Consider the following 115,343-nt stretch of genomic DNA (forward strand, 5'->3'; position numbering starts at 1 on the left):
GGCGCAGGGCATTCGTCCACTGGACGAATCTGGCTCCATCTTCTGCTTCCTTACCTTTTATGCCTTTTTTTATTTACCAGATACAATACAATTCCACCTGCTACGATCACCATGGAGATCCACTGGGAGGTTGAGAACATCCCAACTCCCCCTCTGTTATCATTTCTTAAAAACTCAACAAGGAATCTTCCTACACCATACAGCAGCATATACAGAAAACCTACACTTCCCGGTGTACCGTCTTTTTTATTCTTTCTATAATATAGAAGTAACACGATCATGATCAGGAAATCGCCTGCAGACGAAATAAGCTGTGTAGGAATCAGTTTTACACCTGCCGGAGCAAGCCCGCCTTCCGGGAAGATCACACCAAATCTGGAGGTTGTCTCCCTTCCATAGCAGCATCCTGCAAGAAAACATCCGATTCTTCCAAATCCCTGTGCCATCGAAATACTTGCCACAGCGAGATCAAAATATTCCAGAAAATAAAGCTTCTTGATTCTGCAATATACAATTGCTGTCAGAAAACCGGCAATAATTCCACCATATACGACAAACCCTTCTGAACCGAGTACCGTCTTCGGATCCCTGATAAATGTCTTAAACTCCACGATCACATATAGAATTTTTGCACCTAAAAAACCGCCGATTACACCATAAATTCCAATATCCACAATTGCTTCCGGATCCAGTCCATTCTTTTTTGCGCGATAAGAAGCCATTGCCACACAACAAAGGATACCGATTGCGATCATCAGTCCATATCCATGTATCGTAAACTTTCCTATTGAAAACAGATCAATTTTCACGCTTTTTTCTTCCTCCCTTTTATCAATCTATTTATCATTGTATGGATTATCCCTTCATTTGTCAATCTTATCCTTTTAGATACTATCTGCTATTTTGTTACTGTTCACAGTACCTGCGACCAGCAACGCATCTCGCCATTTTAAATCGCCTTTGGCGATGGGCGAGATGCCATTCAAAATAAAACGTGCATCCTCCGTGCCAATCAGCGTAGTGATTGACACGGGAGTGAACAGTAACGCTATTTTGCCTCTTAATCCAGCAATGGGGCATGATTCAGAGAATCACCCCCCACGTTTAGAGCTATCATTACATTGTTCTGCCTTACAGAAGATTCTTCATACTCTTCAGCCCAATTGCCAGAGTTGAAGTATTGTGTAAAAGTGCTGATGTCGTCGGCTGAATCACACCGGTTACTCCGAGTACGATCAGACCGGAATTGAATCCAACGATAAAGCGGTAATTACTTTGGATCCTCTTCATCAGCCTATTGCTGAGACGTCTTAAGGTCACGATCTGTCCAAGATCATCTGCGCCTACCGTAATATCTGCAATCTCACGTGCAATCTCTGCGCCATTGCTGATCGCAATTCCCACATCTGCCGCTGAAAGCGCCGGAGAATCATTGATACCATCGCCGATCATAATAACTTTTCTTCCGGCTGCTTTTTCTTTTTCTACAAATGCAGCCTTATCTTCCGGCAGTACTTCTGAATAATATTCATCCACACCGACACGCTTTGCGATCGCCGAAGCTGTACGGTCGCTGTCACCTGTCATCATAACAATCTTTCCAAATCCTGTTTTCTTAAGCTCGGCAACTACTGTCTTCGCCTCTTCTCTCAATGGATCTTCAATACAGATCACTCCTGCAAGCTGATTCTCGATTGCAAGATACAGATGTGAATATTCTTCCGGAAGACTGTCAAATAACTCCTGTTTTCCTTCCGGAATTGTACATTTTTCATCTTCAAATACAAAATGAGAGCTTCCGATAATTACATTTTTATCATCAATCGTTGTAGAAATTCCATGTGCAACCACATACTCTACCTTGGAATGCATTTCTTCATGATCCAGATTTTTCTCTTTTGCTGCATTTACTACTGCTTTTGCCATAGAATGTGGAAAATGTTCTTCCAGACACGCTGCAATACGGAGCAGTTCATCCGGTGTTCTTCCATCAAAGGGAACCACATCCACCACGGTAGGTGTTGCTTTTGTAAGTGTACCAGTCTTGTCAAATACGATCGTATCTGCCTCTGCCACAGCTTCCAGATACTTTCCGCCCTTTACGGTAATATTGTAAAGGTTTGCTTCACGAATTGCAGACAGCACCGAAATCGGCATTGAAAGCTTAAGGGCACACGAAAAATCTACCATCAGGATTGAAAGGGCCTTTGTGACATTTCTCGTCAGCAGATAGGTAAGAGCTGTTCCACCAAGTGAATACGGTACAAGCCTGTCTGCAAGATGTTCTGCCTTGCTTTCTACTCCTGATTTTAACTTCTCAGATTCTTCAATCATCGTAACGATCTTATCGAAGCGGCTGTTTCCACTTACCTGTTTAACTTCAACTGTGATCTCACCTTCTTCGACCACGGTTCCTGCATATGCATAGCTTCCAACCGTCTTGCGGACAGACACTGACTCTCCGGTAAGAGATGCCTGATTGATCATCGCTTCACCATCCACGATATCGCCGTCAAACGGAATCACAGTTCCCATACGAATCACAATCCGGTCTCCTGCTTTTATCTTGGATGCAGGAACCAGAACTTCCTGATCTTCTGTCTTCAGCCATACCTTACTTACGTTCAGAGACATGGTCCTTGCCAGGTCATCTACGGATTTCTTATGTGTCCACTCTTCCAGAATCTCACCGATTCCAAGCAGGAACATGACGGATCCGGCTGTACTGAAATCCCCACGTGCAACGGATACACCGATTGCAGTCGCATCCAGCACCGGGACCTCAACTTTACGTGCCCACAGACACTTGATTCCCTTCCAGATATACTTCAGTGACATGACCGATGTATAGCATGCATTCAGTGGATACGGAAGGAACCATTTTCTCGCATAATGAAATACTACTTTATTGAACAGCTTTTCCTGATACTGTGCATTCACTTCACGACCTGAAGTTGCAAGTACATCTGCCGGAACTTCCACTGTCTGATAGCGAAATTCCTGCAGAAGACGAATTACCTCTTCTCTGTCACCGGTATAATTAATGACTGCATCACAGGTTCTGTCATATACCTTTGCTAATTTGACTGATTCATTGCAGAGCAGATAATACTGTAATATATCAGCCTGTTCATATGTCATTCTTTTTTGAGAAAGCCGGACTCTCATCCGGCCTTTCATTTCATGTTTAATTGTAAACTTCACGTTCAGTGCGCCTCTTACTCTGTTACTTCGTTGAACTCTGTATTTTCAGCTTCTTCAGCCTCTGCTGCTGTATCTGCATCAGAAAATTCTTCCATTTCAGCAGCTCTTTCTTCGTTGATATTCTTAGCTTCAGCGTAAATATCCTCTGCATTTTCCTGGATATTTGTAGCTGTTTTCATAACACAGTCTTTTGCGCGAAGAACTGCTGCTGTACAATTTGTGTACACGTTCTTAGCATCCTTGCTTGAAAGCGCTTTGATTCCAGCTGTTCCAAAAAGAACTCCTGATGCAAAAATTCCAACCTTTTTCCAATTTACTTTAGTAATATCAAACATATCTATGTACCTCCTGTTTTTTCATTAACGCCTATTATATGACACGAATCTGAAAATTTCCAGTCTTTTTTTGCTTCTGATAAATTTTCTCACTTTTGTGTAAAATCAGTTTTGTCAAACTTTTTTTCATTATATCTGACACGAATTCGCTATTTTCACCTTAATTTTTACACAACTTTTCACAGTTATCTATATCCATATTTATATAGAAGAAACTCATTTCCCGGTATCTTAAAGAGACAGATACAACCACGGTACCTGCCTCCATATCCGAACCGTTCCGTTTCAGAACGTTTTTTTACAATGTTATGCTTCTTTGAGTGTAATGTTTCTCACATTCTGTCCACCCGAAAATCCACAGGCATCCAGACCAGTTTTAATTACTGCTGTCCATTTATCTTCCGGAAGATCAAGAACCGTTCCATCCTCCAGTTCGACCATGCATTCCATCTTATTGCCATCATCCGAAATACGATACATATTCTTGCGGCTGATCGCTCCGATCTGTTCCAGCGTATTGACCATACGGTATACCGTCGCCGGTCCGATACTCGGATCCTTCAGAGACGCCTGATAATAAATTTCCTTGCAGCAATTACATTTTCCTTCCAAAATAACATCGATCAGCATGAGCCGCTGCTTCGTAACCCTACAGCCACTTCTTTTCAGCTGCTCGATTATTCTTTCTTTTGCGTCCATGATAGCCCCTTTCCATGCTGTCGCCTGTTAGGCTCTGATATCAACTACCTTAAATCCTGCTTCCTCGACAGCTTTTTTCAGATCATCATCATCGATTTCTCTGTCATAGCTTACAACTGCTTCTTCTTTTTTGAGATTCACCTTTGCAGATGCACCTTCGATTTTGTCGATTGCTTCCGTTACACTTTTCACGCAATGATCACAGTGCATACCGGAAACCATCACCGTCTTTTTACCGATTGCCGGATGATCCAGAACCTTTTCTTCAATCTCTGTCTTGATCAGTCCAGATCCACCACCACAGCAAGGGCTTTCCCCTTTAAAATGTTTAAGCGTACCCTTTAATGCAAAAATAAGAAGTACGATCACGATCAGAACAATAATTGCATCAACCATCTTATTCCTCATCCTTCCGGCGTTCACGCCATTTCTTTATCCATAAAACCAACTGATATATGCTGACTCCTACAAGATAAATGATCAAGAATGCCCCGAATGCATAGAACATAGAGCCTGTTGAACTTCCCATATGCCTTCCGCCTTTCAGTCTTTCTTCTTTGGTACGGTTTTTCCACTACATCCGCTACACGAACCGCAGTTACCGCTGCATCCAGTGCAACCGACCGGTTTTCCTTCTTTATGGTTTTTATAACCTTTGTAAATCAGATAAATACAATATGCTGCGATCAGTGCCACTATCACAATATTTGCGATCATAACCTTCACCTTGTCTTTCTTTTACACTGGAAGCCGGACACAGGCTTCTGCATCCGGCTTCCGCCTTAAAGTTCTTATAAATCTTATGCGTTTACAGAACGTTTTGAATAAACTTTCTGATTTTTATACGGATCTGGTCTGAACAGCATGAAAAGGATTGCGATAAGGAAAAGGAATCCAACTGCTGTACCAACTCCGAATGCTCCGCCTGTTACGAATGAACCGATCTGATATACACAGAGGCATACGATGTAAGCGAAGATGTTCTGGAAGAGAATTGCGAACCAGAACCATTTTCTTGACTGCATCTGCTGTGCCATTGTAGCAATTGCTGCAAGGCAAGGAGAATCAAGAAGGTTGAACATCAGGAATGTAAATGCTGCAATTGAGCTTGGGAACCAAGATGCAACACCAGCTGCTACGTTGACTGCATCTTCTGTATCACCAGATACATTTGCAAGTACACCCATTGTTGAAACAATTGCTTCTTTTGCTGTAAATCCAGAGATAGAAGCTGCTACCGGCTGCCACTCGCCAAATCCAAGTGGTGCAAAGAGCGGTGCGATCACGCCACCAATCATTGCCATAAGACTGTCTGCGCTGTCTTCTACCATACCAAAGTTTCCGTCTGCAAATCCGAATCCGCCAAGGAACCACATTACGACGCAGGCAAGGAACAGGATTGTTCCGGCTTTGATGATGAAGCCTTTCAGTCTTTCCCATACATGAAGGAGAACTGTCTTAGCCTGTGGAATATGGTACTGTGGAAGTTCCATTACGAACGGTGCCGGTTTTCCTGAGAACGGTTTGGTCTTCTTCAGGATGATTGCAGCCACAAGTACTGCAACAATTCCAATGAAATACATAAGCGGTGCGATAAATGAACTTTCCTGATATCCTGCTACTTCACCGGAAATAACACCACCCATCAGAGCGATAACCGGAAGCTTAGCTCCACACGGGATAAAAGTTGCTGTCATAATTGTAAGACGTCTGTCATTGTCCTGTTCAATAGTCTTAGAAGCCATGATTCCAGGAATACCGCAGCCTGATGAAATCAGAAGCGGGATAAAGCTCTTTCCTGAAAGTCCGAAATGTCTGAACACACGGTCCATGACGAATGCGATACGAACCATGTATCCACAATCTTCAAGGATAGACAGGAAGAGGAACAGGATTGCCATCTGTGGCACGAAACCAAGTACTGCTCCAAGGCCACCGATGATACCATCAACAACAAGTCCCATAACCATGTCACCGGCGCCGATTGCCGAAAGTGCGCTTGTTGCTGCATTCTGAATTGCTACTACAAATACATCATTTGTCCAGTCTGTTACAAAGGTACCGACTGTTGTTACAGAAACATAATATACGACCCACATTACCAGCATAAAGATTGGGATTCCGAGGAATCGGTTCGTAACGATACGGTCAATCTTGTCAGAAGTTGTAAGCTTTTCTTTTCCCTTCTGAACAGTTGTTGAAACAATCTTCTGGATGAATTTGTAACGTTCGTCTGTTACAATGCTTTCCATATCATCGTCATGTTTCTTTTCAAGAGCTTTTCTCTGTGCTTCTACCGTCTGGGCTGCCGCACTGGAAAGCTTCATGCTCTCTACTACCTTGCTGTCGTTCTCAAGGAATTTAACAGCGTACCATCTCTTCTTCTCTTCTGAAACAGAATCTGGAAGAACACTCTTAACTTCTGCCACAGCACCTTCCAGTTCTGCCGAGAAGATATCTTTCGGAAGATCGATTTCTGACTTCTTAGCAACTTTTACTGCTTCATCAATCAGTTTGTCAAGTCCTTCACCTTTCAGCGCAGATGTCTCGATGATCGGACAGTCGAGTAACATCGAAAGTCTCTTCACATCGATCTTGATTCCTCTCTTCGCAAGAAGATCTGCCATGTTCAGTGCAATAACAACCGGAACACCTGTCTCGATCAGCTGAGTTGTCAGATACAGGTTACGTTCAATATTGGTTGCATCCACCAGATCAATGATCACATCCGGATTTTCTTTCAGCACATAATCACGGCTGACAACCTCTTCCAGTGTATATGGAGACATTGAATAGATACCCGGAAGGTCAGTTACGATAACTTCTTCCTTTGTCTTTTTACTTTTTAATTTACCCTCTTTTTTCTCTACAGTAACCCCTGGCCAGTTACCAACATACTGGTTGGCTCCTGTGAGTGCGTTAAACATGGTAGTTTTACCGCAGTTCGGGTTTCCGGCAAGTGCAATTTTAATTGCCATTCCTTTTTACCTCCTTGTTGTACTACTCTCATGCATAATTATGTATATGCTATTTTACCTGCACACACTGTGCATCATCTTTTCTTACCGTAAGTTCATATCCTCTTACAGTAATCTCAACAGGATCGCCGAGAGGCGCAACTTTTCTGATGTACAGCTCGCTTCCTTTTGTTATGCCCATGTCCATAATACGGCGTTTGTAAGCTCCGTCTCCTTCAATCTTGGTCACAACAACAGTGCTTCCAACCTTTGCATCACCTAAAGTCATTGTTGTATATCTCCTTTCCTTTAAGCTTCGTAATACAGAATATATATACAGCGGACCCGCCGACCAGCCAGAGGCTAGATCATAATATGCCGCGCCATATCAGAATTAACCGCAACACGTGAATCCTTGATGTTCACGATCACGTTACCACCGATTGCAGAAACAACTGTAATCTCTGCACCTGCTACAAATCCGAGATTCGCAAGGAATCGCCTTGTTTCTTCATTTCCACCAATTCTCTTGATTTCATTTACTTCACCAATATTCGCCATCGTTAAAGGCATAATCCCTACCTCCTGTTCTTTTGCATATTTGGAATTTCGAATGATAATTTTTTTCATTACCAACTTCGGTTCAATAGTTAGTATATGCTAACATTCGTGCGTTGTCAAGTGTTTTTTTAAGTTTTAAAAAACCTTTGTTTTTCCTTTCTCATTTTTACTGTTTAATGCTTACTTTTAATAGTTATAACTTCTACTTTTGCACAAAAAGCGCATTTACAGAACAATATTATTTGAAAAAAAATACAATCCATGGTATCCTATAAGGTATAAGAATGAATAGTGAGGTGACCGGAATAAATGGCTAAAAATGAATCATCCGAAAATTATCTTGAAGCAATATTGATGTTAAGTAAAAAATTACCTGTCGTACGCTCCGTAGATATCGCAAATGAACTTGGTTTCAAAAAATCAAGTGTCAGCATCGCCATGAAGAAGCTTCGTCAGGAGAATCATATTACCGTAACAGATGCAGGTTTTATCTATCTGACCGATTCAGGAAAAGAGATCGCGAACATGATCTATGAACGTCATGAATTTATTTCAAAATGGCTGATTGAACTCGGTGTACCGGAGGAGATTGCTACAGATGATGCCTGCCAGATGGAACATGTAATCAGCAAAGAAAGCTTTAACGCAATCAAAGAATATGTACGAACACATTAGTAAGCATCAAAAAGGCCGAAAAGTTTTTTATAACTTTTCAGCCTTTTTCTTTACCCTTTTGCAGCCTCTGCAGTTTTACCGCAACATATTTTATATGCTGTTTTCCGTAATGAAATCACTTTATTTTACTAATATTATTCATCAATGATCTGTCCGTCAAGCGACAAGGTCACGACCTGCCACGGAATAAATTTACCGCTTTCCTGAAGCGCTTTCTTAGCCGCCAGCTCAAGTCCGCCACAACAAGGTACTTCCATCCGCACAATCGTCACACTCTTAATATTATTGTTCTTAATAATCTCCGTCAGCTTCTCCGAATAATCCACATTATCCAGTTTTGGACATCCAATCAAAGTCACATGCCCTTTGATAAAACGATTGTGAAAATCTCCATAAGCATAGGCACTGCAATCTGCAGCGACCAGAAGCTTCGCCCCGTCAAAATATGGTGCATTCACCGGTGCAAGCTTAATCTGTACCGGCCACTGGGAAAGCATACTCTTATTCACGCTTTTCGCCGTCTCCCTTCCTTCCTCTTCGCTCTCTGCATTCTGCATACTCTCCTCTCTGTTCATCATACGCATACGGGTTCCAGGACATCCCCCTGCAAATGGTTTTACCGGTGCTTTCGGTCCTTCTCCCGCATTCTGCTTTGCAGCCTCTTCCTGCTGCTTTTTAAGCATATTCTGCTTCACAGCCTCCGCATCATAAGCCGCCGCCTCACGCTCTACAAAATGAATGGCATCCACCGGACAATTCGGCAAACAGTCTCCCAGCCCGTCGCAATAATCATCTCTCATCAGCTTTGCTTTCCCATTTACCATAGAAATAGCCCCCTCATGGCAGGCCTTTGCACAAGCTCCACACCCGTTACACTTCTCCTCATCTATCTGAATAATTCTACGAATCATATTCCTTTATATCCTCCTATTCGAAAAATTTGTATTCCTTTAACTTTACCAACTTATTTTAGCTTACAACCGCATTCTATTCTGTTGTTATAACAACAATCCACGTAAAAAAACCTTGCGGATTCTCTCCACAAGGTTTTCCCTCTTCTCTCAAACTCTATACGAAATCGTCTGATTTAATTATGCAAGTGCCTTTTTAGCAACTTCAGCTACAGCTGCGAATCCAGCTGCATCATTAACTGCCATTTCAGCGAGCATCTTTCTGTTCATATCTACACCGGCAACTTTAAGTCCGTGCATAAGCTTGCTGTAAGAAAGACCATTCATTCTTGCAGCTGCGTTGATACGAGCGATCCAAAGCTGACGCATCTGACGTTTTTTCTGCTTTCTTCCTGCGTATGCTGATGTAAGGGCTCTCATTACAGACTGTTTTGCAACTCTGTACTGTTTAGAGCGAGCTCCTCTGTATCCTTTAGCCAGTTTTAAAGTTCTATTGTGTTTCTTCTTAGCGTTCATTCCGCCTTTAATTCTTGCCATTACTTAATCCTCCTTCTATCTTTCCTGCCAAATCTTAGAGATATGGTAAAACTTTCTTCATGTTCTTTACATTTGTAGAATCTGTGATAGTTGACTGTCTAAGATTTCTTTTTCTCTTAGTAGACTTCTTTGTTAAGATATGGCTCTTGTAAGCTTTGTTTCTTTTAAGTTTACCTGTAGCTGTTGTTTTGAAGCGCTTTGCAGCAGCTCTATTTGTTTTAATTTTTGGCATGATGTTTTCCTCCTTAATATAGATAATTTATTTTTAACGTTTTTCAGTTAAAACCATGCTCAGGCTTCTGCCTTCAAGTTTTGCCGGCTTTTCAATGACAGCAACATCTTTCATCTTCTCAGCAAAATCGTCAAGAATATGTTTACTCTGCTGCATATGAGCCATCTCTCTACCGCGGAAACGAAGTGTAACCTTTACTTTATTTCCTTTTGAGATAAATTTTCTAGCATTATTCATCTTCGTGTTCAGGTCGTTGGTGTCAATATTTGGTGAAAGACGCACTTCCTTAACCTCGACAGTTCTCTGTTTTTTCTTTGCTTCTTTTTCTTTTCTTGCCTGTTCGTATCTGTACTTACCATAATCGATAATCTTACAAACCGGCGGTTTCGCTGTCGGAGCGATTTTAACCAGATCCAGTTCCGCTTCCTGTGCCAGCTTCATAGCCTCTCTTGCTGACATTATTCCTAACTGTTCCCCACTCTCGCTAACCACGCGTACCTCTCTGTCGCGGATTTGTTCGTTAATCATTAAATCGCTAATTGTTGTGCACCTCCAATAAATAAAAAATAGTGAATAGCTGCAGACTATCCACTATCTATTGCATACAATACTTATATCCGGTATTATAAATTCAATATCAAACCGTTAGTCGCCTAATTGCGCTAAGGTGAGAGTGGATACTCTTCTTTGTTGTTCGCTTTACGCAAGTTATAATTTACCACAGATTTTATATGGTGTCAACACTTTTTTTATTTTTTTATGAACCATTATTTTGATTGTTTTTTTCATAATAAATCAATCAAAATAATGGTTTTCTCCATATTTTTCTTCTTTATAATATTGTAATTTCTAACAATCTTTATTTTTCGGACTTAAACCTACTCAATCCCTGTCACTTTGTAATCTTTGTCTTCAACAGCTTTTTTCAGTACCTCATCGGCTACTTCTGCCGCAAGTGTTACTACCGCTGTTCCATTTTCATGGCTTACTTCTGCCGCCTCTACTCCTTCAATTGCTTCCAGAGTTTTCTTTACGGTTGCCTCACAGTGTCCACACATCATACCTTCGATTTTCATTGTTTTTGTCATTGTCTTTTCCTCCTCTATTTCTTTGACTTTTGACTTTATCTTCTTATCTTTGCTGGCATCATACATTTTAAACCAGTTCAGACGAAGTGCATTGGTTACGACACAGAAGCTTGAAAGACTCATAGCTGCTGCGCCAAACATCGGATTTAATTTCCATCCGAAAAGCGGATACCATACCCCCGCTGCAAGCGGGATTCCGATCACATTGTAGAAAAATGCCCAGAACAAATTCTCATGGATATTTCTTAAAGTTGCCTTACTCATACGGATGGCTGCCGGTACATCACTTAAACGGCTTTTCATCAGAACAACATCTGCTGCATCGATCGCGATATCGGTTCCTGCACCAATCGCAATTCCCATATCGGCTCTGGTAAGTGCCGGAGCGTCATTGATTCCATCACCGACCATTGCTACTTTTCCTTTTTTCTTCAATTTCCGGATAACGGCTTCTTTTCCGTCCGGAAGAACATCTGCGATCACCTCATCTACACCAGCCTGATGTCCGATCGCTTTTGCGGTTCTCTCATTGTCACCGGTCAGCATTACCACATGGATGCCCATATTCTGCAATTCTTTGACTGCTTTCGGACTGTCCTCTTTAATGACATCTGCTACCGCAATGATTCCGATCAGCTGATCTTCTTTCGCAAAGAACAAAGGCGTCTTTCCTTCTGCCGCCAGATCTTCTGCTTTTTTCAGCATTCCTGCATCCACAGAAGTCTTTGTCTGGATAAATTTCTTATTTCCACCATAAATCGTCTTTCCTGCAAGAACTGCGGAAAGTCCGTTTCCAGGTACTGCCTGGAAGTCTTCTACTTCCTCCGCATCCAGTCTGCGCTCTTGGGCTTCCTGCAAAATTGCATGTGCCAGTGGGTGCTCGCTCTTTCTTTCCAGTGCATAAGCAAATCCCAAAAGTTCTTCCTCCGAGATACCCTCTGCCGGTATCATATCCGTTACTTTCGGTTCCCCGCTTGTAATGGTTCCGGTCTTGTCCAAAGCTACGATCTGCATTTTACCGGTCTCTTCCAGAGATACCGCCGTCTTGAACATGATTCCGTTCTTTGCGCCCATTCCGTTACCAACCATAATGGCAACCGGTGTGGCAAGTCCCAGTGCACAAGGGCAGCTGATAACGAGTACGGAAATACCTCTTGCCAGTGCGAATCCAACACTCTGACCTGCGATCAACCATACGATAATTGTAATCACTGCAATCGTAATAACCGCCGGCACAAATATTCCGGATACACGGTCTGCAATCTTTGCGATCGGTGCTTTGGTTGCCGCCGCATCACTGACCATCTGAATGATCTGTGAAAGTGTGGTATCTTCCCCAACTCTGGTTGCCTCGCATTTGAGGAAACCGGACTGGTTCATGGTTGCAGCAGATACCTTATCACCTTCTGCTTTATCAACCGGAATACTCTCTCCGGTAAGTGCTGCTTCATTGACTGCACTGGTTCCTTCCAGCACAATACCGTCTACCGGTATATTTTCACCCGGTCTTACTACAAAGATATCGCCTTTTTTCACCTGATCGATGGAAACCTCTGTCTCCACACCATTTTTCAGGACAACAGCTGTCTTCGGAGCCAGCTTCATCAGACTCTTTAATGCATCGGTTGTCTTTCCTTTGGAATGCGCTTCCAGCATCTTTCCGACTGTGATAAGCGTCAAGATCATGGCTGCTGATTCAAAATAGAACTCATGCATATAAGACATGACGCCTTCCATATCCATCTTCATCTGTGCATCGGTCATTGCAAACAATGCATAGGTGCTGTATACAAAGGAGGCCCCTGATCCCAGTGCAACCAGAGTATCCATGTTCGGTGCACCATGAAGGAGTCCCTTAAATCCATTGATGAAGAACTTCTGGTTGATCACCATGATAATTCCGGTAAATAACAGCTGGATCAGTCCCATTGCTACATGATTGCCAGCCAGAAATCCCGGCAGTGGCCAGTTCCACATCATATGACCCATGGAAATGTACATCAGTGGGATCAGGAAACAAAGAGATGCGATCAGACGGCGCTTCATAATCGGTGTCTCCCTGTCTTTCAGGGCATCCTCGTCCATTGCTGTGCCCTTTTTGGCTCCTGCATCTGCTCCTTTTACCGAAGCACCGTATCCTGCTGCCTCAACAGCCGCAATGATCTCCGACTGGGATGCGGTCCCTTCTACTCCCATGGAATTCGTCAGAAGACTGACCGAACAGCTGGTAACTCCCGATACCTTCGATACTGCCTTTTCCACTCTGCTGCTGCATGCCGCACAGCTCATTCCTGTTACTGTATATTGTTCCACAAAAATCCACCTCACTTTTTGGCTTTATCTGCCATTTTTATATTGTAAAAATTTTCCTGCGCTTTTCATCTGAAAATCTATAACAATCCTGTTATTTCATCAGTTTCTGAAGCGTTACAACCAGCTCATCAATCGTCTCATCTTTTCCCTCGCGGATATCCTCTGCCACACAGGTACGGATATGATTCGCCAGAAGGACTTTATTAAAACTGTTGAGTGCCGCATTGATCGCCGATACCTGAATCAGAATATCCGGACAGTACGCATCTTCTTCTACCATGCGCTTCACACCTCTGACCTGCCCTTCAATCCGGTTCAGGCGGTTGATCATGTCCTTGTATTCCTTTTCAGAACGCTCTTTCGTCTTATGACAGTGACAACATTCTTTCTTTTCTTCCATGCGTCTCACCTCTTATCTTTCCTCTTTACGAGGGTCATTATATACCCCATCAGGGTATATTGCAAGAAGAATTTTTCTCATTTTAAAATTTTATATATACAACAATGAATGCATCCTGGCACGTAGTATCTTTTACTTAACAGAAATTTTCTCAAGATTTCCTATGAAAGCCAAAAGAGAACCTGCAAGCTTTTCATCCACAGGTTCTCTCGTATTGTTTCTATTTTAATATTTTTGAAGTGTATAATAGGTGCTTCTCGCTTTTCCATTCCGTTTCAGGAAATTCTTTTCCACAAGTCCTCTTATCACTCTTGCTGCAGTTGATGCACTTACTTTAAGCAGACTCACAACATCATTCTTTGTAAAATCCTCACAATTTTCGGCATACTCCAGAACTTTTTCTTCCTCATCGCTTAATTTCTGTGTATCCTCCTCATCCGTTTCTGGATTCTTTTCATCCTTCACTTCCGACTCCGGCGTATCTGTTTTTTCACATAGCACATTGATATTCGGTAATACAATTTTAAAAGTATTTCTCGTCGTCTCAATAACAGGTTTTTCTGCCATATCAGCGTAAGCCCCTATAATCTTACTGATTCCAGTACCATATGCTTCGATTAAATGCAACCGGTAAAAGACATTTGCAAGATCCGGATTTCTGCATATAGAAATACCTGCCATCACATCCTCCAGCTCAATTCCAGGCATCAATCCTCCGATTGATATAAATTCCATCCGGTCTTCATAAATACTGATCAATGCACTTGCACTAAACGCATAATCCCTGTGAACCAGCAAATTTAACAATGCTTCTCTGACAGCGATTTCAGGATAATCCCTGACATCTATCCGCAGCAACTTTTCAATTGTTGCATGTGTCTGATTATGAAAATCAATATAATCGTAGACATCATTCATCTGTTTCATCAATGCCCCTGAAAATTCTCTACGGTCTTTAAATACCGTCTGATCCTTTCCCTGAAAAACAGCTACTTTAATCGTGTGTACACACTGATCCGATAAAAGCATTGCAAGATTACTGTAAAGTCCATCCTTATCAATCAGTTTCAATGTCCGCATCTGCTGTATCCCAAACTCAACCTTACGAAGCTGAAATTCTTTCTCTGCCACTTCAAAAGTCAGTTCCTGATTCAGACTACGCATAGATTCAAAACGATCTCCATCTGTCTCTTTAATCATCTGGCGGATTGCCGCATCTGTAGCAGGAACAGCTGAATATCCCTGTCTGACATAGACTCCTTCTGGTCGCATTCCTTTTTTTGCAATATAATAAGGGCGATCCGTTCCACGTTGAATATCTACAACAACAATCTTTTTTCCATCTTCTTCTAATGTCTCATAATGTAAAAACATTGTGATATCCGGTTTGATCGCATCTCTGACCATATTACTGATCTGCAATGCAGTGCCATCTGGATTATCAAGACCAACTACCGTACCATCATCCTGTACACCAATATATAACTTGCCACCATTACAATTTGCAAAGGCAATAATTTCTTTTTTTATGTCATCAACTACTACTTCTTTAAGCTCTACTGTTTCACTTTCCCGAAAAATCATTTTATGCCCTCCTCAAATCATATAATATATTTATATTATATACAATCGTGTCAATTGTGTCAATCGTGTCATTTTTTAATGCAAGCAATCATATTTTGACACGATTCCGCCACATTATACATAAAACTCTTTTCTCCTAAGCCGAGTATAAGGTCTTTTCTCCCGCACTTTCCCGGATTTCTCCAAGTTAATATCCACATACACAATCTGCTCTGTGTCATCTGCCCGGGCAAGAATCTCTCCATTTGCATCGACAGCCATAGACTCCCCAGCAAAATCCATCTCCCCTTCCACCCCAACACGGTTACACATTGCGATCGCCACACTGTTCTGAAATGCCTGTACACGTACCTCCCATTCAAACATTTCCGAAGGCTCTGCTTTGGTATTCACCGTCGGGATCAAGATCAAATCTGCCTCCTGCAGGCTTTCCGTCCGGATGCTTTCCGGGTAATGTCTGTCAAAACATACCACAATCCCGATCTTTCCGAATTCCGTGTTAAAGACATGAAATCCATCATCTGACGGGGTATAATAATCCTGCTCATAAAACTGCTCTACCTGCGCAACATGCACCATTTTCTGTATTCCTATGACTTCTCCACTGCGGTCGATCAGAATACTCGCATCGTATGTACCATTTGCTTCCCGCAGATATAAGTTTGGCACTGCCATAATCTGATGCTTTTTGCAGGCATCACAGAATTTTTTTACAATCTCATCTTCTATAGATACGGAATAACTGCTTACATCCCTTCCCAGATATTGCGGAAAAAATTCCGTAAGCTGCACTTCCGGGAACAGCACAAGCTCTGCTCCCTTTTCTGCTGCTTCTGCAATCGCATGCAGACTTTTTTCCATATTCTTTTCTACACTTCCCGAATTTGACATTTGTATCATCGCAAGCCTCATGTTAAATATCCTCCTTACCTCCTTTTACTCCAAAATCAGATATTTCTTCTTATCTGCTGAAGTAAGATTTTTTCCGTTAAGCAAAAAACGAACAGCGAGTTACCTCTTCACGATTTTTGTCGTTACAAGCGGCAACTCCCTGTCTTTTATCTTCTTACTGTTTATTTAAAAGAAACATTCTCAATAATCACCTGATCAAACATCCTATGAAGTACTCTGCCCTGTTCATTACACTTCACCTTTAAATAAAAGCGTAAACTTATTATACCCCCGGTAATTTTCGTCAATTTCTTATTATTTACAAGGCAAAAAGATTTACCACGGAATATTCTTCCATTGTAAAAGAATCCCGATTTCCTATATCGTAAGACAGGATCGCATATCTGCATGCAGCTACATTATCAAACGTGCCCTCTTCTTGCCGCTTCTTCAATCAGCTTCGGCTGAATTAAAGGATATGTCCAGTCTTTTATCAGTTCATCGCATATGACAATTTTCTCAATTTCACTATGTATCTCTTCAAATGAAAAAATATCTGCCACATAAAGCATTCCAAAGGTCTCTTTTTCTTCATCTTTGTTGACTCTCGTTTTCCCTTTTACGGAATATACGCAAACTGGCTCGATCTTAAAGTCCACCGCTCCTGTTTCTTCTTTTAATTCTCGATTTGCCGCTTCTTCAATGGTCTCTCCTGCTTCTCTGTGTCCTCCAGGCACTTCGTAGGTATCCCTTTCTTTGTGTTTACAAAATACCCATTTTTTGCCAGTTCTGGCAATGATTACAGAAAAATCTAATTGCGAATCTTCTATTTTGTCATAAAATCTGACCTCTAGCATATTTCTTCCTCACAATTCCATTCAAGCATAAATTCTTCTATGTATGTCGTCATGAATTTTTCTCTTCTTTCTGCAATTTTTCTGGCACTATCCGTATTCATTAAATCTTTCAGTAAAAATAATTTTTCATAAAAATGATTGATCGAAGTCGTAGTTCCATTTTGATATTGTACTTTATTCATCCCAATCCTTGGAAGAATATCAGGATTATACATTTCCCGGTTATGATTTCCTCCATACGCAAATGCTCTCGCAATACCGATTGCTCCAAGCGCATCAAGTCGATCTGCATCCTGAACTCATTTCCATGCATCTATCTCTTCCCGCGATTTGAATATAATAATATTTTTATTCTTATATTTTCTTAACATCTCATTGATTTCCGGTATTTCATCCCTTGAAAAATTGATAATAAAATCTCTGAATTCTGCTGACAGTTCTTCTTCCTGCCATGGCATATCTTCTCTTTCACTTCCAATACGCCCTTCCGCGCCCGCAAGACACACATTTGTTGGCAGATCTAAAAAGAATACCGTATCACATTCTTCAAAACGCATTTCAAGTGTTCTTCCATAATTACCATCGATAATCCATTCTTCCTGCTTTATAATCTCAGATAATTTTGCATCGAATTCCTGCTTTGTTATCGTTGTCCTGTCCGGCTTATGCCAGATCATATCAAGATAATACAATGGAAGTCCTGTTTTGTCTCTGAGTTTTCTTGCAAATGTACTTTTCCCCGCACCGGGACACCCAAGTATCAGAACTTTTTTCATATTTATTTATCTCCTAATCCTTTTCCTAATTAAATGTTAGACTCGTTGATTCATTTTTTATTTTTGAAGTTTATAGTCATCATACACCGTTAAAGAAGCCAAACTCAGTATATCACAACCCCCCAGCGGCATTCCCCCACATATCTACTCTGGACATATGAACCATTTCCTTCATTCCGTACATATATCCGCCACTATACCATAAAATAAGCGAGCAAAACGAAATATTATAGCAATCTGATGCATGAATAATTTTAGAATCCTGTAATAAAACTGCACTTTTTTTAGAGTTGTTCAATCTTACATTCATGTTCCTTTGTCTTGCTGTTATAACTGATTCCAACAGCAAGAATGTGTCCTGTATATTCCTTTCTTTCTGCTGTTTTTCCCTGAAATCGCAAAGCGTACTCTTTTTCTTTTATCTGCGCAATTGCCTCTTCCGGCTTATGATCTACTTTCAGTTCCAGTATCATACAATCCTGATCATATCTGATTGGATAAAAAATATTTTGAATCTGATCCACATTATATCGGATATAAGTAAACACCGTCTTTCTTTTTTCTAACATTACGCCGTCTTTTAATTAGTCTTAACTAATTTCATTATATATAACCTCTTTATTCTGGCTTTTCAGCTCAATTCTTCGACATAAAATGTCACCTTCGCATGGGGACCATTTGCGGAAGGACGCAACGATATATTCACCAATCCGGTTCTGACAAAGATTGATGAAAAATACGGAAAAACTGCTGCACAGACAGCCCTTCGTTTCCTCCTTCAAAATGATGTGGTTATCATTCCGAAATCTGTTCACAAAGATCGTATGCAGCAGAACTTTGACCTCTTCGATTTCACACTGACCGCAGAAGAAATGGCAGAAATTGAAGTTCTGGATGGTGGCGAAAACTTCCATTAATAATTACAGTTTTCATATATCCTCCAACTATCGAATTATATACCCTTTTTATTTCACCAAATCTGTCCGATTTAATTAAAAATTTATAACACCATTATCAATGTACCTGCTCCTATCAAAATACAGCCAATGAGTGATTTTGTAGTAAACTGTTCATGTAAAAACACAAATGCCAATATAAGTGTGATTACCACACTCAGTTTATCTATTGGTACAACCTTTGATGCATCCCCCATTTGTAAAGCTTTATAATAGCACAGCCACGAAGCTCCTGTTGCTAATCCAGATAAGATTAAAAAAATCCAGCTTTTCTTACTGATTTCTGCCAGTCCATTCTGCGCATGAGTAAGAAAGACCATGCCCCATGCCATGATTACTACAACAATGGTTCGGATTGCAGTTGCCAGGTTGGAATTCACTCCTTCTATACCTATCTTGGCAAGAATTGAGGTTAACGCAGCAAATACCGCTGATAAAACAGCAAATATCATCCACATAATAACACCTTCTTTTCACATAAAAAATAAGAATTGATCATTTCACCAATCTGTTCTCTTCTCCCCAAATGCAAAGTTGATCCAGTACAGTCATCAATGACTTCCCTCTTTCTGAAAGGCTGTACTCCACCTTCGGCGGGATCTGCGGATATTCCGTCCTGATAATCAGGTGGTCTTTCTCCAGCTCTTTGAGATTGGTACTGAGCGTTTTGTCGGAAATAGTTTTCAGATACCGTTTTAATTCATTGAACCGTACCGTTTCAAACTCCATCAGACAATATAGAATAACCATCTTATGTTTGCCGGAAATCAGGGACAATGTATAGGCAAAGCCTGTATCTTCAAAATTTGCATTTTCGATATAGTTCTTTATCATAACACTTTCTCCTTAGATAGTACCTGTCTTTTTTGTTAGTACTTGAATTTAAAAATTGCTTGTATATAATTATAAGCAGGATAAATCATACTGTCAAATAAATTTCAAGGAGAATTTATTATGAGATCGAAACTAGTTACTATTCACAGTTAATGTCATTTACTTAGGAAAATTTCTTATCAGAAAAGGAATTTTCCTTTTTTTACCTGTAACTCAAAAATCTCTTGACATTACATCAATTCACCTTCCAATAATCAGCATGAGTCAAACAATCGTCCAGTCCAAATTTGAATCCTTTTAAATTAATATTGCTTTCATTCGTATCGCCGTATATAATATTTATTATATGATACTTATTGACACGCCGAACACTGAAAACGAAATAAAATGATATGAACACGCCATTTTATGGGAGTTTGAGGTGTTCGAGGATTGCAGGAATCGCTTCGCAATGGAGCAATCCGATTACACCAGTGAGCGACAAAATTTACTTTTGACACTCACATCATTATTATACGAAAAAAGGAGTCTGCACGACTATGGATTATATTTCTGTAAAAGAAACTTCGAAGAAATTCCATTTATCTGAACGCCGCATACAAAAACTCTGCGAAACCAACCGGATTGAGGGTTGCAAAATGGTCAGCGGCATCTGGTTGATCCCTGCCTCGGCCACCAAACCTTCCGATGAGCGAATGACGAATTCCCCGAAAGATTCCGATTATCTCTCTTTAAAAGAATTATGTGATATACTTTCCATTTCGACCGCAACCGGGCGCAACTGGATCAAGCTTGGCAAACTTATTCCTGAATATACGGATAAAAGAAAGCCTTATTTTACAAAACAATATACCAAAAAGTTGAAAGCCGAACTGCAATCAGGCAAAAATCAATCACTGAAAAGCAGACGTAACAAGAAATTTGTCTGTGGAAATTCTCTTTACAGCGCCTATGTTTCTGAAAATTGTCAGAATATCGAACCACTGCAGCAGATTCTCCGAATTGTAACCGATGAATCCATTGCTCTTTCATCGGATGTGATTCAATATTTCATTGCTGACTGTTCCCTGCATTTGCTCGCCCAAAAATATGATCTTTCTTTCAAGCATAAAAAAGCGTTGCTGAGCAGATTTTTAAAAAAAGAAATCACCCTGTCTCTATACGACGAACTGATCTATGCTTTGATTGCAGATTCCAAGCAGGCTCTGCTTTTCTGTGAAAAATATTCTCCGCTTTTTGATTTTGATTATGTATACGAACCTGCTGAAGATATTCTTGGTCTCATTTACATTTCCTGTAAAAATATCGGCAGCCGCAAGGCAACCGGCTCCTACTATACGCCTACCAAAATCGTCAAAAAGCTGATTGAGAAGCTGGATATTGCATCAGATGCCAGAATTCTGGATCCCTGCTGTGGAACTGGAAATTTTTTATTGCAGCTTCCAGCACATGTTCGTTTTGACCAGATTTATGGCAATGACACCGATACAATCAGTGTAAAAATCACCCGGTTGAACATGGTTTTAAAATATGACATTCTCTCTATCAAAAATCTGTACGAGCATATAACCGAAGCCGATTATCTTGCATCTGATTTAAAAGCTTCTTATCAGTATATCATCGGCAATCCGCCATGGGGATATGAATTTTCCGAGTCGGAAAAGGAAAAGCTTCGCAAAAACTATCGGACTGCTTCCGGGAAAAATATAGAGTCTTATGATTTGTTTATTGAAAAAGCACTACGTAATTTGTCCATAAACGGACAACTCTCTTTTATTCTTCCAGAGGCAATACTTAATGTAAAGGCACATACACCAGTCCGTACTGCCATTATGGAAAGTAATTCCATCCGATATCTTAATTTTTTGGGAAATGCCTTTGATAAGGTTCAGTGTCCCTGCATTATATTGCAGCTCATTCACACCGGAAAGCCACTTTCGACAGTCGGAATGGAAGTATCCGACTGTAGTCACTGTACAACCATTCTGACAAACCGTAAAATTTCAGCCGAATATTTCAGCTTTCATACAACGGATGCTGAATATCAGCTGCTTGAAAAAATTCGGCATATTCCTAAAACAAAATTCCTTGCCGGAAACGCCGATTTTGCTTTAGGAATCGTAACCGGAAATAATAAAAAATATATTTCTTCCGTGAAAAACAAAGATAACGAAGTTATTTTAAAAGGCTCCGATATCTTTAAGTACCATACTAATCCGAACTCAAACTATATCGTGTTTAACCCACAGAATTTTCAGCAGGTAGCACCTATAGAAATGTACCGTGCGCCAGAAAAGCTTTTGTATCGTTTTATCAGCAGCCAGCTTGTCTTTGCTTATGATGATAAACAAACACTTTCTTTGAATAGCTGCAACGTGGTCATCCCCAAGCTTGAAGGACTGCATATAAAATATATTCTTGCCATCCTTAATTCCAGAATTGCACAGTTTATTTACAAAATGGAGTTTCACTCCGTGAAGGTATTGCGTTCTCATATTGAAAATATTCCGATTCCGGATGTTAATGCCGGCATGCAAAACAGTATCATCCAAGCTGTCGAACCACTAATTAACGGACTGCCTCCTGAGGAAGCACAAATTGCCTACGAGCAACTTGACCAATTGATTTTTAAATTATTTAATCTTACCTCTAAAGAGCAGGATATCATTAAGCATGCAGTAGATGGAGAAAACAAATTTCTGTTCTGACAAACATAAAACCAGAGATATTCCTGGCTTCCCCTATTCAACAATAGGATTGCCAGGTCTGCTCTGGTTTTTTCTTATATTCCTTTCTTCTTAACGACATTAAGGACATCTTTTTCAGCAACCCAAAATGGTCTTAGCTCCTCTTCTGTCATAAAAACCTGGCCTTCAAATACAGCTGCTCCCGCAATTCCTGTATTTTCATTCCTATGCTGAGATCCAAGCTTTCCTGTTCTTTGAAGTTCCTCACTTGTAAGTACCCAATAAATCAGCTCATCACGGCAAACACCAATCCAGATAAACACATCACAGCATGATGGCTTCAACTGCTGATAATGATACTTAAACCCATTTGCAATTGCTTCTGAATGCAAATACGCTCTGCTGACAAGACTTCCACCCGCTTTTGTATCATTTGCCCTACACGCTTTAACTTCTACTCTTATTTCAGGAATCCACAGATCAAATTCTCCATCAAAATCAGGATAAACCGAAACCATATTCTCTTTTGTCGCTTTTACAAAAGCCGGAAACAATTTTAAAATATGCTGCTCACCCCAGGTTTCTCCGAATGTTCTTGGTACCATCTCAAACAAATACAGATATTGGTTTCTTTTCATATAACTTTCATATATTTCCTGATACTGTTCATATGTAATTGCCTGAGCATTCATCAGATACATCAAAATTCTGCTTTCCGCACTAAATGGAAACACTGCATTTTCCTGACTAAAAGCTTCTAAAACTTCAGCATCTGCTCCCGCCTGTTGCAGTAGCTCTTTCAATTGTCTCCGTAATTCTTTCATTTGTATGCCTCGTCTTTACAAACTCTTATCTCTTATTCCCCATACAGAACACAGCCACAACCCCCGGACCTGTATGTGACCCAATCACCGTTCCAATGCAGTTAATCAGAATATTGTGGACTCCCATCTTCTTCTCCACCTGTCTTGCCACAAATTCCGCATCTTCTTTGCAGTCACCGTGTGTGATCATCACAATATCATTATTCCAACCTTCGGACTGCTTCACTGCCATATCCACGATGTGTGTCAATGCTTTCTTTCTGCCACGTTCTTTTCCAATAACCTTCAGTTCGCCATGATCGTCCATGTGGATGATCGGCTTGATCTGGATCATCGTTCCAACAATTGCAGAAGCCTTTGATACTCTTCCGCCTCTATGTAAATGGAATAAATCATCAATCGTAACGTTATGCATGATGTGAAGCTTGTTCTCCTCCACCCAGGCAGCCACTTCTTCCAGACTCTTTCCTGCACGCTTTAACTGAACAGCTTTGTACACAAGAAGTCCCTCACCCATGCATGCACAAAGCGAATCAATTATAATCAGCTTCTGCTCTGGATACTCTTCCTGCAATTCTTCTGCTGCCATCCGGATACTGTTATAAGTTCCGCTAAGTCCTGACGAAAAAGCAATATATAAAATATCTTTTCCCTCTTTCAGATACGGTTCCAGTGCTTCTCGTGCCTGCTCCGGATTGATCTGAGAAGTTGTCGGCATCGACCCTGCCCTGACTTTTGCAAAAAATTCTTCCCCGGTAAGTCCAATCATATCCTCATAAGACTGTCCATCGATCAGATAAGTAAGAGGAATATATGGAACCCCAAGCTCCTCGGTCAGGTATTCCTTCGGTAAATCCACTGTGCTGTCTGTCATGATCATATATTCACTCATAAGTGTGTCCTCCTTCATCCCTTTAGGGATTTATATATTACTTATAATTATGTACAGTATACCCTCTTTTCCGCAAGATAGCAAAATCTTTTTCCCATGCTAAAAAAATCTTAAGTTTCTTAATAACTTTTGTCATAATCCGGTATATTTTCCTTTTTTTGTGAAATGCTAAATCTATGCAGAATCCAGGCAGTAAAATATTTCCGGGATTCCAGATTTTCTTAACTTTAAATTATCTCTTAATGGAGGATTCAATATGGAAAAACATACTGTCAGTGCTTCCCTCACCGACAATACAAAATATATGAACCGGGCTCTTCCCGTAAAAAAAAGCTTTGATATTATCGAACGAACTCTGATCATCGGCGGACAAAATAGTGCCTTTTATTTTATTGATGGTTTCACCAAAGATGAAATCATGCTGAAACTTATGGACTCCTTCCTCAATATTTCCGCCGATGATATGCCAGAGGATGCAACTTCCTTTTCTACAAGCTGCATCCCCTATGTAGAAGTTGATATTCTTGGTGACTTTGACAGCATTTTCAAAAATCTTCTGTCCGGTGTCACCTGTCTTTTTATTGACGGCTATGAAGCCGCTATTGCCATCGACTGCCGTACTTACCCGTCCCGCAGCATCGAGGAACCCGATAAAGACAAATCCCTGCGCGGTTCCCGTGATGGCTTTGTGGAAACAATCGTATTCAATACTGCCTTGATGCGCCGCCGGATCCGCGATCCGCATCTGATCATGGAAATGTATGAAGCCGGCACTTCCACACGCACCGACGTAGCTCTCTGCTATATGTCCGACCGTGTAGACCGCGAACTTCTGACCACGATCCAGAACAAACTGGAAGAAAGCAAATCCCAGGATCTGAAAATGAGCCAGCAATCTCTTGCGGAAGCTCTCTTTCAGCGCAAATGGTACAATCCATTTCCAAAATATAAATTTACCGAACGTCCAGACACAGCCTGCGCCTGCCTGATGGAAGGAAAAGTGATCATCCTTACTGATACCTCCCCATCTGCACTGATCCTGCCAACCTCCATCTTTGATATGATCGAAGAGGCAAATGATTACTACTTTCCGCCAATCACCGGAATCTACCTGAAAATATCCCGTGTACTGATCACACTGCTGACTGTCTTCATGGTTCCACTCTTTCTGCTCTTTATGCAGAACCCGGCATGGGTACCGGAGATCTTCCGCTTCGTTCTGATCGAAGATACGGTCAACATCCCCCTGATCTTCCAGATCCTGATCCTGGAGCTTGCCATCGACGGACTCCGCCTCGCCGCCCTCAACACTCCGAGTATGCTCAGCACCCCTCTCAGCGTCATCGCCGGTATCGTCATGGGGGAATTCTCCGTCGAATCCGGCTGGTTCAACAGCGAGATCATGCTCTACATGGCATTCGTCTCCATCGCCAACTACACCCAGCCAAACTTTGAACTAGGCTACGCATTAAAATTCATGCGTCTCCTGCTCCTTATCCTCACCGCCATCTTCAACCTCCCAGGATTCCTCACAGGCTGCCTCATCGTCATCTTCTGCATCACCTTCAACAAAACCCTATCCGGCCGTAGTTACCTGAACGTAAAATTAAACTAATCCCCTGTAGCCTGCAACAAAATTGCAGGCTACACCTACATAACCTTCACCTTCCCACAACTCCCCCTTCCCACCACTACCTAAATCTCCTCAACCGGTTATCAGTCCAGCCTTGTAAAAAAACGCCTCTCTAATACAATAAATCCGGCGACCGGGATCAAAAAAATAGTGTTCAATTCCATTGTGCAAGAGCATTACGATGAACCTCTGAGGGCGAAAATTGTGTCAGCAAAGGCTTCCACAATTTTTGAGTTTCATCTCCATTGCACAATAAGTGAATTGAACACTATTTTTTTGATCCCGGTCGCCAACACAACCTATATTTTAACGCCTCTTTTTTACAACCCTACTTCGTCGTACTTCCAAATCCCCCGTTTCTGACTGCCGTCGCATCGTCATCCACAGTAATTCCATACTCAACAAAAATCCCCTGCATAAAGCCTGTCCCTTTTCCAAGCTCTACCGTTTTATTCTCATTGGTATCATTCGTCAGTTTCGCAAAGATATGACCTTCATTATCAGAATAGAAATAATCGCTGTCAATAATTCCTACCGTATTATTCAGCTGCAGACGGAACTTGAATCCAAGTCCGCTTCTCGGATAGCATTTGAGCACCCAGTTTTCTTCCATTTCCACACGAATCCCTGTCGGGATCTTGATCGTCTTTCCCGGCTCGATCACAAAATCATCCGGTGCATAGAAATCATATCCTGCACTTCCTGCCGTTGCACGCTTCGGCAATTTGATTTCTTCATATAAAGCCTTGATCTGATCCTCTGTATACTGCTCACCAAAGGTATCCTTCCATCCTTCCATAAACTGTTCCAGACTTACTTTGTGAAATTTAGCAATTCTCTTCATGTAATACAATTTCTCCTTTTCCTAATGTCTCCGGTACGTTAATGACCATCTGGTTCGCGCTGCCTTTCCAGTGCAGATCCAGTTCTTTCTTCTCAACCTCGAATTCTCCGTCCACCAGAACGTCCAGATAATTTACAATATCCATATTCTTGATATCTTTCCATTCATAACCGGTGTAAAGCCAGATCGTCTTTGACGGAAATTTTTCTTTAATCTCTTTTGCCAGCATCATGACCTCATAGGCATTTGCCGAATGCAGCGGGTCGCCTCCACTGAATGTGATCCCACTGATATAATCCTTCTCCAGTTCTTCAAAAATCTCTGCCTTCGCCTTTTCATCGAAGAAAAGCCCACCATTCGGATCCCAGGTCACCGGATTATGGCATTCCTTACAGCAATGGTCACATCCTGCAACCCAGAGGACAACCCGCAGGCCATCCCCGTTGAGCATATCATCTTTTGTTATATTATGGTAACGCATTTACATACTTTTCCTTTCTGCAATTTCTGCCATCTTGGCATCATTGAGTCTGGTATCTCCCTTGACTCTCGAATAAGACAGATATCCGTTCATACGGTCAATCTTCGTCAGATTCTTACTTCCACATACCGGACACACATCCATAGACAGCTCTTCATGACCACAGTCATCACAGTAGGCAAGTGACAGATTAACACCCTCATAAAATCCCATATTCATTGCACGGCGTACCAGTGATTTGATAGCCTCTTTGTTATAATTGATCGGGTATTTTACATACTGGATCTTTCCACCGTTACACAGATCCCAGAAACGGTTTTCCAGATCCTGCTTTTCGATCGGTGTAATATTCTCGGTTACATGACAGTGAAAACTGTTGCTCACATACGCCCTGTCCGATACATTTTCCACGATTCCATATTTCTTACGGAACTGCTGTACCTGCACACCACACAGATTCTCAGCCGGTGTTCCGTAAATCGCATACAGATAGCCGTCTTCTTTTTTAAATTCATTGACCTTCATGTTGATATATTCCATGGTCTTGATGGCAAATGCTCCATCCTCTACCAGGGACTTTTTATTATAAAGCTGCTGTAATTCATTGAGTGCTGTAATTCCAAAGGAAGCGGTTGCCGATTTCAGCACCGGTTTAATCTTGTCATGGATCTTCAGATGTCCGCCATAGAAACCACCCTCACAGTAGGCAAGCGGATTCGTAGAAGCACGCAGCTCTCCGAGGTATTCGTAAGTACGGATATGAAGCTTCCGGATCAGTTCCAGGTAATAATCCAGTACTTCAAAGAAATCTCGGTTCTCCTGTCTGGATTTGGCAAGGATCATCGGAAGATGGAGACTGACCGCACCGATGTTGAACCTTCCGACAAATACCGGCTCATCCTTTTCGTCCACCGGATTCATACCGCCTCTTTCATACCATGGAGATAAGAATGCACGGCATCCCATCGGACTGATGACTTTTCCGTAGCGCTTGTAAATACTCGGCACATAGCCTTTTCCGGTAAGGCTGAGCCAGTCCGGATACATAGTCTTTCTGGAGCACTCAATTCCGGCTTCAAAAAGATCTTCTCCCGGCTTTCCAGGTCCATGTAAATTTTCATCATAAAGGAACACGATTTTCGGGAAAAGTACCGGTTTTTTATGTCCCGGCTTTCCCTGTCCTCCTGCTCTTACTTCCAGCATCGTCTTTGTGACAAGCTTTCCGTATTCGCTGATATTGGTTCCGCTGGTCATGGTAATAAATGGATAGTCTCCACGGCTTGAGGATACGGAGTTGAACTTATACTCCCATCCCTGGAATCCCTGCTCCATCTCTTTTTCCAGATCCTTCCATGCAATCTCCTGTGCTACTTCTTCCGAAAGTCCGAGGCTTCTGTATTTGTTCAGATGATTTTCATGGGAACGCTTCGCATAAGGCTCCAGGATCTCATCTACGCTCGGCACGGTAAATCCTCCGTACTGCTGGCTTGCCGCACTCAGTACGATATCTCCGATCACATCAAATGCCGTATCCAGTGTCTTTGGCTCATTGTACCAGAGATTTCCCATCTCAAATCCACCGGTCAGTACGCTTTTCACATCAAAGAGACAACAATTCATCGTATCTCTTCGGGCTGACATATCATGGATATAAATATATCCTTCCCGGATTGCCTGTAATTCTTCCACCGTCAGGAAAAATTTCTTATATAATTCTTTGTTCAGCTCATTGAAGATCAGGCTTCGCTTGGTCGATACCAGTGCACTGTCTGTATTACTGTTCTCTTTGTCCCCGATATACATGATCGACTGGCTTTTCTTATAAACCTCGTCAAGCATCTGCACAAAATCCTGCTTGTAATTCCGATAGTCCCGGTAACTTTTTGCCACGATCGGATTCACTTTCTCAAGCGCTCCCTCTACAATATTGTGCATCTCCGGAATCCGGATCTCATGCACTCCGAGTTCTTCTACCTTTTCTTCTACAAAATGACAGATAAAATCAATATCTTTCTGTGAAAATTTGATCAGTGCACGATATGCAGACTTATTGACTGCCACAACGACTTTTTGCACGTTAAATTCTTCTTTTGTCCCGTCTTTTTTTACAACTTTCACATTGTTTAAGCTCATCTTGTTCTCCTTTCTGATAACTACAATATATTGTATTCTATTTAAAATGTATACTATATCTTGACCGTTTTCCTCTATTTTAGCACTATCACAGCGAGAGCGTCAATCTGTGAAAATAACCAATTTTCCGACAGCCAGACAACCAAATCTTCTACAGGCATATTCCTGAAAATCCATTGACATTTTATACCGGACAGGCTTCTCCTTCTGTATTCAGACAATAGCCTTTCATTTTGAAAATCCTCGAATAATTTTTCCAAAACCTTTGGAGATACAAAAAAAGATAAGCCGAAACTGTTTCCTTTTCTGCTTATCTCTTTAATTCATAATCTTGTATTTTTTTAGTTTCCACACTCAATACTGATTTCATTAAACATCGTCAGGATTTCATCGATCGAGGTATCCTCTTTATCTTTTCCTGCCTTATCCATCACACAATGTCCCTGATGCATCATGATCAGACGATTACCGTATTCTACTGCATAGCGGAGATTGTGTGTAACCATAACCGTTGTCAGATTTTTTTCTTTTACAATCTTATCGGTCAGCTCCATAATCAGTTCTGCTGTCTTTGGATCCAGCGCAGCAGTATGCTCATCCAGGATCAAAAACTCGATTGGTGTCATTGTAGACATCAGCAGTGCCATCGCCTGGCGCTGTCCTCCGGAAAGTGATCCGACTTTGACATGAAGCTTATCTTCCAGTCCAAGACCAAGCTGGGCGAGCTGTTCTCTGTAATAATCAATACGTGCCTTATTCGTTCCCCGTCCAAGTCCGTAGAACCTTCCTTTATTGTCCGCAAGAGACATATTTTCCAAGATCGTCATGGACGGACAGGTTCCCATAGATGGATTCTGGTACACGCGTCCGATCTTCTGGTTTCTCTTGTATTCTTTTACCCTTGTGATATCTTTTCCATCGATCAGGATCTGTCCGGATTCTACCGGAATACTTCCGCAGATGATATTCAGCATCGAAGTTTTACCGGAACCGTTACTTCCTACTACGGATACAAATTCGCCCTGATTGATCGTCAGATTGAAGTCCTCAAAAAGACACATCTCATTGACTGTACCCGGATTATAATATTTGTGGATATTTCTAAGCTCCAGCATTCTTCTTCACCTTCTTCTTTCTCTCCATACTAAGCACCAGAATTACCAGGAATAATACGGCTGTGATCAACTTCATATCCTGCGGTTCGAAGTTCTTCAGTGCGATTGCCACACAGGCCTTGTAAATGATAGAACCGATCAGTACAGCTGTCGTTGTTTTTACAAAACTGATTTTTTTGAAAATACTGGTTCCGATGATAACACTTGCAAGACCGATTACCATCGCCCCTGTACCACTGGAAATTTCAAATACACGTTCTTCCTGACAGAAAATACATCCCGCAAGCGAACACAGCCCGTTTGCGATCGCAAGTCCCAGGATTTTCACATTTCCTTCATCCTTTGCCATTGCAGTTACCAGTTTATCGTTATCTCCGACTGCGCGGAGCAGGTATCCGGACTTGGTATTCAGATAAAGGTCGAGAATGATTTTCACAATTAACGCAATGATCAGAATGATGAGCAATGTAGAGTAAGCGGAAAATCCTGACGGAAGCAGCTTATCCAGTGTATCATTTTTAAAGATTGTCTTCTGGGAAAACAATGGTACATTGGCTGTTCCTGCCACACGAAGGTTGATCGTCCAGAGCGCTGTCATCATAATGATACCTGAAAGCAGATCTCTTACCTTGCATTTGACATGGATCAGTCCGGTACAGATACCGGCTGCCACACCTGCTGCAAATGCAGCCGGAAGGGTCAGATACGGGTTCGCTCCTTTTGTGATCATAAGCGCCGTTACGGCAGCTCCTAATGGAAAGCTGCCATCTACGGTCAAATCTGGAAAATCCAGAATTTTGTATGTTATATAAATTCCCAATGCAAGGATTCCGTAAATCAGTCCCTGCTCCAAAATCGATACTGCAAAGCTCATTGCATTGCTCCTCACTTTTCTAATTCAAATTTAGTTTTCGCTGATAGAATCGTATGTCTCTACTGCGCTGTTTTTCAGATTGTCTTCCACTGTGATTCCAAGATTTTCTGCTACTTTTGTATTCAGGTAAAGTCCTGCTTCTGTGATCGTCTCAAATGGCATTTCAGATGCTTTCTTTTCTCCTTTGAGAACCTTTGCTGCCATCTTACCTGTCTGTTTGCCAAGTGCTACATAATCAAGGCCTTCTGCTGCCAGGCATCCAAGCTTCACCTGTTCGATCTCACTTCCGAATACCGGGATATTTGCTGCATTTGCCTTATCCAGAATGGTTGCAAGTGAGCTTACTACCGTGTTATCTGTCAGGTTGCTGATGCAGTCTACCTGTGACAGAAGATCGTCTGTTGCAAGTGCGATTTCTGATGTATTTGTAATTCCCTTTTCTACAAGTTCAAATCCATAGTCACCGACTTTTTCTTTGTATTCAGCAATTGCAGATACGCTGTTTGCCTCACTTGTTGTATAGAGGATACCAATCTTCTTTGCATCCGGAAGAAGTTCACGGATCATTTTCAGCTGTGCTTCAATCGGAAGTTTATCACTGGTTCCTGTGACTTCTCCAACCGGGTTTCCTTTATCATCTGCAAGCTCTGCTGCTTTCGGATCTGTAACTGCAGTATAGATAACCGAAATATCCGTATCCATCGCAGCATTGTATGCTGTCTGTGCACTTGGTGTTGCGATTCCGCAGATCAGATCTACTTTATCGGATACAAAACTGCTTGCAATCTGTGATGCAGTTCCCATATCTGCTGCCGAGTTCTTGTATTCAACATTCAGATTCTTTCCTTCCTCGATACCTTCTTCTTTCAGTCCCTCTAAAAATCCTTCACGGCAGTTATCTAAAGATCCGTGCTCTGCAAACTGGGAAATACCGATTGTATAGCTCTTTTCTCCATCTGCTGTCTTGGAATCCGACTTGCTTCCACATCCTGCCATCATTGTTGCTGCCATTGCCATTGTTAATAATACTGCGATTGTTCTCTTTTTCATAATTTTGTTCTCCTCTTCTTGATAAATAATTTTCTTTGTTAGCTTTCAAGAGAAGGTGTTTCTTGATTCCGCGCCGTACCACAACAGGAATACATATGTAACATCCTGCCGGAGACTTTTTATTTATCAGGAAAGGTTTTCCTGGTAAATAAAAAACACCCCAATCCTTCTACGGATTGAGGCGACTAATATCTTCTACTAACGCGGTACCACTCAACTTTAACAGTTTCCTGTCCTCTTTTATGTACTAACATACATCCCTTATTGATAACGGGTTTGGTTCCCGACAAACCATACTCTCAATTGTCTGATTTCAGGCTGCCCTCGAAAGTCCATTCAATTATCAACTCCATACAGCAATCCCACCGCCTGCTGCTCTCTGTGATATCGTTCGATAACCTACTCCTCTTTCTCAACGGTTTTACAATCTATGGTTAATATATTACCTCTTTATTCTCTGTTTGTCAACCTGGTTTTTGGAATTTTTCAGATTTTTTCACTCCATTTTCTCAGCTTCCTGAAAAATTTCCTGATAACATACCCCGTAATTATCTAAAATCAGCGAAAAAATCTTACGGTTCTTTTCATATTCCATCCCCAGCTCAAGATAAGCCTTAAGATGCAATAATGCCCCCAGAAGATAGACTCTGTCGTCTTCTGTTTTATAAAATTCATACAAACGGTAAATACTGATTATGAGGAGTTCTTCTTTATCCACTCCAAGTCTTTCACATTCATTCACCGCAAGCTTTATCGCCTCAATATCTGTTCTGTACGATTCCCAATCCATTTCTCTCCCCCCTTTTTTAATCATATCCTATCACGGCGTTTTTGTAAAGTTAACTTGCATATAATATCATTCTTTTTTCAAATTGAAATGCTACACTACTTTTATGAAGGAGAGATACAGCATGGAAAAGAATTTCGGTACACGCGTTCGGCAGGCACGTCACAAAGCCGGTCTTACACAGGCAGCACTAGCAGAAAAACTAAATCTTGATGAGACAACAATAAGCCGGATTGAAAATGGCAGCCAGGCAACATCCTTTGCAACCATGCTTAATTTTTCAGAAGCATTAGATGTCAAATTTGATTATCTGATCTGTGACTACCTGGATGATTCAATTCATTCAAAGGATCCGATCAATGCCGAGATCCTGGATATGATCACACCGCTTCCTGATAATTATAAACGATTGATCCGTGATAATATCCGACAGTTGTTAGAAAAGATTCCACCAGAGATGGGCGAAAAATAAATGTAGTCTATGCCACCACGGAGGAGAAAAAAATCCTATAGATTCAAGTTGAATCTATAGGATTTTTTCTCTTCCGGGGCGCTCTGGGTTACTGGTTGTAACTGTTCTTCGCCCATTTGTATCGTGTTCGACAGAGAGGCAGTGTTACCCTCTGCGTTGTCCGTGTTCGTTCTGACCTGTACGGGCGGCACGCAGCACGTGAGAGGCGAGTACAGAGGTTGTGACGTTTCCTACTCCTCCCGGAACCGGTGTGATATGGGATACTTTTTCCCAGACATTTTCGTAGTCCACATCTCCGCAGAGGGTTCCGTCTTCCAGTACGTTGATTCCGACATCCGCTACCACCGCTCCTTCGGCGATCATATCGGCGGTGATATGGTTTGCCCGTCCGATTGCAGCTACTATTATCTCTGCTTCGCGACATCTGTCCGCCAGATCTTTTGTGCGTGAATGGCAGATAGTTACAGTTGCATTCTGTCCAAGCATCAGCATGGAAAGCGGTTTTCCAACAACCATGCTTCTTCCGATGACGGTCACTCTTTTCCCCTGGAGTTCAATTCCATAGTGATTCATAATGTGCATCACTGCCTCAGAAGTACAAGGCGCATAAGCAGTTCTGTCACCTTCGAATATTTTTGCAAGATTTACAGGACTCATTCCATCCATATCCTTTGCCGGGTCGATCATCTGTCTGATCTTCTCTACATCGAGCTGCTCCGGAAGCGGCTGGAACAAAAGAATCCCGTGAACCTCCGGATCTTTATTGATCTTACAGAAAGCATCCTCAAATTCTTCCTGTGAAATATCTTCTGGCAGTTCTGCAATGCGGCACTCGATTCCGATCATTTCCATTCTCTTTTTTGCTCCACGTTCGTAGGCAAGATCATTTTCTTTCGCTCCTACCCGAATGATCGTAAGGCATGGATTTACTCCCGCCGTATTCAACTCTTCTCTTTCTCTGATCAGCTTTTCTTTCATGGCTTTTGCCACTTCAGCCCCTCGCATCTGTATGCTCATGTCTTCCTCCTGTCTGTCTTATCTGTTACGATCTGATACCCTTAAGTACAGCATCATAAGTTGTCTCTTTCAGTTCTTTGCCTGTCGCAATCAGTTGATCAGCCAGATAATTCAGTCTTTCAGCTTCTTCCTGATCCTTCATCATCTTTGTATTGATAAAAATATTAAGAGAAGCTCCTTCAAGGGCTGCCTGTGCAAAGAGGATTGCAACTCCTGCATCGCTGACAGCAAGCCTGCTTCCTTTTTCCCCCAGCACCCGGATCATCTCCATAGTATCTACAATTGTTTTCATGATACACAGTGGTGCTTCTGCCGCATTTTTAAGTGCGGCCTCCATAACTTTTTCCTTCTCTGCCTGTTCTTCCTCTGTCTCTTTTGGCATTCTGTAAGCCTTTGCCAGTGGTTCAAAAGCCTCGGCATCTTCATCTACCATCCGGACCAGATCCTGCTTCTTCTGCTCAAGTTTTTCTCTTATCTCTAGAATTTCTTCTTCAACATCCGCATATTTCTTTTTTCCGACAGTCAGATTTGTAACCATAAGTCCCAAAGCTGATGCGAACGCTCCGACTGCTGCCGATGCACCGCCACCTCCCGGAATCGGTGCTGACGATGAGAGCTGTTCCAAAAAATCAGTTGTTTTCTGCTCCAATAACATATTTTTCCTCCCGCTTATTTTTGCTTTCCTATTATAGCAAAGGATTTCTCTTCTGAAACATAGTACTTTCTGATATGCCTTTCAGGATATCGGTATATGAAATTCTATCTGAATCCTAATGAAAATCCGGTGTCCCCACCATATCATACGGGGTTGCCTGATAAACATAGTAATTCAGCCAGTTTGCATACATACAGTTACCATGTGCTCTCCATGTAAGAAGTGGCTTCTGTGTGCTGTCATTGTCTGGATAATAATTCTCCGGCATTTCAATCGGAAGTCCTTTGCTCAGATCCCGCTTATACTCCTGATCCAGTGTCACTCGGTCGTACTCCGGATGTCCCATCACAAAAATCTGTCTTCCATTCTGTGCCATGATAAGGTATGCTCCTGCCTTTTCCGACTCTGCCAGAATCATCAGTCTCTCATCTGCACGGATCTTCTCAATTGGCACATCTGTATGTCTCGAATGCGGTGCATAAAATACATCATCAAATCCACGTACCAGAGGAATCTTACGGTTCATAACCTTATGTTCAAAGATACCGAAAAGCTTTTTGTCCAGCTGTACTTTATTAATCCCATAATGATAATAAAGTGCTGCCTGTGCTCCCCAGCAGAGATGGATCGTTGAAGTAACATGCGTCTTTGTCCACTCCATGATCTCTACAAGTTCTTCCCAGTAATCCACCTCTTCAAAAGGCATCTGCTCTACCGGTGCTCCGGTTATGATAAATCCGTCAAATTTCTGATCTTTTACATTTTCAAAATTCTCATAAAACCGGTTCAGGTGATTCGCTGAAGTATTCTTTGAAACATGATTTTTCACTGCCAAAAACACAATGTCAACCTGCAGCGGTGTATTGGAAAGGGAGCGCAGAAGCTGAAGTTCTGTATCCTCTTTCAGTGGCATAAGATTCAGAAGTCCGATCTTGATCGGACGGATGTCCTGATGAACCGCACGGTTCTCATCCATTACAAATATATTTTCTTTTTCCAGTATTTCTTTTACCGGAAGGTCATTCTGTACACGAATTGGCATTTCTGCTTACTTCCTCTCTTTTTTATTTTCCCCGTTTTTTACCGCTGTATCATTTTCTTCCGGATTTTCTCTGACAAATCTTCCGCTATCATCCACATAACTCTTTTCCCCATACTCCGAAGTCTGAAGCGGAAGCTTTTTCTTCTCCAGCAAATGATTGATCAGCATTGTAATAATATAATAAACTACTGCAAATGTAGGCACGCCCATGATCATTCCTACAAATCCAAACAGACCGCCTCCGAGCAGGATTGAAAATACAACCCAGAATGCAGATAATCCGGTCGAATTGCCCAAAATCTTCGGTCCGATCACATTTCCATCAAGCTGCTGCAGCACAAGAATGAAGATCAGGAAATACAAGCCCTTGATCGGATCATTCAGCAAAATCAGAACGGCACTCGGAATAGCACCGATATACGGTCCGAAGAAAGGAATGACATTGGTCACACCAACGATTACACTGATCAAAAGTATGTACGGCATCTTCAGGAGCGTAAGTCCAAAGAAGCAAAGCACTCCGATAATCATAGAATCAATGATCTTTCCAATAATAAATCCACCGAAAATCTCATTGCTTTTCTTTGTCAGATGCAGGATCATATTGGCATGATCTGTACGGAACACTGCATAGACGATCTTTTTACTCTGTGCGGAAAATGTTTCCTTACTGAACAGAATATAGACTGATACAATAAGACCAATCAGAAAATTCAGGATCTCACTGACAAAATTGATGATCCCAACCGTCAGGTTTGACATCACTTCATTAACCTTGGTTAAAAGATCCTGTTTGATCCAGTTCTGTAATGCATCCGATCCCTTTTCTAACAGGTTACGTGCCATGACTCCGGCAGGACTGGTATCTTTCTGGATACTTATGATCTTCGTAACCATATCACTGATCTGTCCCGGCAGAGTCTGAACCATGTCACGGATACTTTTATAAAGTTCCGGAATCAGCATATTGCACAGTGCCAGGATCAAAGCAAGCAGCATAACCAGCGCTGCAAAAACACCGACACTACGCGAAACCTTCTTTGCCTTTTCCTGAGACATTTTCTTTTTTAATTGTGGAATCAGCCACCGGTCAATCTGCTTTACGATCGGATTCAGCAAATATGCGATCACCATTCCGTATAGGATCGGCTTTAACACATCAATTACTTTACTGACACCTACTGATATATCATCTATTCGGAGTAACAGAAAATAAAAGATCACACAAGCCGCAATAACAAGGAAAAAGGTAATCCCCTTCCTGAAATGCAGCAAAATCTTTGACGGCCCTCTGTTACCAAATTCCGGACGCTTTTCATAATACGCTGCCGATTTCTTCTTTTCCGGCTTCCCCGAAACCCCTTTCTCTACATTGTCTTTTTTTTCCATTTAATTTCCCTGTCTTTCTTCAAAAGTCCGATTTTTATTATACCTTCTTTCTAACACCCCCGTCAACCTCCCCAACCATCCTTTTCGCACCTTTTCTCTCATTCCTTGCACACAAACAAACAGGTGCAGGAGAAACTCTCCCACACCCATCACTTTCATCTACGCACATCCACAACTGAAAGTTGCACATTCCGTCTCATCACAGCTGCATGCCTTGCTGCCCTCCACACTGATCTTTCCTGCATGGCACTGGCATTCCTTATTGTACTGGCACTCCGTAGCCTTGCAGTCGATCTTGCTTGTCGGACCCGCCTCACCAGTCACATTACTGTAGGTGCCGCTTTTTCTTTCTTCAAAGCTGTCACAGCTTGTCTCTGCAGCTTTCCGTGCAGATTTTCCTCCCACCGTAATTGCGTTCAGATCACAATAAAAATCTTTGTTGTGCATACATGTCTGTACTGTACATTTTAATTCAGGCATAATGTTACCTCCTTTTTGAAAATCAGTATCATTATGCCCGAAAATTTTATTTCTTATTCAGATTTTATTTAAATCTCTATTTGTCGTCTTCTTTTTTTACTTCTCTTGCTGTCTTGGCCTGGATCTCCATCTTGATTGCCGCAAGGAAGTCAGCCAGTGTCTTCTGTCCTTCATCCCCTTCAAAACGGCTTCTTACAGATACCAGTCCGTCCTCTTCTTCTTTTGCTCCGACAACCAGCATGTACGGGATCTTCTTCATCTGTGCTTCACGGATCTTGTATCCGATCTTCTCTGCACGTGTATCAATCTCTGCACGAACACCTGAATTGTTCAGTTCATCCAGAACCTTCTGTGCATAATCCATATATTTGTCTGAAATCGGAAGTACCTTAACCTGTACCGGTGCAAGCCATGTCGGGAATGCTCCCGCAAAATGCTCGATCAGGATACCGATAAATCTTTCGATTGATCCGAAGATTACACGGTGGATCATGATCGGACGATGCTTCTCACCATCTGCTCCTGTGTATTCAAGGTTAAATCTGAGCGGAAGCTGGAAATCAAGCTGGATGGTTCCACACTGCCATGTTCTTCCGATAGAGTCTTCCAGATGGAAGTCGATCTTCGGTCCGTAGAACGCTCCATCTCCTTCATTTACTACATATGGAAGTCCCAGATCGTCCAATGCGCCGCGAAGGGCTTTTGTAGCCATATCCCAATCTTCATCGCTTCCCATGCTGTCTTCCGGTCTTGTAGAAAGTTCTACATGGTATTTAAATCCAAACAGGCTGTAAACTTCATTGATCAGTTTTACAACGCCTTTGATCTCATCACGTACCTGCTCTGGTGTCATGAAGATATGTGCATCATCCTGCGTAAAGCATCTTACACGCATCAGTCCATGAAGCTGTCCTGATTTTTCATGACGGTGGACCAGTCCAAGTTCTCCCATACGAAGCGGAAGGTCACGGTATGAACGTGGTTCAGATTCATATACAAGAATTCCTCCCGGGCAGTTCATCGGTTTGATGGCGAAATCTTCATCATCGATCACAGTTGTATACATGTTGTCTTTGTAGTGATCCCAGTGTCCTGATGTTTCCCAGAGATGGCGGCTTAACATGATTGGTGTTGAAATTTCAACATATCCGGCTTTTTTGTGGATCTCTCTCCAGTAATCAAGCAGCTGGTTCTTCAGTTCCATTCCTTTTGGAAGGAAGAATGGGAATCCTGGTCCTTCTTCTCTCATCATGAAAAGTCCAAGTTCTTTTCCAAGTTTTCTATGATCACGCTTCTTTGCTTCTTCCATCATATGCAGATATTCTTCAAGTTCTGCTTTCTTCGGATAAGAAGTACCATAAACTCTCTGAAGCATCTTATTTTTTTCACTTCCGCGCCAGTAAGCTCCTGCAAGGCTTGTAAGTTTGAATGCTTTTACCGGTTTTGTGCTCATCAGGTGAGGTCCTGCACAAAGATCTGTAAATTCTCCCTGTGAATAGAAGCTGATTACGGAATCTTCCGGAAGGTCTTCGATCAGTTCCACTTTATATGGTTCATCTTTTTCTTTAAAATATGCGATTGCTTCCGCTCTTGGCATTGTATATTGTTTAATTGGAAGATCTTCTTTAACGATTTTCTTCATCTCAGCTTCGATCTTTTCCAGGTCTTCTGTTACAAGCGGAGTCTCACGGTCAATATCATAATAGAATCCGTCTTCAATTGAAGGTCCGATCGCAAGTTTTGTATCCGGATACAGTCTCTTGATTGCCTGTGCCATAATGTGAGATGTTGTGTGACGGAATGCACCTTTTCCTTTTTCATCATTGAATGTAAGAATGTTCAGCTCACAGTCTTTGTCGATCACAGTTCTTAAATCAACAACTTCTCCGTCAACTTCTCCTGCTGTTGCAACCCTTGCAAGTCCTTCACTGATATCTTTTGCAATATCAATTACAGACATGCTCTGTGCATATTCTTTGCTTGATCCATCTTTTAATGTGATTTTCATAGTCTTTTTGTTCCTCTCTTTATTTTATAATTTCTGATTATACAACATTTTTCTGTGCAAGCTCCGGATCCGGATGTTCTCCTGACCATCCTGCCTGTGGCATAGTTGCCAGTCTCGATACATCCTCTTCGCTGATCTCAAAATGGAACAGATCCATATTCTGTTTCATCCGCTCCATCGAAGATGATTTCGGAAGCGGAATGATATCATTCTGAAGCAGGAATCTCAGACACAGCTGCGCCGGTGAAACCTGATACTTTCCGGCAAGTTCAAGGATCAGTCCATCTTCCAGAATCCGCCGTCTTCCGATCGGGCTCCATGCCTGCATCTGAATACCATGCTCTTTACAATACTGCACAGCAGCCTGCTGCATATAACCCGGATGCAGTTCCAGCTGGTTGACAACTGGTTTTACAGTTCCATTCTCCAGAATGTTCTTAATATGGTGCGGAAGGAAGTTGCTGAGTCCAAGTCCCCGGATCTTCCCTTCTTTCTGAAGTTCTTCCATCGCCCTCCAGGTCTCAAGATCCAGTTCTTTCCAGTTCTCACAGTCAGCCGACGGTCTTGGCCAGTGGATCAGATAGATGTCCAGATAATCGGTACCAAGTCTTTTCAGACTCTTTTCTAATGCATCCTTTGTCTGCTGATATCCCATTTCATCTTTCCACATTTTGGATACAAGGAAGAAATCCTCTCTTGGAAGATTGCTTTCACGGATTGCCTGACCTACAAACTCTTCGGTCTGATAAAAGGATGCGGTATCAAAATAGCGATATCCTGCTTCTATGGCAGTCTTTAAAATCTCCACGTTATTCCCTTCTGCCGCTTTGTAGGTTCCAAAACCAACGCATGGGATTTTCATATCATTGTTCAGCTTGAAACAATCGTAAATACTTTCCATCAGATCATCCTTTCTGTAAACTAAAAAACCTCTGCAACAGAAATATCTGCTGCAGAGGACGAGTTACTTTGTATACCCGCGGTTCCACCCCGCTTGTCCTGATTTCCAGGACCTCTTTGTGGATGATAACGGTATCCAGCCGGACTGTTTTACAGCCGCTCGGAGGTGGTCTTCAAACGCTTCTGTAATAAGAGGCTCTCAGCCTAAGACCTCTCTCTCTGGGATTCTTCCTGCGTTCTACTCTTCTCTTCATCGCATTTGCTAACATTATACCATGGGATTTTCATTTGTCAACACGTTCAAAAAATGTATTGAAAATTTCTATCAGAACCTATTTGTTCTTACCACAGCATTTTTTATATTTTTTACCACTTCCGCACGGACATGGATCGTTTGGATAAACTTTCTTTTCCACGTGGATTGTACGTGCGTTTTTCTGTTCTTTGTAAAGGACTTTTTTCTTTTCTTCTGTAAAGATCTTATCCCACTGTGGCAGTTCATACAGCCAGTCAGCTTTTGCATCTACCATGTTCTTGTAAAGCAGTTCTTTATCAAAAGCAAGACTTACCTCAGTGTCCTCATCCATTGTCTCAATTGGATTAGCCACTTTCAGGCTGTCGTTGATTCCATCAAGGAATCCTGTCATTGTAAATACATTAATGCCATATTTTTCAGCAAGTTCCTTTACAGTTCCTTTTACTTCTTCGTCTGGATTCTCAAGCAGCTTTTCATAGATCTCTTTTTCAGTCTGGAAATAGGTTCCCCAGAACTTCTGCAGAGAAGCTTTATCCATCTCTTTCGAGTAAGCGGTATCTCTCCACTGTTCTAATAATGTACTCATACTGTAAATTCTCCTTTTTATTCTTTATCACTCCATATATCATACAGCATTTTTCGACTGTTTGCAAAACATTTTCTTGTAGAAATTGTTTTTTATCTATATAATAGAGATAAAGTATAGTACGAAGGTGGTTGTTATGAAAAAATTCAAGCGTTTTGCAGCTCTTATCTGTGCAATTCTTCTGTTCCTGATGTACGTCAGCACTCTGGTATTTGCATTTATCGACAAATCCAGATCATTAGGACTTCTGAAAGCATCTGTTGCCTGCACGATTCTTGTGCCGGTTATGAGTTACGCCTATATCCTGGTTTATCGTCTGATCCACAGGAATGATGACGACTTTCACAGTGAATATTAATGTCTCATACATAAAGCTCTGCCATCATCCAGGCAGGGCTTTTTTCTTCGCCGAATCTGCCACCGAATCGTTTTTTCTCCTGTTCTCTGATCTTCTGTCTCTTATTTAGATATTCTTCCATGGAAATGACTTCCTGTGTGCTGATATTCTTCTCTTTCTGCATATCTTGTTACCTCCTGTCTACAGTTTTTTCGTCTGTCTGCCTTCTGGTATAAGCCTCATCCGGCATTTCCCCGACATCTTTAATATATGTTCTTATTTTCTGATTTATGACTTTTTCTTTTTTATTTTAAGAGTATAGCCGTGTTCTGTGACCTTACTATGGAGATTCTCTAAAAAAATCATAAGTTGTTTCTTAAGAAAATATGATTGACAACACCACGTCAATTCACTAAACTAGACATAGTGAGTAGTAAGAAAGGAAGAACATCATGAACAATTTGCAGATACCGGAGAATTACCATTCTCCACTTACGATCCGCGAGACTGAAGTGGCTATCAAAGAAGTAAAAGACCACTTTGAACGCGCACTTGCCAAATCTCTGCATCTGACGCGTGTATCCGCTCCTCTTTTCGTCCGCCCGGAATCCGGACTGAACGATAACCTGAACGGAGTAGAACGCCCGGTTGCATTTGGCATCAAAGAACAGGAAGACCGCGAAGTTGAGATCGTCCACTCTCTTGCAAAATGGAAACGTTACGCCTTAAAGCGCTACGGCTTTCATTCAGGAGAAGGACTTTATACTGATATGAGCGCTATCCGCCGAGATGAAGATACTGACAACATCCATTCCATCTATGTTGACCAGTGGGACTGGGAAAAAGTAATTTCCAAAGAAGAACGCAACATGGAGACACTGGAATACACCGTAGGAAAAGTATACAGTGCACTCAAAGAAACCGAAGCCTACATGGCACGCCGTTACAATTATATTGAAGAATTCCTTCCGGATGAAATCAGCTTCATCACATCCCAGGAACTGGAAACCATGTATCCTGACAAGACACCAAAGGAACGTGAATACCACTTTGCCAAAGCCAAAGGTGCCGTATTCATCAAACAGATCGGTAAGACCCTTGCCTCCGGACAGCGTCATGACGGACGTGCACCGGACTACGATGACTGGGAACTGAACGGTGATATCATCGTCTACTATCCGGTACTCGATATCGCACTGGAGCTTTCTTCCATGGGTATCCGTGTCGATGAAGATGCACTCCGCCGTCAGTTAAAGGAAGCCGGCTGCGAAGAACGCGCCGAGATGGATTTCCAGAAAGCATTACTGAACGGAAAACTTCCGTACACAGTCGGAGGCGGAATCGGACAGTCCCGAATCTGTATGTTCTATCTCCGCAAAGCCCACATCGGAGAAGTCCAGTCCTCCATCTGGCCGGACGACGTCCTCGAAGAAGCCGCATCCCGCGGAGTGTACTTACTGTAATACATAACCAACCATTATCACAATTTGATAATTTACCACAAAAATGAGGCAGGACTTAAAAAAGCCCTGCCCCTTTTTTATATTCCTATTTATTTCTGAAGATGATATCATGTCTTCCCGGTCCATTAGAAACCATTGTGATCGGATATCCGATCTCTTTCTCGATAAATTCGATGTAGTTTCTGCAGTTCTCCGGAAGATCTTCGTATTTCTTGATTCCTCTGATGTCGCATTTCCATCCCGGAAGTGTCTTGAGTACTGGTTTTGCTTTCTCAAGAAGATGTGTTGTCGGGAATTCTGTTGTAACTTCTCCGTCAATTTCGTATCCTACACATACCGGAATTTCATCCAGGTATCCAAGTACGTCGACAACAGTAAATGCTACATCTGTAGTTCCCTGCATACGGCATCCATATTTGGATGCTACACAGTCAAACCATCCCATACGTCTCGGACGACCTGTTGTTGCGCCGAATTCTCCGCCGTCTCCACCACGTCTTCTAAGTTCATCTGCTTCTTCGCCAAAGATCTCACTTACAAAGGCACCTGCTCCTACTGCACTTGAGTAGGCTTTACATACTGTAACGATCTGTTTGATCTCATACGGCGGGATTCCGGCACCGATTGCACCGTAAGCTGCCAGTGTAGAAGAAGAAGTTACCATTGGGTAAATTCCATGATCCGGATCCTTTAATGTTCCAAGCTGTCCTTCAAGAAGAATTTCTTTACCTTCCTTGAGTGCTTCGTTAAGATACAGAGAAACGTTACATACATACGGTGCTACCATTTCTTTGTATTCCATCAGTTCCTTATATAAATCATCAGGATTGATTAACGGTTTGTGATACAGATGTTCCAGCATAACATTCTTCTGCTCTGCTACACGGTTTACCTTTTCTCTAAGTTCAGCTTCGTCTTCAAAAAGCTCGCTGATCTGGAAACCGATCTTTGCATACTTGTCTGAATAGAACGGTGCAATACCAGACTTTGTAGATCCGAACGACTTTCCGCCCAGTCTCTCTTCCTCATATGCATCAAAATTCTTGTGATAAGACATCACCATCTGTGCACGGTCTGACACCAGAATCTTCGGCATCGGAACATCTCTGTCAATGATTGACTGGATTTCCTTGAAAAGAACCGGGATATCTACAGCGACACCATTGCCGATGATACTGGTTGTATGTCCGTAGAAAACTCCTGACGGTAATGTATGAAGAGCGAATTTGCCATAATCATTGATAATTGTATGTCCGGCATTTGCTCCACCCTGGAAACGAATGATAATATCTGCTTTTTCGGCAAGCATATCTGTGATCTTACCTTTTCCTTCGTCTCCCCAGTTCGCACCTACTACTGCTTTAACCATAATAAATCCTCCTGCGTGTTCTTGGCTATCTGTGAAATATCTCCACAGTGTCATCCCTCTTTTCATCGGGATAACTCCTACTTATAAATATAATCAATGTCCCTTATAAAGACACCGATTGAATTATACTACATTTCAAATAAAAAGTACACTCTTATTTTCAGCTACTTCCCGAAAATTCCGCATTTTTCTTGATTTTACTGCTCTCTGAGTGTTTTCCTACATCAGCGGTGCCACAATTCTTAAAACCTGACCATATATTTTCACAAAAGTGCTCCGGTTTCTGACCTCTGTCATCGTTATTTTCTGACATTTTGCAAGGGTCTCCTGGAAATCTTTTTCAATATCACGCACCACCGGATTGCGGTAAATGAAAACACCGCATTCAAAATGCAGATAAAGACTGCGGTAATCCAGATTGATACTGCCTACTGTCGCCGTATCATCGTCTGAAGTAAATACTTTTGCATGAACAAATCCAGGCGTATATTCATAGATCTCTACCCCGCCTGCGATCAGTTCCTCATAATAAGTCTTCGCAAGATAAAATGCATACGGCTTATCCGGAATATGTGGCATAATAATCTGCACTTCTATTCCACCTTTTGCAGCTCTTGTCAGCGCATCAATCATCTCATTGTCCAGGATCAGATACGGTGTCATAATATGCACATACTTCTTCGCATGATTCAGGATGTGGAAATACACTTCTTCTCCTACATTCTCATGGTCAAACGGACTGTCTCCATATGGGATGATGTAACCGTCTTTGCGGCTGAACCCCGGCTGCTTTTCTGTCAGATACTTTGCATAATCCTCCGGCTGTCTCTCCGTAATATTCCACATCTGCAGGAACATCATGGTAAAACTCTGCACGGCATCGCCTTCGATTTTGATCGCTGTATCTTTCCAGTGTCCGAACCGGACTTTCTTGTTGATATATTCATCTGCCAGATTGACACCTCCGGTAAATGCAACCTTTCCGTCAACCACACAGATTTTCCGGTGATCCCGGTTATTCTGGCTGGTAGAAAGGATGGGTACGATCGGTCCAAATTCCTTGCACTGGATTCCATATTCCCTGAGCTGCTTCGGATACTCATACGGCAAAAGGCTGATACTGCAGGTTCCGTCATACATCAGGCGTACTTCCACGCCCTCTTTCACCTTTTTACGCAGGACCTCCAGGACAGTGTCCCACACATATCCTTCTCCGATAATAAAATATTCCATGAAAATAAATTTTTCTGCCTTATTCAATTCCTCGATCAGAACCGGAAATTTGTCATCTCCCAGTGGAAAATACTGTGCCTGTGAGTTCCCATAAGTCGGAAATCCCACCTGGTTATAAAGAAAATGTGACAGATTGGCATTCGCAACCCTTCCACCTTTCATCGCATGGACGACATATTCATTCTGCTGCATATAAGGTTCAGTCTCCACTCGAAGCTTCTCCAGTCTGGCACCCAGATATTTGGTTCCGATTCCTGCTTTTGTAAACAGATAAAATCCAACTCCGACCACCGGGACAAGGAACACAAACAGGATCCACGTCATCTTAAACGCCGGATTCCCTTTTTCATTGAAAATATAAATCGCTGTGATAAAAGAAAGAAGCGATATCACTCCGTTCATATAGGTACTGTAATTTCCCAGATATGTAAAAGTGAGAACCATAATACCAATCTGAAGAAGAATCAGCAGAAGAATAATCGCGGTATGGCTGTACACTGCACCAAATACTTTTGTCTTGGCACGTTCTTTGACTGTCTTACTGGTATCATGGTATTTTGTAATTTCTCTCATGCGCGGTCTTCCTCTCTTTAGATACTATTTTATATCGTAACACAATTTTTATTCTTTCACAACATTCCAGCTGCTTATAATCGTACAACACTTCCTTATTTTTGTTGTTTTTCTGGTTCTTTTATAAATATTTTACTTTCCCTTTTCAAATAAAAGTATTACAATAAAATTATTCATGTATACTATATTTCATGACGAACTATCTCATCTGCCATATCTGACAGGACGAGATCAAGAAAGGAGCAGCAACATGGCTAAAAATTTTGGTAAAATCCTGCTCGGACTGACTGCCGCAGGCGCAGCTGGTGCCGGTGCATATTACTGGTTAAAGAACCGACATAATGAAGAACCGGAAGACGAGTTCGATGACTCTTTTGAAGAGGATGATTTTGAACTGGATGATGATCTTGGCGAAGTGCCTGAGCGTGGTTACACAACTCTTACTCCATCTTCTGCAAAGGAAGAAACCTCTGAAGAGTCTAAAGAAAAAACTGACGATGCAGAAGCCGGACCAGAAGCCGCTTCCCAGACACCGGAAACTGATTCCGAAGAATCCGATCCGGCTTCAGAAGAAGTTTAAGAAAGAACTTTTCTTACAGCTTATCATTTTCTGCATAAAACCAAAACCCGGAAGAATTTTTCATTCTTACCGGGTTTTTCATTGCCATTTCTTTTCAAAAACTGTCGACTAACACATTATTTACAATTAAATTCTGAGCAAGACTGCTTTCTTTATTTTGGCAGCTTGAATGAACTCTTCAGCGAAACGATTCTGTTAAATACCAGATGTTCTTTAGACGAATCATGAGAATCCACGCAAAAATATCCCTGACGTACAAACTGGAAGCTATCATATGCTTTTGCATCTGCAAAATTTGATTCTACAAAGATTTCTTTCTCTGCAAGAGAATTCGGATTCAGGTTCAGGGAACCGTCTTCTTTATTGTAGACACCCTTTTCTTCGTCGATCAGGTTCTCATACAGTCTTACGGTTGCCGGAAGTGCTGTACTTGCCTCTACCCAGTGGATCGTTCCTTTTACTTTTCTTCCTGTGAATCCGGAACCACTCTTTGTCTCTGGATCATAAGTACAATGTACAACAGTTACATTACCGTCTTCATCCTTTTCAAATCCTGTACAGGTTACAAAGTAAGCATTCATCAGACGTACTTCGTTGCCTGGGAACAGACGGAAATATTTCTTCGGAGGCTCTTCCATAAAGTCTTCTCTCTCAATATAAAGCTCTCTTCCAAATGGAAGCTGACGGCTTCCAAGTTCTTCATTCTCAAGATTATTCGGTGCATCCAGATATTCAATCTGTCCTTCTGGATAATTGTCGATCACAAGCTTGATCGGATCAAGAACTGCCATCATACGTGCTCTCTTAAGCTTCAGATCCTCACGGATACAGTATTCGAGCATTGCATAATCTACAGAGCTCTGCGCTTTGGAAACTCCGCACAGGTCAACGAACATCTTGATAGATTCCGGTGTGAATCCACGGCGACGAAGTGCTGCGATGGAAACCAGTCTCGGATCATCCCAGCCGTCCACAATCTTATCTTCTACAAGTTTCTTGATGTAACGCTTTCCTGTAACTACGTTCGTCAGGTATAATTTTGCAAATTCGATCTGACGCGGTGGATTTGCAAATTCACATTCTCTTACTACCCAGTCATAAAGTGGTCTGTGATCTTCAAATTCCAGTGTACAGATAGAATGTGTAATTCCTTCGATTGCATCCTCGATCGGATGTGCAAAATCGTACATCGGGTAGATGCACCACTTATCACCCGTATTGTGATGTGTCATACGGGCTACACGGTAGAGGATCGGATCTCTCATATTGATATTCGGTGATGCCATATCAATCTTCGCACGGAGAACCTTCTCTCCGTCTGCATACTTGCCTGCACGCATATTTTCAAAAAGCTCCAGGTTCTCTTCCACACTTCTGTCACGGTACGGACTGTCCTTTCCCGGCTCTGTCAGAGTTCCTCTGTACTCTCGGATCTGATCCGCTGTCAGGTCACAGACATAAGCTTTTCCTTTCTTGATCAGTTTGATCGCATACTCATACATCTGATCAAAATAATCAGATGCAAAGTAAAGGTGATCTCCCCAGTCAGCACCCAGCCACTTGATATCCGCTTTGATAGACTCAACGAACTCTGTCTTTTCCTTTGTCGGGTTGGTATCGTCAAAACGCATATGGAAAGTTCCGTTATACTTCTGTGCAAGTCCGTAGTTTAAAAGGATAGACTTTGCATGTCCGATGTGAAGGTATCCGTTCGGTTCCGGTGGGAAACGGGTACATACATGATCGTATACGCCTTCTGCAAGATCTTTTTCAATTTCCTGTTCTATAAAATTCTTTGATACAGCTTCTTCTGCCATTGAAGTTCCTCCTCGCATCTCTCTATTACTTCGTAATCTGCCATTATATGGCAGTCTTTTTTTGTCATGCATCTCAATCATTGTCCTGTGGACAGTTTTGATTCATGTCCTTTAGTTTATCACACTTTCTACACACGGACAAGTGAAAAAAAGCAGACATTGTACCTTCCAACCGGAAATACAACTCTGCTTCTTAAATATATAAGCTGCCTAGCGGAATCGAACCGCCGACCTCCGCCTTACCAAGGCGACGCTCTACCGACTGAGCCAAGGCAGCCTGCGCATTTTCGCGACTCACTTAATATAGCACATCACTGCTTTGCTTGTCAATATTTTTAAATTTTTATTTTTACTTTTTTTCAGACCGGCGTTTTTCTTCCAGAAGCTGACGTGCTTTCGCTTTGATCCGCTGCAGGGCATTGTCGATCGTCTTCGGACTTTTGTCCATAAATTCTGCAATCTTCAGATATTCCATTCCCTGCAAATGAAGATACAGCACCTTTCGCTCCAGCTTACTTAATTTTTCTTTCAGTTCCTCTTCAAATGCATTCGTATACTCTTCTCCAAGAATCATCAGCTCCGGATTACTCTCTTTCCCTGCTTCGATCGTATCTACTATGGAAAGCCCGTTCTCCTCCGGATTGTCACTGGCAGATGCGTAAATCGACACATAGGAATTGAGCGGCAGATGTTTTTTCCGCTGTGAAGCCTTAATCGCCGTATACATCTGGCGTGACACACAAAGTCCGGCAAAACTTGAAAAGCTTGCACCTTCTTTCGGCTCATAATCCTGCACCGCTTTAAAAAGACCGATCATCCCCTCCTGGATCAGATCATCATTTTCTCCGCCCCACAGATACATGGCACGCGCTTGTTTGCGTACCATGTCTTTGTATTTTTCCATCAGATAATCCGTGATCTCGGTCTTACCTTCCCGAAGCAGTTCAATCAGCTGCTCATCCGTCATTTTCCCCAGATCCATTTTCATTCTCCGATTTTCCTAACTCATGCGCTGACGCACGATCTCATAGGCAAGGACACCTGCTGCCACAGACGCATTCAGGGAGTCAATATCTCCCTTCATCGGAATGGCTGCCGTCATATCACAGGTTTCTTTTACCAGACGTCCAACACCTTCGCCTTCGTTTCCGATCACCAGACCAATCGGTCCTTTCAGATTCACGCGGTACATCACATCCCCATCCATATCTGCACAGACGAACCAGAGTCCCTTTTCTTTCAGTTCTTCCATGGTTTTCACCAGATTGGTGACTTTTGCTACCGGTGTGTAATTCAGCGCACCTGCTGATGTCTTTGCAACGGTTGCTGTAAGACCTGCTGCGCGGTGCTTCGGAATGATCACACCATGCGCACCTGCAAGATTGGCAGTACGGATGATCGCGCCGAGATTATGTGGATCCTCAATGTTGTCCAGAAGGATCAGGAAAGGATCTTCTCCTTTCTGTTTTGCAAGCTCCAGCATATCTTCCACCTGCGCATACTCGTAAGCCGCTGCCTGTGCAATGACCCCCTGATGTCTTCCGGTCTCTGAAATCTGGTTCAGACGTTCTTTGGTTACAAAATTCAGGATCGTATCATGCTTTTTTGCTTCTCTTACGATACTTCTGATCGGTCCGTCCTGACATCCGTCAAGAATATATACTTTGTCAATCGGTTTTCCGGAGCGAAATGCTTCCATTACTGCATTTCTTCCCTCAATCTGCTGACTGTTCATCTTTTTTTCTTCCATTCTATTTCTCCTGCTTCTTTTCTTCTTCGCATTCGCTTAAGTGATCCAGACCGATCTTGATCAGATCTGCCATTCTTTTCCATTCTCTTTTCAGGTAAAGCCATCCCATCAACGCTTCAAATCCGGTTGCACGTCGGTAATCGGTCAGTGACTGGTTCTTTGCCGGCGATACTGATTTAGCATTTCGTCCTCTTCTGTAAACAGCATGCTCTTCTTCAGTAAGCAATGGCTGAAGGACACGCATCATCTCTGACTGGGCAGACGCCTGCACCATACTGCTTGTCTCCTGATGTAATTTTTTTACCTGTTTATTGCCTTCGCTGATCACCTTTGTCTTGATGACCAGATCATAAATGCTGTCCCCTATATAAGCCAGGGTAAGAGGTGAATAGCCTTCCGGCTCCACCTCTTTCATCTCAAGCACTTCTTTTATATAGTCAGCAATTTCAAATTCTACGCTTTTTTCCATTGTACTCCTTCTCTGGTATCCTTCAGGATAATTCCCTTTTCCAGAAGCTCGTCACGGATCGCATCGGCTCTTGCAAAATCTTTTGCTTTTCTTGCTGTCTGACGCTCTTCGATCAGTTTCTCAATATCTGCATCCAGAAGTTCTTCCTTCTTATCCAGGATCAGTCCCAGGACATCACCGAGTTTTACGATTCTGTCCAGTAATCCCCGGAGATATTCCTTTGAGCTTTCTGCTGTCGCAGTGGTATTTGCATATTTTACAAGTTCAAAGATTGCTGCGATTGCGTCTGCTGTATTGAAATCATCATCCATTGCTTTTTCAAATTCTTCTACATATGCATCAGTTTTTGAAAATGCTTCTTTTTCTTCGGCACTCATCTCTTCTGCTGCCACTGAAGCGATAAGATGTTTCAGATTATCGGTTGCATTGAGAATTCTCTCCAGACCGTTCTTGGATGCTTCCATCAGCTCTGCACTGAAGTTCAGCGGGCTTCTGTAATGTGCGCTCAGCATGAAGAAACGAAGCACCTGGAGGTCATACTGCTCGCTGATCTCTCTTACCGTACGGAAGTTTCCGAGTGATTTTGACATCTTGCGGTTGTCAATGTTCAGGAATGCATTGTGCATCCAGTATCTTGCAAATTCTTTACCGTTAGCGGCTTCACTCTGTGCGATTTCATTTTCATGATGTGGGAATATCAGATCTTCTCCACCTGCATGGATATCAATCTGTTCGCCAAGATATTTCCTCGACATCACAGAACACTCAATATGCCATCCCGGACGTCCATCTGACCAAGGTGACTTCCAGAAAGGTTCTCCTTCTTTTTTCGGCTTCCAGAGTACGAAATCCAGCGGATCTTCTTTTTCATCCTCACCGCTTACCAGAAGAGAACGTCCACCGGAACGGAGATCATCCAGATTCTTGTGGGATAATTTTCCATAGTCTTTAAACTTTCTTGTGCTGAAATAAACGGTTCCGTTTTTCTCGTAAGCATAACCTTTTTCAATCAGCTCGGAAATCATCTCCACCATGCCGCAGATTTCTTCTGTTGCAAGCGGATGCTTGGTTGCAGGCTTTACATTCATTCCTGCCATATCCTTTTTGCACTCTGCAATATAGCGCTGTGAAATTTCCTGCGCGGATACCTGCTCTTCGATTGCCTTTTTGATGATCTTGTCATCAACATCCGTGAAGTTCGATACATAATTGACATCGTATCCTTTGTATTCAAAATAACGGCGGACGGTATCAAATACGATCATCGGTCTTGCATTACCGATATGGATGTAATTGTATACGGTTGGTCCGCAGACATACATTCTTACCTTTCCTTCTTCCAGAGGAACGAATTCTTCTTTCTTTTTCGTAAGTGTGTTAAATACTTTCATAAAGCTACTCCTTCTTTTTTCTATGCTTCCTCGATTATTTTTTCTTTCGCGAGTTTTTCTTTCAATGCTTTCAGTTCTTTCTTCAGACGGATATTGTCAGTCTGAAGCTGACGGATATCATTCAATACCGGATCTGGCAGATGGATCTGATCCAGGTCAGCGCTCGGAACTTTCTGGTCACCCATGCGTACAATTCTTCCCGGGACACCAACAACGGTACAGTTCGGAGGTACTTCCTCAATAACAACAGATCCTGCTCCGATCTTGGAATTCTTTCCAATCGTAAAGGAACCGATGACTTTCGCACCGGCACTGACCATGACGTTGTCTTCCAGCGTTGGATGGCGCTTGCCCTGCTCTTTTCCTGTACCACCCAGGGTTACTCCCTGATACAGTGTAATATTATCGCCCAGGATTGCAGTCTCGCCGATAATAACGCCACTTCCATGGTCGATAAAAAGCCCTTTTCCAATGGTTGCTCCCGGATGGATCTCAATTCCTGTCTTTCTGACACCACGCTGTGACACCCACCGTGCCAGAAAATAATGTTTTTTTAGATACAGCTTATGTGCGATCCTGTAATGAAGCATTACCTTAAAGCTTGGATACAGAAATACTTCTATATCCGATTTGATTGCCGGATCTCGTTCTTTTACTACTTTGATTTCTTCTTTGATATAGGAAATAACTCCCATTTCATTCACCTCTGATTTGGAATTTCCTGTGAAACTATGAGAAACACGCTCCGCGAGTTTCTCAAGTTATCGCGGCAGTCGCCAAGGTCTCGTGCAAGCACGGACTTTGGCTCGTTGCTCGCGTAAATAAAAAACTCCGTCTCATAAAGAGACGAAGTTTCCGCGGTTCCACTCTAAATTAAAAGCAGCTCTCCTGCTTTTCTCTCACGGCCTATAACGTCTGCCACACGTACCCGGCTACTTGTAAAATCTTCACTTTCACGTTCGCCTGGTCAACTCCCGAATGCACTTCATCATCCCTGCTCCTGGATCTGCTTTCAGCCGATGACAGATCCTCTCTGATGGAACTCTGAGGATAACTACTCTTTTCGTTCTCCGTCTTTTCAGTTTTATTCATATCTAGTACATATAGTATGCGATTTTTTCTTTTTTGTCAACCGCTTATCAGACAATCTCGTTGATAAAAACAGGAGAAAACGGCATCAGTTTACTGATTTCTTCTTTGAATTCTGCTGAAAAAATCTCCTTTTCTTCCTCTTCAATCTTTTCAAGCTCTTTATAGCCAAATACGATCGATGTAAGCGCATCAACACTAATCTTCTGCACAGCATCATCTTTGCCGGTGTGCGCTGTCCTTGTCCGAACTACAAGATGTTCTTCATTGCCTTTTAGCATAAACAGACGGTTATTCTCCCGGATAACCGGATCATACAGAACAAACTCCAGATCCATCTCTTCTCTGCACACCATTGAAGACAGAAGACTTTCTATATTCAAAAGCCGTGCCATGATCAACGGTTTTTTCTTTTCTTCTTTTTTGAGGATGACTCCTGCCTTATCAAAAACATCTTCATATCCTTTTCGGATCAATGGCTCTCTTACTGCAAGCCCATCTTCTTCATCAAAAACAAGGATTCCTCGCATCTCTCCATCCTGCTCTGCGATCAGGATTCCGCCTTTTTCACTTTCCTGTTCCTTCAAAAGGCGCATATAATAAGCTGCATCCCGTTTGGTATATACCTGTATTTTCTGTTTTTCCAGAACTTCTTCCGCAAAATCCCCCAGCTTTTTACAGTCTTTTCCCTCTGCCTTTCTGAGTGTCACGCCGGAATCGTTCTGTAATTCCACGATCTTCTGTATTGTCAGTTCTTCCCCGTCTGTTCCTTTTACACTCCACACATCGGCTGCATAGATAAACCGGTAATTATGTGGATAATAAATTTTCTCACTTGCGGGCATCAGGAAAAAGAATGGCATTTTTTGCTGATACAGATCTCTTGCTGTCTTGCTTAATAATTCCGCCATATAACCTCTGTGCCGGTAAAGAGGCTCTGTTGCAACTGCAACAATGTATCTGCTCTCTATTGCCTTTTTCCCCATCTGTATTACATAAGGATTCAGCTGCATCATCGCCCGGATATCGTGATCCGTCTCGATCACATAGATTTCGTTATTCTTCGTCTTTTCTGTGTAATAATAGTCCAGAAATTCTTTTGTATCTTCTGTAAATACTTGTTCCCACAGTGTTCTTGTAAGCCCACGCTCTTCCGGCTTCAGTTTTTTCAGTATCTTCATTTTACTTTTTCGCCGTACCTTTCCATTCAGACTTGATCTACATCTGTCTTGCTGCACAACCTCCACAGCCTGCGCAGCCACCTGCAGGTACTGCTACGTCTACACTGCTGAAATTAGTCAGCTTTTCGATTGCACAGATTGCCTGGGAAGAAATTCCTTCCCCACTTCCGGTAAATCCAAGACCTTCTTCCGTCGTCGCCTTGACATTTACCTGATCCTTTTCAATATGCAGTGCTTCTGCAATATTCTTTTCCATCTGCTCGATGTGCGGGCGCATCTTCGGTTTCTGCGCAATGATCGTCGCATCAATATTTTCAATCACATACATATGATCATCCAGAAGCTTTCCTACATGCTCCAGAAGCTTAATACTGGAAATTCCTTTGTATGCTGGATCTGTATCCGGGAAGTGCTTTCCGATATCTCCAAGTGATGCCGCTCCAAGCAGGGCATCCATGATCGCATGCAGAAGTACGTCTGCATCCGAATGTCCAAGAAGCCCCTTTTCGTATGGTATCTCCACTCCGCCAAGAATCAGTTTTCTTCCTTCCGTCAGTTTATGAACATCATATCCCATTCCAACTCGCATTTTCTATTCTTTTTCCTCCTGTTTTTCATCTGATGAATCAGTTTCTTCTGATATCTTCTCTTCACCAGACTTTTCTTCATCCTCATTGTCTTCCTGTTTTTCATCTGATGATAGTTCTGATTCAGACTCTGCATTTTTTTCTTCTGAACTCTGTGCTTTTCCAAGATCAACTTCTACTTTTTTCTCTGTCTTATCAGATTCCTTTGTACCTGCTCCCACCTGAACATCTACAACACCTTTTCCTGTCACAGATTCCTTTTCTGTTTCTTCGCTTTCCTCGGCATCCGTATCGGAATTCACCTCTGTTTCTGCTTCCGTAGCTTGGATCTCTGCCTTTGTCGCCTTTACGATAATTCTGATATTATGAACAATCGTAGCCAGTCCGAATATTGCAAAAAATACTCCCGCCAGAATAAACAAAATCTGGTTCTTCGGTTCCCCGGCTATCGTCTCACGCACCAGAGATACGCCGGTATACACCAGATACGCTCCAACCGCCGCCATGATCACCTGCTTTGATTTTGATGTCATATGATAGTCCTCCATTTTGTCGTAATTTAGTTGTATTTTATCACATATTGGAGAAATTGACTACTTATCAGAAAGCGCAAGTTTTCATTTTCTCCGCAATATTTTATTTTCGATTCTCCGTTCCCCAAATACAAAGCTGGTCCAAAACCACCATCAGAGATTTTCCACGCTCTGTCAGAGAATACTCCACCTTCGGCGGAATCTGCGGATACGCTTCCCTGTGGATCAATTCATCTTTCTCTAATTCCTTCAGATTCTGACTTAACGTCTTATCCGAAATCTTCCCCAGATAACGCTGCAGCTCGTTAAACCTGACCGGCTGATATTCCATCAGACAGTAGAGAATGATCATCTTATATTTACCAGAAATCAAAGACAAGGTATAACTAAACCCCGTCTCTTCAAAATCTGCATTTTCAATATAATCTCTCATTTTACACTCTTTCATTCTTTATCTACACTTCCTTTCAGGTAAGTACCTAACCTAAAAGATGGTACTTGTTATTTCTTCACATCTTTATATAATTATAAATAGGAGCTCTTAAAAAAGCAAGCGAATCATAGTACGGAGGTATGAAAATGAAAAAAGATTTAGGTGTCGTTCCTGCAGTTTATCCTATGCCGGTGCTGATGGTAGCTGCATATGACGCAAATGAAAAAGTAAACGTAATGAATGTTGCCTGGGGACAGATCTGCGATATGGATAAGATCATCCTTTTCATCGGAGAAGGCAAAAAGACCTGGTTAAATATCAAGGAAAGCAAGGCATTCACTGTAGCACTTGCTGACGAAGCGCATGTAGACGTGGCAGATTTCTTCGGAATCGCTTCCGGCAATAAAATCGATGACAAATTTGAGCGTACCGGATATCACGCTGTAAAAAGTGATAAGGTACACGCTCCGATCATCGAAGAATTTCCTGTTGTAATGGAGTGTGAGCTTTTGGAATTCGTCGATACGGAGCACATCTCAGGAATCGTTGGCAAGATCGTCAATGTAAAAGCTGAGGAATCTGTTCTCTCCGAAAATGGAAAGGTAGATCCGAAAAAACTGCAGGCTCTGATGTTTGATCAGTTCCAAAGTGGATACTATTCTACCGGAGAGCGCGTTGCTACCGCCTGGAAAGCCGGAGCGGGATTGATGAATAAATAATTTCACCTAAAAAGAGGACATCTCACTTTTTCTCAAAGTGATGTCCTCTTTTCTTATTTCATCTATACATACAAACAGATATTTATACCACTTCAATCACAGCTTCTCCGCGGGAATGTTCTCCTTCTGCTTCCACACGGATTGTTCCGGTTTCTGGCGCATAGACGACCGCCTGTGCCCTTCCATAATATGTCTTAAATTTTCCTGTATCATATGCCTCTGTGGTACATGGATCTGCACTTCCAAATCCCAGAAGCACGCCTCCCTTTACCCTGCAGTTCAGCTGCTCATCAGCTGCTGACTCTACTATGCCATTTGCGCCTTTGACAGAGATATCCACATAGACAATATCTCCTGCTTTCACCTGCTTCTCTTCCGGACAAACCGAAATCCGCTTTTCCCCCTCTGCCGAAAGGAGTCTGCTTCTTCCGATTTCTTTTTCCTGCGCGTCGTATTGGATGGCACATAAGCTTCCGGACTTATATTTTACAGAGAACAATGCCTTACACTGCTTCAGCTTCTTTTTGCCGATCAGTTTGTTATTCAGATACAATTTTACCGTCGCACCGTTTCCGTAAACCTCTACGATCGTCTTATTCCCTTCACAGCCTGACCAGGACCAGCTTTCTATCGCATTCGTCCCTCTCCAGACTGACTTGCTGACACGTACTCCCGGATGATTTGCCGGTCTGACTCCGATGACTGGTTTACTATTTTTCTCCCAGATGACTGCCGCATACCGACATGAAGCATCTGGATTTCCAAGAATATCGATCACCCCGGCACCTCCGAGCAGCCACGGATATGGACGGTTAAACGGCATACCTCCGGTATAGCTCCACGCTCCGATTCCTGCTTCACCAAGATAATCCCATGCTGTCCACATAAAATCACCGATCAGATACGGATATTCTTTTACCATTTTCCAGTTTTTCCAGATATCCTGTGGAAAAGTCTCGCTTCCAAACACAATTCTCTCCGGATGTGCTTTCCCTTCCAGCGGATATCTTCCGGAGCCGTAATTATAACCTGCTATATCCAGACGATCCAGGAACGGACTGGAGATCGCATCCACCTTTTTGGAATTTCCGCCCTTATTCATGCCGCTTCCGATGAACGAAGCCATAATATTAAACGCCAGGCTGTTATTGCTTTCTTTCTTTTGTTCTTTGGATGAGGATGTCGTATTTGTCTCGCCATCCTGATAAATCCCCTGCCCCTTTGCAGCTCTGCCCATCACCATCAGATTGGTTCCACAGGTAACCGGACGAGTATGGTCATGACTGTGTATGCATTCTATCATAGCACTTCCAACCTGAAGTCCCTTCTTTTCACAAGGTTCTGCAACCTCATTTCCGATCGAATACAGAATGACCGAAGGATGATTATAATCTCTCTCGACCATGGCAGTCGTATCCGCTTCCCACCATGCTTCAAAATCACATCCATAATCATATTTATTTTTTCGGTTGTACCAGGTATCAAAGGTTTCATCCATAACATACATTCCCAGTTCATCACACGCTCTCAGCATTGCTTCACTGGCAGGATTATGAGAGCTTCGGATGGCATTAAATCCGGCTTCTTTCATGATCTTCACACGTCTTCTCTCACTTTTTTCCCAGCTTGCCGCTCCCAGGATCCCATTGTCATGATGGACACAGCCGCCTCTCAGAAGCGTCGCTTTTCCATTTACAAAAAATCCCTTCGTACTCCAGGAAAGCTTACGGATACCAAACCTCTCTTCTGTTGTATCCAGTATTTTTTCGCCCTCTTCAAGTATGATCTTAGCAAGATAAAGATTCGGAGATTCCTCATCCCAGAGCCTTGCCTCTGGCAGCTCGATCTCTGCTACAGCAGTCGCTTTTTCATTCCCTGATTGCGCAGCATTTACCTTTACAAACTTTTCTGCTATGGTAGTTTCTCCGTCCTGTATCTGCATACGGACACCATATTCTTTCGCACTGTAAATTCCTTCCAGCTTTCCTTCTATCCTTATCTTTGCCGGTTTGCAGGACAGCGTCGTGATTTTTACCCCTTGATAACTAATATGTGTCCTCTCAGACAGATACAGATTCACCGGACGGTAAATTCCGCTTCCTGTATACCACCGGCTGTTCGGAAGCTTCGAGTTATCTGCAATTACAGTCAGAAGATTCTCCTCCCCATAGTTCGCATTCTCATCTAATCGTACCAGAAACGGAACATAACCATACGGTCTTTCATAAAGCTTTTTCCCATTCAGAAAGACCTCTGCGTTTTTGTATACGCCCTCAAACTCTACCGCCAGATATTTCTCCTTCCACTCTGCCGGAATAAAGAATTTTTTCTCATAGGTATATATCCCTCCCGGAAAATATCCGTGCGCACTGCCCCCTGCTGCATCTGCAGTTCTCTTTTCATGGATCATCGCATCATGCGGCACGATCACAGACGTCCCATTACATGTCCAGTTTTCAGTAAATGCTGCTTTTTTCATTATTTCACCCCGTTTGTTAATCTACGATATTACTCTTGGCATAAAAGCCTCTTGTTTTTCCATCAATCACTGCAGTATCTGTGATCACAAATTTCCCGGTGAGCTGTATCTCTTCCGATGAACCACCCACTCCAACCGTGATTTCTCCGGCTTCCACGATCCACTGCATATGCGAATCTAAAAATGCCGTCTGATCGGTATTCATAGAAAAATGAATTCGTTTGCTCTCTCCTGCTTTGATAAAGACTCTGCAAAATCCTGCCAGCTCCTTCGCAGGTCTTATCATGCTTGCCACTTCATCTGTAAGATATAGCTGTACGACTTCCTCTCCATCTCTTTTTCCTGCATTGGTAACTGTACAGAACACATCAACCTTTCCCCGGCTGTCGGTCTCTTCTGTAACAGAAAGATCCGAATAAGTAAACTCTGTATAGCTCTTTCCTTCGCCAAAGTAAGCAAGCGGTATTGCCGAAAAGAACATCCACGGTCTTGCCTTTCCCATTTTGCTGTGTGTCTTATCGATCAGACTGCCGAAAAAGACATCAGTAACCCCATCCAGCAGTTTACTCACCATCATAAGCGTTCCTACAACGCCTGCATTTAATCCGACAGAATCTGTCAGATACAGCATCATAAACGATGAAACCAGCATATAAAAGAAATTCGATCCAAAGTCCCCCGAACCATATGCTATTTTCTTTGGAACTGATAAATATTTTTTGTTTGCTTCATTCTCCATCCGTATCTCTCTCCTTTTTTTCATGATCATTTCAGTTTTCTCTTCTACAAAAGGTTTCCGGAATACACTTTTATAGTTATGCAATCAAAATTGGTTCACTGAACCAATTATTGATATGCTTGGCAATAAAAAACATCCATTGGATACGATTATCATAACCGTATCCAATGGATGTTTCTGTCATATATGTTGCTTTTTTATCATTTATGTCTGTTTGCTTAAAAAATGTATATTTTTATTCTGTTTCCGATATTCGGACGGAGAAATCCCGTTTTTCTTTTTAAACTCTCTGCCAAAATGACTCTGTGATGAAAAACACAGATAATCTGCAATGTAAGAAATCGAAGCCTCAGAATATTTCAGCATATTCTCAGCCGCTCGGATTCGTATCAGAATGCTATACTGTGAAATGCTCATCCCAACCTGTTCGGAAAATTTTCCGGACAAATAGGTTCTGTTTACCCCTATCTGTTTTGCCAGTTCTTCCACCGTGATTCTTTTATGGAAATTTTGTGTCAGATAATCCTTGCACTGTTCGACATAATTTGAATTTTTCTTCTCTTTCTTCCGTTCCTGAACCATTTTCACATAGGTTCGCTGTATCTCAGAAGAGAGCTGATACATCTCTTTCTGTGTTTTACACTTTTCCAGCCTTTGATAAAACACATCGCTCACCGCATAAGCTTCTGTCGGCGATACGCCTCCTTCCATTGCTGCCCGTGAGATCAACGCAAGTCCTGCCGCAACCATATACTCCGCCTGCTTAAGGCCTCCCTCAGCCAGCTTTCCAATTTCATCATACAGATGCAGCTTGTCATACATCGGACCTTTGAAATAATCACTATCTCCTCTTTTTATCGCATCGTAGTATTTTTTTTCATATTCATATGTTACATGCTTTCGTTCATTTTCTGAAGAATCAAATTTATAGTTAACCAGTTCCCCTTCTATTTCGCTTTTCTTACCTGTTTCAATCCGACTTAATTCCATCAGCTCTGCTTCACTTATTTCAAGACCACACAGAGAAAAAAGAGACATAGACAAAATACCGGCAAGTTTCATGATCGACATTCTGGGGATATTCAATTTACGCTGCGAAAGCTGATGTCTGCGCCTGTAATGATACAGTCCGCTTTTTTCTTCCTTATCCGTCGCCAGACTCACCGGTCCTCCGATATAAAAATTGTTCTCTGCATCAGAAAATGCCATGTAAGCCACCCAGCCGTCTTCTATCGTAAGGACAGGCGCCCTTTTTTCTTCATACATCTTACGCAGATTTTCTTCTAAATACGGATCTGTCAAGAACGGATCCTCTTCATTTTCTCCGATGCCGATAACTTCCGGTATATCTTTCTCGGCATAATAAATGTGCGAGGAAATCTTACTATTTACATAGAGTCTCTCCGCCCAGAATCGTGTCTTATCCATCTTCCTTACTCCATCACTTCATTTCTCATATAGTAAAAAAGAAGCCCCACACAAGGACTCCTTCTTCAAGTAGCGGGAACTGGATTTGAACCAGCGACACCGCGGGTATGAACCGCGTGCTCTAGCCAACTGAGCTATCCCGCCATATTCAATTATGCAACTTTCATTGCAATGGGACCAATAGGGCTCGAACCTATGACCCTCTGCTTGTAAGGCAGATGCTCTCCCAGCTGAGCTATGATCCCATATGTTTGTCCATCTCACAACCGACTTTGTTATTATACAATTATAATCACTGAAATGTCAACTGTTTTTTTACTTTTTTTGATACTTTTTTTAACAGATTTTCACCCTTCCTAAGCAAAAGCCCCCGGAATTTACTTCCGGGGACTTTTGGTTTATATTTTTACATAGAGGATATGTCTTATACAATTCCCTGAGCCTGCATTGCGTCTACAACTTTTTCAAATCCGGCAATGTTAGCACCTACTACATAGTTTCCTTCTGCTCCGTAACGTTTTGCTGCGTCTGCTGCGTTGTGGCAGATATTTACCATGATGTTCTGAAGTTTTGCATCAACTTCTTCGAATGTCCAGCTGAGACGTTCGCTGTTCTGTGACATCTCAAGTGCTGATGTGGCAACACCACCTGCATTAGAAGCTTTACCAGGTGCAAATAATACACCGTTCTCCTGCAGATACTGTGTAGCTTCCAGTGTGGTAGGCATGTTAGCTCCTTCTGCTACTGCGAAGCATCCGTTTGCAACAAGCTGTTTTGCATCTTCCAGATGAAGTTCGTTCTGTGTTGCACAAGGAAGAGCAATATCAACTTTTACTGACCATACACCACGTCCTTCATGATATTCTGAATTTGGACGGTAGTTCTTGTATTCTGTAAGTCTTGCTCTCTTCACTTCTTTGATTTCTTTCAGTGCTGCAACATCGATTCCTTCCGGATCATAAACCCATCCAGTAGAATCGCTGCATGTTACAACTTTGGCACCCATCTGCTGTGCTTTTTCGATTGCGTAGATTGCAACGTTACCTGCTCCAGAAACAGCAACTGTCTTGCCAGCGATGTCTTTTCCTGCAAGTTTGAGCATCTCGCGTGTGAAATACAGAAGTCCGTATCCTGTAGCTTCTGTACGTGCAAGGGATCCACCGTAGCTGAGTCCTTTACCTGTCAGAACACCTTCTGATAATCCACGGATTCTCTTGTACTGTCCGTACATATATCCGATCTCTCTTGCACCTGTTCCGATATCTCCGGCCGGTACATCTGTGTCTGCTCCGATATATTTGCAAAGCTCTGTCATAAAGCTCTGGCAGAATGCCATAACTTCACGATCTGATTTTCCTTTCGGATCGAAGTCTGATCCACCTTTTCCTCCACCGATTGGAAGTCCTGTCAGAGAGTTTTTGAAGATCTGTTCAAATCCAAGGAATTTGATAATTCCGATATTTACTGAAGGATGGAGACGTAATCCTCCTTTGTATGGTCCAATTGCACTGTTAAACTGTACACGGTATCCTGTATTAACCTGAACCTGACCTTTATCATCTACCCACGGTACGCGGAATTTGATCTGTCTTTCCGGCTCAACGAGTCTTTCAAGAAGAGCGTCTCTTCTGTATTCTTCTTCATGAGCTTCTACAACTGCACGAAGAGATTCCAGAACCTCTTTTACTGCCTGATGAAATTCTGGTTCATCTGGGTTTTTCTTTACTACAAGTTCAATTACTTCATCAACATAAGACATACTACTCAATACCTCCTGAATGTTCTTTTACAAAAATGTGACTTTGCACACTTCTTTGCTAAAAAAAGAGGGACAAACAAATGTCTGTCCCTCCGGAACACCTTTGTTCTTTAACAGAGTAAAGCATTCAGGCGCCTGTGTCAAGATTTTTTTTGCATATTTTTCAATTTTTATGAATTTCCACTACATTTTTGTTTCAAATACAGCTGATTTTCATTTTTTTTCTTGATACTTCTTCTCTTTTTTGCAAGTTTGTGTCGACAATCTTGCATTTTCGTCTCATTCGAAGCATTTTATTCCAGATTTCCCGTCTTATTTGAAATATTTCACACCGGATTCAAAGATCTTCATATCCTGCTCACCATAAATATTGATTGCCACGGAATCTGCACGACGTTCTGAATGTGCCATCTTACCAAGCACACGGCCATCCGGACTTGTGATACCTTCAATTGCGCGATAAGAGCCATTGACGTTCCATTCTTCGTCCATAGATACATTTCCGTCAAGGTCACAGTACTGTGTTGCAACCTGTCCGTTTGCAAAGAGCTTGTCAAGCCATTCTTCACTTGCAACAAAACGTCCCTCTCCGTGGGATGCCGGATTGGTATAAACTCCGCCAAGCTCTGCTCCCTGCAGCCATGGTGACTTGTTGGTAACAACTTTCGTGTAAACCATCTTGGAAATATGGCGTCCGATGGTATTGTAGGTCAGTGTCGGAGAATCCGGTGTCTGTCCCACAACTTCTCCGTAAGGAACCAGACCAAGTTTAACCAGTGTCTGGAATCCGTTACAAATACCAAGTACAAGACCATCTCTTTCGTTCAGAAGTTTTTCTACTGCTTCTTTGAGTTTTGCATTCTGGAATGCAGTTGCAAAGAATTTTGCTGAACCATCTGGTTCGTCACCAGCTGAGAATCCGCCCGGGAACATGATGATCTGGGATTTTGCAATTTCTTTTTCAAATGTATTCACAGAATCTACGATATCTGCTGCATCCATGTTACGGAATACTTTTGTGATGACCTTTGCACCTGCTCTTTCAAATGCTTTTGCACTGTCATACTCACAGTTTGTTCCCGGGAATACCGGGATAAATACAGTCGGCTGTGCAATCTTGTGTCCGCAGATTACAATGTCTTTTGTATCATACAGCGGAGATTCTACCTTTTCGTCAGAAGCTTCGTCAGATACCGTACGGAATACCTGTTCCAGAGTTCCTGTCCATGCATCTTCTGCTTCTTTCAGTGTGATTTCTGTATCTCCAAATGCGAATTTTGCATCATCTGTCACTTCACCGATCACAGTGTAAGAGATGGAGAGTTCTCCTACCTTGTCTGCCGGAACTTCTGCTACGATGTCACCGAATGCAGGTGCAAAAAGTTCTCTTGCATCCATGCTGTGTTCGATCTTCACACCCATTCCGTTACCGAATGCCATCTTGCTGACAGCTGCGATCACTCCATGGCGGTCAAGTGCGTAAGCCGATACAATCTTTCCGTTGTGGATATCATCAGCGAACTTACCGTACTGATCCATTACCTGTTCATATACCGGAAGCTCATATTCATCTTTTTCAATCTTCATCCATACAAGTTTATTACCTGCTTTTTTCAGTTCCGGAGTAATGATATCTCCTTCTTTGGCAATGTCAACCGCAAAGGATACCAGTGTCGGCGGTACATCGATATGTTCAAATGTTCCGGACATGCTGTCCTTTCCTCCGATTGACGGAAGTCCGTAAGCAATCTGTGCCTTATATGCACCAAGCAGTGCTGCAAATGGCTGACTCCATCTTTCCGGATCCTCTGTCATTCTGCGGAAATATTCCTGGAATGTAAAACGGATCTTGCTGTAATCTCCACCACAAGCCACGATCTTAGCCATAGACTCTGTGACAGCATAGACAGCTCCGTGATACGGACTCCAGCTTGACAGATACGGATCAAATCCATAACTCATCATCGTAACGGTATCGCATTTACCATGCATAACCGGAAGCTTTGCAACCATACTCTGCGTCTCTGTCATCTGGTATTTTCCACCGTGAGGCATGAAAACCGAGCCTGCTCCGATGGATCCGTCGAACATCTCAACCAGACCTTTCTGCGAGCATACATTCAGATCTTTCAGAGTATCCAGCCATTTTTCTTTTACATCGCCAACCTCAACCTGTTTCTTAAGGATGGTATCTTCTCTTGAAGGAATATCAACTTTAACCGTTGTCTCCTGGTGTGCACCGTTGGTGTTCAGGAAGGCACGGGAAATATTTACAATCTCTTTTCCTCTCCATGAAAGAACAAGTCTCGGATCTTCGGTAACAACTGCAACCTTTACCGCCTCCAGATTCTCTTCTTTTGCATAGCCAAGGAATTCATCTACATCCTTCGGATCTACCACAACAGCCATACGCTCCTGGGATTCAGAAATTGCAATCTCTGTTCCGTCAAGACCTGCATATTTTTTCGGTACTTTGTCCAGATTGATCTGAAGACCATCTGCAAGTTCTCCGATTGCAACAGATACTCCGCCTGCTCCGAAGTCATTACACTTCTTGATCAGCTTGCTGACTTCTTCTCTGCGGAACATTCTCTGGATTTTACGTTCGGTCGGCGCATTACCCTTCTGAACCTCAGCTCCACATGTCTCGATGGATTCTTCGGTATGAACTTTGGAAGAACCGGTTGCTCCACCACAGCCATCACGTCCGGTACGTCCGCCAAGAAGAATGATGATATCTCCCGGATCCGAATTTTCACGGATAACTGCACGTCTCGGAGCAGCACCCATAACCGCACCGATCTCCATTCTCTTTGCCACATAATCCGGATGATAGATCTCTTTTACCAGTCCGGTTGCAAGTCCGATCTGATTACCATATGAGCTGTATCCATGTGCTGCACTACGCACCAGTTTCTTCTGCGGCAGTTTTCCTTTCATCGTCTCTTTTACAGATACGGTCGGATCTGCTGCACCGGTTACACGCATTGCCTGGTATACATAAGTACGTCCTGACAGCGGGTCACGGATTGCTCCACCAAGGCAGGTAGCTGCACCACCAAATGGTTCGATCTCGGTCGGATGGTTGTGCGTCTCGTTCTTGAAGTTAACAAGCCACTCTTCTTCCACACCATCTACTTCAACCGGGACAACGATACTGCAGGCATTGATCTCATCGGATTCTTCCTGATCCTGAAGTTTGCCTTCTTTTTTCAGCTTCCGCATTGCCATCAGTGCAAGATCCATCAGGCATACAAATTTGTCTTCGCGTCCTTTAAAGATCTCACTGTGTGTCTGAAGGTATTCTTTATAAGTATCTTCCATCGGCTTTCTGTAATCGCCATCACCGAAGGATACTTCTGTAAGTTCTGTTGAGAATGTAGTATGACGGCAGTGGTCAGACCAGTAAGTATCCAGAACACGGATCTCTGTCATAGATGGATCTCTGTGTTCCTCCCCTTTGAAATAATTCTGGATGTGCTGGAAATCCTTGAATGTCATAGCAAGTCCAAGAGAACTGTATAACTCTTTCAGTTCCGCTTCCGGCATATCTTTGAATCCGTCAAAAATCTTTACATCTGCAGGTTCCTCGAATTTCGTAACCAGTGTCTCCGGTTTTTCAAGTCCTGTCTCTCTGGAATCCACCGGATTGATGCAGTGTGCCTTGATAGCTTCCATCTCTTCTTCGCTGATCTCACCTTCGATCACATAAGTGGTCGCTGTCTTGATAACCGGCAGCTCATCCTCTTTGATAAACTGTACGCACTGAACAGCAGAATCTGCTCTCTGGTCAAACTGTCCAGGAAGAAATTCTACAGAAAAAATGTGGTCACTTTCTTCGCGCGGGAAGTCCTCTCTGTAAAGCACATCTACCGGTGGTTCTGCAAACACACCGTTGCATGCTCTTTCAAATGTTGCATCAGAAAGATTTTCCACATCATAGCGGATCAGTACACGTACATTCTTCACCGTCTTAATTCCAAGATAACTCTTCACCTCATGGCGAAGTTCTTTAGCCTGTACTGCAAATTCTGGTTTTTTCTCCACATATACACGTTTTACGCCCATAATTTCCTCCATTAGCTTTGGTAGTAATATTGAAACCGCATGCCTTGATCCGGCATAACGGCAGTTTCCTCGATTTTTATTTTACCACATCATCTTTTATAAGTACAATAAATATAACTAAATCTTTTTATAAGTATATCTTATTTATTACAATTACCGTGAATCGCATCTCTTATTTATCTTTTTCTGGACAATACTGCAGACAAGAGATACGATTAAAAACACAACAAAAATACTTCCGATCCTCATCACCATATCATAGAAAAAGCCCTCCGGAAGCATCCGGATCATATAGTCTTCTGCCGGATCAAGGATCCATAAGTTATTGTTAAAGAAAATATGATGAAAGATCACGAAATATTTGTTAAAGTCTCTTGAGAACAGAAATCCTGCTACCGCGGTAAGTGCCAGAAATACCGCCAGCACCCGCTGATACATCTGCGGGATCAGCCTCTTCCAGTCTGCTTTCATAAGCACAAGTGCCGCCATTGAAAAAAGCAGTACGATGATCGCTCCCCTCCGGATTGCAAGTCCGCCAAGAAAAAGCCCCTGCACATCTGCCATATGAAGCCGGTCCTTCTCATTGAAAAAATCCTGTATATTTCCTTCCACTTCCGTCTCAATACTCAGTTTCTTCTCGTTGCCCCGCAAATAAGACATCATGAATTTTGTCACCTTCATGATATCCGGCATCTCCATATAAAGTTCATCCGCTACCTTATATTTTTCATATTCTTTTTCATAAAAATTCCAGTCTCCGTATGCACCGATCTCAAAACTGCTGATCAGCAGGATCACGATCAGTGAAATACTCGGCAAAATCGCCAGGATTTTATGCAGCCATTTCTTTTTTGCCATTTTTTTCTCCTTCTCTTTTTTGTCTATAGTTTAGCAACCCTGTCTTCATTTGTCAAAAATGGTTTTCTCTTGAAATTTCATTTTTTATCACTTATAATACTAATAGGTTTTATAAGGAGGACTAATAATGGATATCAACTATGAATTATATAAAGTATTTTATTATGTTGCAGACACGCTCAGCTTTTCTGAGGCTTCCAAGCAGCTCTTTATTTCACAGTCCGCTGTCAGCCAGTCCATTAAAGCACTGGAAAAGAAACTGGATCAGGTTCTTTTCATCCGAAGCACAAAAAAAGTTCAGCTCACCCCGGAAGGCGAGATCCTTCTGCGTCATATCGAACCGGCGATCAATCTGATCAAGCGCGGGGAATCCCAGATCATGGAAACAGCCTCTACCGGCGGTCAGATCCGCATCGGTGCCAGCGACACCATCTGCCGGTATTTTCTGGTTCCTTATCTGGAACGTTTCCACAAAGCTTTCCCTAACGCACATATAAAAGTGACCAATGCCACTTCGATCAAGTGTACGGAACTTCTGGAAAACGGTCAGGTAGATCTCATTGTCGCTAACTATCCGAACGTTTACCTTGGCAGTCTTGCCTCCTTCCGAAAGATCCGTGATTTTCACGATGTCTTTATCGCAAACCAGTCCTTTGCGGAACTGCAGGGGAAAAAGCTTTCCCTCAAAGAACTGCAGCGTTATCCGATCATCATGCTGGACAGAAAAAGTACAACCAGTGAATTTCTGCATTCTCTCTTCCAGCAGCATCAGTTGGATCTGGTTCCTGAAATCGAGCTGAGCAGCAACGATCTTCTGATCGATCTCGCACGGATCGGACTTGGTATCGCTTTTATTCCGGACTACTGTGTACCAAAGAATTCCGACCAGCTCTTTGTCGTCCAGACCGAAGAACAACTTCCAAAGCGTCAGCTGGTTGCCGCATGGAACGGACATGTTCCGGTTTCCCGCGCGACACAGGCATTTCTGGATTACTTTAATGCATAAAAAGTTTCTTAATTATCCGTCTGTTTTTCCCAGAACAGACGGATTTTTTCTTCCACAATGTCTAACCGGCATCTTTCACAGTCCGCCCATTCTTTCGGGAAAATCTCTTTCCCCTTCTCCCTCTGAAAACGCTCATCCAGAAGAAGTATCACTCCGCGGTCATCCTCTGTGCGGATCACCCTTCCTGCTGCCTGCAAAACCTTGTTCATCCCCGGATACCGGTAAGCATAGTCAAACCCGTAAAGTCCCTTCTGGTCAAAATAGCTTTTCAGGATTTCCCGCTCATTGCACACCTGCGGCAGCCCTGTTCCGATGATCAGTGTCCCGATCAGCTTCTCATTTGTCAGATCGATTCCTTCTGAGAAAATCCCGCCAAGAACTCCAAAACCGATCAGACTTTTCTCTCTTCCCATTTCAAATGCACGCAGGAAATTTTCCCGTTCTTCTTCATCCATGTGCTTCTGCTGAATAACCAGTTCCATCTCTTCTTCATCTGATGCAAGAAGCTGTGTAAATTCCTGATACACATCTTCCATAAACCGGTAAGACGGGAAAAAGATCAGATAATTCCCCATTTTTGCTTTCACTACCCGGAAAATGTATGTCGCATATCGTTGATACATTTCCCTGGAACGCATGGCGTAACGGGTACTCACATCCACACCATTCATAAGCAGTCTCTTCTTTGTATCAAACGAAGAATCAATGTAGACCGCATAGTTATCTTTTTCCGTACTCAGAAGTCTTTTGTAATACTGGATTGGCAGAAGTGTTGCCGAAAAGAATACAGCACTGTTCCCCTTATCCAGACATTTCTGCAGATTTGCCGCCGGGTTAACACAAAACAACTTCAGAACAAATCTTCCATTCTCCTGATACTCCGTATAGATGACATAGTTCTCATCCAACCCATCATATATATTCAGGAAAGATCTCACTTGAAAATAAAAATCCAATACGGTTTCCCGGACTTCTTTATCCACACATTCCTCGAGATACCGGTCTGTCTCAGATAGTACATTCATAAGCTGGATTCCAAAATGCGAAATATTGTCCAGCACCTTATAGTTTTCACACTCTTTTTTCATTGCCAGAAGAATCTTATTGCATGCCTCCAGTCTTTTTGCAAACCGCGGTGCTTCTCCCTTTACCAGTTTCTTCACCGCAAGAAAGTCCTCCTTGCATAACTCTGCACTGTACATCTGCCGTCCACGTTCTACCAGATTGTGTGCCTCATCGATCAAAAACAAATATCCTCCAGCGCCACCTTCTGCAAAGAAACGCTTGAGCCGGGCATCCGGATCAAACACATAATTATAATCGCAGATCACACCATCCACCCAGGTTGACACATCCAGTGCCATTTCAAATGGACAGACCTTATGTTTTCTTGCCTGCGCTTCCAACACTTCCCGGCTCATCACATCTTCCTGCATCAAAAGCTCATAGACCGCATCATTTACCCGATCAAAATGCCCTTTGGCATATGGGCAGTCATCCGGATTGCAGCTTGTCTCCTCACAGAAACAGATTTTTTCTTTCGCCGTTAAAGTGATCACTTTGAACTTCAGATTCTGTTCCCGCAAGGTTTCGAATGCCTGCTCCGCCACCGTCCGGGTGATTGTTTTTGCCGTCAGATAAAAAATCTTCTCGCCCAGTTCTTCTCCAACCGCTTTCACTGCCGGAAATACCGTTGAAATCGTCTTCCCCACTCCGGTTGGTGCCTGGATGAACAACTTTTTCTTCCGAAGAATCGTCCGGTAAACAGATACCGCAAGATCTCTCTGCCCTTTACGATATGGAAACGGAAATTCAATCCCTTTAACAGATGCATTTCTTGCCTTTCTCCATTCAATCTGGAACTTTGCCCATTTTTCATACTGTCGGATCACTTCATCGAACCAGACTTTCAGTTCATTACTCCGATAAGAATACTGAAACCTTTTCACCTCTTCCGTCTCCATCTGGCAATAGGTCATCTGTACCCCGATCTCATCCACCCCTTCCTGTTCTGCTACCATGCTGGCATAACATTTTGCCTGTGCCAGATGAATGCCTGCCGGCTCCTGCACCCGGTCAAGTTCCCGCAGAACACCCTTGATCTCATCTACCATGACCTGCTCTTTTGTATGAATCAGTCCGTCGGCACGTCCTTCTATTTTCAAAGTAAACCCATCACAGACGATCTCTGTCTTAAGAGGTACCTCCGCCTGATAATCCGATCCCATCTGTCTCTGGATCTTCCGGTGAATCCGGCTTCCCATCTGCATATTCTCCGGATCTTGTCCGCCTCCTGTTCGATTGTCAATATTCCCTTCTCTTAAAATAAACTCCACAAGGTTTCGCACCGAAATCCGGATCATCGGGAGATTCTCGTCCATGTTCTTTCTGCCTCCGCTTTTTGCTACCTGTTATCATACCATAAACACATGTTCCTTGCCAATTGTATCCGTCCTGTCATGATATGGCTTTTCACATTTTCCGTACCTCTATAGCTAAAAAGCCCCGGCGATCATCATCTCGCCGGAGCTTTCTTCTTAATTGAACTTGTCAATGATGTTTTTAAGATACTGGTTGTCTGCCTCATAGAACTTCTCCTGTTCTACAATTTCGGCAAGTTTCGGATCGATCGGCATCTTTCCGAGTACTTCTACCCCAAGTTTTTCTGCAATCTCGTCAATGTGGCTTTCCCCAAATACAGATATTTTCTTTCCACAGTCCGGACATTCCAGATAACTGTAGTTTTCCACCAGTCCGAGAACCGGTATGTTCATCTTCTTTGCCATATTGTAAGCTTTCTCTACGATCATCTGTACCAGATCCTGTGGCGAAGTCACGATCACAACGCCGTCTACCGGAAGTGACTGGAATACCGTAAGAGGAACATCCCCTGTTCCCGGCGGCATATCAACAAATAAGAAATCCAGATCTCCCCACATTACATCAGTCCAGAACTGGGTTACTACTCCTGCGATCACCGGTCCTCTCCAGATGACAGGATCTGATTCGTGTTCCAGAAGCAGATTGACCGACATGATCTTCGTGCCGTCTTTTGCAACGCACGGGAACATTCCCGCCTCGCTTCCGACTGCACTTCCATGCACTCCATACATCTTCGGGATAGATGGTCCTGTGATATCCGCATCCAGAATACCAACTGAATATCCCTGCTGTACCATCATACGTGCAAGAGATGCTGTCACCATTGATTTGCCGACTCCACCTTTACCGCTGACTACTCCAATTACTTTTTTTACCTGTGAATACGGATTTGCCGGTGCTTTCAGATCTTTCTTCGCACTGCTGCATGAACCCGCATGCGCACAGGAAGAACACGATTCCGGCGAACATCCGCTGTTCTGCTCTTCTGCCATAACGCCATCCTCCTAATTTTCAGGATTTATAAATCCTATTCTTCTACTGCTGCTATCACTTCAATTTCGCAAAGAAGGTTCTTTGGAAGTGTCTTAACAGCAACACAGCTTCTGGCTGGTTTTGATGTGAAATATTTCGCATAAACTTCGTTAAATGCGGCAAAATCTCCCATATCAGCAAGGAAACAGGTTGTCTTTAATACTTTGTCAAAAGAAGTTCCTGCTTCTTCAAGGATTGCTCCGATGTTCTTACATACCTGGTCAGCCTGTCCTTCGATGGTATCAGCTTCTACAGTATCTGTAGCCGGATTGATCGCAATCTGTCCTGCTGAATAAAGGATTCCCCCATGTACATATCCCTGGGAATACGGTCCAAGTGCTTTTGGTGCTTTTTCTGTTGATACTAATTTCATGTTGCAAATCTCCTTTTCAAATATATTCTTTCTATATCATATCACATCTGCCTCAAAATTCCAAATTTATTTTCGCATACAATGTTATGACAGCTCTGCTTTTTCTCTCGTCACATTCTGAATCCATTTATAGCTTCGGTAGCGCATGACTGTGATCGGTACTTTGATCACCTCATCACTCATCAGAAGGATATAAACAACCTGCACCGGCGCATGAAAGACAAAGGCAGCGATCATACCCAGCAGAATAGAGCATCCCCACATGGTAGACACATCCAGGATCAGACCAAACCTGGTATCTCCTCCTGCCCGGAATACACCCACCACAAGTGTCGTATTGATCGCCTGGCAGAGTGTAAAGTAAGACATAACAAAAAACATAAAATAAAGATACCCCTGCGCTTCCTGTGAGAGTGTCATCACATGATTTGCAATCGGAGCAGCTATCAGAATGATGCCGCCTCCTACCGCACCAGTAATAATACTCAGCCACAAAAATCTTTTTCCATACTCTTTTGCCAGATGAAACTCTTTTGCACCGATGGTCTTACCAAGATAAATGGCAGTCGCATTGGATACACCAAAGGCAACCACCGTTGCCAGCTGTCTTGCAACCTGCGCCACGGAATTTGCTGCCACCGCAGCACTTCCCAGATGACCGATCACTGCTGTATTCGCTGTAGAACCAAGTCCCCACATCATTTCATTCAAGATCACCGGACTCGCATAAATCAGAAAGTCTTTTAGAAGCACCTTGTCGATCTTACGCATATAGACCGGGTGAAATCTAACGTCATGGTTTTTTACTTTTGCATACCAGATTACAATGATAAGTTCTACGATCCTTGCTGTCAGAGTTCCGATTGCCGCACCCATAATTCCCATCTTCGGTAAACCAAATAAGCCAAAAATAAGAAGCGCATTTACCAGGACATTACAAACTAGTGACGCGCTGTAAACAACCGTTGCGATCACAACCTGCTCGATACTCCGCATAATGTAAAGATAGACCTGCGTTGCCGCCATCAGAACATAGGAAAGCGCCACGATCCGCAAATATTTCACACCTTCTGCGATCACGGCCGGGTCACTGGTATAGATATGAAGCAGCACTTCCGGAATGATTTCCGCAACAATGGTAAAAAGAGCTGCACAGCTGACACCGATGGTCATTCCCATTCCAAGGATTTTTTCAATCGTCTGTGTATCTTTCTTTCCCCAGTACTGTGCAGTCAAAACCGTTGCACCTGATGTTGTACCAAAAAGGATCAGTGTCATGACAAACTGTATCTGCCCTGCAAGGGATGCCCCTGAAAGAACTTTTTCGCTGACTCTTCCAAGCATCAGCACGTCTGCCGCCGTCACACCCACATTGATCAGATTCTGAAGTGCCATTGGGATTACAAGTGCGAACACTTGTCTGTAAAATTTTCTCTTATTTATTTCCATCTTATTTTCCTGCTGCTTTCCGAAAAATCTGGTATACATCTTCGGCAGTAAGTTCTTTGATTTTTGAAAGTTTTACGGTATCATTTAATGTCGCAGCCATAGAAAGTTCCCGCAGATCTTCCTCTGATACTTCTCCGATCTCCAGTTCCTTTAAATTTGTCGGCATATGAATCTCACGGAAATATTCTACAGTCCGGCGAATTCCCTCTTTTGCGGCTTTCGCCACATCTTCTTCCTCTACGCCCCATACTTTTTTTGCGTAATGCGCAAATCTTTCTTCATCGTTTTTATAGACATATTCTGCCCAGGATCCCCAGACAGCTGAAAGGGTTGCACCATGCGCCTTATCATATTTTGCACCAAGTGCATGTCCGAGCTTATGTACAGAAAAATCTTTTGCTCTTCCGAGACCTGTCAGACCATTATGGGAAAGGCTTCCTGCCCACATGATTTCACTCATGGCATCGTAGTCTGTCGGATTCTCCAGACCTTTCTTTCCATTTTCAATCACAATCCGCAGAACTCCCTCTGCAATTTCATCTGTTATCTGATTTCTCGTATTTGGAATAAAATATCGCTCTAGTGTATGCATCATGATATCCACGATTCCGCACGCAATCTGATATTTTGGAAGCGTATAGGTAAGAACCGGATTCATAATCGCAAACTTCGGGCGGTTCAGGCTAGTGCTGATTCCTCCCTTTTTCCTTGTTTCTTCGTTTGTCAGAACTGCGGAATCGCTTGTTTCACTTCCTGCTGCCGCAATCGTAAGTACGCATCCTACCGGTGTCGATCTGGTAAGTATGATTTCACCTCCCCAGATTTCCTCCAGAGACCAGTCCGGGTTTGCCACACCATGGGCGATTGCCTTTGCTGTATCAATAGAACTTCCACCGCCTACTGCAAGAAGAAAATCCGCACCGAACTCAATTGCTTTCTCAACGCCTTCCTGTGCATATGCCATCCGGGGATTTGGCTTTACTCCGCCAAATTCCTCATAAGCAAGTCCTTCTTTTTCCAGTGCTTCTTCTACCTGCGCAAGAAGTCCGCTTTTCTTTACACTTCCACCGCCATATACGATAAACACACGGCTTCCGCCCCATTTCTTAACTTCTTTCCCAACTTCTGCCTGTGTGTTTTTTCCAAACAGGATTTCTGTCGGTGTATACTGTATAAACTTTTGCATTTTATCTCTCTCCTTAAAAAAATCCGAACCGTTCAATAAAGATTGCGGTTCGGACTAAATCTTTCAGTCTTATCTTATAACCATACTTTTCCGGTATGTTCGCCATTGATTACATAGTATACTGCATAATCTTCCGGTTTTACATAAAGCTCAATACTCTTGATCTCGGAAATTTTATGTTTCTGTTTTGTCCAGTCTTTTTTTACTGAAGCAATCATATCTTTTGTGTTTACTTCTTTTTCACCATACTGAAGAACAACTTCTGTTTTGATTTCTTTCTTTGCCGCAGATTTTTTTGCTGTTGTTTTTGGTGCTGCTTTCTTTACTTCTTTTGTAACTTTCTCTGCAGTTTTCTTCACTTCTTTTGCAGCTTTTTCAGCTGTTTCTTCTACTGTTTTTTTCACTTCTCCTGCAGCTTTTTTTACCTCCTGCGCTTTCTTTTCAACAGTAGCCTTTACTTCTTTCGGCTGTGCTTCTTTTTTAGCAGTTTCTTTTACTTCTTCTACTTTTTCGCTGACTTTATCTTCTGCTGCTTTAACTGCTGTTTTTACTTCTTCTTTAGTTTCTGCCGCTGCCTTTACCTCTGCTGCCTTTGTTTCTTTTATCTGTTTTTTCAGTGCCATATTGGTTTGCCCTCCTTAACCGCTAAGCCTTACTATTTTAAATCCGCAAAACTGACAATACGCTGTGTTATCATTTGCTCTTTGACATTATAGCATACTAAATGAAAAAAGTCACATTTTTTCATTTAATTTTACTTGCCTCCGTGTTATACTATAAAAAGACGAGAAAAGGAGGTACGTGTTATGGGTATTTTAGTAGCACTGATCGGTGTAGCAATCATCGCCGCTGTCGTTGTTGCTTCTTTCACTGCCGTTCTCGGAGGTGTCATCGGAGGAGAACTGGAAGACGAAGAAGAATAAAAAAAGGTGGCTGTGAAAAATTCAATCGAGTTTTTCACAGCCACCTTTTTATTATTCTTCAAATGTTTCTTTTAACTTATCCATGAACCCTTTTTTCTTAGCTTTACCCTTCGATTCAGAAGCCGGCTCTTCCTGGTTCAGTGTATTTCCTGTCAACTGATCAAAATGTCTAAGCACTTCTTTGGCTTCCGGACTTAATTTTTCCGGGGTCTGAATAACCAGCGTCACATAATGATCACCTCTGACCTGAGGATTTCTCAAAGAAGGTACCCCTTTTCCTTTCAGGCGTACTTTTGTATCAGTCTTAGTTCCCGGTTTTACGGTATAGATCACATCACCATCAACCGTCTTGATTCGCACATCACCACCAAGTGCTGCCTGCGCAAACGAAATTGGTGCAGTTGAGAAAATATGAACATCCTGTCTCTGGAAGATTGGATGTCTGGAAACCGTAACTTCTACCAGAAGGTCTCCCCTCGGTCCGCCATTCACACCCGGTTCACCTTTCTCACGGATTCTTACGCTCTGACCATTGTCAATACCTGCCGGGATTGTGACTTTGATCTTCTTGCGGCTTGAAGTATAGCCTGTTCCACCACAGTCCGGACATTTCTCACGAATGATCTTACCCGTTCCATGACAGTCCGGACAGGTCTGCACATTCTGCACCGTTCCGAAGAACGACTGTGATGTATAAACAACCTGACCTTTTCCACCACATTTTGAACAGGTCTCCGGACTTGTTCCCGGTTTTGCTCCTGTTCCGTTACACTTTGTACATGGATCTTTCAGAACGATATCCAGTTCCTTCTCGCATCCAAAAATTGCTTCCTCAAATGTAATCCGGACACCTTTACGGATATTGGCGCCTTTCATCGGACCATTGTTCGCACGTCCGCCTCTTCTGCCACCGCCAAACAGATCACCGAAGATATCACCAAAAATATCACCAAAGTCTGCCCCGTTAAAATCAAAACCGCCATATCCACCGGCTCCGCCTGCACCGCCTTCAAACGCTGCATGACCAAACTGATCGTACTGACGCCGTTTGTCTGCATCACTCAGAACAGCATAGGCTTCAGAAGCCTCCTTGAACTTCTTTTCGGCTTCTGCATCTCCTGGATTCATATCCGGGTGATATTTTTTCGCCAAAGCTCTGTATGCTTTTTTCAGAGTCGCATCATCCGCATCTCGTGATACGCCCAGGATCTCATAATAATCCCTTTTTGCCTCTGCCATAATCCTACCTCACTTAGATATTTCTCAAAGTATTTTAATACAGAATGTACCCTGGCACATTCTCATGCCCGCGCCGGCTCTCTGCAACATCTTCTTTGCACATGCAGTTCACCTAACCGGAGGCTTTTTATGTCATAAAAACTATTTTTATTTATGATACATGAAATCTGCAAGACGGTATAATGCCGCCTTGCAGTTTCTCATCTTATCTTACGGATTAAACTTCTTTGTAATCTCCGTCAACTACGTCATCTCCGTTAAATCCTTCCGGAGCCGGTCCTGCTTCTGGTGCAGGTCCAGCCTGTGGTCCTGCCTGACCAGCCTGTGCGCCTGCCTGTTCGTAAACCTTTGTGAACAGTTTCTGAGCGCTTTCCATCAGTTTTTCTTTTCCTGCTTTGATTTCTGCAACCTGAGCATCTGTAAGTTCTTCTGTATTCGCTTTCGCAAGCAGATCTTTCAGAGCCTGTACGTCAGCTTCTACTGCTGCTTTGTCTGCTGCATCGATCTTATCTCCAACTTCGCCAAGTGCTTTTTCTGTCTGGAATACCATAGCGTCGGCATCGTTCTTAGCATCGATTGCTTCTTTACGTTTCTTATCCTGAGCTTCAAATTCAGCAGCTTCTTTTACAGCTTTGTCGATATCTGCATCAGACATATTAGATCCTGCTGTAATTGTGATGTGCTGTTCTTTTCCTGTTCCCAGATCTTTTGCAGATACATTTACGATACCGTTTGCATCAATATCAAATGTAACTTCGATCTGTGGGATTCCACGTGGAGCCGGCGGAATTCCATCCAGTCTGAACTGTCCGAGGGACTTGTTATCTCTTGCAAACTGTCTTTCACCCTGTACAACATTGATATCAACGGCTGTCTGGTTATCAGCTGCTGTAGAGAAGATCTGGCTCTTCTTTGTCGGGATTGTTGTGTTTCTCTCGATCAGTCTTGTAGCTACACCACCCATTGTTTCGATAGAAAGTGAAAGTGGAGTTACATCAAGAAGAAGGATGTCGCCTGCACCTGCATCTCCTGCAAGCTTACCACCCTGGATAGAAGCACCAAGTGCTACACATTCATCCGGGTTAAGAGATTTGCTTGGTTCTTTTCCTGTCAGACGTTTTACTTCCTCCTGAACTGCCGGGATACGTGTAGATCCACCAACAAGAAGTACCTGACCTAAGTCTGCTGCTGTAAGTCCTGCATCAGAAAGTGCACGTCTTACCGGTTCCTGTGTCTTTTCTACAAGGTCACGTGTCAGTTCATCGAATTTAGCTCTTGTAAGAGTCATATCAAAATGCTTCGGTCCTTCAGCTGTTGCTGTGATGAACGGAAGGTTGATGTTTGTTGTTGTTGCAGAAGAAAGTTCTTTCTTTGCTTTTTCAGCTGCTTCTTTCAGTCTCTGAAGTGCCATTCTGTCTGTTGACAGGTCTACGCCTTCTTTTGCCTTGAAATCTGCAAGCATATAATCTGTGATCTTCTGGTCGAAGTCATCTCCACCAAGTCTGTTGTTACCAGCTGTAGAAAGAACTTCGATAACGCCGTCACCGATCTCGATAACAGATACATCAAATGTACCACCACCAAGGTCGTATACCATGATCTTCTGTTCTTTTTCATTGTCAAGTCCATATGCAAGAGCTGCTGCTGTAGGCTCGTTGATGATACGTTTTACATCAAGACCTGCAATCTTACCTGCATCTTTTGTAGCCTGACGCTGAGCATCGTTGAAGTAAGCCGGAACAGTGATAACTGCTTCCGTAACTTTTTCTCCAAGATATCCTTCTGCATCTGCTTTCAATTTCTGAAGGATCATAGCTGAAATTTCCTGTGGAGAATATTTCTTTCCATCGATGTCTACTTTATGATCTGTACCCATCTCACGCTTGATAGATGAGATTGTCTTTTCTGCATTTGTTACTGCCTGACGTTTTGCAGGTTCACCTACAAGACGTTCTCCTGTCTTTGTAAATGCTACTACAGATGGTGTAGTTCTTGCTCCTTCTGTATTTGCGATTACGACCGGCTGTCCACCTTCCATAACCGCTACACAACTGTTTGTTGTACCTAAGTCAATACCAATGATTTTGCCCATTATGAAGACCTCCTGTTAATATAATAAAAATTGTATTTTGCTTTGTTATTTATATAAAGTGTATCGTAAATGCGGTACACGGTATATCTTAGTTTGCTACCTTTACCATGCTGTGTCTTACGACTGAGTCACGGTACATATATCCTTTCTGGAATTCCTCAGCTACTACATTTTCACCAAGTTCTTCATCCTCCACATGCATCACTGCATTGTGGAAATTCGGATCGAATTCCTGACCAACTGCTTCAATCGGTTTTACTCCGATTCCTTCCAGTGTGCTCATCATTTGTTTATAGATCTTATCCATTCCATCTACGAACGGATCATCTTTCTTTTCTTCCGATACGGACTGAAGTCCGCGTTCAAAGTTGTCTACAATCGGAAGAATTTTTTCTACAACATCTTTGGCTCCGATCTCATACATCGCTGACTTTTCTTTTTCAGTACGCTTTCTGTAATTATCGAACTCAGCCATGTGTCTCGTAAGTTTGTCTGTCAGATCTGCGATCTGCTCATCCTTTTTATCTTTTTTATTCTTCTTTTCAAACAGCTTCTTTTTCTTTGGTTCTTCAGCATCTTCGGAATTCGTCTCTTTACCAACAGCTTCTTCCTCTGTTGCTTCGGTTTCTTCCGCGTCTTCCGGTTCCTGCCCTTTTGCCTCCTGCTCTTTGGCTTCTGCCTCCGCAGCTTTCTTTGCTTCTTCCACTGCTTCTTTTACCATTTCTTCATTACTCATCTTTTTATCCAATGGTTCTTCCACCTTTCTTACTTCTTATTCGAGCTTTTTCGGCTCATCCCTGTGGAATATGTCATCCAGCTCTGCCATCAGTGTCTTAAGCGTCTTCATGACATGTTCATAATCCATTCGCTTCGGTCCGATGATTCCGATGGTTCCCTGCATGCCCTCGCCCAACTCATATGTTGCTGTGACTACGCTGCAGTCTTTCATGTTCTCCACATTCGATTCATCTCCGATGTATACCTGGATGTCTCTGTCTTCACCGCCGTTTGCCATTGACTTTGTTACCAGAGCGGCAAGCTGCTGCTTTTCTTCAAAAGCACTGATGATCTCCTGTGCGCTCTGCTTATCACTAAGCTCCGGATACTTGAAAATATTCGTCGCGCCACTGGTGTAAATCTCCATGTCGTCATCCAGCTGGATCACATTCGCTACTGCATCCAGGACACTGCTCATCACTCCACTGTGGATCCCTGCCTGTTCTTTCAGTCTTGCGATCACTCCCAGATTGATCTGCTCTAGTGAAGTTCCGTTCAGCGAAGTATTCAGAAGCATATTCAGCTTCAATAGTGCTTCATTGCTGAGCGGCTCATCCAGTGTCACGATCTGGTTCTTTACAATGTTGCCTTCCATCACGATCACAACGATCAGCTGATGGTCATCAACCTGTGAAAGCTGGATAAATTTTAATTTGTTCCCGTTGTAAGTCGGAGTCGAAATCATCGTCGCATAATTCGTGTTGTTCGCAAGAACCTTTGCAACCTGCTTCAGAAGTTCTTCCATCTTGTCAGCCTTCTCAAGCATCTGACCTTTGATTTCGGTAATCTCCTGTTCTTTCTGGCTCATCAGCATATCCACATACCATCTGTAACCTTTATCCGACGGAATCCTTCCTGCTGATGTGTGAGGCTGCATGATATAACCAAGCTCTTCGAGATCTGCCATCTCATTCCGGATCGTTGCCGAACTTAAATTCAGATCCGTATACTTGGAAATCGTTCTGGATCCCACAGGCTCTCCGGTCTCAAGATAGTTCTTAATGATTGCATGTAAGATCTTCGTCTTCCGCTCATTAAGTTCCTGTATGGCTTCCATATGCTACCTCCTTTTTGTTATTAGCACTCGTTATGTCTGAGTGCTAACATTTTCTACGCTTATAAATGTACCACTTACTATTCACTTTGTCAACAGGGTTTATGATTTTTTTATTTTTAGTCCGGTTCCACCCGGATATGCTGTCGGATTCCAATTCAATCGGCAAACCATTCCGTTTGAATCGGAGTCCCTTCTTTTCTGCCTGAACCGCCTGCTCCCTTCCTCCCAAACTCCCCACCCGACCGTCAAACCAAAAAAAACACACCCCAGCCTCCCGGTCTGATGGTGTGCATTTCTTCTATTATATATAGTACATATCCTGACTGTATTCACTGTATTCCTGATATTTTTGTTCGAGGTCAGAGAGAAACAGATTCTCAAGGATATCCTGTAGTCCTCTGTTCAGACGTTCGATAACTTCACTCTGTACAGCCTGAGCCGCAGCTCTTCCGTTCTCGGCGCCTTCTACATCCTCTTCTTCGATGAGATAATCACCTTCCAGCGCACGTAATATTTCCGCAACCGAAATCTTTGTGGCAGGCTTCGCCAACAGGTATCCCCCCTGCGGTCCTTTCACACTTTTGATGATTCCGGCTTTTCTGAGTGCCGCAAATACCTGTTCCAGATACTGCGGTGAAATACTGTTACGCTCTGCAATTGCTGCAAGTGCAACATGGGATTCTTTCGAGTATACGGACAGGTCGATCAGTGCCCGAAGTCCGTATCTGCTTTTCTTTGAAAAATTCATATTCTACTCCGTGAAGAGCGGTGTGGAGTAATATCTGTCTCCGGTATCCGGAAGCAGTGCCACAATCGTCTTTCCTTTGTTTTCCGGACGTTTTGCAAGTTCGATCGCTCCATAAAGTGCAGCTCCCGAAGAAATTCCTACCAGGATTCCCTCTTTCTTTGCAAGCAGCTTTCCTGTTGCAAAAGCGTCATCATTTTCTACAGTAAATATTTCATCATATACAGTTGTGTTGAGTACGTCCGGTACAAATCCTGCTCCGATTCCCTGAATTTTGTGAGGACCACCTTTTCCTGTAGAAAGTACCGGTGAACTTGCAGGCTCCAATGCAACGATCTTCACATCCGGATTCTGGGATTTCAGATATTCGCCGACACCGGTCAGTGTTCCACCTGTACCAACACCTGCGATAAACAGATCTACTTCTCCGTCTGTATCCTTCCAGATCTCTGGTCCGGTTGTCTTTCTGTGTACTTCCGGATTAGCCGGATTAACAAACTGTCCAGGGATATAGCTGCCCGGGATCTCTTTTGCAAGTTCATCTGCTTTTTCAATCGCACCCTTCATTCCCTTTGCGCCTTCTGTCAGAACAATCTCTGCTCCGTATGCTTTCAGGATGTTTCTTCTTTCTACACTCATTGTCTCCGGCATAGTAAGAATGATACGGTATCCTTTGACTGCTGCAATCGATGCAAGACCGATTCCCGTATTTCCCGAAGTAGGCTCAATGATAACAGAACCTTCTTTTAATAATCCTTTTTCCTCAGCATCCTCGATCATTGCTTTGGCAATTCTGTCTTTTACACTTCCGGCCGGGTTAAAATATTCCAGTTTCACAAGGATTCTTGCCTCTAATCCTAATTCTTCTTCAATATTTTTCACCTCTACAAGAGGAGTATTTCCAACAAGCTCTAAAGCACCATTATAAATTTTTGACATCGTAAGTTCTCCTTTCTTTCCTACTGTTTTGATAGGTTTAACTCAATGATGTCATTATATGCCTATAAAACCTATTTGTCAAGTATACTTTATATTTTTCTGATTTTCCAAATTTTACTCTTCCAGCAGAAACTCTACAAACACACTGTTGCTGACATCGATCCCCCGTTTTGTAAGCCATACTCTGTCATCATCCTGCTCAAGAAGCTTTAATCTTTCCAGTTTGCAGATCGGTTCACCGTAAATATCCTCCAGACTCTTCCCAAAGTACTCTGAAAATTCTTTTTTTGAGATTCCGTTCATTTTCCGCAATCCAAGAAACATAAATTCCTCCATCTCCTCAGTTTCTGTCAGAAGCTCTGCCTGAAATTTGTTCCTGTAGGAATGTGCATACTCCCTTAACTGATCCGGGTTCGTGTAGCGACTCATTTTTCCTTCCAGCTTCCTGCATTTTCCAATCAGATCCCCGGGAACCAGAGATGCCGCACCAATTCCAAATCCCAGATACGGAATTCTCTCCCAATATCCCAGGTTGTGCCGGCAGGCATATCCCTCCTTAGCATAATTGGAAATCTCGTAACGGTGATATCCGTTCTTCTCCATCAGCGTTTCCGTATCCCAGTACATCTGACGCTCCGCATCCTCATCCGGAAGCTTTGGCCCTTCTTTTGCCTCGTCTTCTACATATTTTTTATAGAAAGTTGTTCCCTCTTCCAAGATCAGACTATATGCAGAAATATGCTCCGGGGAAAGTGCCATTACCTGCTCCAGTGTACGCCTCCAGCTTTCCACCGTCTGCCCCGGAATTGCCGAGATCAGGTCTACATTGATATTTGAAAAACCATTGGCTCTCGCCAGATGATATGCTTCCCGAAATTCTTCATAAGTATGGATTCTTCCAAGCAGACGAAGTTCCTCATCATTGACCGACTGCAGACCGATACTCAGACGGTTCACCCCTGCCTGTCTGTACTTTCGCAGTTTTTCTTCCGTTACCGTTCCCGGATTCATTTCCATAGTGATCTCTGCGTCCTCATCCAACGTAAATATTTCCCTGACCGTATCCATCAGCCGCCCAATCTGCTCACCGGTAAGAAGAGATGGGGTTCCGCCTCCGAAAAAAATGGAAATCACCCTGTAATTCTGCACTGTATCCGGACAGTTTCTGATCTCGTCGACCAGCATTTTCACATATTCCTCTTTTTCCTTTTCTCCAGCCGGACCGGAAAGGAAATCACAATATGCACATTTTTTCACACAAAACGGAATATGAATATATAGTTCTAAAGGCTGCATCTGCTTTTCTCCTTTTCTGTGCAAAAGGCAGGAACCTTTCCCTCGGAAACCGCTCCTGCCTTTTTGTGTATACGATGAGCCAAGTACAGATTTGTGCTTGCACAAGAATCTGTACTTGGCGAATGTACATCATCGAGCTGTTAAGCGAGATAGTGTACAAAGTATACGAATCGAGTAGGAGTCAGCCTGCTCGATTATCCTTTGTCTGTCTATTTGTCGTCCAGTTTTAATACACTCATAAATGCCTTCTGTGGAATTTCTACATTTCCAACCTGGCGCATACGCTTCTTTCCTTCCTTCTGCTTTTCCAGAAGCTTCTTCTTACGGCTAATATCACCGCCGTAGCACTTGGCAAGTACGTCCTTACGCATGGCTCTTACTGTTTCACGGGCAATGATCTTGCTTCCGACAGCTGCCTGGATCGGAATCTCAAAAAGCTGTCTCGGAATCTCTTCTTTGAGCTTCTCACACATCTTTCTTCCTCTCTCATAAGCACTTCCCGCAAATACAATAAAGGAAAGAGCATCCACTTCTTCTTTGTTGATCAGGATGTCCAGCTTGACCAGATCAGATTTGACATAGCCGAGCATTTCATAATCAAAAGACGCATAACCGCGGGATCTGGATTTGAGCGCATCAAAGAAATCATAGATGATCTCATTCAGAGGCAGGTGGTATTTCAATACCGCTCTGGTCTCTTCGATGTATTCCATTCCCTGATATTCGCCACGTCTTTCCTGACACAGATCCATGATCGCACCGATAAATTCGGATGTCACCATAATCTCTGCTTTTACCATCGGCTCTTCCATAAAATCAATTTCTGACGGATCCGGAAGATTAGACGGATTGGTCAGGTCGATCACTTCTCCGTTGGTCTTGTGCACCTTGTAGATAACGCCCGGCGCAGTTGTCACCAGATCCAGATTGTATTCTCTTTCCAGTCTCTCCTGAATGATCTCCAGATGCAAAAGTCCAAGGAAACCACAGCGGAAACCAAATCCCAGCGCAAGAGAGGTCTCCGGTTCAAACTGAAGTGCCGCATCGTTGAGTTGCAGTTTTTCCAGTGCATCTCTCAGATCCGGGTATTTGGAGCTGTCTGCCGGATACATTCCGCAGTACACCATCGGGTTGACCTTTTTATATCCCGGAAGAGGCTCAGAACATGGATTTTCCGCACCTGTTACGGTATCACCCACACGGGTGTCCTTTACATTTTTCAGGCTGGCTGTAAAATATCCAACCATTCCTGCTGAAAGCTCATCACAAGGGATAAACTGTCCGGCACCAAAATATCCAACCTCCACAACATCGGCAGTTGCACCTGTCGCCATCATATGAATCGGCATTCCTTTCGTGATACATCCTTCTTTGATACGGCAGAATACGATAACGCCTTTATACGGATCATAGAGGGAATCGAAAATCAGTGCCTGAAGCGGTGCATCCGGATCTCCTGTCGGAGAAGGGATCTTTGTCACGATCTGTTCCAGAACCTGATCTACATTAAGCCCTGTCTTTGCCGAGATCAGTGGTGCATCCTGCGCTTCAATTCCGATCACATCTTCAATCTCTTCGATCACACGCTGCGGCTCTGCGCTTGGAAGATCGATCTTGTTGATAACCGGCATGACATCCAGATCATGGTCCAGTGCCAGATATACATTTGCCAGTGTCTGCGCTTCTACGCCCTGTGCCGCATCAACGACCAGGATCGCTCCATCACAGGCTGCAAGACTCCGTGACACTTCATAGTTAAAGTCTACGTGTCCCGGAGTATCGATCAGATTAAAGATATATTCCTCCCCATCCTTTGCCTTATAAACCGTGCGGACTGCCTGTGATTTGATTGTGATACCACGTTCTCTTTCCAGATCCATGTTATCCAGCACCTGTGCCTGCATCTCTCTGCTGGTCAGAAGACCTGTCTGTTCAATAATACGGTCCGCCAGTGTGGATTTTCCATGGTCAATATGTGCAATAATACAAAAATTCCGAATCTTTTTCTGATCCATATGCATATTTTCAGTCTCTCCTTTTTCTTCTTATCTATATCTGATTACTTTTCCCGTTTGCTACTGTACTGCACCAGAAAGAGTTCCACCGAGAGGATATCTCCCATCTTTCCGGTTTTTACATCTTCTTCCGTCTGTACACCGGCTTCTACGATCCCACGCAGCTCTTTCCTGGTAAATGCCTTCGCCTGTGCCCGGTACTTTCCTACCAGGAATGGCATGATTCCCACCTTGGCGGCAATCTCTTTTGGCGGAACCCCAGTACGGTCCATCTCTTTTACCTCCATCAGGATACGGAACTGTCTGGTCAGCAGGTAGAGGATCCGCATCGGCGGTTCCCTCAGTGTCAGAAGATCATAATAGTAATCCAGCGCTTTTTTCTGCTCTTTTGCTGCAACTGCATCTACCATATCAAAAATATGGTTTCCGATCTGCGTAGTACAGATTTCATCAATATCTGCTGCCGTGATCTCCGTGTGGTTCATGCAGTAACAGAATAATTTTTCCAGCTCCTGCCCGAGATTCTCCATGTCATTACCAGTCTTTGCAAGCAGATAGCGCACTGCTGCCTCCGACATCTGAAGCTTCTCCTTTTTCGCCATCCCAAGGATCCAGCGGATCAGTGTCTTTTCATCCTGCCGCTTCAGTTCTACAATATGACCTTTCTCCTTGATCACTTTGTAGAGCTTTCCTCTCTTATCCAGCTCTGATTCCACAAAGATCATATAAGTGGTCTCCGGCATGTTCTTCAGATATTCTGCCAGCTCCGGTGTCGCATTTTTCAGAAAACCGGTATTTTCCAGAACGATCAGCCTGCGCTCTGCAAAAAAAGGTAAGGTCTCGGCAAGGTCGATAATCTCCTTCGGGTTCGTGTTCTTTCCCTCAAAATAACGATAATTCATCGTGTCACCTTCCGGAACCATCGCTTTGACGAAACGGTTTTTATATAATTTTTTCAGATAAGCTTCTTCGCCGTACAGAAGATAAATCTGCTTAAACTGTCCTGTCTTTAAATCTTCATTCAAACTTTTCATGGACTTTGGATACCATATTCCCTTCCATCTGTATACATACTGACAGCACCTCTGTCTTTCGTATTATATAGGCTTACGCCCCATTTTGCAAGTCTTTCCAGTGTTTCCGCATGCGGATGTCCATAACGGTTTTCTTTTCCGGATGAACAGAATGCTACCCGTGGTCGAATCACTTCCAGAAGCTCTTCGCCGGTCGCATTTCTTGATCCGTGGTGTCCGACTTTCAGCAGATCATAACACGCCGGAAGTTCTCCTTTTTTCCGGAGATTCTTTATTCTCTCTGCCAACAGCTCTTCTCCGGTATTTTCCAGATCTCCGGTAAAAAGCATGGTAATTTTTCCATATTGCAGGTGAAGTACCAGAGAATTTTCATTTCCATTTTCAGATGGCTCACCTTCTCCAGGCCAGAGACAACGCATCTTCAATTTTCCAGACAGAAAAATAGTATCCATCTCCATTACCCGTACCTTCGTTCCTGCCTCTTCTGCCAGATTACATAATTTAATAAGCCTTTCATCCCAATATTTCTGTTCCGGAAAAATCAGATACTGGATTTCTACTCCATACTTTCTCCGTTCCAGAAGTTCTTCCACTGCATTTAAGTGATCCACATCCCCATGCGTCACCCACACATAATCCAGCCTCTTCACGCCCCGGAATTTTAAAAATGGTTCCAACCGGTATCTTCCTGCTGCATCTACCGAACTGCTTCCGCCGTCGATCAGGTAATTTTTTCCGTTTCCGTCCCGAAAGAAAAAACAGTCGCCCTGTCCCACATCCAGCATAGTCAGCTCCATCTGCCCTCGTTTCCACTTTGGGATCCCGAGCAGGATGAGCAGGATCCCAGCTGTCACAAGCTGTCTTACCACCCATTTCCCGGTTTGTCTGCCCTCTTTCTTTTCCTTCCTTTTTCTCCACAAATAAAATAGAAGAACCCCATAATAACAGGCAATCTGCCAGAGCCGTGGTCTTCCCGGAATCCACCTTGCCCCCGGAAGTTCCAGGAGCAGACCGCTCCCTTTTTCATAAAAAAGCAAAATCCACTCTGTTATTTTCCAAAGTGCGCTCTGCATTATATCTCCTGCCCCACACGGAATCAGCATGACTGCCATCCCTGCACTCCCGCAAAACAGAAGCACGGATGCCATCGGAATTACCAGAAGATTCCAGGCTGGCGCATACAGGCAGTTTTCATAATAGTGCCACAATGTAACTGGCAGCAGAAAAAGCCAGAGCCTCACCGACATCCGGACACTGTCTGAAAATCTGCCTTTTTTATTTCCCAAACCAATCAGATAGATACCGAGAACCGCAGCAAAAGAAAGCTGGAACCCTGCCGTAAAAAGCCGCAACGGATTTGCCAGAAGCAAACCAATTTCCGCAATCCCAAGTGCCGTCAATCCATCGTATTCCCTTCCTGTCAGCTCTGCTCCCATCCGGATCAGAAACATGGTAAACGCCCGCAGTGCCGAAACACTCATTCCAGTCATCACCACATAGCTCCCAAGAAGCAGACTTCCCACTACACCGGCCTGTAAAATAGAAAATCCGGTTTTCCTAAGCCCCCGGTAAAGTCCGTTGCCAAAAAAAGAAATATGCAGACCGGATATAGCCAGCAGATGCCCGATCCCTGCCACCCGGTAAAGTTCTTTCACTTTCTCTTCTGTATAAAAAGAATCTCCCAGAAGAACCGCACACAAAATACCCCCTCGACGCTTTCCCATCTCTCTGCAGATCTCATCTGCGGTCCGGTTCCTAAACTGCCACAGCTTTTCGCGGAAGGAAGTCTTTTTCACCTGTTTTTCCAGAACCTTCCCTTTCCATAAGACTGCCTGGATATTCTGCTGCTTATAATAATTTTTCTGGTCAAAATTGCCCGGATTGGCCGCCGGATCAAAAAATCCCACATTGCCTTTAACCAGAATCCGCTGTCCGATTTCCGGACCATTTCCCTTTTCATCCAGATAGACAAGCAGCCTCTCGTCAGCGACTGCTTTTCCATTCCCCATCTCTCTGATCTGTATTTTTTTCAGATACAGGATCAGTTTTTCTTCTTTTCTGGTTTTCTGATAAACCTCTCCTTCCACCATCACTTCTTCCGACTCTTTCCAGAGCTTCTCACACCTTGACACACCGAGTCTTCCAAAAATCTTTCCTCCCCCTGTCAGATACAGTACCAGAATCAGTCCTGCCAGAAGTATTCCGGCAAAACCAAGTCTTCGCTTGATCAACCGATCAATCCTCCTTTATCATTTCCTGGTTTCTGCTCAGAGGTTCATCCAGCTTTATACTCTCCTGATATACAATACTGCTGTCTCCGTTGATTGAAATCTGTACTTCAGAGACATTTCCACCATCGATCACTGAATTTACGATGGAATAGATCACCGTCTCCGGACTGACTCCCGGAGCAATGTTCCGAAGTCCTTCATCAAAATTCAGATAGCAGATATGATCTTTGATCGACACACCCAGCAGCTTTGTTCCTTTTGGTATGGTAGCAAGCAGTCTGTTATTGGATGGTCCTCGCATCAGCTGTTCCACTACAACCCGTTCCTTCGACTCATTGCTGTTATACCGCACCGTATCCTCTTCCTTTTGCAGCTTTTCTCCAGATGAATCTGCATAATACAGCGTAAGCTTCATCTCCTGGAAAGAGTTAATAGAAGAGCCTGTGTTCTGTACAAAATCTTCTGCCTGCTGGTATCCATAAGTATTCCCCTTTTTATCCGTAAGTGGCGTTCCATCTACACAGATCATCACCAGATCCACTCCATCGATCTGCGTCAGTGAACGGACAAGCGCTGCCCTGCACAGAACCTCTCTTACCGTATCCATCTTTCCGTAAGCAGCATTATAGTACAGGATCAGCTTTTCATCCTCCAGAGTGTATCTCTCCAGTTTTACCTTTTTCGGCAGTGCCGCCTGTGCCTTCACCTCGTCATCACACTTCTGCAGCGCAGACAGCATTCCTTTTACTTCTTCGTCCGCCGACTTTCCTGTTCCATCATAGCCGTTCGGAACCAGCGCCGTTCCGCTCTGGTTAATCTGGTAAATCGTGTATTTTGCATCTGCTTTCTGCTCCTTTTTTCTGCATCCCACAACGCCTGTAAGAAGACACACTGCAAGAAGAATGCTTATGATCTGGTAATTTTTTTTCATTCTTCTCACCCTTCCCTCTTGATATAAGTAAGCGGGATCCGGACTGTAAATGTCGTTCCCTCTCCCGGTTCACTGTAGACCTTGATCGCACCGCGGTGCATGACAACCGCATTTCTTGCAATCGAAAGCCCAAGACCAGTTCCGCCGATCTCACGAGAATGGGATTTGTCCACACGGAAAAACCGCTCGAATATATGATCCGTATCTTCTTTCGGAATCCCGATTCCAGAATCCGCAACCTTCAGATAAAAATACTTATGATCCGCATTTAAAGACACGTGTACCCATCCGTTCTCTTTATTGTACTTGATCGCATTTTCCACCAGATTCGTGATCACAAGTGCAATCTTTACCTCATCAATCTCCGCTGTCACCGGACGAAAACTCTCAAATACCAGTTCAATATTACTTTTTGCCGCAAGTGGCTGTAATCTTTTGAGAATCCGTTCTACCAGTTCATTAACATCCTGACTCTTAATATTTAAGTTTGCACCCTTCTTATCCAGTTTTACAAGATCCAGAAGGTCATTGATGATCTTATTCTCCCGCTCGATTTCTTCGGACAAATCACCCATGAATTCCCGGTAAATCTCCGTCGGTGCATCCGGCTGCATCAGCAGTGAATCCGCCAGCACCTTCATAGAGGTCAACGGTGTCTTCAACTCATGGGATACATTTGCCACGAACTCTTCTCTCGATGCATCCAGTACTTTATAGCGGTCCCACAGCTTATTAAATGCATTGGAAATCCGTTCCGTTTCATCATAAGCATTTTCATGGAGATAATTATCTCCATAGCCTCCTGCCATCTCCTCGATCGATTGAGACATCCTTTTCAGCGGCCTTACAAGCAGCATACCGATGATTGCTGATAAAAAGATCCCGATAATACTGATTGCAACCGTTGAAATTCTTGCCTTTGACTGCAATGCCTCTACATTGTCACGCAGACTGTCTGTAGAAACACTGACCAAAATCATTCCTTTTACCGGCTCTTCCCCTTTTTTGACCGGGACTGCCACTTCAATGTACCGGCTCTTTCTGTCATAACTTGCCGGCTTCTCGCCGCGGAAGCATTTGACTACATCCTCGGAAATGATCGTCTTTCCCTCCTCCAGATCATAGGTATCTTCCACAATCCGGAATTCATCATCAATAACAAGCACTCTTCCATTGTAAATATTGGATAATTGTGATAGTTCTGTATCGATCACATCAGAAACTCCCGTTTTCAGATAATCAGAATTGACCAGCTGATTACTCAGAATCATACACTGGTTTTGAATCTCTGCTGTGCGCACGGATACGGTTCTCTGATCATAGCTTTGCAGAATCGCATTCATCAGGATCACACTGGATAATATGACAAATACGCTCAGGATCACCGTTACCCGCACTTGCAGACTTTTTATGAATTTTGGTACAAAAAATTTAACCCCTGAAATAATAGCCAACTCCCCACTTTGTGTAAACGTATTTCGGATCACTTGGATTTACTTCAATCTTCTCGCGCAGTCGTCTGATATGTACATCTACCGTTCTTGCATCTCCCGGATACTCATATCCCCAGACAATATTCAAAAGACTTTCCCTGCTGTAAACCTTGTTCGGATTCATCGCAAGAAGCTCCAGAAGATCAAATTCTTTTGCGGTAAGATTCAGTTCCCTGTCCCCGGAAAAAACTCTCCGACTTTCACAGTCGATCTTCAGATCTCCCTTTACCACAACTTTACCGCTCGCGCTCATCCCGTCTTTTTTAGCGACCCTGCGCATGATTGCCTTCATTCTGGCCTTAACCTCAAGAATGTTGAACGGCTTTGTGATGTAATCATCTGCGCCATATTCCAACCCGAGGATCTTGTCCATATCCTCGCCCTTCGCAGTGAGCATGATGACCGGTACATCTGAGAAATCACGGATCTGTCTGCATACTTCAAATCCATCGTATTTTGGAAGCATGACATCCAGAAGAATCATATCATACTCTTTTCTTTTTACCATCTCAAGTGCTTCCTCACCGTCGTATGCGCAGTCAACTTCCATATCATCCTGTTCCAGGCTGAATCTCAGTCCTTTCACGATCAGCTTTTCATCATCTACTACCAATACTTTTCTGCCCATCTTGCGCACTCCTCTACTCTACCGTTATCTGCTCCCGGATCTTCTGAAAGATTCCTTCCTTGATCCCGTCCACTTTCTTCAGATCCTCTATCTTCCTGAATCCACCGTTTGTCTCTCTATAAGCAATAATTGCTTCCGCGCGGGACTCGCCAATCCCGCTTAAGCTTAAAAGTTCAGCCTTTGTCGCGGTGTTCAGGTTTATTATTCCTGTGTCTTTTCCCATCCCGGCATCTGCCATATCCGATGGTGAACCTTCTTCTTTCAAAGTCTGTTCTTCTTCTCTGGATGGCACATAAATCCTTTGTCCATCTGTCAGATGTGCTGCCTGATTCAGATAAACCTGTCCTGCTGCCTCCGTCAGACCTCCCGCTGCTTCTATGGCATGCGTGATGCGGTCTCCTTCCTGCAGTTCATATACACCGGGTGATGCCACCTCGCCACATACATACACCCAGATCGAACCTTCTTTTTCTTCACCACCCGGATCTGCTTTTGCCTTATCCGGCTTTTCTTCGGCAGCCTTTGATTCTGCCTCATTTTTCTTATCCCCGGCATCCGCTTCTGCAGCAGCCACACTGGTAAAGGTCTCTTCTTTTTCATGGCATGCTGACAGCATACAGCAGATTCCAAGGAAAATTCCACATATTTGATATAAAATCCGTCTTCTTTTCCGCATACATACTCCTTTTCCGCAGAGCACGTCCCCTCGTACTTCCAAGACATGATTATTGTAACGAATTTTTTTCCAAAAGACAACCTATTTCCACTGAAAAATTGTCGTGCCGATCAGAGCGATCCCCATACCGATCACTTTTCTCCAGGAAAATGGCTCTTTTTCCACACCAAATAATCCCACCAGTTCAATCAGATACGCCACAATAAGCTGAGACATAACGATCAGAAGTGCCGCCTTTGCAGGCCCGAGCTGCGCCATACTTTTGATCACGGTCCAGGTGATCCCTGCTCCGATCACACCGCCAAGCAGCATATATTTAGGCTGCACCTCTCCTATCGTGGCAATACTGTCCCTTCCCATGATCAGCCACATTACCAGGCAGATGGCAAATGCACTAAGCTGCACCCAGGCATTACTCACCCACATTCCTGTCGTCTTTGTTACCTGGGTGTTAAATACCCCCTGCACACTCATCAGCGCTCCCGACAGCAGGGCAATAAAAAATCCGGTCATCTTTCATACCTCCTTTTCTTCTGAAAGTATATCCGATGACCGGCTCTTTTATTCTCTTATTTTTATCAGGCACCGACTTTATGCAAGTGCTTTTTTCAGGATCTCTGCCATCTCATCTACCTGTTCTTTACCGATAACAAGCGGTGGGATCATTCGGATCACATCTGTTCCAGCTCCGATGATCAGAAGTCCTTCTTCCAACGCTTTGGCTGTCACTTCACCCAGCGGCTTGGTGATCTGAAGTCCCTGGATCAATCCTCTTCCCTTTACTTTAACGGCTGCATCGCAGGTATCCACGATTTCCTGCAGTTTCTGTGTCAGATATGGTGCGATTTCATTGACATGATCGAGCATATGCTCTTTTTCAAAGATCTCAATAGTCTTGCTGACCGCTGCACAGCAAAGTGGGTTTCCACCATATGTAGTTCCGTGATCTCCCGGTACCAGCGAATTATCTGCAACTTCTTTTGTCATCGCAAATGCGCCGACCGGAACACCGCTTCCGATTGCTTTCGCCATTGTCATGATATCCGGTGTGATTCCCATCTGCTGCCATGCAAACCATGCACCGCTTCGTCCCATACCACACTGTACTTCATCGCAGATCATCAGGATTCCGTTCTCATCACAGATCTTACGGATTCCCTGCATAAATTCTTTTGTCGCTGCGTTGATTCCGCCTTCGCCCTGGATTGTTTCCAGAATAATCGCGCAGGTCTTATCATTTACCAGTGCTTTTACACTGTCAAGATCATTGTAGATTGCAAAATGTACACCAGGCATAACCGGTTCAAATGGCTCTCTGTATTCTTTGTGTCCGGTAAGTGCAACTGCACCCATACTTCTGCCGTGGAATGAATTCTCCATTGCAATAAATTCATAACGTCCGGTTTTTTTTGTGTACGCATATTTTCTTGCAGTTTTGATCGCACCTTCGATTGCTTCTCCACCACTGTTTGTGAAGAATACCTTGTACATACCGGTGATCTTTTTCAGATCTTCTCCTGCTTTACCGCAGGTTGTATTATAATACAGGTTTGATGTATGGATCATCTTGTCAATCTGAGCCTTTAATGCATCATTAAATTCCTTGTTGTTATATCCCAGAGAAGATACTGCATATCCTGCTGAGAAATCCAGATATTTCTTTCCTTCCGGATCATAGAGGTATGCGCCGTCTCCATGGTCCAATACAACCGGATAACGGTTATAAGTTTTTAAAATCGCGTCGTCCTCTTCCTGCATATACTGATTTGCCATAAGAATTACCTTCTTTCTTTGTCTTCCCTTTAATCTTCTTCACCGTTTCTTAAAATTGCAGTTCCGATACCCTTCTTCGTGAAAATCTCAAGAAGCAGGCAGTGCGGAATTCTTCCATCCAGAATATGGACTCTGGACACTCCGTTTTCAATCGCTCCTACACAGTTCTGCAGTTTCGGGATCATTCCTCCGGAAATTGCTCCGCTTTCGATCAGTTCATTCGCCTGATCTACAGTAAGAGCTGTGATCAGAGAAGATTTATCCTCGTAGTCTCTGTATACCCCTTCAATATCAGAGAGGAACGCAAGCTTCTCAGCATGAACCGCTTTTGCGATCGAATAAGCTGCATCATCCGCATTGATATTATAAGTGTTGTAATCATCATCGATTCCGACCGGGCATACGATCGGGAGAAAATCTTTATCCAGAAGATCCAGAAGAACCTCTGCATTGACCTTCTTGATATCTCCTACAAATCCAACGTCCTGTCCTGTCATGGAAAGCTTTTTATCAACTCTTAAAAGTCCGCCGTCTTTTCCACTGACACCGATAGCACGGACACCAAGTTCTTCGACCATACGAACCAGATTTTTATTAACCTTGTTCAGTACCATCTCTGCAATTTCCATGGTCTCTGCGTCCGTCACACGAAGTCCGTCGATGAATTTCGGCTCCATTCCGGCTTTACTTACCCATTTACTGATCTCTTTTCCACCGCCGTGAACGATGATCGGTTTGAATCCAACCAATTTCAAGAATGTAACATCCTTGATGACATTTTTCTGGAGTTCTTCGTCCAGCATTGCACTTCCACCGTATTTTACAACGATGATCTTACGGTTGAAACGCTGAATATAAGTAAGCGCCTCAATCAGAACTTCTGCTTTGTCCAGATACTGCTGCATATCCTGATCCATTTTGCTTACCTCCTAGCTTCTGTAATCTGCATTGATGTCAATATATCCGTGAGTCAGGTCACATCCCCATGCGGTTGCGCTTTCGCTTCCCATCTTCACATCAGCAACTGCTTTTACTTCTTCCTGTGAGAGGATCTCCGTTGCTTTTTCTTCACTGTAATCTACCGCTGTACCATTTTCGATGATCTGGATCTTTCCTGCCTTGCTCTCAAAGAACAGATCCACCTTTTCCGGGTCAAACTGTGCTCCGGAATATCCCATTGCACAGAGGATTCTTCCCCAGTTTGCATCATGTCCTGCAATTGCTGCCTTGGTAAGATTTGAGCATACAATTGATTTTGCAAGTGTCTTTGCAGTCTCTTTTGTATCTGCACCAACTACAGTTACTTCAAATAAAGCAGTTGCTCCTTCTCCGTCACCTGCGATCTTCTTTGCAAGGTATTCGTTGATCTCATGCAATGCTTCCGCAAAGGTCTTATAGCTTTCACTGTCTACCGTGATCACTTCATTTTCAGCCATTCCGTTTGCAAGAAGAACTACAGAATCATTTGTAGAAGTATCTCCGTCTACGGAAATCATATTGTATGTATCATTGACATCATCACTGAGGGCTTTCTGAAGTGCCTCTTTTGTGATTGCTGCATCTGTTGTGATAAAGCTGAGCATGGTGCACATATTCGGATGGATCATACCAGATCCTTTTGCCATACCACCGATGGTAACGGTCTTTCCGGCAACCTCGATCTCTACTGCGATCTGTTTTTCACAGGTATCAGTCGTCATGATTGCTTTTGCTGCCTCAGTTCCGTTTGCCAGTGTATCATTTTTCTTTTCAGCAAGAGCCTTTACCCCTGCCACGATGCGATCAATTGGAAGCTGCTTTCCAATGACACCGGTCGATCCGATCAGTACACCGTCTGCATTAATTCCAAGAGCTTCTGCTGCCGCATCTGCTGTGTCCTTGCAATAGCCAAATCCTTCCGCACCGGTACATGCATTGGCAATTCCGGAATTGACGATCACAGCCTGTGCTTTTGCACCGCTCTTTACAACCTGCTGATCCCATTTTACGCATGCTGCCTTTACAACGTTTGTAGTAAATGTTCCTGCACATTCACATGGAACCTGGCTGTAGATCATTGCCATGTCGGTTCTGTCCTGATATTTGATCTTTGCTGCTGTTGATGCTGCCTCAAATCCTTTTGCTGCGGTCACACCGCCTTCGATAATCTTCATCGTATATAGCCTCCTTTAGCCCTCTTCGATAAATGCTGTAATATTTTCCTCATTTAAAACAAACTCATAGTAGTTGACATCCGGTCTCTTGGTCCATCCGATCGTATTCCAGAACGTATTGCCGATATCATTCTTGGTAAATGCGATCAGTGTGATCTTGTTGATATGTTCCTCTTTCAGAGCTGACATTGCATAGGCAACCATGCTCTTTCCGATCCCATGACAGCGGTACGCCGGATCTACACATACATGATAAAAACATCCGGTTCTTCCGTCGTGTCCGCAGAGGATTCCTCCTACTACTTTTCCGTCTATTTCGGCGATCACACTGGTTGTCGGATTCCTTTTCAGGAATCGTTCCACGCCTTCTTTTGAATCATCTATGCTCCGAATTCCAAATCCTTTGATCCGCATCCAAAGTGCATGAAGCTGGTCATAATCTTCTACTGTCATCGCACGAATAATTGTTGTCATATATTTTCCATTCCTTTTCTTTTTCTGCCATGTTCTACGGGAACATCGGAACCAGATCAAGACCTTCACTTTCCGGAAGTCCAAAGATCAGGTTCATGTTCTGTACAGCCTGTCCTGCTGCACCTTTTACCAGGTTGTCGATCGCACCCATCATAATGATACGGTTTGTTCTCGGATCGATCTTAAATCCGATATCGACATAATTGCTTCCTTCTACCCATTTTGTTTCCGGGTAAACATCTTTCTCCAGAACACGGACAAATTTTTCATTTGCATAATATTTATCGTAAACTGCTTTTACTTCTTCCCAGGTAACATCCTTTGTAAGCTTCGCGTACTCTGTTGCCAGGATTCCTCTGTTCATCGGAACCAGATGCGGTGTAAAGTTAATCACAACCTCTTTGCCGCTCGCATATCCAAGCTGTTCCTCGATCTCCGGTGTATGTCTGTGTGTTGCCACACCGTATGCTTTCATATTCTCATTGACTTCACAGTACAGGTTCGGAACCTTTGCCCCTCTTCCTGCTCCGGATGTTCCGGACTTGGCATCAATGATCAGCGTATCCATATCGATCAGTCCTTCTTTTGCCAGCGGATAAGCAGTCAGGATGGAGCATGTTGTATAGCATCCAGGATTGGCGATCAGTCTTGCGCCTTTGATATCTTCTCTGTTCACTTCACACAGTCCGTAAACTGCTTCTTCGATAAACTGCGGGCTCTTGTGCTCAATACCGTACCATTTTTCGTAAGTCTTGACATCTTTGATACGGAAATCTGCGCTCAAGTCGATGATCTTAACCTTTGATAAGATTTCTTCATTAACTAATGATGCGCACAGTCCCTGTGGAGTTGCTGTGAAAATCACATCTACCTGATCTGCAAGTTGTTCCATATTATCATCTAAACATACCGCATCTACGATCTGAAACATATTGCGGTATACATCTGCATATTTCTTATCGATATAGCTTCTTGAGCCAAACCATTTAATTTCTACGTCTTTATGTCCTGTTAAAATGCGAACCAGTTCTCCTCCGGCGTAACCGGTAGAACCGATGATTCCTGCTTTAATCATGTAAACCATCCTTTCGTAAATGCCGTATTTGTGTATAGATAGGCATAATCATAAATACTATAAACCCATTAATCCCTATTGTAAAGGGGTTCGCGGGAATTGGGGGAATGTTTTTTTGATTGGTGCGGGGACGCTCCTGCGCGAAATATGTTTGCACGCAACCGCGCTTGCGCTCCGCTCAAACGCAGCGGTACTAGGCTCGGCTTTGCTTACGCTCGCCTTGCCAAGTGCCGGCGTTTTCGAGGGGTTGCTTAGCAAAGATATTTCGCGCAGGAGCTGTGCACTGACGAATGGGAACATTCTCCAATTGGGTGGGGCTGATGCTTGTCGATTCATTGTGGTGCGACGGGCGGGAGATGTGGCGTCAGACTTCCGGCCTCATGCTTGATAGCATGAGGATTGGAAGTTTGGCGCCTGTCTCCCTTGGAAATGGGTGATTTATTGGTAATCTACTTTTCTCTGCATCAGTGATTCTCTATAGGAAAATCATTATTTTATTTTCCGATTGGTTTAGTATACATGGTTTTATTTTGGAAAGCAAGTGGTTTTTTTGATTTTTATGCATATTTTTGTGTATTTTTACGTGTAATCGCCTATTTTTATGCATTTATATTTATTTTTATGTATTATTATGCATTTTCAAAAAAACCAAAGAACAACTGATCTACTATTTCATCTTTTGCTGTTCCTTTAAAAGAATGAATTATTCTCAAACCAGATGCAATTCTCTCTGGTAGGTGCATGGTTTGGATAGAACTTTTTATTGACTATTTTAGGAAAATTCAATTACTATTAAGGAAGTGATTGTAAAGGAGTTGTTATTTTATGGAACGGGATCTTACTTCGGGGAGTGTTTTTCGGAATGTGATTTATTTTTCGCTACCTTATTTTTTATCTTATTTTTTGCAGACACTTTATGGGATGGCGGATCTTTTTATTGTTGGGCAGTTTGATGGGGTTGCCAGTACAACAGCGGTTTCGATTGGGAGCCAGGTGATGCATATGTTGACGGTGATGATCGTGGGGCTTGCGATGGGGGCTACAGTTTCAATCGGGCAGTCTATTGGAGCGGGCGATAAGAAAAGGGCTTCTGTGTTTGTGGGAAATACGGTGATTTTGTTTATGGGGATTTCTCTGGTGCTGGCGGTTTTGCTTCTGTTTTTTGTGAAGCCGGCTGTTGCCGTGATGTCTACACCTGCGGAGGCTGTGTCAGGAACGGCAGCTTATCTGACGATCTGTTTTCTCGGGATTCCTTTTATTACGGCGTATAATGTGATCAGTTCGATTTTCCGCGGACTGGGAGATTCTAAAAGTCCGATGTATTTCATCGCAGTTGCATGTGCGGTGAATATTATACTGGATTATCTGTTTATCGGATTTTTCCATCTGGGAGCTTCCGGTGCTGCGCTTGGCACAACACTTTCCCAAGCGTGCAGTGTTCTGTTTGCACTGATTGCCATTAAACGTAAGCAGACCGGACTTTCTCTTTCCGGAGACTGTTTCCGCCCACAGAAAAAACCGCTTGACAAAATTCTGAATATTGGGATTCCAGTAGCGCTTCAGGACGGATTTATTCAGATTGCTTTCATTATTATTACGATCATTGCCAACCGGCGCGGACTGAACGCAGCCGCTGCTGTCGGCATTGTGGAAAAAATCATCAGCTTTCTGTTCCTGATTCCGTCTTCCATGCTTTCGACTGTTTCTGCACTCGCAGCTCAGAATATCGGTGCCGGAAAGTATGACCGTGCAAAGCAGACGCTTCGCTATGCCATGATGATCGCCATTGGATTTGGTCTGGTCGTCTCTATATTGATCCAGTTTATCGCAGCTCCGGTTGTCGGACTTTTCACTGCAGACGCAGCCGTTATTCTTCTCGGCGCACAGTACATTCGCGGATATATCTGGGATTGTATTTTTGCCGGCGTTCATTTCAGTTTCAGCGGATACTTCTGTGCATGCGGAAGATCTGGAATTTCATTTTTACATAACCTGATCGCTATTTTATGCGTGCGTATTCCCGGTGTTTATCTGACTTCAAAAATTTTCCCGCATACACTGTTTCCGATGGGATTCGCAACCGCTACCGGCTCCTTATTGTCTGTGATCATCTGCATCATTGCTTACCGATGGTTATGTGAAAAATCCGGAAAATAGAATACAGGATCGGACTCTTACGAATTTCTCCAGATCATCAAAAATGGTGACTCACTACGAGCCACCATTTTTGATGATCACTTATCTGATATGCGCTTCTTCATGTGCAAGCAGCCATTCTTTCTTTTCAAGTCCACCGGCATATCCGGTCAGGCTTCCGTCGCTTCCGATGACCCGGTGACATGGAATAATCACAGAGATCGGATTATGTCCGACCGCACCTCCGACTGCCTGCGGCGAGATACTTTTCGCGCCCCGTTTTACTGCAAGGATCTTTGCGATCTTTCCATAAGTAATGGTACATCCATATGGGATTTTTGCGATAATCTTCCATACTTCTTTTCGGAAATCACTTCCTGCAGGTGCAAGAGGAAGTTCTTCCGGATCCGGATCCTGCCCTGCAAAATACCGATCCAGCCAGTACTCTGCCTGATCCAGTACCGGCAAGACTTTCTTCTCCTCAAAATCTTCTATAATCTTGTCCATATAGTATTTCTGTCCTTCAAACCATGCACCGACAAGTACATCCTCCCGTGCTCCAAGCGTAATTTTCCCGATCGGCGAATCATAGTAGCTTACATACAGCATTTTTCATTCTTCCCCTTTTTCATCCGTCCTGATACCCATGTTTTTGAGGATTGCGAGAGTGCAAAGCACGTAGCAATCTGGTATCAAAGGGGTCAAAATACCTTTGGACCCCAACATCTTAAAAATAAAAACAAAATTCCTTAACTTTTGTATCATTCAAATTATAAAATGGAGATTTTTTCCTGTCAATCTTCTTATCCGCGAATTTGTCCATTTCCAAAGATCACATACTTTTTCGTGGTAAGGGCTTCCTGCCCCATCGGTCCGCGGGCATGAAGTTTCTGGGTACTGATTCCGATTTCCGCCCCGAATCCAAATTCGTTTCCGTCAGTAAATCTGGTTGACGCATTGACATACACTGCCTTCTACCGGCAATGTCAGAACATAATCAAATATGTTATTCTTATTCATTTTATGCATATCACTCATCTCGCCGGTTCCTTTCTTCCTTTAGCGTGTTACCTTGTTACTTTTTGTTATATTTTACGGGTTTTTGTGTAAATGTCAAGTATTTTTCTGATTTATCTTTATATTTTCTGTTTAATCTTCTTCTATCCTTCTTTTTTCTTATTACTCTCTTTCCTTTTTATACATAATTATGCATATTTTATGTATATTTTTACTTTTATTTGCATAAAATAACATTTTTAAAAGTTTTTTCATTTTATTATTGCATAAATATAAAAAATGGTGTATAGTGGGTTGTGAATTGAATACAAAAGAAAATTTTTAGGAGGTTTATATACAATGAAAGAAAAAGTAGTTCTTGCATATTCTGGTGGTCTTGATACTACCACACTGATCCCTTGGTTAAAGGAGACATTTGATTACGAAGTTATCTGCTGCTGTATCGACTGCGGACAGGGCGAAGAGCTGGATGGTCTTGATGAAAGAGCAAAACTCGCAGGTGCTTCTAAATTATACATCGAAGATATCACTGATGATTTCTGTGACAACTATATTATGCCATGTGTACAGGCAAATGCTGTTTACGAAAATGCATACCTTCTCGGAACTTCTATGGCTCGTCCGGCAATCTCCAAGAGACTTGTTGAAGTAGCAAGAAAAGAAGGTGCTACTGCTATCTGCCACGGTGCTACCGGAAAAGGAAATGACCAGATCCGTTTCGAGCTTTCTATCATGGCTCTTGCCCCGGATCTTAAGATCATCGCTCCTTGGAGAATGACAGATCTGTGGACACTTCAGTCACGTGACGATGAGATCGCTTACTGTAAAGCTCACGGAATCGATCTTCCGTTTGACGCAAGCCACAGCTATAGCCGTGACCGTAACTTATGGCACATCAGCCACGAAGGACTGGAACTTGAAGATCCATCCTGCGAACCAAATTACGCTGATCTTCTTGTTCTTGGAAATACACCGGAAAATGCACCGGATGAAGATGAATATGTAACTATGACATTTGAAGAAGGTGTTCCGAAGACAATCAACGGCGAAGCCATGAAGGTTTCTGATATCATCCGCAAACTCAACGAACTTGGCGGCAAGCATGGTATCGGTATCGTTGATATCGTCGAGAACCGTGTTGTTGGTATGAAATCCCGTGGTGTTTATGAAACTCCTGGTGGAACAATCCTGATGGAAGCTCACAAACAGCTTGAAGAACTGGTTATCGACCGTGCTACCATGGAAGTTAAGAAAGATCTTGGCAACAAACTCGCTCAGGTTGTATACGAAGGAAAATGGTTCACACCACTTTGTGAAGCTCTTCGTGCTTTCGTAAAATCTACCCAGAAATATGTTACAGGTGAAGTTAAATTCAGACTTTACAAAGGAAATATCATTAAAGCCGGAACTACTTCTCCATACTCACTTTACAATGAATCTTTGGCAAGCTTCACAACTGGTGATATGTACGATCATCATGATGCAAGCGGATTCATCACTCTGTTCGGACTTCCGCTGAAGGTTCGTGCGATGAAGAATCTTGAGGTAAACAACAAATAATTGTATATCCCCATACTGACAGATTTAAAGGACGTTGATATGAAATTATCAGCGTCCTTTTTCTGAGCAAGCCAACGCTTAAAAGGTTCCGCTTTTGGCGAGGGTCTACATGAAATGTAAGTTTCACTCCAACAGGCTCGTCAAGCATAAAATGTCATTTTTATAATTATGCTATAGTAGTTATCAGCCATTTATGATTCATATAAAGGCATATCCACCCCGTATTCTCTATCAATCCCCATACAGATCTGCTCAAATATCTGATTTGACAGATATACACCTTACTTTCCGCTTTCAGGCAGCTCTCCCAGTGATAGTTTCCCCGGCACAACGCAGTTCCAAGACCGGGAGACGCGCGCAAAGTGAGATCATATTTCAGGCGATACTCCCCTGGTTTTATTTCGGGAAGTTCCTTACAAAATTGCAGATCTGGCATGAATTTCATTCTCATTTCTTCTGCTTTCTATCATTATATGATACCACAGGCACAGTCGTTCTTATTCTGTCAGTTCTTGCTCTTTAATCTTCAACCAGTCCTCTTTCCACTACATTTTCCACGGCATCCATCTGTTCCAGGATTTCTTCACGGCGTTCATCCAAAAGTAAACCTTTGTTGTATTTGTAATACATCGCACAGTCATTTTCCCGCAGGAACGCAATGCTGTACACATTACTGTTGAGTTCCGTGACAAATACTGCCATTTCCTGGCTCTCGCCGAAAGCAGATTCCAGGAATTCAAAGCAGTGATTCAGCGTTTCCAGTGTCTTATCTGCCATTTGCTCTCTCTGCTCTTCTTCGCTGTCAAATGTGGCCTTTACAGACTCAAATTCCGGAACTTTCTGGTATTCTTCCAATTTGCATAAAATACGCTCCATACGGTGCATTTCCGCCTTTGTAAGCTGTCCGGCGGCCTTCTTCTGTTCAACTTCCCGCCTAAGAGACTGAATTTTCGCAGCAAGGACCTCTCCCGGAACCGCACCTTCCTTTTGCAATTCCTCTTTATAAGCACACAGCTGAGCAAACAGTCCCTCCACAAATTTTTCCATCTCATATTCTTCTTTAAAAAGTTCTGCCATCTTTCCGACCAGAAGATTTACCACACTCAGCCGCTCATCAAACGACGCAAATTTCAAACGTTCTAAGGTATCTTTTTCATAATATCCTGCAAGGATCCGCTCCAGTCCATACTCCTTCTGATACTTTCGGTAAAGCTCCAGATAATTTGCAAAATCCTTCGCTGTCTTCCAGTGCTGGAGGTACTGATGCACAACCTCACGATCCACCTCTTTACCAAGCTTTTCATAAACATGGATCAACCTTGACAGGTCTTCCCATCCTCTGGCTGTGACAAACATTTTTCCATCTACTGTATTTTCCATACGATAGAAATTCTCTTTTCGAAGCTCCAGATAAGAAAGCACAGCAGGATGGATTCCAACCTGATACGCATATTCCTTCCAGACATCAAAATCAGCTTCCACATCGATCCGCTTGATCCGGTCCAGTGTCACCACATCAAATTCCCGCACCGACTTATTATATTCCGGCGGATTCCCTGCCGCCACAATGATCCATCCCTCCGGCACACTCTGATTACCAAACATCTTGCACTGTAAAAACTGCAACATAGTCGGCGCCAACGTCTCTGAAACACAGTTGATCTCATCGATAAACAGGATTCCCTCTTTCATGCCGCTCTGCTCTATCTTTTCATATACAGCAGCAATGATCTCACTCATCGTATACTCGGTTACCGAATACTCTTTTCCACCGTAGATCTTTTTCTGAATAAATGGAAGCCCGATCGCACTCTGTCTGGTATGGTGCGTGATCGTATACGCAACCAATCCGATCTTACATTCCCTTGAAATCTGCTCCATGATCTGTGTTTTTCCAATTCCCGGAGGTCCCATCAGAAGGATCGGTCTCTGATGGATTGCCGGAATCTGATATTCTCCATATTCATCCTTCATCAGGTATGCCTGCACCGCATCCTTGATTTCCTGTTTTGCACGTTTAATATTCATCTATTTCTCACTCCTCTCAAATCTTCTTCATCCAGAACCAGTTTCATCGCCCACGGCGGAACTTCCTGTTCTTCTGCCCCGTCGTCCATAAATACAAACGCGGTCTGGTACAAAGGCATTTTCTGCGGATAAATCCCCTGTCCATCGGTAAAATAGATCACACCCTTCAGTTCAGTGAACCGGTGCGTCGCGATCAGATCATCAATATAGGCAAACGCCGGTCTGAAATCCGTTCCACCTTCCCCGGCAAGATCCAGCTTTTCCATATATTCCTGTAATTCTTCTTTACAGGTAATCTTCCTGTCCGACTGCACCTGGTCATCACATTGTATAATGTGGATATTGACTCTCTGAAAAAAGCTCTCTGCTTCACTTAAAATGCCATAGGTCTCCTCCAGGAATTTTTTTACCAGATCTCCTGAACAGGACATGGAAGTATCGATCACGATTGCAAAATCCTCCACTTTTTTCACTTCTTTCCACTCCTGCGGCTCGATCAGAGGCATATTTCCATAAAGGCGCAATCCATAACTGTAAAATACATAATCAAAGCTGTCATCATCCACGGTAACCTCTTCCTTCAGCACAGCAAATTTGCGCAGAAAGCTGCGGTAGTCATATCGCTGTCGGTTCTCTACCCGGACCTGATCCAAAAAATGCCCGGTATTTGATGCTGCTTCTTTCGAAAAAGTTTCCATATCGGTCTGCATTTTCTCGCTGATATCCTGCCACCTCTGGTTCATTTCGCTTTGTTTTTCATCATCTTCATCTTTTGCCCAGTACTTGTGATCATCCACGGTAAATTCCTGGGCCATGCGCTCCATCTCTCTGTCCGAAAGCTTCCATCTTACCAGTACTCCATAAATTTTTTCCGCTGTAAATACCTTGATTTCCTCTTTCAGATCCCGGTAGGTTCTCTGTCTGATCCAGGACTGGCTTTTTCGTATATTCTGGAGGTTCCAGTCATCAATCACAGATTCTACCGCAATATCCGCCGCCAGGTTCCATACAAGCTCTTCCCGTCCATTTCTGCGAAATACATGTCGGAAAATGCAGTGCAGAACCAGATGTAGATAGGCGCGGTTTACCCAGATCCGGTTCTGCCTGTACTCACCTCCCAGCATCTGCCCGTTAAAATACATTGTCTCTCCGTCTGTAGCAAGAAGGTCTACCGAAAAATCCTGTACATAATAAAATGCCGAAAGCGCCACATCCATAAATCTCATCTTCATATACAGTTCGTTCCTCGTCAGAACCAGTATTTTATGTCCGATTTCTTCCAGACCCTGTTCTAATGACATTTCTTCCAATCTTTCCACCTTCTTTTACAATACAAACTTTTTCTTCTTTTTTGGAAAACTACGGTAACGCTCGTCCATCAAAATAGCTGAAATCTCGGTCTGTCCTGCATCTGCCGCATAAGTAATCGTTTTTCCCAACGCTTGTTCATCAAAATAATGCTCTCTGCAGCAAAAAAGCAGAACCTCCTGCGGATCTCCGGCGGCGATTTCGCGTCTTTCTTTCACCGCATGGATACAGCTTTCTCCAATTTCTTCCATATGCGCCTTTACATAATTTTCATAGCGCAACTTCGCCGCATCTTCCAGCTTCCACGGATATCGCAGACGCGTCAGAGCCACACTGAAAATTGCCTCTTCCGAATCTCTTGCTTCAGAAAGTGCAAACAGCCGGTCGTATTTTCCATAATCCAGTTCCCGCCGGTAAAAGCACTCCCTGTACTCTCCACCGGAACCATAATAATGCGTCTCCACGATCCGCGCCGGCGTATTTTCCACCGCATCTGCGTAATATTCCGGAAACAGGATCTTCGTCTCCGTTCCCTGATAACGCAGTGTTGCAATGATCTGATACCGGATCTCCGTCAGAATTTCCTTAAGACAGGACTTATTTCCATCCATAAAATCAATCTCCACCTTCTCCAGACGGCATCCGGTAAATACCCCGCTACCCATCCGCACGATTGCATCTGTCCCATGGAAAAGTTTCAGATTCATACATCCATAAAACGCATAATTTCCAATTGACTGTACGGTAGACGGAAGATGGATCTCCCTTACTATTCCACCACAGCAGAGTTCTTCCGGCTGCGCAAAACGATCATCCTCTTCATCTGTCTCTGTCTGATAAACAGATGCATTTTTCTCTTCTTCATCTTTATGCAGTGAAAATGTATATGGAGCAATGCGGATGACAGGAATTCCCTCTATCTGCTCCGGTACTTTTATGATTCCTGAATCCTGCCAGATCCTGAGAATTTCAAGTCCGTTTTCTATTTTCTGATATTGTATCTTCATAAATTTCACTCCTGAAATTGATTCTGTCTGTTCTATCCAATTAAGGATTATAGCAAAAAAAAGCAGATTTTTCCATTATCCACTTCACACAATATATCGAAATTTCACGAAATGTATCGTTATGAACAAAATTATTTACATATCTATAGAATTCCTTTATTCTATAGTTAGATAGTCGGTATGAATATTTGAAGGAGGTACTTATGTATGACGTCAGGCATGTATTAAGAAAAGCCGGTCTCCGTTCCACCTACTCTGGTTATAACTATCTTGCTTCAGCAGTCGCTCTCGTTCTCAAAGATCAGGAATTTTATATGAAGAACGTAACCTCTAATCTCTACCGTGTTGTCGGCGAGCAGTATGGCGTTTCCAACATGTGCGTTGAAGCCGCCATCCGCACAATGATCAACAGTTATTGGAATCAGAATTCTAATAAAATTTTAAGCCCGCTGCTTGGTTATCCTGTATTTGACAAACCGACCGCATCCGAATTTATTTCGATGCTGGCGGATTATATCCAGGATCATTCCCCTCGTTAATTATAAGATACTGCGTAGAATTTATGCATTATCGCATATCAGCATGGTATATACAGAATAACATTAGTAGGCCGGCATTAAACAAGGTGCAGCCTATGAGGTTGCACCTTGTTTATCGAACCGGATTTTTATAACATATTTTTTATAATTGGGGACGTTTTTCCATACTCGCTGTTTTAGTTGCCACAGCTACAATTTGAATCCTTATCAAACTCCGGATTGATTGCATAAAAGTTCTTACTGTTCAGATTATCCTGAACGATTCTTAAACTTTCTCCAAATCTTTGGTAATGTACAATTTCCCGCTTTCTCAAAAAACGAATCGGATCACATACTTCCGGGTCTTTTACAAGCCTTAAAATGTTGTCATACGTCGTCCTGGCTTTCTGTTCTGGGGCGACCTTGTAAGTACAACATATACAAAAATATAGAGGGTAAAGCAGATATTCCGCCTTTCCAGTGTATCAATTCAGACGTTCAGAAATGAGCGTCTATTTTTTTACCCTAAAGCCAGAAAGGATGTGATACCACGAAGAAATCACCACCGCCGGAGCGTTCCCCTCCGCTTCCAGACCGTAACCCGAAACCAACCATCAAACACAACATTCAGAAAGGACAGGTACATCTATATGGAATTAAAATTCGTTATCCCCAACATGGAAAAGACATTCGGCAACTTGGAGTTTGCCGGAGAAGACAAAACAGAACAGAGAAGAATCAACGGACGCATGGCGGTACTTTCTCGCAGCTTCAATCTTTATTCAGACATACAGAGGGCAGATGATATTGTGGTTATTCTCCCTGCCGAAGCCGGAGAGAAGCATTTTGACTTTGAGGAACGTGTGAAGCTCGTCAATCCCCGTATTATCGCAGAGGGCTATAAAATTGGCACAAGGGGCTTTACTAACTACATTTTACACGCTGACGATATGGTAAAAGCGTAAGGAAAAGGAGGACATCAGACTATGAGATTAGCAAACGGAATTGTGATTGACAAGGAAGCAACATTCGGGGCATTGAAATTTTCTGCCCTCCGCCGTGAGGTTCACCTCCAGAATGAAGACGGCTCGGTATCAGAAGAAATCAAGGAGCGTACCTATGACTTAAAATCCAGAGGACAGGGGCGTATGATTCAGGTTTCTATCCCTGCCAGCGTGCCATTAAAGGAGTTCGATTACAACGCAGAGGTGGAACTTATCAATCCAGTGGCAGATACCGTGGCAACGGCTACCTTTCAGGGAGCAGAGGTGGACTGGTACATCAAGGCAGAGGATATTGTCCTAAAAAGAGGGGCTGCCATGAATCCGCAGACACCAAAGAAAGACCACCTAATAGCAAAATAACTTGATAAACCTATTGCGTTTTATAAATAATAAAAGTTAAATTTCCCTCTATTTCTATTGGGAAAATTGTTGTTTTAATAAAAAATAAATGGTAGTATTATGTAAATAAATATTTAGATAAGGGGTGTCTATATGAAAAAACTCGTCGGAGAAATGTCGGATTTATTGAATAAAATCGTAAAATTTTCAGATGACTATGCAGACGTCAAAGATATCTTTCTTAATGACTCTACAATGGAGTTGGCAGAGGATGCAATAGGTTCACTTAAATTTTTAAATAATTCTAGGAAAGCACTATCAATTATTAAGTTCAAATATTTCTTAAAAGGACTTAACTATGAAAATGCTGATAAAGAAAGTATTGAAAAACTAATTAGATATGTAGATAATCAATCCAAAGCTGAATTCATTACAAACTCTTTTGACAAAATAATTTCGTCAAATTCAAAATTAGCCTGCTGCGTAATGGGACTAATGTTAAATGATATAGGACAACATAATGATGATATATCACAAGAAGATTTGATAATGTTAAATGCACTTCCTATGCTTAATGATTTCGACATAAAAAACTTTCATTATTTATATAAAATTTCCTCAAAAAATCACAAAAGTAATCATAATATTTCCCCAAAAGATATTAAGGAATGCGTACAATTATACAATATTACTCGTAGAAATTTATATTTAACAATGGGAGTATTAGAAAAATATAACTTGATGGACAAAAACATAGATGTTGATTTAGACATAGACGAGGATAACTTAGACTTTAGCAGCGTAGATTGTGATGAAACATATTATTTCAATTCAATAAGCCAAAAATTATACACTTATAGCAGTATGTTATTTAAAGATTAAAATAACACTTTTTATCTATTATACAAAATTCATATTAAACCATAAAGCAGATAATTCATTTTTATTGAGTTATCTGCTTTTCATATTCTTAAAAAGGAGAACTTTCCCATGAAGCAGCTTTTCCCCCGTGGAAAACGTATCCGTCCCACGGATAAAGACCTTGTGTTCCATGCTGCCCTTGCCGCCCTGTTTCCTGTCTTCCTGCTGGTTGTCCTGCTGTTTCATATCCGGCAAATTGCCGGAACCAACTGGCAGGAAGTGTCCCTCTCCCAGATAACACAGGATGTAAATATCCCTTATCTTCTATTCAGCATGGGCGTGGCAGGAATGGTATGTCTTGTCGCAGTTCTTCTGTTCCGGCGATACCGCAGGGATGAAGTAAAGCAGCTCATCCACCGCCAAAAGCTGGCAAGAATGGTGTTGGAAAACAAGTGGTATGAATCTGAACAGAGAAAGGAAGACGCTTTTTTCAAGGACTTGTCTTCCAGCCGTTCCAAAGAAACCATCACTTACTTTCCCAAAATCTACTACCGGATGAAACAGGGCTTGCTCCATATCCGTGTAGAAATCACCTTGGGGAAATATCAAGAACAGCTCTTAAACTTGGAGAAAAAGCTGGAAAGCGGCTTGTACTGTGAGCTGACGGATAGGGAATTAAAGGATTCCTATGTGGAGTACACCCTGCTCTATGATACCATTGCCAACCGTATCTCCATTGAGGACGTACAGGCAAAGAACGGCAGGCTCCGGCTTATGAAAAATGTCTGGTGGGAGTATGACAAGCTGCCCCATATGCTCATTGCCGGAGGAACCGGCGGCGGAAAGACCTACTTTATCCTGACTCTCATTGAAGCCCTGCTCCGCACCAACGCCGTCCTGTTCGTCTTAGACCCAAAGAACGCCGACCTTGCGGATTTACAGGCGGTTATGCCGGATGTGTACTACAAAAAGGAAGATATGCTCTCCTGCATTGACCGTTTCTATGAGGAAATGATGAAACGCAGCGAAGACATGAAGCTCATGGAGAATTACCGGACAGGGGAAAACTACGCTTACTTGGGACTTCCGTCAAATTTCCTTATCTTTGATGAATATGTGGCATTTATGGAAATGCTCGGCACAAAAGAAAATGCCGCTGTCCTCAACAAATTAAAACAAATCGTTATGCTTGGGCGGCAGGCTGGCTTCTTCCTGATTCTCGCCTGCCAGCGTCCGGACGCAAAGTATCTGGGGGACGGAATCCGTGACCAGTTCAATTTCCGTGTGGCTCTGGGGCGGATGTCGGAAATGGGCTATGGGATGATGTTCGGGGAAACCACAAAGGACTTCTTCCTAAAGCAGATAAAAGGGCGTGGCTATGTGGATGTGGGAACCAGCGTTATCTCGGAGTTTTACACGCCCCTTGTCCCAAAAGGACACGATTTCCTCAAAGAAATTAAAAAGCTCATAGACAGCAGGCAGGGAGTGCAGGCGGCGTGCGAAGCAAAAGCCGCAGAAACGGACTGACCTGCTGTAGCTGGTGTGCCGTAAGGCACGCCAGCATAAACCCCTCGTATCTAACAGAGGGGTACAAATCGACAGGCAACAATCAAACAACAGGGCAGAATCCCACGGTACACAAGGGATTTTCCCCATATCCGGCGTGTGTCAACAAGGCTCTGAAAGTTGACATACGCTTTTTTAGACAGGAGGGATTTTCACTGAATGAAAAAACATGGGTACGGGACATCAAAGAGAAACGGGAAGTTTACGGTATCTCACAACAGAAACTTGCCCTAGCTGCCGGAATCACCCGTCCGTACCTGAGCGATATTGAAACGGGCAAGGCTCACCCGTCCGAAGCATTACAGGAAGCCATCACGGAAGCTCTGGAACGCTTCAATCCAGACGCTCCCCTTGAAATGCTCTTTGACTATGTGCGGATTCGCTTTCCCACTACGGATGTGAAGCATATCGTGGAAGACGTGCTGCGGCTAAAGCTCCCCTACTTTATCCATGAAGACTACGGTTTCTACTCTTACACAGAGCATTACTATCTGGGGGATATTTTCGTTCTGGTATCACCGGAACTGGAAAAAGGGGTGCTGCTGGAACTGAAAGGGCGTGGCTGCCGCCAGTTTGAAAGCTATCTGCTGGCACAGGAACGGAGCTGGTATGAGTTTTTCATGGATGTTCTCATGGAGGACGGCGTGATGAAGCGGCTTGACCTCGCCATCAATGACAAAACGGGAATCCTGAACATTCCCCATCTGACAGAGAAGTGCCGGAATGAGGAATGTATCTCGGTCTTCCGCAGCTTCAAAAGCTACCGCAGCGGCGAACTGGTACGGCGTGAGGAAAAAGAATGTATGGGGAACACCCTGTATATCGGTTCCCTCCAAAGTGAGGTGTACTTCTGCATTTACGAAAAGGACTATGAGCAGTACAAAAAGCATGATATTCCCATTGCGGACGCAGAGGTAAAGAACCGCTTTGAAATCCGGCTGAAAAATGAGCGTGCCTTTTACGCCATCCGTGACCTGTTAGAACATGACAATCCAGAACGGACAGCCTTTCAAATCATCAACCGCTATGTCCGGTTCGTGGACAAGGACGATACGAAACCCCGTTCTGACTGGCGTATCAGTGAGGAATGGGCGTGGTTCATTGGGGAACACAGGGGAAGCCTGAAACTGACAACCAAACCGGAACCCTATTCCTTTGAACGCACCCTGCACTGGCTCTCCCATCAGGTAGCACCCACATTAAAGCTGGCTCTCCGTCTGGATAAGATGAACCACACCCAGATTGTCCATGACATCATCACCCATGCAAAGCTGACGGAGAAGCACGAAAAAATCCTGAAGCAGCAAGCCGCCGCTGCAAAGGAGGTGGTGCTTTAACGGCGGCAATTTTGGAACCTAAGAACTCTTACAGGAAAGAAAGGAGCTTTTATGAATTTCGGACAGAATCTTTACAACTGGTTTTTATCCAACGCCCAGTCCCTTGTGCTGCTGGCAATCGTGGTAATTGGACTGTACCTCGGATTTAAGAGGGAATTTTCCAAACTTATCGGTTTTCTGGTAGTTTCCCTTGTAGCGGTTGGGCTGGTCTTCAATGCGGACGGTGTAAAGGACATCTTACTGGAACTGTTCAATAAGATTATCGGTGCATAGGAAACCCTTGTTACACTTCCGTTATGGAGCAAGCTCTGATTGCTTCATGGCGGAAGTCCACTAGGAGCTTGGGGAGCGTAACTCCCCAAAAGAAAGAAGATGTAATATGATAGTGTATGATAATTGAGATAAACTAAGAATGGTGGTATAATTTCTTTATATAGTAATTGAAAGTGGAGGAAATGTATGAAGGATTTTATTGATTTTTTGAAATTACCACCGAACATTTTAGGAGCTTTATCTATTGCCAGTGGTACATTATTATTATTGCCTCAAAAGTTAGCCCAAAAGTTTTATATTATAAATTTTCGGGAAAAATATGGTTTTACAATAGGCATTGTTTTTGTGATTTCCACAGCCTTACTAATAGTTTTATTACTATCTAAAATTTTTCATTTCTTTTATGACAAGTATGCTTCAAAGAAATTAGGAACTGCTCAGATTAAATATTTGAAAAATATGACACCAGAACAGGTGACAATCATTCGGGAGTTTTTACATGAACCAACTCACACCCTGCCATTACCCATGAACAATGGATTAGTAATAGAACTTCAACATTTACAAATATTAACCCCTGCCGGACAAACTCATTTAGTAAGTATGTTAGACCCACAAAT

General features: G+C 43.0%; 109 protein-coding genes, 3 tRNA genes, 4 pseudogenes and 3 other annotated features (1 of these 119 running past the window's edge). Of the genes and pseudogenes, 20 read left to right on the forward strand and 96 right to left on the reverse strand.

What is annotated here, in order from left to right; all coding sequences use genetic code 11:
- Positions 1–50: 50 nt before the first annotated feature.
- From PGZ10_RS03525 to PGZ10_RS03570, 10 genes are all read right to left on the reverse strand, one after another.
- Positions 51–809, reverse strand: a complete 759-nt coding sequence (locus PGZ10_RS03525; protein ID WP_270246062.1) for a prolipoprotein diacylglyceryl transferase — start codon at positions 807–809, stop codon at positions 51–53.
- A gap of 322 nt (positions 810–1,131) precedes the next feature.
- Positions 1,132–3,204, reverse strand: coding sequence for a heavy metal translocating P-type ATPase (locus PGZ10_RS03530; RefSeq protein ID WP_330674219.1), 2,073 nt, complete (start codon positions 3,202–3,204; stop codon positions 1,132–1,134).
- A gap of 14 nt (positions 3,205–3,218) precedes the next feature.
- Positions 3,219–3,539, reverse strand: coding sequence for a DUF6110 family protein (locus PGZ10_RS03535; RefSeq protein WP_008374872.1), 321 nt, complete (start codon positions 3,537–3,539; stop codon positions 3,219–3,221).
- A gap of 306 nt (positions 3,540–3,845) precedes the next feature.
- Positions 3,846–4,238, reverse strand: a complete 393-nt coding sequence (locus tag PGZ10_RS03540) for a Fur family transcriptional regulator (protein ID WP_117833989.1) — start codon at positions 4,236–4,238, stop codon at positions 3,846–3,848.
- A 27-nt stretch (positions 4,239–4,265) separates the two neighbouring features.
- The gene (locus tag PGZ10_RS03545; protein ID WP_118217274.1) at positions 4,266–4,634 is read right to left on the reverse strand and encodes a heavy-metal-associated domain-containing protein; all 369 of its coding nucleotides are present in this window, start codon (positions 4,632–4,634) and stop codon (positions 4,266–4,268) included.
- Between the two features lies 1 nt (position 4,635).
- Positions 4,636–4,767, reverse strand: coding sequence for a hypothetical protein (locus PGZ10_RS03550; protein WP_008374867.1), 132 nt, complete (start codon positions 4,765–4,767; stop codon positions 4,636–4,638).
- Between the two features lie 14 nt (positions 4,768–4,781).
- The gene (locus tag PGZ10_RS03555; protein ID WP_270540705.1) at positions 4,782–4,955 is read right to left on the reverse strand and encodes a FeoB-associated Cys-rich membrane protein; all 174 of its coding nucleotides are present in this window, start codon (positions 4,953–4,955) and stop codon (positions 4,782–4,784) included.
- Between the two features lie 83 nt (positions 4,956–5,038).
- The gene (gene feoB, locus PGZ10_RS03560; RefSeq protein ID WP_270540707.1) at positions 5,039–7,216 is read right to left on the reverse strand and encodes a ferrous iron transport protein B; all 2,178 of its coding nucleotides are present in this window, start codon (positions 7,214–7,216) and stop codon (positions 5,039–5,041) included.
- A gap of 49 nt (positions 7,217–7,265) precedes the next feature.
- Entirely contained in the window at positions 7,266–7,484 is a 219-nt protein-coding gene (locus PGZ10_RS03565) for a FeoA family protein (protein ID WP_055260881.1), read from the reverse strand.
- 74 nt (positions 7,485–7,558) lie between these two features.
- Complete coding sequence (locus PGZ10_RS03570; protein WP_022220531.1) at positions 7,559–7,768, reverse strand: FeoA family protein; 210 nt, start codon at positions 7,766–7,768, stop codon at positions 7,559–7,561.
- Positions 7,769–8,065: 297 nt separating this feature from the next.
- On the opposite strand from PGZ10_RS03570, the gene PGZ10_RS03575 reads away from it, so the two are divergent.
- Positions 8,066–8,431 carry a metal-dependent transcriptional regulator gene (locus tag PGZ10_RS03575; protein ID WP_173687693.1) on the forward strand — a complete coding sequence of 122 codons (366 nt, stop codon included), beginning with the start codon at positions 8,066–8,068 and terminating at the stop codon, positions 8,429–8,431.
- A 134-nt stretch (positions 8,432–8,565) separates the two neighbouring features.
- On the opposite strand, the gene PGZ10_RS03580 is transcribed toward PGZ10_RS03575, so the two are convergent.
- The 12 genes and pseudogenes from PGZ10_RS03580 to PGZ10_RS03635 form a co-directional block, all read right to left on the reverse strand.
- The gene (locus tag PGZ10_RS03580; RefSeq protein ID WP_270540709.1) at positions 8,566–9,342 is read right to left on the reverse strand and encodes an ATP-binding protein; all 777 of its coding nucleotides are present in this window, start codon (positions 9,340–9,342) and stop codon (positions 8,566–8,568) included.
- A gap of 180 nt (positions 9,343–9,522) precedes the next feature.
- Positions 9,523–9,879, reverse strand: a complete 357-nt coding sequence (gene rplT / locus PGZ10_RS03585) for a 50S ribosomal protein L20 (protein ID WP_117556230.1) — start codon at positions 9,877–9,879, stop codon at positions 9,523–9,525.
- A 34-nt stretch (positions 9,880–9,913) separates the two neighbouring features.
- Positions 9,914–10,111 carry a 50S ribosomal protein L35 gene (gene rpmI / locus PGZ10_RS03590; RefSeq protein WP_022220532.1) on the reverse strand — a complete coding sequence of 66 codons (198 nt, stop codon included), beginning with the start codon at positions 10,109–10,111 and terminating at the stop codon, positions 9,914–9,916.
- 33 nt (positions 10,112–10,144) lie between these two features.
- On the reverse strand, positions 10,145–10,639 hold the full coding sequence (gene infC, locus PGZ10_RS03595) for a translation initiation factor IF-3 (RefSeq protein WP_008374852.1): 495 nt from the start codon (positions 10,637–10,639) through the stop codon (positions 10,145–10,147).
- Between the two features lie 350 nt (positions 10,640–10,989).
- Entirely contained in the window at positions 10,990–13,512 is a 2,523-nt protein-coding gene (locus PGZ10_RS03600; RefSeq protein WP_270540710.1) for a heavy metal translocating P-type ATPase, read from the reverse strand.
- Positions 13,513–13,603: 91 nt separating this feature from the next.
- Positions 13,604–13,912 (reverse strand): metal-sensing transcriptional repressor, encoded by a 309-nt coding sequence (locus PGZ10_RS03605; RefSeq protein ID WP_117833980.1) that lies wholly within the window; start codon positions 13,910–13,912, stop codon positions 13,604–13,606.
- A gap of 225 nt (positions 13,913–14,137) precedes the next feature.
- On the reverse strand, positions 14,138–15,496 hold the full coding sequence (locus PGZ10_RS03610; protein ID WP_118198424.1) for an RNA-binding domain-containing protein: 1,359 nt from the start codon (positions 15,494–15,496) through the stop codon (positions 14,138–14,140).
- A gap of 114 nt (positions 15,497–15,610) precedes the next feature.
- Positions 15,611–16,408: a carbon-nitrogen hydrolase family protein gene (locus PGZ10_RS03615; RefSeq protein WP_118198425.1), complete on the reverse strand. Its 798-nt coding sequence runs from the start codon at positions 16,406–16,408 to the stop codon at positions 15,611–15,613.
- Positions 16,409–16,809: 401 nt separating this feature from the next.
- Positions 16,810–17,244 carry an NUDIX hydrolase gene (locus PGZ10_RS03620; protein ID WP_270540711.1) on the reverse strand — a complete coding sequence of 145 codons (435 nt, stop codon included), beginning with the start codon at positions 17,242–17,244 and terminating at the stop codon, positions 16,810–16,812.
- The gene (locus PGZ10_RS03625) at positions 17,238–17,459 is read right to left on the reverse strand and encodes a hypothetical protein (RefSeq protein WP_117556238.1); all 222 of its coding nucleotides are present in this window, start codon (positions 17,457–17,459) and stop codon (positions 17,238–17,240) included. Before PGZ10_RS03625 ends, PGZ10_RS03620 begins: the two co-directional genes overlap by 7 nt.
- An 84-nt stretch (positions 17,460–17,543) precedes the next feature.
- Positions 17,544–18,020 carry an AAA family ATPase gene (locus PGZ10_RS03630; protein WP_117823068.1) on the reverse strand — a complete coding sequence of 159 codons (477 nt, stop codon included), beginning with the start codon at positions 18,018–18,020 and terminating at the stop codon, positions 17,544–17,546.
- Between the two features lie 284 nt (positions 18,021–18,304).
- Positions 18,305–18,526, reverse strand: a pseudogene (locus tag PGZ10_RS03635) (AAA family ATPase); the annotation flags it as partial.
- Between the two features lie 210 nt (positions 18,527–18,736).
- On the opposite strand from PGZ10_RS03635, the gene PGZ10_RS03640 reads away from it, so the two are divergent.
- Positions 18,737–18,937 carry an aldo/keto reductase gene (locus PGZ10_RS03640; protein WP_179976194.1) on the forward strand — a complete coding sequence of 67 codons (201 nt, stop codon included), beginning with the start codon at positions 18,737–18,739 and terminating at the stop codon, positions 18,935–18,937.
- Between the two features lie 83 nt (positions 18,938–19,020).
- On the opposite strand, the gene PGZ10_RS03645 is transcribed toward PGZ10_RS03640, so the two are convergent.
- Positions 19,021–19,434 (reverse strand): EamA family transporter, encoded by a 414-nt coding sequence (locus PGZ10_RS03645; RefSeq protein WP_117556244.1) that lies wholly within the window; start codon positions 19,432–19,434, stop codon positions 19,021–19,023.
- Positions 19,435–19,471: 37 nt separating this feature from the next.
- Positions 19,472–19,810, reverse strand: a complete 339-nt coding sequence (locus PGZ10_RS03650) for a winged helix-turn-helix transcriptional regulator (protein WP_270540712.1) — start codon at positions 19,808–19,810, stop codon at positions 19,472–19,474.
- Positions 19,811–20,349: 539 nt separating this feature from the next.
- Between PGZ10_RS03650 and PGZ10_RS03660 the strand changes: the two genes are divergently transcribed.
- Positions 20,350–22,518 (forward strand): TaqI-like C-terminal specificity domain-containing protein, encoded by a 2,169-nt coding sequence (locus PGZ10_RS03660; protein ID WP_330674220.1) that lies wholly within the window; start codon positions 20,350–20,352, stop codon positions 22,516–22,518.
- Between the two features lie 74 nt (positions 22,519–22,592).
- Here the strand turns inward: PGZ10_RS03660 and PGZ10_RS03665 are convergent, their stop codons facing one another.
- Both PGZ10_RS03665 and PGZ10_RS03670 read right to left on the reverse strand, forming a co-directional pair.
- Positions 22,593–23,321, reverse strand: a complete 729-nt coding sequence (locus PGZ10_RS03665) for a restriction endonuclease subunit M (protein WP_195250752.1) — start codon at positions 23,319–23,321, stop codon at positions 22,593–22,595.
- A gap of 25 nt (positions 23,322–23,346) precedes the next feature.
- Positions 23,347–24,213, reverse strand: coding sequence for a DegV family protein (locus tag PGZ10_RS03670; protein WP_270540714.1), 867 nt, complete (start codon positions 24,211–24,213; stop codon positions 23,347–23,349).
- Positions 24,214–24,469: 256 nt separating this feature from the next.
- Here PGZ10_RS03670 and PGZ10_RS03675 point away from each other — a divergent pair, with 256 nt between their 5' ends.
- Entirely contained in the window at positions 24,470–25,828 is a 1,359-nt protein-coding gene (locus tag PGZ10_RS03675) for a spore germination protein (RefSeq protein WP_195250373.1), read from the forward strand.
- Positions 25,829–26,174: 346 nt separating this feature from the next.
- Here the strand turns inward: PGZ10_RS03675 and PGZ10_RS03680 are convergent, their stop codons facing one another.
- The 7 genes from PGZ10_RS03680 to PGZ10_RS03710 form a co-directional block, all read right to left on the reverse strand.
- Positions 26,175–26,690: a deoxyuridine 5'-triphosphate nucleotidohydrolase gene (locus tag PGZ10_RS03680; protein WP_008374818.1), complete on the reverse strand. Its 516-nt coding sequence runs from the start codon at positions 26,688–26,690 to the stop codon at positions 26,175–26,177.
- Positions 26,674–27,171 carry an anaerobic ribonucleoside-triphosphate reductase activating protein gene (gene nrdG / locus PGZ10_RS03685; RefSeq protein ID WP_008374816.1) on the reverse strand — a complete coding sequence of 166 codons (498 nt, stop codon included), beginning with the start codon at positions 27,169–27,171 and terminating at the stop codon, positions 26,674–26,676. The genes PGZ10_RS03680 and nrdG overlap by 17 nt, the downstream gene beginning before the upstream one ends.
- Positions 27,172–29,304: an anaerobic ribonucleoside-triphosphate reductase gene (gene nrdD / locus PGZ10_RS03690; RefSeq protein WP_270540716.1), complete on the reverse strand. Its 2,133-nt coding sequence runs from the start codon at positions 29,302–29,304 to the stop codon at positions 27,172–27,174.
- Between the two features lie 341 nt (positions 29,305–29,645).
- Entirely contained in the window at positions 29,646–30,419 is a 774-nt protein-coding gene (locus PGZ10_RS03695; protein WP_008374812.1) for an ABC transporter ATP-binding protein, read from the reverse strand.
- On the reverse strand, positions 30,406–31,293 hold the full coding sequence (locus PGZ10_RS03700; RefSeq protein WP_055158458.1) for an ABC transporter permease: 888 nt from the start codon (positions 31,291–31,293) through the stop codon (positions 30,406–30,408). Before PGZ10_RS03700 ends, PGZ10_RS03695 begins: the two co-directional genes overlap by 14 nt.
- Before the next feature lie 30 nt (positions 31,294–31,323).
- A complete protein-coding gene (locus PGZ10_RS03705; RefSeq protein ID WP_270540717.1) occupies positions 31,324–32,343 on the reverse strand; it encodes an ABC transporter substrate-binding protein in 1,020 nt (339 codons plus the stop codon).
- A gap of 174 nt (positions 32,344–32,517) precedes the next feature.
- Positions 32,518–32,768 (reverse strand) — a binding site (T-box leader).
- Between the two features lie 71 nt (positions 32,769–32,839).
- Complete coding sequence (locus PGZ10_RS03710) at positions 32,840–33,133, reverse strand: hypothetical protein (RefSeq protein ID WP_195250375.1); 294 nt, start codon at positions 33,131–33,133, stop codon at positions 32,840–32,842.
- A gap of 121 nt (positions 33,134–33,254) precedes the next feature.
- On the opposite strand from PGZ10_RS03710, the gene PGZ10_RS03715 reads away from it, so the two are divergent.
- Complete coding sequence (locus PGZ10_RS03715; protein ID WP_022220545.1) at positions 33,255–33,602, forward strand: helix-turn-helix domain-containing protein; 348 nt, start codon at positions 33,255–33,257, stop codon at positions 33,600–33,602.
- 144 nt (positions 33,603–33,746) lie between these two features.
- On the opposite strand, the gene PGZ10_RS03720 is transcribed toward PGZ10_RS03715, so the two are convergent.
- From PGZ10_RS03720 to PGZ10_RS03755, 8 genes are all read right to left on the reverse strand, one after another.
- Positions 33,747–34,619: a bifunctional 5,10-methylenetetrahydrofolate dehydrogenase/5,10-methenyltetrahydrofolate cyclohydrolase gene (locus PGZ10_RS03720; RefSeq protein WP_270540719.1), complete on the reverse strand. Its 873-nt coding sequence runs from the start codon at positions 34,617–34,619 to the stop codon at positions 33,747–33,749.
- 25 nt (positions 34,620–34,644) lie between these two features.
- Positions 34,645–35,274: a cyclodeaminase/cyclohydrolase family protein gene (locus PGZ10_RS03725; protein WP_270540723.1), complete on the reverse strand. Its 630-nt coding sequence runs from the start codon at positions 35,272–35,274 to the stop codon at positions 34,645–34,647.
- Positions 35,275–35,389: 115 nt separating this feature from the next.
- Entirely contained in the window at positions 35,390–36,316 is a 927-nt protein-coding gene (gene metA / locus PGZ10_RS03730; protein ID WP_008374805.1) for a homoserine O-acetyltransferase MetA, read from the reverse strand.
- Between the two features lie 6 nt (positions 36,317–36,322).
- A complete protein-coding gene (locus tag PGZ10_RS03735; RefSeq protein WP_215633995.1) occupies positions 36,323–37,705 on the reverse strand; it encodes an AI-2E family transporter in 1,383 nt (460 codons plus the stop codon).
- A gap of 159 nt (positions 37,706–37,864) precedes the next feature.
- Positions 37,865–38,185: a DUF1540 domain-containing protein gene (locus PGZ10_RS03740; protein ID WP_022220546.1), complete on the reverse strand. Its 321-nt coding sequence runs from the start codon at positions 38,183–38,185 to the stop codon at positions 37,865–37,867.
- Between the two features lie 76 nt (positions 38,186–38,261).
- The gene (thrS, locus tag PGZ10_RS03745; protein ID WP_270540724.1) at positions 38,262–40,193 is read right to left on the reverse strand and encodes a threonine--tRNA ligase; all 1,932 of its coding nucleotides are present in this window, start codon (positions 40,191–40,193) and stop codon (positions 38,262–38,264) included.
- A gap of 37 nt (positions 40,194–40,230) precedes the next feature.
- The gene (locus PGZ10_RS03750) at positions 40,231–41,094 is read right to left on the reverse strand and encodes an aldo/keto reductase (protein WP_117556267.1); all 864 of its coding nucleotides are present in this window, start codon (positions 41,092–41,094) and stop codon (positions 40,231–40,233) included.
- Positions 41,095–41,145: 51 nt separating this feature from the next.
- Positions 41,146–41,356, reverse strand: a binding site (T-box leader).
- 69 nt (positions 41,357–41,425) lie between these two features.
- Positions 41,426–41,935, reverse strand: a complete 510-nt coding sequence (locus PGZ10_RS03755) for an SEC-C metal-binding domain-containing protein (protein WP_022220547.1) — start codon at positions 41,933–41,935, stop codon at positions 41,426–41,428.
- A 136-nt stretch (positions 41,936–42,071) separates the two neighbouring features.
- Here PGZ10_RS03755 and PGZ10_RS03760 point away from each other — a divergent pair, with 136 nt between their 5' ends.
- The gene (locus tag PGZ10_RS03760; protein WP_022220548.1) at positions 42,072–42,293 is read left to right on the forward strand and encodes a hypothetical protein; all 222 of its coding nucleotides are present in this window, start codon (positions 42,072–42,074) and stop codon (positions 42,291–42,293) included.
- A 4-nt stretch (positions 42,294–42,297) separates the two neighbouring features.
- Here the strand turns inward: PGZ10_RS03760 and PGZ10_RS03765 are convergent, their stop codons facing one another.
- Positions 42,298–42,456: a hypothetical protein gene (locus tag PGZ10_RS03765; protein WP_008374787.1), complete on the reverse strand. Its 159-nt coding sequence runs from the start codon at positions 42,454–42,456 to the stop codon at positions 42,298–42,300.
- A gap of 268 nt (positions 42,457–42,724) precedes the next feature.
- Between PGZ10_RS03765 and asnA the strand changes: the two genes are divergently transcribed.
- Positions 42,725–43,735: an aspartate--ammonia ligase gene (asnA, locus tag PGZ10_RS03770; protein ID WP_008374783.1), complete on the forward strand. Its 1,011-nt coding sequence runs from the start codon at positions 42,725–42,727 to the stop codon at positions 43,733–43,735.
- Between the two features lie 85 nt (positions 43,736–43,820).
- On the opposite strand, the gene PGZ10_RS03775 is transcribed toward asnA, so the two are convergent.
- Together PGZ10_RS03775 and cls are read right to left on the reverse strand one after the other, a co-directional pair.
- Positions 43,821–45,104 (reverse strand): adenylosuccinate synthase, encoded by a 1,284-nt coding sequence (locus tag PGZ10_RS03775; RefSeq protein WP_195250379.1) that lies wholly within the window; start codon positions 45,102–45,104, stop codon positions 43,821–43,823.
- Positions 45,105–45,323: 219 nt separating this feature from the next.
- The gene (cls, locus tag PGZ10_RS03780; protein WP_270540725.1) at positions 45,324–46,910 is read right to left on the reverse strand and encodes a cardiolipin synthase; all 1,587 of its coding nucleotides are present in this window, start codon (positions 46,908–46,910) and stop codon (positions 45,324–45,326) included.
- Between the two features lie 250 nt (positions 46,911–47,160).
- Between cls and PGZ10_RS03785 the strand changes: the two genes are divergently transcribed.
- On the forward strand, positions 47,161–47,490 hold the full coding sequence (locus tag PGZ10_RS03785) for a hypothetical protein (protein ID WP_270540726.1): 330 nt from the start codon (positions 47,161–47,163) through the stop codon (positions 47,488–47,490).
- A gap of 152 nt (positions 47,491–47,642) precedes the next feature.
- Here the strand turns inward: PGZ10_RS03785 and PGZ10_RS03790 are convergent, their stop codons facing one another.
- The 11 genes from PGZ10_RS03790 to PGZ10_RS03840 all read right to left on the reverse strand — a co-directional run bounded on the left by PGZ10_RS03790 (position 47,643) and on the right by PGZ10_RS03840 (position 56,755).
- On the reverse strand, positions 47,643–49,307 hold the full coding sequence (locus PGZ10_RS03790; RefSeq protein WP_195250380.1) for a glutamine--tRNA ligase/YqeY domain fusion protein: 1,665 nt from the start codon (positions 49,305–49,307) through the stop codon (positions 47,643–47,645).
- A 204-nt stretch (positions 49,308–49,511) separates the two neighbouring features.
- Positions 49,512–49,584 (reverse strand) — tRNA-Thr (locus PGZ10_RS03795).
- Positions 49,585–49,656: 72 nt separating this feature from the next.
- The gene (locus PGZ10_RS03800; protein ID WP_117556275.1) at positions 49,657–50,295 is read right to left on the reverse strand and encodes a sigma-70 family RNA polymerase sigma factor; all 639 of its coding nucleotides are present in this window, start codon (positions 50,293–50,295) and stop codon (positions 49,657–49,659) included.
- Positions 50,296–50,307: 12 nt separating this feature from the next.
- Positions 50,308–51,057 carry a 23S rRNA (guanosine(2251)-2'-O)-methyltransferase RlmB gene (gene rlmB, locus PGZ10_RS03805; protein ID WP_008374767.1) on the reverse strand — a complete coding sequence of 250 codons (750 nt, stop codon included), beginning with the start codon at positions 51,055–51,057 and terminating at the stop codon, positions 50,308–50,310.
- A 1-nt stretch (position 51,058) separates the two neighbouring features.
- The gene (locus PGZ10_RS03810) at positions 51,059–51,526 is read right to left on the reverse strand and encodes a Mini-ribonuclease 3 (RefSeq protein ID WP_117823947.1); all 468 of its coding nucleotides are present in this window, start codon (positions 51,524–51,526) and stop codon (positions 51,059–51,061) included.
- Positions 51,511–52,917 (reverse strand): cysteine--tRNA ligase, encoded by a 1,407-nt coding sequence (gene cysS, locus PGZ10_RS03815; RefSeq protein WP_195250381.1) that lies wholly within the window; start codon positions 52,915–52,917, stop codon positions 51,511–51,513. Before cysS ends, PGZ10_RS03810 begins: the two co-directional genes overlap by 16 nt.
- A 20-nt stretch (positions 52,918–52,937) precedes the next feature.
- Positions 52,938–53,612 carry a serine O-acetyltransferase EpsC gene (gene epsC, locus PGZ10_RS03820; RefSeq protein WP_117556283.1) on the reverse strand — a complete coding sequence of 225 codons (675 nt, stop codon included), beginning with the start codon at positions 53,610–53,612 and terminating at the stop codon, positions 52,938–52,940.
- A gap of 144 nt (positions 53,613–53,756) precedes the next feature.
- Positions 53,757–53,997, reverse strand: a binding site (T-box leader).
- A 59-nt stretch (positions 53,998–54,056) separates the two neighbouring features.
- On the reverse strand, positions 54,057–55,187 hold the full coding sequence (locus PGZ10_RS03825; RefSeq protein WP_173824605.1) for a GNAT family N-acetyltransferase: 1,131 nt from the start codon (positions 55,185–55,187) through the stop codon (positions 54,057–54,059).
- 37 nt (positions 55,188–55,224) lie between these two features.
- Positions 55,225–55,776, reverse strand: coding sequence for a 2-C-methyl-D-erythritol 2,4-cyclodiphosphate synthase (ispF, locus tag PGZ10_RS03830; protein ID WP_117556289.1), 552 nt, complete (start codon positions 55,774–55,776; stop codon positions 55,225–55,227).
- Positions 55,777–55,779: 3 nt separating this feature from the next.
- On the reverse strand, positions 55,780–56,307 hold the full coding sequence (locus PGZ10_RS03835; protein WP_270540727.1) for a hypothetical protein: 528 nt from the start codon (positions 56,305–56,307) through the stop codon (positions 55,780–55,782).
- A gap of 103 nt (positions 56,308–56,410) precedes the next feature.
- Positions 56,411–56,755, reverse strand: coding sequence for a winged helix-turn-helix transcriptional regulator (locus PGZ10_RS03840; RefSeq protein WP_270203336.1), 345 nt, complete (start codon positions 56,753–56,755; stop codon positions 56,411–56,413).
- A 131-nt stretch (positions 56,756–56,886) separates the two neighbouring features.
- Here PGZ10_RS03840 and PGZ10_RS03845 point away from each other — a divergent pair, with 131 nt between their 5' ends.
- Complete coding sequence (locus PGZ10_RS03845) at positions 56,887–57,459, forward strand: flavin reductase family protein (protein WP_117823952.1); 573 nt, start codon at positions 56,887–56,889, stop codon at positions 57,457–57,459.
- An 82-nt stretch (positions 57,460–57,541) separates the two neighbouring features.
- On the opposite strand, the gene PGZ10_RS03850 is transcribed toward PGZ10_RS03845, so the two are convergent.
- From PGZ10_RS03850 to PGZ10_RS03890, 9 genes and pseudogenes are all read right to left on the reverse strand, one after another.
- A complete protein-coding gene (locus PGZ10_RS03850; protein ID WP_270540728.1) occupies positions 57,542–59,938 on the reverse strand; it encodes a glycoside hydrolase family 2 TIM barrel-domain containing protein in 2,397 nt (798 codons plus the stop codon).
- Positions 59,939–59,954: 16 nt separating this feature from the next.
- Complete coding sequence (locus tag PGZ10_RS16745) at positions 59,955–60,419, reverse strand: fibronectin type III-like domain-contianing protein (RefSeq protein WP_270540761.1); 465 nt, start codon at positions 60,417–60,419, stop codon at positions 59,955–59,957.
- Positions 60,393–60,677: pseudogene (locus tag PGZ10_RS16750) on the reverse strand (MFS transporter); the annotation flags it as partial. The gene PGZ10_RS16745 and the pseudogene PGZ10_RS16750, both read right to left, overlap by 27 nt.
- A gap of 204 nt (positions 60,678–60,881) precedes the next feature.
- Positions 60,882–62,105 carry a helix-turn-helix domain-containing protein gene (locus tag PGZ10_RS03865; RefSeq protein ID WP_117556297.1) on the reverse strand — a complete coding sequence of 408 codons (1,224 nt, stop codon included), beginning with the start codon at positions 62,103–62,105 and terminating at the stop codon, positions 60,882–60,884.
- A 70-nt stretch (positions 62,106–62,175) separates the two neighbouring features.
- Positions 62,176–62,249 (reverse strand) — tRNA-Met (locus tag PGZ10_RS03870).
- A gap of 28 nt (positions 62,250–62,277) precedes the next feature.
- Positions 62,278–62,350: transfer RNA gene (locus PGZ10_RS03875), tRNA-Val, on the reverse strand.
- Between the two features lie 179 nt (positions 62,351–62,529).
- On the reverse strand, positions 62,530–63,864 hold the full coding sequence (gene gdhA, locus PGZ10_RS03880) for an NADP-specific glutamate dehydrogenase (protein ID WP_008374749.1): 1,335 nt from the start codon (positions 63,862–63,864) through the stop codon (positions 62,530–62,532).
- 312 nt (positions 63,865–64,176) lie between these two features.
- The gene (locus PGZ10_RS03885) at positions 64,177–67,935 is read right to left on the reverse strand and encodes a phosphoribosylformylglycinamidine synthase (protein WP_117823988.1); all 3,759 of its coding nucleotides are present in this window, start codon (positions 67,933–67,935) and stop codon (positions 64,177–64,179) included.
- Between the two features lie 150 nt (positions 67,936–68,085).
- A complete protein-coding gene (locus PGZ10_RS03890; protein WP_270540729.1) occupies positions 68,086–68,790 on the reverse strand; it encodes a TIGR01906 family membrane protein in 705 nt (234 codons plus the stop codon).
- Between the two features lie 127 nt (positions 68,791–68,917).
- Here PGZ10_RS03890 and PGZ10_RS03895 point away from each other — a divergent pair, with 127 nt between their 5' ends.
- Entirely contained in the window at positions 68,918–69,796 is an 879-nt protein-coding gene (locus PGZ10_RS03895; RefSeq protein ID WP_008374739.1) for a LysR family transcriptional regulator, read from the forward strand.
- A gap of 8 nt (positions 69,797–69,804) precedes the next feature.
- On the opposite strand, the gene PGZ10_RS03900 is transcribed toward PGZ10_RS03895, so the two are convergent.
- From PGZ10_RS03900 to argC, 26 genes are all read right to left on the reverse strand, one after another.
- Positions 69,805–72,177, reverse strand: coding sequence for an ATP-dependent DNA helicase (locus PGZ10_RS03900; RefSeq protein WP_270246080.1), 2,373 nt, complete (start codon positions 72,175–72,177; stop codon positions 69,805–69,807).
- A 156-nt stretch (positions 72,178–72,333) separates the two neighbouring features.
- Positions 72,334–73,170 carry an Mrp/NBP35 family ATP-binding protein gene (locus PGZ10_RS03905; RefSeq protein WP_117823958.1) on the reverse strand — a complete coding sequence of 279 codons (837 nt, stop codon included), beginning with the start codon at positions 73,168–73,170 and terminating at the stop codon, positions 72,334–72,336.
- Positions 73,171–73,205: 35 nt separating this feature from the next.
- Positions 73,206–73,583, reverse strand: coding sequence for a RidA family protein (locus PGZ10_RS03910; protein ID WP_117556305.1), 378 nt, complete (start codon positions 73,581–73,583; stop codon positions 73,206–73,208).
- Between the two features lie 84 nt (positions 73,584–73,667).
- Positions 73,668–75,032: an MATE family efflux transporter gene (locus PGZ10_RS03915; protein ID WP_243006437.1), complete on the reverse strand. Its 1,365-nt coding sequence runs from the start codon at positions 75,030–75,032 to the stop codon at positions 73,668–73,670.
- Between the two features lies 1 nt (position 75,033).
- The gene (locus PGZ10_RS03920; protein WP_270540732.1) at positions 75,034–76,218 is read right to left on the reverse strand and encodes an iron-containing alcohol dehydrogenase; all 1,185 of its coding nucleotides are present in this window, start codon (positions 76,216–76,218) and stop codon (positions 75,034–75,036) included.
- A gap of 74 nt (positions 76,219–76,292) precedes the next feature.
- Positions 76,293–76,841 (reverse strand): DUF6465 family protein, encoded by a 549-nt coding sequence (locus PGZ10_RS03925; RefSeq protein WP_070097332.1) that lies wholly within the window; start codon positions 76,839–76,841, stop codon positions 76,293–76,295.
- Positions 76,842–77,192: 351 nt separating this feature from the next.
- Positions 77,193–78,380, reverse strand: a complete 1,188-nt coding sequence (dnaJ, locus tag PGZ10_RS03930; RefSeq protein ID WP_008374725.1) for a molecular chaperone DnaJ — start codon at positions 78,378–78,380, stop codon at positions 77,193–77,195.
- Positions 78,381–78,597: 217 nt separating this feature from the next.
- Positions 78,598–80,472, reverse strand: coding sequence for a molecular chaperone DnaK (dnaK, locus tag PGZ10_RS03935; protein ID WP_008374721.1), 1,875 nt, complete (start codon positions 80,470–80,472; stop codon positions 78,598–78,600).
- A gap of 88 nt (positions 80,473–80,560) precedes the next feature.
- Positions 80,561–81,208, reverse strand: coding sequence for a nucleotide exchange factor GrpE (gene grpE, locus PGZ10_RS03940; RefSeq protein WP_270540763.1), 648 nt, complete (start codon positions 81,206–81,208; stop codon positions 80,561–80,563).
- A gap of 36 nt (positions 81,209–81,244) precedes the next feature.
- On the reverse strand, positions 81,245–82,306 hold the full coding sequence (gene hrcA, locus PGZ10_RS03945) for a heat-inducible transcriptional repressor HrcA (RefSeq protein ID WP_022220707.1): 1,062 nt from the start codon (positions 82,304–82,306) through the stop codon (positions 81,245–81,247).
- A gap of 301 nt (positions 82,307–82,607) precedes the next feature.
- Positions 82,608–83,054 (reverse strand): RrF2 family transcriptional regulator, encoded by a 447-nt coding sequence (locus PGZ10_RS03950; protein ID WP_008374709.1) that lies wholly within the window; start codon positions 83,052–83,054, stop codon positions 82,608–82,610.
- Positions 83,055–83,057: 3 nt separating this feature from the next.
- Complete coding sequence (gene cysK, locus PGZ10_RS03955) at positions 83,058–83,990, reverse strand: cysteine synthase A (RefSeq protein WP_055157569.1); 933 nt, start codon at positions 83,988–83,990, stop codon at positions 83,058–83,060.
- A 114-nt stretch (positions 83,991–84,104) separates the two neighbouring features.
- Positions 84,105–85,286: a radical SAM family heme chaperone HemW gene (gene hemW, locus PGZ10_RS03960; RefSeq protein WP_270540733.1), complete on the reverse strand. Its 1,182-nt coding sequence runs from the start codon at positions 85,284–85,286 to the stop codon at positions 84,105–84,107.
- A gap of 209 nt (positions 85,287–85,495) precedes the next feature.
- A complete protein-coding gene (gene lepA, locus PGZ10_RS03965; RefSeq protein ID WP_008374702.1) occupies positions 85,496–87,307 on the reverse strand; it encodes a translation elongation factor 4 in 1,812 nt (603 codons plus the stop codon).
- Positions 87,308–87,345: 38 nt separating this feature from the next.
- Positions 87,346–88,335 carry a DNA polymerase III subunit delta gene (gene holA, locus PGZ10_RS03970; protein WP_270540734.1) on the reverse strand — a complete coding sequence of 330 codons (990 nt, stop codon included), beginning with the start codon at positions 88,333–88,335 and terminating at the stop codon, positions 87,346–87,348.
- The gene (locus tag PGZ10_RS03975) at positions 88,332–90,566 is read right to left on the reverse strand and encodes a DNA internalization-related competence protein ComEC/Rec2 (RefSeq protein ID WP_270540735.1); all 2,235 of its coding nucleotides are present in this window, start codon (positions 90,564–90,566) and stop codon (positions 88,332–88,334) included. Before PGZ10_RS03975 ends, holA begins: the two co-directional genes overlap by 4 nt.
- 4 nt (positions 90,567–90,570) lie before the next feature.
- Positions 90,571–91,497 carry a GerMN domain-containing protein gene (locus PGZ10_RS03980; RefSeq protein ID WP_195250876.1) on the reverse strand — a complete coding sequence of 309 codons (927 nt, stop codon included), beginning with the start codon at positions 91,495–91,497 and terminating at the stop codon, positions 90,571–90,573.
- 5 nt (positions 91,498–91,502) lie between these two features.
- The gene (locus PGZ10_RS03985; protein ID WP_442872542.1) at positions 91,503–92,840 is read right to left on the reverse strand and encodes an ATP-binding protein; all 1,338 of its coding nucleotides are present in this window, start codon (positions 92,838–92,840) and stop codon (positions 91,503–91,505) included.
- 88 nt (positions 92,841–92,928) lie between these two features.
- Positions 92,929–93,618, reverse strand: coding sequence for a response regulator transcription factor (locus PGZ10_RS03990; protein WP_008374691.1), 690 nt, complete (start codon positions 93,616–93,618; stop codon positions 92,929–92,931).
- A gap of 13 nt (positions 93,619–93,631) precedes the next feature.
- On the reverse strand, positions 93,632–94,294 hold the full coding sequence (locus PGZ10_RS03995) for a helix-hairpin-helix domain-containing protein (RefSeq protein WP_270540738.1): 663 nt from the start codon (positions 94,292–94,294) through the stop codon (positions 93,632–93,634).
- A gap of 81 nt (positions 94,295–94,375) precedes the next feature.
- Positions 94,376–94,807 carry a DMT family transporter gene (locus tag PGZ10_RS04000; protein WP_008374687.1) on the reverse strand — a complete coding sequence of 144 codons (432 nt, stop codon included), beginning with the start codon at positions 94,805–94,807 and terminating at the stop codon, positions 94,376–94,378.
- 78 nt (positions 94,808–94,885) lie between these two features.
- Positions 94,886–96,067, reverse strand: coding sequence for an aspartate aminotransferase family protein (locus PGZ10_RS04005; RefSeq protein WP_118217300.1), 1,182 nt, complete (start codon positions 96,065–96,067; stop codon positions 94,886–94,888).
- A 29-nt stretch (positions 96,068–96,096) separates the two neighbouring features.
- Positions 96,097–96,984 carry an acetylglutamate kinase gene (gene argB / locus PGZ10_RS04010; protein WP_008374684.1) on the reverse strand — a complete coding sequence of 296 codons (888 nt, stop codon included), beginning with the start codon at positions 96,982–96,984 and terminating at the stop codon, positions 96,097–96,099.
- 12 nt (positions 96,985–96,996) lie between these two features.
- Complete coding sequence (gene argJ / locus PGZ10_RS04015) at positions 96,997–98,220, reverse strand: bifunctional glutamate N-acetyltransferase/amino-acid acetyltransferase ArgJ (protein ID WP_117823967.1); 1,224 nt, start codon at positions 98,218–98,220, stop codon at positions 96,997–96,999.
- 15 nt (positions 98,221–98,235) lie between these two features.
- Positions 98,236–98,685 carry a GNAT family N-acetyltransferase gene (locus PGZ10_RS04020; protein WP_044999341.1) on the reverse strand — a complete coding sequence of 150 codons (450 nt, stop codon included), beginning with the start codon at positions 98,683–98,685 and terminating at the stop codon, positions 98,236–98,238.
- 43 nt (positions 98,686–98,728) lie between these two features.
- Positions 98,729–99,769, reverse strand: coding sequence for an N-acetyl-gamma-glutamyl-phosphate reductase (gene argC, locus PGZ10_RS04025; RefSeq protein ID WP_022220715.1), 1,041 nt, complete (start codon positions 99,767–99,769; stop codon positions 98,729–98,731).
- 825 nt (positions 99,770–100,594) lie between these two features.
- Between argC and PGZ10_RS04030 the strand changes: the two genes are divergently transcribed.
- Complete coding sequence (locus PGZ10_RS04030) at positions 100,595–101,926, forward strand: MATE family efflux transporter (RefSeq protein WP_270540740.1); 1,332 nt, start codon at positions 100,595–100,597, stop codon at positions 101,924–101,926.
- A gap of 81 nt (positions 101,927–102,007) precedes the next feature.
- On the opposite strand, the gene PGZ10_RS04035 is transcribed toward PGZ10_RS04030, so the two are convergent.
- Positions 102,008–102,514: a methylated-DNA--[protein]-cysteine S-methyltransferase gene (locus PGZ10_RS04035; protein WP_270540741.1), complete on the reverse strand. Its 507-nt coding sequence runs from the start codon at positions 102,512–102,514 to the stop codon at positions 102,008–102,010.
- A 194-nt stretch (positions 102,515–102,708) separates the two neighbouring features.
- Positions 102,709–102,876: pseudogene (proA, locus tag PGZ10_RS04040) on the reverse strand (glutamate-5-semialdehyde dehydrogenase); the annotation flags it as partial.
- A 385-nt stretch (positions 102,877–103,261) separates the two neighbouring features.
- Between proA and PGZ10_RS04045 the strand changes: the two are divergent.
- Positions 103,262–104,482: an argininosuccinate synthase gene (locus PGZ10_RS04045; RefSeq protein ID WP_008374664.1), complete on the forward strand. Its 1,221-nt coding sequence runs from the start codon at positions 103,262–103,264 to the stop codon at positions 104,480–104,482.
- A 519-nt stretch (positions 104,483–105,001) separates the two neighbouring features.
- On the opposite strand, the gene PGZ10_RS04050 is transcribed toward PGZ10_RS04045, so the two are convergent.
- From PGZ10_RS04050 to PGZ10_RS04060, 3 genes are read right to left on the reverse strand one after another with little or no spacing between them, the layout of a single operon-like run.
- The gene (locus PGZ10_RS04050; protein ID WP_270540743.1) at positions 105,002–106,510 is read right to left on the reverse strand and encodes an ATP-binding protein; all 1,509 of its coding nucleotides are present in this window, start codon (positions 106,508–106,510) and stop codon (positions 105,002–105,004) included.
- Positions 106,507–107,811 (reverse strand): vWA domain-containing protein, encoded by a 1,305-nt coding sequence (locus PGZ10_RS04055; RefSeq protein ID WP_270540746.1) that lies wholly within the window; start codon positions 107,809–107,811, stop codon positions 106,507–106,509. The genes PGZ10_RS04050 and PGZ10_RS04055 overlap by 4 nt, the downstream gene beginning before the upstream one ends.
- A 24-nt stretch (positions 107,812–107,835) precedes the next feature.
- Entirely contained in the window at positions 107,836–108,825 is a 990-nt protein-coding gene (locus PGZ10_RS04060; RefSeq protein WP_117823971.1) for a leucine-rich repeat protein, read from the reverse strand.
- Positions 108,826–109,028: 203 nt separating this feature from the next.
- On the opposite strand from PGZ10_RS04060, the gene PGZ10_RS04065 reads away from it, so the two are divergent.
- Positions 109,029–109,364 (forward strand): sporulation initiation factor Spo0A C-terminal domain-containing protein, encoded by a 336-nt coding sequence (locus PGZ10_RS04065; RefSeq protein ID WP_117556335.1) that lies wholly within the window; start codon positions 109,029–109,031, stop codon positions 109,362–109,364.
- A gap of 176 nt (positions 109,365–109,540) precedes the next feature.
- Here PGZ10_RS04065 and PGZ10_RS16755 read toward each other — a convergent pair.
- Positions 109,541–109,765 (reverse strand): annotated as a pseudogene (locus tag PGZ10_RS16755) (manganese catalase family protein); the annotation flags it as partial.
- 228 nt (positions 109,766–109,993) lie between these two features.
- On the opposite strand from PGZ10_RS16755, the gene PGZ10_RS04075 reads away from it, so the two are divergent.
- The 7 genes from PGZ10_RS04075 to PGZ10_RS04105 all read left to right on the forward strand — a co-directional run.
- Positions 109,994–110,308, forward strand: coding sequence for a YdcP family protein (locus tag PGZ10_RS04075; protein WP_117514221.1), 315 nt, complete (start codon positions 109,994–109,996; stop codon positions 110,306–110,308).
- Between the two features lie 21 nt (positions 110,309–110,329).
- On the forward strand, positions 110,330–110,707 hold the full coding sequence (locus PGZ10_RS04080; RefSeq protein WP_117514223.1) for a YdcP family protein: 378 nt from the start codon (positions 110,330–110,332) through the stop codon (positions 110,705–110,707).
- 132 nt (positions 110,708–110,839) lie between these two features.
- The gene (locus PGZ10_RS04085) at positions 110,840–111,568 is read left to right on the forward strand and encodes a hypothetical protein (protein WP_118633426.1); all 729 of its coding nucleotides are present in this window, start codon (positions 110,840–110,842) and stop codon (positions 111,566–111,568) included.
- A gap of 108 nt (positions 111,569–111,676) precedes the next feature.
- Complete coding sequence (locus PGZ10_RS04090; RefSeq protein ID WP_074133971.1) at positions 111,677–113,074, forward strand: FtsK/SpoIIIE domain-containing protein; 1,398 nt, start codon at positions 111,677–111,679, stop codon at positions 113,072–113,074.
- A gap of 152 nt (positions 113,075–113,226) precedes the next feature.
- Positions 113,227–114,450 carry a MobT family relaxase gene (mobT, locus tag PGZ10_RS04095; protein ID WP_079768236.1) on the forward strand — a complete coding sequence of 408 codons (1,224 nt, stop codon included), beginning with the start codon at positions 113,227–113,229 and terminating at the stop codon, positions 114,448–114,450.
- A 51-nt stretch (positions 114,451–114,501) separates the two neighbouring features.
- Positions 114,502–114,723 carry a hypothetical protein gene (locus tag PGZ10_RS04100; RefSeq protein WP_002570387.1) on the forward strand — a complete coding sequence of 74 codons (222 nt, stop codon included), beginning with the start codon at positions 114,502–114,504 and terminating at the stop codon, positions 114,721–114,723.
- A gap of 186 nt (positions 114,724–114,909) precedes the next feature.
- On the forward strand, positions 114,910–115,343 hold the 5' portion of the coding sequence (locus PGZ10_RS04105) for a superinfection exclusion B family protein (RefSeq protein WP_074133969.1). Its footprint extends 73 nt past the window's final position; the window shows 434 of its 507 coding nt (coding positions 1–434); its start codon is at positions 114,910–114,912; its stop codon lies beyond the right edge, outside the window.

The sequence above is a fragment of the Coprococcus sp. AF102-57 genome (assembly GCF_027686195.1).
Classification (GTDB): domain Bacteria; phylum Bacillota; class Clostridia; order Lachnospirales; family Lachnospiraceae; genus Allocoprococcus; species Allocoprococcus comes.

Excerpts from the sequence above, each read along its gene's own strand:
- PGZ10_RS03905 (WP_117823958.1), bottom strand. The coding sequence starts at position 73,170 with ATGGCAGAAGAGCAGAACAGCGGATGTTCGCCGGAATCGTGTTCTTCC.
- PGZ10_RS03950 (WP_008374709.1), bottom strand. The coding sequence starts at position 83,054 with ATGAATTTTTCAAAGAAAAGCAGATACGGACTTCGGGCACTGATCGAC.
- PGZ10_RS03620 (WP_270540711.1), bottom strand. The coding sequence starts at position 17,244 with ATGCTAGAGGTCAGATTTTATGACAAAATAGAAGATTCGCAATTAGAT.
- PGZ10_RS04090 (WP_074133971.1), top strand. The coding sequence starts at position 111,677 with ATGAAGCAGCTTTTCCCCCGTGGAAAACGTATCCGTCCCACGGATAAA.
- PGZ10_RS03540 (WP_117833989.1), bottom strand. The coding sequence starts at position 4,238 with ATGGACGCAAAAGAAAGAATAATCGAGCAGCTGAAAAGAAGTGGCTGT.
- PGZ10_RS03680 (WP_008374818.1), bottom strand. The coding sequence starts at position 26,690 with ATGAAGAGAATTGCTAAATTTCACAAAGTAAGTCTGGAACAGTTTATG.
- cysS (WP_195250381.1), bottom strand. The coding sequence starts at position 52,917 with ATGAAAGTATTTAACACACTTACGAAAAAGAAAGAAGAATTCGTTCCT.
- hemW (WP_270540733.1), bottom strand. The coding sequence starts at position 85,286 with ATGCAGCCTTTAGAACTATATATTCATATTCCGTTTTGTGTGAAAAAA.
- PGZ10_RS03865 (WP_117556297.1), bottom strand. The coding sequence starts at position 62,105 with ATGGATAAGACACGATTCTGGGCGGAGAGACTCTATGTAAATAGTAAG.
- PGZ10_RS04030 (WP_270540740.1), top strand. The coding sequence starts at position 100,595 with ATGGAACGGGATCTTACTTCGGGGAGTGTTTTTCGGAATGTGATTTAT.
- argC (WP_022220715.1), bottom strand. The coding sequence starts at position 99,769 with ATGATTAAAGCAGGAATCATCGGTTCTACCGGTTACGCCGGAGGAGAA.
- PGZ10_RS03740 (WP_022220546.1), bottom strand. The coding sequence starts at position 38,185 with ATGCCTGAATTAAAATGTACAGTACAGACATGTATGCACAACAAAGAT.
- cysK (WP_055157569.1), bottom strand. The coding sequence starts at position 83,990 with ATGTCAAAAATTTATAATGGTGCTTTAGAGCTTGTTGGAAATACTCCT.
- PGZ10_RS03850 (WP_270540728.1), bottom strand. The coding sequence starts at position 59,938 with ATGAAAAAAGCAGCATTTACTGAAAACTGGACATGTAATGGGACGTCT.
- PGZ10_RS03555 (WP_270540705.1), bottom strand. The coding sequence starts at position 4,955 with ATGATCGCAAATATTGTGATAGTGGCACTGATCGCAGCATATTGTATT.
- PGZ10_RS03675 (WP_195250373.1), top strand. The coding sequence starts at position 24,470 with ATGGAAAAACATACTGTCAGTGCTTCCCTCACCGACAATACAAAATAT.
- PGZ10_RS03665 (WP_195250752.1), bottom strand. The coding sequence starts at position 23,321 with ATGAAAGAATTACGGAGACAATTGAAAGAGCTACTGCAACAGGCGGGA.
- PGZ10_RS04000 (WP_008374687.1), bottom strand. The coding sequence starts at position 94,807 with ATGACCGGATTTTTTATTGCCCTGCTGTCGGGAGCGCTGATGAGTGTG.
- PGZ10_RS03890 (WP_270540729.1), bottom strand. The coding sequence starts at position 68,790 with ATGGCAAAAAAGAAATGGCTGCATAAAATCCTGGCGATTTTGCCGAGT.
- nrdG (WP_008374816.1), bottom strand. The coding sequence starts at position 27,171 with ATGCGTTACCATAATATAACAAAAGATGATATGCTCAACGGGGATGGC.
- hrcA (WP_022220707.1), bottom strand. The coding sequence starts at position 82,306 with ATGGAAGCCATACAGGAACTTAATGAGCGGAAGACGAAGATCTTACAT.
- PGZ10_RS03650 (WP_270540712.1), bottom strand. The coding sequence starts at position 19,810 with ATGATAAAGAACTATATCGAAAATGCAAATTTTGAAGATACAGGCTTT.
- PGZ10_RS03845 (WP_117823952.1), top strand. The coding sequence starts at position 56,887 with ATGAAAAAAGATTTAGGTGTCGTTCCTGCAGTTTATCCTATGCCGGTG.
- PGZ10_RS04060 (WP_117823971.1), bottom strand. The coding sequence starts at position 108,825 with ATGAAGATACAATATCAGAAAATAGAAAACGGACTTGAAATTCTCAGG.
- PGZ10_RS03605 (WP_117833980.1), bottom strand. The coding sequence starts at position 13,912 with ATGGAAGAAAAGAAAGAATGTTGTCACTGTCATAAGACGAAAGAGCGT.
- PGZ10_RS04085 (WP_118633426.1), top strand. The coding sequence starts at position 110,840 with ATGAAAAAACTCGTCGGAGAAATGTCGGATTTATTGAATAAAATCGTA.
- PGZ10_RS03660 (WP_330674220.1), top strand. The coding sequence starts at position 20,350 with ATGGATTATATTTCTGTAAAAGAAACTTCGAAGAAATTCCATTTATCT.
- PGZ10_RS03900 (WP_270246080.1), bottom strand. The coding sequence starts at position 72,177 with ATGGACGAGAATCTCCCGATGATCCGGATTTCGGTGCGAAACCTTGTG.
- PGZ10_RS03550 (WP_008374867.1), bottom strand. The coding sequence starts at position 4,767 with ATGGGAAGTTCAACAGGCTCTATGTTCTATGCATTCGGGGCATTCTTG.
- PGZ10_RS03645 (WP_117556244.1), bottom strand. The coding sequence starts at position 19,434 with ATGTGGATGATATTTGCTGTTTTATCAGCGGTATTTGCTGCGTTAACC.
- PGZ10_RS03670 (WP_270540714.1), bottom strand. The coding sequence starts at position 24,213 with ATGAGTGAATATATGATCATGACAGACAGCACAGTGGATTTACCGAAG.
- PGZ10_RS03895 (WP_008374739.1), top strand. The coding sequence starts at position 68,918 with ATGGATATCAACTATGAATTATATAAAGTATTTTATTATGTTGCAGAC.
- PGZ10_RS03580 (WP_270540709.1), bottom strand. The coding sequence starts at position 9,342 with ATGATTCGTAGAATTATTCAGATAGATGAGGAGAAGTGTAACGGGTGT.
- PGZ10_RS03735 (WP_215633995.1), bottom strand. The coding sequence starts at position 37,705 with ATGGAAAAAAAAGACAATGTAGAGAAAGGGGTTTCGGGGAAGCCGGAA.
- PGZ10_RS03615 (WP_118198425.1), bottom strand. The coding sequence starts at position 16,408 with ATGAGGCTTGCGATGATACAAATGTCAAATTCGGGAAGTGTAGAAAAG.
- PGZ10_RS03910 (WP_117556305.1), bottom strand. The coding sequence starts at position 73,583 with ATGAAATTAGTATCAACAGAAAAAGCACCAAAAGCACTTGGACCGTAT.
- PGZ10_RS03980 (WP_195250876.1), bottom strand. The coding sequence starts at position 91,497 with ATGAAAAAAAATTACCAGATCATAAGCATTCTTCTTGCAGTGTGTCTT.
- PGZ10_RS04100 (WP_002570387.1), top strand. The coding sequence starts at position 114,502 with ATGAATTTCGGACAGAATCTTTACAACTGGTTTTTATCCAACGCCCAG.
- PGZ10_RS03825 (WP_173824605.1), bottom strand. The coding sequence starts at position 55,187 with ATGAAGATACTGAAAAAACTGAAGCCGGAAGAGCGTGGGCTTACAAGA.
- PGZ10_RS16745 (WP_270540761.1), bottom strand. The coding sequence starts at position 60,419 with ATGTTCTTTTCGGCAATACCGCTTGCTTACTTTGGCGAAGGAAAGAGC.
- PGZ10_RS03565 (WP_055260881.1), bottom strand. The coding sequence starts at position 7,484 with ATGACTTTAGGTGATGCAAAGGTTGGAAGCACTGTTGTTGTGACCAAG.
- PGZ10_RS03920 (WP_270540732.1), bottom strand. The coding sequence starts at position 76,218 with ATGCAAAAGTTTATACAGTATACACCGACAGAAATCCTGTTTGGAAAA.
- PGZ10_RS03785 (WP_270540726.1), top strand. The coding sequence starts at position 47,161 with ATGGCTAAAAATTTTGGTAAAATCCTGCTCGGACTGACTGCCGCAGGC.
- cls (WP_270540725.1), bottom strand. The coding sequence starts at position 46,910 with ATGAGAGAAATTACAAAATACCATGATACCAGTAAGACAGTCAAAGAA.
- PGZ10_RS03760 (WP_022220548.1), top strand. The coding sequence starts at position 42,072 with ATGAAAAAATTCAAGCGTTTTGCAGCTCTTATCTGTGCAATTCTTCTG.
- PGZ10_RS04050 (WP_270540743.1), bottom strand. The coding sequence starts at position 106,510 with ATGAATATTAAACGTGCAAAACAGGAAATCAAGGATGCGGTGCAGGCA.
- PGZ10_RS03715 (WP_022220545.1), top strand. The coding sequence starts at position 33,255 with ATGGAAAAGAATTTCGGTACACGCGTTCGGCAGGCACGTCACAAAGCC.
- dnaK (WP_008374721.1), bottom strand. The coding sequence starts at position 80,472 with ATGGGCAAAATCATTGGTATTGACTTAGGTACAACAAACAGTTGTGTA.
- argB (WP_008374684.1), bottom strand. The coding sequence starts at position 96,984 with ATGGATCAGGATATGCAGCAGTATCTGGACAAAGCAGAAGTTCTGATT.
- gdhA (WP_008374749.1), bottom strand. The coding sequence starts at position 63,864 with ATGTCTTATGTTGATGAAGTAATTGAACTTGTAGTAAAGAAAAACCCA.
- PGZ10_RS04065 (WP_117556335.1), top strand. The coding sequence starts at position 109,029 with ATGTATGACGTCAGGCATGTATTAAGAAAAGCCGGTCTCCGTTCCACC.
- PGZ10_RS03575 (WP_173687693.1), top strand. The coding sequence starts at position 8,066 with ATGGCTAAAAATGAATCATCCGAAAATTATCTTGAAGCAATATTGATG.
- PGZ10_RS03625 (WP_117556238.1), bottom strand. The coding sequence starts at position 17,459 with ATGTATAATCCTGATATTCTTCCAAGGATTGGGATGAATAAAGTACAA.
- PGZ10_RS03840 (WP_270203336.1), bottom strand. The coding sequence starts at position 56,755 with ATGAAAGAGTGTAAAATGAGAGATTATATTGAAAATGCAGATTTTGAA.
- PGZ10_RS03705 (WP_270540717.1), bottom strand. The coding sequence starts at position 32,343 with ATGAAAAAGAGAACAATCGCAGTATTATTAACAATGGCAATGGCAGCA.
- PGZ10_RS03790 (WP_195250380.1), bottom strand. The coding sequence starts at position 49,307 with ATGGCAGAAGAAGCTGTATCAAAGAATTTTATAGAACAGGAAATTGAA.
- PGZ10_RS03545 (WP_118217274.1), bottom strand. The coding sequence starts at position 4,634 with ATGGTTGATGCAATTATTGTTCTGATCGTGATCGTACTTCTTATTTTT.
- PGZ10_RS03765 (WP_008374787.1), bottom strand. The coding sequence starts at position 42,456 with ATGCAGAAAGAGAAGAATATCAGCACACAGGAAGTCATTTCCATGGAA.
- thrS (WP_270540724.1), bottom strand. The coding sequence starts at position 40,193 with ATGAAAATCACATTAAAAGATGGATCAAGCAAAGAATATGCACAGAGC.
- asnA (WP_008374783.1), top strand. The coding sequence starts at position 42,725 with ATGAACAATTTGCAGATACCGGAGAATTACCATTCTCCACTTACGATC.
- rpmI (WP_022220532.1), bottom strand. The coding sequence starts at position 10,111 with ATGCCAAAAATTAAAACAAATAGAGCTGCTGCAAAGCGCTTCAAAACA.
- PGZ10_RS03775 (WP_195250379.1), bottom strand. The coding sequence starts at position 45,104 with ATGGTTAAAGCAGTAGTAGGTGCGAACTGGGGAGACGAAGGAAAAGGT.
- epsC (WP_117556283.1), bottom strand. The coding sequence starts at position 53,612 with ATGGGAGTTATTTCCTATATCAAAGAAGAAATCAAAGTAGTAAAAGAA.
- PGZ10_RS03750 (WP_117556267.1), bottom strand. The coding sequence starts at position 41,094 with ATGGAAAGTATTTACGATTGTTTCAAGCTGAACAATGATATGAAAATC.
- PGZ10_RS03535 (WP_008374872.1), bottom strand. The coding sequence starts at position 3,539 with ATGTTTGATATTACTAAAGTAAATTGGAAAAAGGTTGGAATTTTTGCA.
- infC (WP_008374852.1), bottom strand. The coding sequence starts at position 10,639 with ATGATTAACGAACAAATCCGCGACAGAGAGGTACGCGTGGTTAGCGAG.
- PGZ10_RS04045 (WP_008374664.1), top strand. The coding sequence starts at position 103,262 with ATGAAAGAAAAAGTAGTTCTTGCATATTCTGGTGGTCTTGATACTACC.
- metA (WP_008374805.1), bottom strand. The coding sequence starts at position 36,316 with ATGCCAATTCGTGTACAGAATGACCTTCCGGTAAAAGAAATACTGGAA.
- rplT (WP_117556230.1), bottom strand. The coding sequence starts at position 9,879 with ATGGCAAGAATTAAAGGCGGAATGAACGCTAAGAAGAAACACAATAGA.
- PGZ10_RS03695 (WP_008374812.1), bottom strand. The coding sequence starts at position 30,419 with ATGCTGGAGCTTAGAAATATCCACAAATATTATAATCCGGGTACAGTC.
- feoB (WP_270540707.1), bottom strand. The coding sequence starts at position 7,216 with ATGGCAATTAAAATTGCACTTGCCGGAAACCCGAACTGCGGTAAAACT.
- PGZ10_RS04075 (WP_117514221.1), top strand. The coding sequence starts at position 109,994 with ATGGAATTAAAATTCGTTATCCCCAACATGGAAAAGACATTCGGCAAC.
- lepA (WP_008374702.1), bottom strand. The coding sequence starts at position 87,307 with ATGCATATGGATCAGAAAAAGATTCGGAATTTTTGTATTATTGCACAT.
- PGZ10_RS03915 (WP_243006437.1), bottom strand. The coding sequence starts at position 75,032 with ATGGAAATAAATAAGAGAAAATTTTACAGACAAGTGTTCGCACTTGTA.
- nrdD (WP_270540716.1), bottom strand. The coding sequence starts at position 29,304 with ATGAGCTTAAACAATGTGAAAGTTGTAAAAAAAGACGGGACAAAAGAA.
- PGZ10_RS04005 (WP_118217300.1), bottom strand. The coding sequence starts at position 96,067 with ATGGCAAATCAGTATATGCAGGAAGAGGACGACGCGATTTTAAAAACT.
- PGZ10_RS04055 (WP_270540746.1), bottom strand. The coding sequence starts at position 107,811 with ATGTCATTAGAACAGGGTCTGGAAGAAATCGGACATAAAATACTGGTT.
- PGZ10_RS03710 (WP_195250375.1), bottom strand. The coding sequence starts at position 33,133 with ATGGATTGGGAATCGTACAGAACAGATATTGAGGCGATAAAGCTTGCG.
- PGZ10_RS04080 (WP_117514223.1), top strand. The coding sequence starts at position 110,330 with ATGAGATTAGCAAACGGAATTGTGATTGACAAGGAAGCAACATTCGGG.
- PGZ10_RS03755 (WP_022220547.1), bottom strand. The coding sequence starts at position 41,935 with ATGAGTACATTATTAGAACAGTGGAGAGATACCGCTTACTCGAAAGAG.
- holA (WP_270540734.1), bottom strand. The coding sequence starts at position 88,335 with ATGAAAAGTTTGAATGAAGATTTAAAGACAGGACAGTTTAAGCAGATT.
- PGZ10_RS03990 (WP_008374691.1), bottom strand. The coding sequence starts at position 93,618 with ATGGGCAGAAAAGTATTGGTAGTAGATGATGAAAAGCTGATCGTGAAA.
- PGZ10_RS03835 (WP_270540727.1), bottom strand. The coding sequence starts at position 56,307 with ATGACATCAAAATCAAAGCAGGTGATCATGGCGGCGGTTGGAGCGTAT.
- grpE (WP_270540763.1), bottom strand. The coding sequence starts at position 81,208 with ATGAGTAATGAAGAAATGGTAAAAGAAGCAGTGGAAGAAGCAAAGAAA.
- PGZ10_RS03630 (WP_117823068.1), bottom strand. The coding sequence starts at position 18,020 with ATGAAAAAAGTTCTGATACTTGGGTGTCCCGGTGCGGGGAAAAGTACA.
- PGZ10_RS03985 (WP_442872542.1), bottom strand. The coding sequence starts at position 92,840 with ATGAATGCGATTCTGCAAAGCTATGATCAGAGAACCGTATCCGTGCGC.
- rlmB (WP_008374767.1), bottom strand. The coding sequence starts at position 51,057 with ATGGAAGAAAAAAAGATGAACAGTCAGCAGATTGAGGGAAGAAATGCA.
- PGZ10_RS03700 (WP_055158458.1), bottom strand. The coding sequence starts at position 31,293 with ATGAGCTTTGCAGTATCGATTTTGGAGCAGGGACTGATTTACGGAATC.
- argJ (WP_117823967.1), bottom strand. The coding sequence starts at position 98,220 with ATGAAGATTATCGAAGGCGGTGTGACCGCAGCAAAAGGATTTGAGGCA.
- PGZ10_RS03800 (WP_117556275.1), bottom strand. The coding sequence starts at position 50,295 with ATGAAAATGGATCTGGGGAAAATGACGGATGAGCAGCTGATTGAACTG.
- ispF (WP_117556289.1), bottom strand. The coding sequence starts at position 55,776 with ATGCGAGTTGGAATGGGATATGATGTTCATAAACTGACGGAAGGAAGA.
- PGZ10_RS03720 (WP_270540719.1), bottom strand. The coding sequence starts at position 34,619 with ATGAGCATACAGATGCGAGGGGCTGAAGTGGCAAAAGCCATGAAAGAA.
- PGZ10_RS03725 (WP_270540723.1), bottom strand. The coding sequence starts at position 35,274 with ATGTTATTGGAGCAGAAAACAACTGATTTTTTGGAACAGCTCTCATCG.
- PGZ10_RS03995 (WP_270540738.1), bottom strand. The coding sequence starts at position 94,294 with ATGCGGAAAAGAAGACGGATTTTATATCAAATATGTGGAATTTTCCTT.
- PGZ10_RS03810 (WP_117823947.1), bottom strand. The coding sequence starts at position 51,526 with ATGGAAAAAAGCGTAGAATTTGAAATTGCTGACTATATAAAAGAAGTG.
- PGZ10_RS03570 (WP_022220531.1), bottom strand. The coding sequence starts at position 7,768 with ATGCCTTTAACGATGGCGAATATTGGTGAAGTAAATGAAATCAAGAGA.
- PGZ10_RS03610 (WP_118198424.1), bottom strand. The coding sequence starts at position 15,496 with ATGATTTTTCGGGAAAGTGAAACAGTAGAGCTTAAAGAAGTAGTAGTT.
- dnaJ (WP_008374725.1), bottom strand. The coding sequence starts at position 78,380 with ATGGCAGAGGCAAAAAGGGATTATTATGAGATCCTGGGCGTATCACGA.
- PGZ10_RS04035 (WP_270540741.1), bottom strand. The coding sequence starts at position 102,514 with ATGCTGTATGTAAGCTACTATGATTCGCCGATCGGGAAAATTACGCTT.
- PGZ10_RS03925 (WP_070097332.1), bottom strand. The coding sequence starts at position 76,841 with ATGGCACTGAAAAAACAGATAAAAGAAACAAAGGCAGCAGAGGTAAAG.